The 113,015-nt window shown below is 71.5% G+C and carries 98 protein-coding genes, 2 tRNA genes and 3 pseudogenes; 43 read left to right on the forward strand and 60 right to left on the reverse strand.

Annotated elements, in window-relative coordinates; all coding sequences use genetic code 11:
* The 3 genes and pseudogenes from ACWCXX_RS13140 to ACWCXX_RS13150 all read right to left on the reverse strand — a co-directional run.
* Positions 1–499: pseudogene (locus ACWCXX_RS13140) on the reverse strand (MarR family transcriptional regulator); the annotation flags it as partial.
* A 568-nt stretch (positions 500–1,067) separates the two neighbouring features.
* Positions 1,068–3,257: a tetratricopeptide repeat protein gene (locus ACWCXX_RS13145; protein ID WP_451126472.1), complete on the reverse strand. Its 2,190-nt coding sequence runs from the start codon at positions 3,255–3,257 to the stop codon at positions 1,068–1,070.
* Entirely contained in the window at positions 3,254–3,673 is a 420-nt protein-coding gene (locus ACWCXX_RS13150; RefSeq protein WP_451126474.1) for a hypothetical protein, read from the reverse strand. Before ACWCXX_RS13150 ends, ACWCXX_RS13145 begins: the two co-directional genes overlap by 4 nt.
* A gap of 125 nt (positions 3,674–3,798) precedes the next feature.
* On the opposite strand from ACWCXX_RS13150, the gene ACWCXX_RS13155 reads away from it, so the two are divergent.
* Positions 3,799–4,179 (forward strand): hypothetical protein, encoded by a 381-nt coding sequence (locus ACWCXX_RS13155; protein WP_451126476.1) that lies wholly within the window; start codon positions 3,799–3,801, stop codon positions 4,177–4,179.
* 36 nt (positions 4,180–4,215) lie between these two features.
* On the opposite strand, the gene ACWCXX_RS13160 is transcribed toward ACWCXX_RS13155, so the two are convergent.
* The 4 genes from ACWCXX_RS13160 to ACWCXX_RS13175 form a co-directional block, all read right to left on the reverse strand.
* Entirely contained in the window at positions 4,216–6,165 is a 1,950-nt protein-coding gene (locus ACWCXX_RS13160; RefSeq protein WP_451126478.1) for a protein kinase domain-containing protein, read from the reverse strand.
* Positions 6,166–6,472: 307 nt separating this feature from the next.
* Complete coding sequence (locus ACWCXX_RS13165; protein ID WP_451126480.1) at positions 6,473–7,366, reverse strand: cellulose-binding protein; 894 nt, start codon at positions 7,364–7,366, stop codon at positions 6,473–6,475.
* Between the two features lie 233 nt (positions 7,367–7,599).
* Complete coding sequence (locus ACWCXX_RS13170; RefSeq protein ID WP_451126482.1) at positions 7,600–10,479, reverse strand: SUKH-4 family immunity protein; 2,880 nt, start codon at positions 10,477–10,479, stop codon at positions 7,600–7,602.
* Between the two features lie 5 nt (positions 10,480–10,484).
* On the reverse strand, positions 10,485–11,462 hold the full coding sequence (locus tag ACWCXX_RS13175) for an SMI1/KNR4 family protein (RefSeq protein WP_451126484.1): 978 nt from the start codon (positions 11,460–11,462) through the stop codon (positions 10,485–10,487).
* Between the two features lie 316 nt (positions 11,463–11,778).
* Between ACWCXX_RS13175 and ACWCXX_RS13180 the strand changes: the two genes are divergently transcribed.
* A complete protein-coding gene (locus ACWCXX_RS13180; protein WP_451126486.1) occupies positions 11,779–12,303 on the forward strand; it encodes a YwqJ-related putative deaminase in 525 nt (174 codons plus the stop codon).
* A 10-nt stretch (positions 12,304–12,313) separates the two neighbouring features.
* Positions 12,314–12,847, forward strand: a complete 534-nt coding sequence (locus ACWCXX_RS13185; RefSeq protein WP_451126488.1) for an SUKH-3 domain-containing protein — start codon at positions 12,314–12,316, stop codon at positions 12,845–12,847.
* 69 nt (positions 12,848–12,916) lie between these two features.
* Here the strand turns inward: ACWCXX_RS13185 and ACWCXX_RS13190 are convergent, their stop codons facing one another.
* Entirely contained in the window at positions 12,917–14,230 is a 1,314-nt protein-coding gene (locus ACWCXX_RS13190; protein ID WP_451126490.1) for a sensor histidine kinase, read from the reverse strand.
* An 18-nt stretch (positions 14,231–14,248) separates the two neighbouring features.
* Here ACWCXX_RS13190 and ACWCXX_RS13195 point away from each other — a divergent pair, with 18 nt between their 5' ends.
* From ACWCXX_RS13195 to ACWCXX_RS13225, 7 genes are all read left to right on the forward strand, one after another.
* Positions 14,249–14,611, forward strand: coding sequence for a hypothetical protein (locus tag ACWCXX_RS13195; protein ID WP_451126492.1), 363 nt, complete (start codon positions 14,249–14,251; stop codon positions 14,609–14,611).
* A gap of 30 nt (positions 14,612–14,641) precedes the next feature.
* A tRNA-Gln gene (locus ACWCXX_RS13200) sits at positions 14,642–14,712 on the forward strand.
* 107 nt (positions 14,713–14,819) lie between these two features.
* Positions 14,820–16,268, forward strand: a complete 1,449-nt coding sequence (glmU, locus tag ACWCXX_RS13205) for a bifunctional UDP-N-acetylglucosamine diphosphorylase/glucosamine-1-phosphate N-acetyltransferase GlmU (protein ID WP_451126494.1) — start codon at positions 14,820–14,822, stop codon at positions 16,266–16,268.
* A gap of 120 nt (positions 16,269–16,388) precedes the next feature.
* Positions 16,389–17,363 carry a ribose-phosphate diphosphokinase gene (locus tag ACWCXX_RS13210; protein ID WP_451126496.1) on the forward strand — a complete coding sequence of 325 codons (975 nt, stop codon included), beginning with the start codon at positions 16,389–16,391 and terminating at the stop codon, positions 17,361–17,363.
* 205 nt (positions 17,364–17,568) lie between these two features.
* The gene (locus ACWCXX_RS13215; protein ID WP_451126498.1) at positions 17,569–18,153 is read left to right on the forward strand and encodes a 50S ribosomal protein L25/general stress protein Ctc; all 585 of its coding nucleotides are present in this window, start codon (positions 17,569–17,571) and stop codon (positions 18,151–18,153) included.
* Positions 18,154–18,257: 104 nt separating this feature from the next.
* Complete coding sequence (gene pth, locus ACWCXX_RS13220; RefSeq protein WP_148836515.1) at positions 18,258–18,851, forward strand: aminoacyl-tRNA hydrolase; 594 nt, start codon at positions 18,258–18,260, stop codon at positions 18,849–18,851.
* 137 nt (positions 18,852–18,988) lie between these two features.
* On the forward strand, positions 18,989–19,459 hold the full coding sequence (locus ACWCXX_RS13225) for a hypothetical protein (RefSeq protein WP_451126500.1): 471 nt from the start codon (positions 18,989–18,991) through the stop codon (positions 19,457–19,459).
* 138 nt (positions 19,460–19,597) lie between these two features.
* Here ACWCXX_RS13225 and ppc read toward each other — a convergent pair whose 3' ends face one another.
* Positions 19,598–22,327 carry a phosphoenolpyruvate carboxylase gene (ppc, locus tag ACWCXX_RS13230; RefSeq protein WP_451126502.1) on the reverse strand — a complete coding sequence of 910 codons (2,730 nt, stop codon included), beginning with the start codon at positions 22,325–22,327 and terminating at the stop codon, positions 19,598–19,600.
* Positions 22,328–22,666: 339 nt separating this feature from the next.
* Here ppc and ACWCXX_RS13235 point away from each other — a divergent pair, with 339 nt between their 5' ends.
* On the forward strand, positions 22,667–23,668 hold the full coding sequence (locus ACWCXX_RS13235) for an acyl-CoA desaturase (RefSeq protein WP_451126504.1): 1,002 nt from the start codon (positions 22,667–22,669) through the stop codon (positions 23,666–23,668).
* Positions 23,665–24,351 (forward strand): TetR family transcriptional regulator, encoded by a 687-nt coding sequence (locus ACWCXX_RS13240; RefSeq protein WP_451126506.1) that lies wholly within the window; start codon positions 23,665–23,667, stop codon positions 24,349–24,351. The genes ACWCXX_RS13235 and ACWCXX_RS13240 overlap by 4 nt, the downstream gene beginning before the upstream one ends.
* 10 nt (positions 24,352–24,361) lie before the next feature.
* Here ACWCXX_RS13240 and ACWCXX_RS13245 read toward each other — a convergent pair whose 3' ends face one another.
* Both ACWCXX_RS13245 and ACWCXX_RS13250 read right to left on the reverse strand, forming a co-directional pair.
* Complete coding sequence (locus ACWCXX_RS13245; RefSeq protein ID WP_451126508.1) at positions 24,362–24,727, reverse strand: VOC family protein; 366 nt, start codon at positions 24,725–24,727, stop codon at positions 24,362–24,364.
* A complete protein-coding gene (locus tag ACWCXX_RS13250) occupies positions 24,727–25,521 on the reverse strand; it encodes a trans-aconitate 2-methyltransferase (protein ID WP_451126510.1) in 795 nt (264 codons plus the stop codon). The genes ACWCXX_RS13245 and ACWCXX_RS13250 overlap by 1 nt, the downstream gene beginning before the upstream one ends.
* 89 nt (positions 25,522–25,610) lie before the next feature.
* On the opposite strand from ACWCXX_RS13250, the gene ACWCXX_RS13255 reads away from it, so the two are divergent.
* Positions 25,611–26,108, forward strand: a complete 498-nt coding sequence (locus ACWCXX_RS13255; RefSeq protein ID WP_451126512.1) for a MarR family winged helix-turn-helix transcriptional regulator — start codon at positions 25,611–25,613, stop codon at positions 26,106–26,108.
* On the opposite strand, the gene ACWCXX_RS13260 is transcribed toward ACWCXX_RS13255, so the two are convergent.
* The 14 genes from ACWCXX_RS13260 to rsmI form a co-directional block, all read right to left on the reverse strand.
* Complete coding sequence (locus ACWCXX_RS13260) at positions 26,067–26,870, reverse strand: LuxR C-terminal-related transcriptional regulator (protein WP_451126514.1); 804 nt, start codon at positions 26,868–26,870, stop codon at positions 26,067–26,069. The genes ACWCXX_RS13255 and ACWCXX_RS13260 overlap by 42 nt on opposite strands.
* 296 nt (positions 26,871–27,166) lie before the next feature.
* Positions 27,167–28,333 (reverse strand): galactokinase, encoded by a 1,167-nt coding sequence (gene galK, locus ACWCXX_RS13265; protein WP_451126516.1) that lies wholly within the window; start codon positions 28,331–28,333, stop codon positions 27,167–27,169.
* On the reverse strand, positions 28,330–29,310 hold the full coding sequence (gene galE, locus ACWCXX_RS13270; protein ID WP_451126518.1) for a UDP-glucose 4-epimerase GalE: 981 nt from the start codon (positions 29,308–29,310) through the stop codon (positions 28,330–28,332). The genes galK and galE overlap by 4 nt, the downstream gene beginning before the upstream one ends.
* Complete coding sequence (gene galT, locus ACWCXX_RS13275; protein ID WP_451126520.1) at positions 29,307–30,350, reverse strand: galactose-1-phosphate uridylyltransferase; 1,044 nt, start codon at positions 30,348–30,350, stop codon at positions 29,307–29,309. The genes galE and galT overlap by 4 nt, the downstream gene beginning before the upstream one ends.
* A gap of 208 nt (positions 30,351–30,558) precedes the next feature.
* A complete protein-coding gene (locus tag ACWCXX_RS13280; RefSeq protein ID WP_451126522.1) occupies positions 30,559–31,251 on the reverse strand; it encodes a response regulator transcription factor in 693 nt (230 codons plus the stop codon).
* 479 nt (positions 31,252–31,730) lie between these two features.
* Positions 31,731–33,704, reverse strand: a complete 1,974-nt coding sequence (locus ACWCXX_RS13285; protein WP_451126524.1) for an outer membrane protein assembly factor BamB family protein — start codon at positions 33,702–33,704, stop codon at positions 31,731–31,733.
* A gap of 133 nt (positions 33,705–33,837) precedes the next feature.
* The gene (locus tag ACWCXX_RS13290) at positions 33,838–35,688 is read right to left on the reverse strand and encodes an outer membrane protein assembly factor BamB family protein (protein WP_451126526.1); all 1,851 of its coding nucleotides are present in this window, start codon (positions 35,686–35,688) and stop codon (positions 33,838–33,840) included.
* Positions 35,689–35,930: 242 nt separating this feature from the next.
* Positions 35,931–37,841, reverse strand: coding sequence for an outer membrane protein assembly factor BamB family protein (locus ACWCXX_RS13295; RefSeq protein WP_451126528.1), 1,911 nt, complete (start codon positions 37,839–37,841; stop codon positions 35,931–35,933).
* A gap of 120 nt (positions 37,842–37,961) precedes the next feature.
* A complete protein-coding gene (locus ACWCXX_RS13300) occupies positions 37,962–39,779 on the reverse strand; it encodes an ABC-F family ATP-binding cassette domain-containing protein (RefSeq protein WP_451126530.1) in 1,818 nt (605 codons plus the stop codon).
* Positions 39,780–39,893: 114 nt separating this feature from the next.
* Positions 39,894–40,787 (reverse strand): 4-(cytidine 5'-diphospho)-2-C-methyl-D-erythritol kinase, encoded by an 894-nt coding sequence (locus ACWCXX_RS13305; RefSeq protein ID WP_451126532.1) that lies wholly within the window; start codon positions 40,785–40,787, stop codon positions 39,894–39,896.
* Entirely contained in the window at positions 40,784–41,683 is a 900-nt protein-coding gene (rsmA, locus tag ACWCXX_RS13310; RefSeq protein WP_451126534.1) for a 16S rRNA (adenine(1518)-N(6)/adenine(1519)-N(6))-dimethyltransferase RsmA, read from the reverse strand. The genes ACWCXX_RS13305 and rsmA overlap by 4 nt, the downstream gene beginning before the upstream one ends.
* Positions 41,684–41,726: 43 nt before the next feature.
* Positions 41,727–42,593 carry a TatD family hydrolase gene (locus ACWCXX_RS13315; protein ID WP_451126536.1) on the reverse strand — a complete coding sequence of 289 codons (867 nt, stop codon included), beginning with the start codon at positions 42,591–42,593 and terminating at the stop codon, positions 41,727–41,729.
* Between the two features lie 130 nt (positions 42,594–42,723).
* Positions 42,724–43,137, reverse strand: coding sequence for a hypothetical protein (locus tag ACWCXX_RS13320; protein WP_451126538.1), 414 nt, complete (start codon positions 43,135–43,137; stop codon positions 42,724–42,726).
* A 160-nt stretch (positions 43,138–43,297) separates the two neighbouring features.
* Entirely contained in the window at positions 43,298–44,194 is an 897-nt protein-coding gene (gene rsmI / locus ACWCXX_RS13325; RefSeq protein WP_451126540.1) for a 16S rRNA (cytidine(1402)-2'-O)-methyltransferase, read from the reverse strand.
* A gap of 53 nt (positions 44,195–44,247) precedes the next feature.
* Between rsmI and ACWCXX_RS13330 the strand changes: the two genes are divergently transcribed.
* On the forward strand, positions 44,248–46,014 hold the full coding sequence (locus ACWCXX_RS13330; RefSeq protein WP_451126542.1) for a dolichyl-phosphate-mannose--protein mannosyltransferase: 1,767 nt from the start codon (positions 44,248–44,250) through the stop codon (positions 46,012–46,014).
* A 128-nt stretch (positions 46,015–46,142) separates the two neighbouring features.
* Here ACWCXX_RS13330 and ACWCXX_RS13335 read toward each other — a convergent pair whose 3' ends face one another.
* The gene (locus tag ACWCXX_RS13335) at positions 46,143–46,838 is read right to left on the reverse strand and encodes a hypothetical protein (RefSeq protein ID WP_451126544.1); all 696 of its coding nucleotides are present in this window, start codon (positions 46,836–46,838) and stop codon (positions 46,143–46,145) included.
* A 206-nt stretch (positions 46,839–47,044) separates the two neighbouring features.
* On the opposite strand from ACWCXX_RS13335, the pseudogene ACWCXX_RS13340 reads away from it, so the two are divergent.
* The 3 genes and pseudogenes from ACWCXX_RS13340 to ACWCXX_RS13350 all read left to right on the forward strand — a co-directional run.
* Positions 47,045–47,439 (forward strand): annotated as a pseudogene (locus tag ACWCXX_RS13340) (SMP-30/gluconolactonase/LRE family protein); the annotation flags it as partial.
* Positions 47,440–47,607: 168 nt separating this feature from the next.
* Positions 47,608–49,239 carry a penicillin-binding transpeptidase domain-containing protein gene (locus ACWCXX_RS13345; protein ID WP_451126546.1) on the forward strand — a complete coding sequence of 544 codons (1,632 nt, stop codon included), beginning with the start codon at positions 47,608–47,610 and terminating at the stop codon, positions 49,237–49,239.
* Positions 49,240–49,315: 76 nt separating this feature from the next.
* Entirely contained in the window at positions 49,316–49,816 is a 501-nt protein-coding gene (locus tag ACWCXX_RS13350) for a YbaK/EbsC family protein (RefSeq protein WP_451126548.1), read from the forward strand.
* 48 nt (positions 49,817–49,864) lie between these two features.
* Here the strand turns inward: ACWCXX_RS13350 and ACWCXX_RS13355 are convergent, their stop codons facing one another.
* The 6 genes from ACWCXX_RS13355 to ACWCXX_RS13380 all read right to left on the reverse strand — a co-directional run bounded on the left by ACWCXX_RS13355 (position 49,865) and on the right by ACWCXX_RS13380 (position 55,571).
* Positions 49,865–50,527, reverse strand: a complete 663-nt coding sequence (locus ACWCXX_RS13355; RefSeq protein WP_451126550.1) for a hypothetical protein — start codon at positions 50,525–50,527, stop codon at positions 49,865–49,867.
* 171 nt (positions 50,528–50,698) lie between these two features.
* On the reverse strand, positions 50,699–51,517 hold the full coding sequence (locus ACWCXX_RS13360; RefSeq protein WP_451126552.1) for an SDR family NAD(P)-dependent oxidoreductase: 819 nt from the start codon (positions 51,515–51,517) through the stop codon (positions 50,699–50,701).
* The gene (locus ACWCXX_RS13365) at positions 51,514–52,677 is read right to left on the reverse strand and encodes a serine hydrolase domain-containing protein (RefSeq protein ID WP_451126816.1); all 1,164 of its coding nucleotides are present in this window, start codon (positions 52,675–52,677) and stop codon (positions 51,514–51,516) included. Before ACWCXX_RS13365 ends, ACWCXX_RS13360 begins: the two co-directional genes overlap by 4 nt.
* Before the next feature lie 134 nt (positions 52,678–52,811).
* Positions 52,812–53,582 carry an energy-coupling factor ABC transporter ATP-binding protein gene (locus ACWCXX_RS13370; protein ID WP_451126554.1) on the reverse strand — a complete coding sequence of 257 codons (771 nt, stop codon included), beginning with the start codon at positions 53,580–53,582 and terminating at the stop codon, positions 52,812–52,814.
* Entirely contained in the window at positions 53,579–54,340 is a 762-nt protein-coding gene (cbiQ, locus tag ACWCXX_RS13375) for a cobalt ECF transporter T component CbiQ (protein WP_451126556.1), read from the reverse strand. The genes ACWCXX_RS13370 and cbiQ overlap by 4 nt, the downstream gene beginning before the upstream one ends.
* Positions 54,341–54,476: 136 nt before the next feature.
* The gene (locus ACWCXX_RS13380) at positions 54,477–55,571 is read right to left on the reverse strand and encodes an energy-coupling factor ABC transporter permease (protein ID WP_451126558.1); all 1,095 of its coding nucleotides are present in this window, start codon (positions 55,569–55,571) and stop codon (positions 54,477–54,479) included.
* 178 nt (positions 55,572–55,749) lie between these two features.
* Here ACWCXX_RS13380 and ACWCXX_RS13385 point away from each other — a divergent pair, with 178 nt between their 5' ends.
* Positions 55,750–56,127: an SsgA family sporulation/cell division regulator gene (locus tag ACWCXX_RS13385; RefSeq protein WP_451126560.1), complete on the forward strand. Its 378-nt coding sequence runs from the start codon at positions 55,750–55,752 to the stop codon at positions 56,125–56,127.
* 341 nt (positions 56,128–56,468) lie between these two features.
* Here ACWCXX_RS13385 and ACWCXX_RS13390 read toward each other — a convergent pair whose 3' ends face one another.
* Both ACWCXX_RS13390 and ACWCXX_RS13395 read right to left on the reverse strand, forming a co-directional pair.
* Positions 56,469–58,733 (reverse strand): MMPL family transporter, encoded by a 2,265-nt coding sequence (locus tag ACWCXX_RS13390; RefSeq protein WP_451126562.1) that lies wholly within the window; start codon positions 58,731–58,733, stop codon positions 56,469–56,471.
* Positions 58,734–58,870: 137 nt separating this feature from the next.
* Positions 58,871–59,443 carry a TetR/AcrR family transcriptional regulator gene (locus ACWCXX_RS13395; protein WP_451126564.1) on the reverse strand — a complete coding sequence of 191 codons (573 nt, stop codon included), beginning with the start codon at positions 59,441–59,443 and terminating at the stop codon, positions 58,871–58,873.
* 276 nt (positions 59,444–59,719) lie between these two features.
* On the opposite strand from ACWCXX_RS13395, the gene ACWCXX_RS13400 reads away from it, so the two are divergent.
* On the forward strand, positions 59,720–63,010 hold the full coding sequence (locus ACWCXX_RS13400; RefSeq protein ID WP_451126566.1) for a S41 family peptidase: 3,291 nt from the start codon (positions 59,720–59,722) through the stop codon (positions 63,008–63,010).
* Positions 63,011–63,334: 324 nt separating this feature from the next.
* Here the strand turns inward: ACWCXX_RS13400 and ACWCXX_RS13405 are convergent, their stop codons facing one another.
* Complete coding sequence (locus ACWCXX_RS13405; protein ID WP_451126568.1) at positions 63,335–64,015, reverse strand: DUF998 domain-containing protein; 681 nt, start codon at positions 64,013–64,015, stop codon at positions 63,335–63,337.
* A 215-nt stretch (positions 64,016–64,230) separates the two neighbouring features.
* On the opposite strand from ACWCXX_RS13405, the gene ACWCXX_RS13410 reads away from it, so the two are divergent.
* Positions 64,231–65,388, forward strand: a complete 1,158-nt coding sequence (locus tag ACWCXX_RS13410) for an NAD(P)/FAD-dependent oxidoreductase (protein ID WP_451126570.1) — start codon at positions 64,231–64,233, stop codon at positions 65,386–65,388.
* A gap of 96 nt (positions 65,389–65,484) precedes the next feature.
* The gene (locus ACWCXX_RS13415; protein WP_451126572.1) at positions 65,485–66,405 is read left to right on the forward strand and encodes an RNA polymerase sigma-70 factor; all 921 of its coding nucleotides are present in this window, start codon (positions 65,485–65,487) and stop codon (positions 66,403–66,405) included.
* Here ACWCXX_RS13415 and ACWCXX_RS13420 read toward each other — a convergent pair.
* Both ACWCXX_RS13420 and ACWCXX_RS13425 read right to left on the reverse strand, forming a co-directional pair.
* On the reverse strand, positions 66,392–66,865 hold the full coding sequence (locus tag ACWCXX_RS13420; protein ID WP_451126574.1) for an ATP-binding protein: 474 nt from the start codon (positions 66,863–66,865) through the stop codon (positions 66,392–66,394). The genes ACWCXX_RS13415 and ACWCXX_RS13420 overlap by 14 nt on opposite strands.
* On the reverse strand, positions 66,862–67,143 hold the full coding sequence (locus tag ACWCXX_RS13425; protein WP_451126575.1) for a hypothetical protein: 282 nt from the start codon (positions 67,141–67,143) through the stop codon (positions 66,862–66,864). Before ACWCXX_RS13425 ends, ACWCXX_RS13420 begins: the two co-directional genes overlap by 4 nt.
* 117 nt (positions 67,144–67,260) lie before the next feature.
* Here ACWCXX_RS13425 and ACWCXX_RS13430 point away from each other — a divergent pair, with 117 nt between their 5' ends.
* From ACWCXX_RS13430 to ACWCXX_RS13450, 5 genes are all read left to right on the forward strand, one after another.
* The gene (locus ACWCXX_RS13430; protein WP_451126577.1) at positions 67,261–68,139 is read left to right on the forward strand and encodes a helix-turn-helix domain-containing protein; all 879 of its coding nucleotides are present in this window, start codon (positions 67,261–67,263) and stop codon (positions 68,137–68,139) included.
* Positions 68,117–68,299 carry a DUF397 domain-containing protein gene (locus tag ACWCXX_RS13435; protein WP_451126579.1) on the forward strand — a complete coding sequence of 61 codons (183 nt, stop codon included), beginning with the start codon at positions 68,117–68,119 and terminating at the stop codon, positions 68,297–68,299. Before ACWCXX_RS13430 ends, ACWCXX_RS13435 begins: the two co-directional genes overlap by 23 nt.
* Positions 68,299–68,910: a hypothetical protein gene (locus tag ACWCXX_RS13440; RefSeq protein WP_451126581.1), complete on the forward strand. Its 612-nt coding sequence runs from the start codon at positions 68,299–68,301 to the stop codon at positions 68,908–68,910. Before ACWCXX_RS13435 ends, ACWCXX_RS13440 begins: the two co-directional genes overlap by 1 nt.
* A 349-nt stretch (positions 68,911–69,259) precedes the next feature.
* Positions 69,260–70,465 carry a glycosyltransferase family 39 protein gene (locus ACWCXX_RS13445; protein ID WP_451126583.1) on the forward strand — a complete coding sequence of 402 codons (1,206 nt, stop codon included), beginning with the start codon at positions 69,260–69,262 and terminating at the stop codon, positions 70,463–70,465.
* A gap of 182 nt (positions 70,466–70,647) precedes the next feature.
* Positions 70,648–71,907 carry an NAD(P)/FAD-dependent oxidoreductase gene (locus tag ACWCXX_RS13450; RefSeq protein WP_451126585.1) on the forward strand — a complete coding sequence of 420 codons (1,260 nt, stop codon included), beginning with the start codon at positions 70,648–70,650 and terminating at the stop codon, positions 71,905–71,907.
* A gap of 115 nt (positions 71,908–72,022) precedes the next feature.
* On the opposite strand, the gene ACWCXX_RS13455 is transcribed toward ACWCXX_RS13450, so the two are convergent.
* Complete coding sequence (locus tag ACWCXX_RS13455) at positions 72,023–72,406, reverse strand: VOC family protein (RefSeq protein WP_451126587.1); 384 nt, start codon at positions 72,404–72,406, stop codon at positions 72,023–72,025.
* A 204-nt stretch (positions 72,407–72,610) separates the two neighbouring features.
* Here ACWCXX_RS13455 and ACWCXX_RS13460 point away from each other — a divergent pair, with 204 nt between their 5' ends.
* From ACWCXX_RS13460 to ACWCXX_RS13470, 3 genes are all read left to right on the forward strand, one after another.
* On the forward strand, positions 72,611–73,081 hold the full coding sequence (locus ACWCXX_RS13460; protein ID WP_451126589.1) for a hypothetical protein: 471 nt from the start codon (positions 72,611–72,613) through the stop codon (positions 73,079–73,081).
* Positions 73,082–73,377: 296 nt separating this feature from the next.
* Positions 73,378–74,262 (forward strand): helix-turn-helix domain-containing protein, encoded by an 885-nt coding sequence (locus ACWCXX_RS13465; protein WP_451126591.1) that lies wholly within the window; start codon positions 73,378–73,380, stop codon positions 74,260–74,262.
* Positions 74,259–75,134 (forward strand): helix-turn-helix domain-containing protein, encoded by an 876-nt coding sequence (locus tag ACWCXX_RS13470; RefSeq protein WP_451126593.1) that lies wholly within the window; start codon positions 74,259–74,261, stop codon positions 75,132–75,134. The genes ACWCXX_RS13465 and ACWCXX_RS13470 overlap by 4 nt, the downstream gene beginning before the upstream one ends.
* A gap of 229 nt (positions 75,135–75,363) precedes the next feature.
* On the opposite strand, the gene ACWCXX_RS13475 is transcribed toward ACWCXX_RS13470, so the two are convergent.
* From ACWCXX_RS13475 to ACWCXX_RS13495, 5 genes are all read right to left on the reverse strand, one after another.
* On the reverse strand, positions 75,364–75,804 hold the full coding sequence (locus ACWCXX_RS13475) for a peptidoglycan-binding domain-containing protein (protein ID WP_451126595.1): 441 nt from the start codon (positions 75,802–75,804) through the stop codon (positions 75,364–75,366).
* Between the two features lie 347 nt (positions 75,805–76,151).
* Positions 76,152–76,358 (reverse strand): hypothetical protein, encoded by a 207-nt coding sequence (locus ACWCXX_RS13480; RefSeq protein WP_451126597.1) that lies wholly within the window; start codon positions 76,356–76,358, stop codon positions 76,152–76,154.
* A gap of 85 nt (positions 76,359–76,443) precedes the next feature.
* Positions 76,444–77,337, reverse strand: coding sequence for an SDR family oxidoreductase (locus tag ACWCXX_RS13485; RefSeq protein ID WP_451126599.1), 894 nt, complete (start codon positions 77,335–77,337; stop codon positions 76,444–76,446).
* Complete coding sequence (locus ACWCXX_RS13490) at positions 77,334–78,353, reverse strand: alpha/beta fold hydrolase (protein WP_451126601.1); 1,020 nt, start codon at positions 78,351–78,353, stop codon at positions 77,334–77,336. Before ACWCXX_RS13490 ends, ACWCXX_RS13485 begins: the two co-directional genes overlap by 4 nt.
* Positions 78,350–79,933 carry a flavin-containing monooxygenase gene (locus ACWCXX_RS13495; RefSeq protein WP_451126603.1) on the reverse strand — a complete coding sequence of 528 codons (1,584 nt, stop codon included), beginning with the start codon at positions 79,931–79,933 and terminating at the stop codon, positions 78,350–78,352. Before ACWCXX_RS13495 ends, ACWCXX_RS13490 begins: the two co-directional genes overlap by 4 nt.
* A gap of 168 nt (positions 79,934–80,101) precedes the next feature.
* On the opposite strand from ACWCXX_RS13495, the gene ACWCXX_RS13500 reads away from it, so the two are divergent.
* On the forward strand, positions 80,102–80,752 hold the full coding sequence (locus tag ACWCXX_RS13500; RefSeq protein ID WP_451126818.1) for a MerR family transcriptional regulator: 651 nt from the start codon (positions 80,102–80,104) through the stop codon (positions 80,750–80,752).
* 227 nt (positions 80,753–80,979) lie between these two features.
* Here the strand turns inward: ACWCXX_RS13500 and ACWCXX_RS13505 are convergent, their stop codons facing one another.
* Positions 80,980–81,795, reverse strand: coding sequence for an exodeoxyribonuclease III (locus ACWCXX_RS13505; protein WP_451126605.1), 816 nt, complete (start codon positions 81,793–81,795; stop codon positions 80,980–80,982).
* A gap of 50 nt (positions 81,796–81,845) precedes the next feature.
* On the opposite strand from ACWCXX_RS13505, the gene ACWCXX_RS13510 reads away from it, so the two are divergent.
* Positions 81,846–82,325, forward strand: coding sequence for a GNAT family N-acetyltransferase (locus tag ACWCXX_RS13510; protein WP_451126607.1), 480 nt, complete (start codon positions 81,846–81,848; stop codon positions 82,323–82,325).
* Positions 82,326–82,468: 143 nt separating this feature from the next.
* Positions 82,469–83,455: an aldo/keto reductase gene (locus tag ACWCXX_RS13515; protein ID WP_451126609.1), complete on the forward strand. Its 987-nt coding sequence runs from the start codon at positions 82,469–82,471 to the stop codon at positions 83,453–83,455.
* A 132-nt stretch (positions 83,456–83,587) separates the two neighbouring features.
* On the opposite strand, the gene ACWCXX_RS13520 is transcribed toward ACWCXX_RS13515, so the two are convergent.
* The 7 genes from ACWCXX_RS13520 to galU all read right to left on the reverse strand — a co-directional run bounded on the left by ACWCXX_RS13520 (position 83,588) and on the right by galU (position 89,022).
* A tRNA-Ala gene (locus ACWCXX_RS13520) sits at positions 83,588–83,661 on the reverse strand.
* Positions 83,662–83,759: 98 nt separating this feature from the next.
* Positions 83,760–84,878 (reverse strand): divisome protein SepX/GlpR, encoded by a 1,119-nt coding sequence (sepX, locus tag ACWCXX_RS13525; RefSeq protein WP_451126611.1) that lies wholly within the window; start codon positions 84,876–84,878, stop codon positions 83,760–83,762.
* Positions 84,879–85,035: 157 nt separating this feature from the next.
* Positions 85,036–85,647: a GNAT family N-acetyltransferase gene (locus ACWCXX_RS13530; protein WP_451126613.1), complete on the reverse strand. Its 612-nt coding sequence runs from the start codon at positions 85,645–85,647 to the stop codon at positions 85,036–85,038.
* 17 nt (positions 85,648–85,664) lie between these two features.
* Positions 85,665–86,183, reverse strand: a complete 519-nt coding sequence (locus ACWCXX_RS13535; RefSeq protein WP_451126615.1) for a MogA/MoaB family molybdenum cofactor biosynthesis protein — start codon at positions 86,181–86,183, stop codon at positions 85,665–85,667.
* Positions 86,180–86,680 (reverse strand): cyclic pyranopterin monophosphate synthase MoaC, encoded by a 501-nt coding sequence (moaC, locus tag ACWCXX_RS13540; RefSeq protein WP_451126617.1) that lies wholly within the window; start codon positions 86,678–86,680, stop codon positions 86,180–86,182. The genes ACWCXX_RS13535 and moaC overlap by 4 nt, the downstream gene beginning before the upstream one ends.
* Positions 86,681–86,804: 124 nt before the next feature.
* The gene (gene glp / locus ACWCXX_RS13545; RefSeq protein ID WP_451126619.1) at positions 86,805–88,115 is read right to left on the reverse strand and encodes a molybdotransferase-like divisome protein Glp; all 1,311 of its coding nucleotides are present in this window, start codon (positions 88,113–88,115) and stop codon (positions 86,805–86,807) included.
* 4 nt (positions 88,116–88,119) lie between these two features.
* Complete coding sequence (gene galU, locus ACWCXX_RS13550; protein ID WP_451126621.1) at positions 88,120–89,022, reverse strand: UTP--glucose-1-phosphate uridylyltransferase GalU; 903 nt, start codon at positions 89,020–89,022, stop codon at positions 88,120–88,122.
* A 34-nt stretch (positions 89,023–89,056) separates the two neighbouring features.
* Between galU and ACWCXX_RS13555 the strand changes: the two genes are divergently transcribed.
* Positions 89,057–89,719: a 5-formyltetrahydrofolate cyclo-ligase gene (locus ACWCXX_RS13555; RefSeq protein ID WP_451126623.1), complete on the forward strand. Its 663-nt coding sequence runs from the start codon at positions 89,057–89,059 to the stop codon at positions 89,717–89,719.
* Between the two features lie 161 nt (positions 89,720–89,880).
* Here ACWCXX_RS13555 and ACWCXX_RS13560 read toward each other — a convergent pair whose 3' ends face one another.
* Positions 89,881–92,631, reverse strand: coding sequence for a penicillin acylase family protein (locus tag ACWCXX_RS13560; RefSeq protein ID WP_451126625.1), 2,751 nt, complete (start codon positions 92,629–92,631; stop codon positions 89,881–89,883).
* A gap of 357 nt (positions 92,632–92,988) precedes the next feature.
* Between ACWCXX_RS13560 and ACWCXX_RS13565 the strand changes: the two genes are divergently transcribed.
* The 6 genes from ACWCXX_RS13565 to mscL all read left to right on the forward strand — a co-directional run bounded on the left by ACWCXX_RS13565 (position 92,989) and on the right by mscL (position 99,287).
* Positions 92,989–94,551 (forward strand): potassium/proton antiporter, encoded by a 1,563-nt coding sequence (locus ACWCXX_RS13565; RefSeq protein WP_451126627.1) that lies wholly within the window; start codon positions 92,989–92,991, stop codon positions 94,549–94,551.
* A 369-nt stretch (positions 94,552–94,920) separates the two neighbouring features.
* Positions 94,921–96,204, forward strand: coding sequence for an MFS transporter (locus ACWCXX_RS13570; protein ID WP_451126629.1), 1,284 nt, complete (start codon positions 94,921–94,923; stop codon positions 96,202–96,204).
* A gap of 66 nt (positions 96,205–96,270) precedes the next feature.
* Positions 96,271–96,615 (forward strand): FmdB family zinc ribbon protein, encoded by a 345-nt coding sequence (locus ACWCXX_RS13575; RefSeq protein ID WP_451126631.1) that lies wholly within the window; start codon positions 96,271–96,273, stop codon positions 96,613–96,615.
* Between the two features lie 126 nt (positions 96,616–96,741).
* Positions 96,742–97,575, forward strand: a complete 834-nt coding sequence (locus tag ACWCXX_RS13580; RefSeq protein ID WP_451126633.1) for an S-methyl-5'-thioadenosine phosphorylase — start codon at positions 96,742–96,744, stop codon at positions 97,573–97,575.
* Positions 97,576–98,006: 431 nt separating this feature from the next.
* Entirely contained in the window at positions 98,007–98,654 is a 648-nt protein-coding gene (locus ACWCXX_RS13585) for an RcpC/CpaB family pilus assembly protein (RefSeq protein ID WP_451126820.1), read from the forward strand.
* Positions 98,655–98,777: 123 nt separating this feature from the next.
* Positions 98,778–99,287 (forward strand): large conductance mechanosensitive channel protein MscL, encoded by a 510-nt coding sequence (mscL, locus tag ACWCXX_RS13590; protein ID WP_451126635.1) that lies wholly within the window; start codon positions 98,778–98,780, stop codon positions 99,285–99,287.
* A gap of 74 nt (positions 99,288–99,361) precedes the next feature.
* Here mscL and ACWCXX_RS13595 read toward each other — a convergent pair whose 3' ends face one another.
* The 6 genes and pseudogenes from ACWCXX_RS13595 to ACWCXX_RS13620 form a co-directional block, all read right to left on the reverse strand.
* Positions 99,362–99,571, reverse strand: a complete 210-nt coding sequence (locus ACWCXX_RS13595; RefSeq protein WP_451126637.1) for a hypothetical protein — start codon at positions 99,569–99,571, stop codon at positions 99,362–99,364.
* A 21-nt stretch (positions 99,572–99,592) separates the two neighbouring features.
* On the reverse strand, positions 99,593–100,057 hold the full coding sequence (locus ACWCXX_RS13600; protein WP_451126639.1) for a hypothetical protein: 465 nt from the start codon (positions 100,055–100,057) through the stop codon (positions 99,593–99,595).
* Positions 100,054–100,896, reverse strand: coding sequence for a Rieske 2Fe-2S domain-containing protein (locus ACWCXX_RS13605; RefSeq protein ID WP_451126641.1), 843 nt, complete (start codon positions 100,894–100,896; stop codon positions 100,054–100,056). Before ACWCXX_RS13605 ends, ACWCXX_RS13600 begins: the two co-directional genes overlap by 4 nt.
* Complete coding sequence (locus ACWCXX_RS13610) at positions 100,893–101,495, reverse strand: 4Fe-4S dicluster domain-containing protein (protein WP_451126643.1); 603 nt, start codon at positions 101,493–101,495, stop codon at positions 100,893–100,895. Before ACWCXX_RS13610 ends, ACWCXX_RS13605 begins: the two co-directional genes overlap by 4 nt.
* 7 nt (positions 101,496–101,502) lie before the next feature.
* Complete coding sequence (locus ACWCXX_RS13615; RefSeq protein WP_451126822.1) at positions 101,503–103,728, reverse strand: molybdopterin oxidoreductase family protein; 2,226 nt, start codon at positions 103,726–103,728, stop codon at positions 101,503–101,505.
* Between the two features lie 167 nt (positions 103,729–103,895).
* A pseudogene (locus ACWCXX_RS13620) lies at positions 103,896–105,091 on the reverse strand (MFS transporter).
* Positions 105,092–105,215: 124 nt separating this feature from the next.
* Here ACWCXX_RS13620 and ACWCXX_RS13625 point away from each other — a divergent pair.
* From ACWCXX_RS13625 to ACWCXX_RS13635, 3 genes are all read left to right on the forward strand, one after another.
* Positions 105,216–106,376: a low temperature requirement protein A gene (locus ACWCXX_RS13625; protein WP_451126645.1), complete on the forward strand. Its 1,161-nt coding sequence runs from the start codon at positions 105,216–105,218 to the stop codon at positions 106,374–106,376.
* Positions 106,377–106,550: 174 nt separating this feature from the next.
* Positions 106,551–107,678, forward strand: a complete 1,128-nt coding sequence (locus ACWCXX_RS13630) for a P1 family peptidase (protein WP_451126823.1) — start codon at positions 106,551–106,553, stop codon at positions 107,676–107,678.
* 133 nt (positions 107,679–107,811) lie between these two features.
* On the forward strand, positions 107,812–108,585 hold the full coding sequence (locus tag ACWCXX_RS13635) for a DUF6227 family protein (protein WP_451126647.1): 774 nt from the start codon (positions 107,812–107,814) through the stop codon (positions 108,583–108,585).
* 192 nt (positions 108,586–108,777) lie between these two features.
* On the opposite strand, the gene ACWCXX_RS13640 is transcribed toward ACWCXX_RS13635, so the two are convergent.
* Positions 108,778–110,427 carry an MFS transporter gene (locus ACWCXX_RS13640; protein WP_451126649.1) on the reverse strand — a complete coding sequence of 550 codons (1,650 nt, stop codon included), beginning with the start codon at positions 110,425–110,427 and terminating at the stop codon, positions 108,778–108,780.
* Positions 110,428–110,526: 99 nt separating this feature from the next.
* On the opposite strand from ACWCXX_RS13640, the gene ACWCXX_RS13645 reads away from it, so the two are divergent.
* Positions 110,527–111,489, forward strand: coding sequence for a helix-turn-helix transcriptional regulator (locus ACWCXX_RS13645; RefSeq protein ID WP_451126651.1), 963 nt, complete (start codon positions 110,527–110,529; stop codon positions 111,487–111,489).
* 144 nt (positions 111,490–111,633) lie between these two features.
* Here ACWCXX_RS13645 and ACWCXX_RS13650 read toward each other — a convergent pair whose 3' ends face one another.
* A complete protein-coding gene (locus ACWCXX_RS13650) occupies positions 111,634–112,632 on the reverse strand; it encodes a sigma-70 family RNA polymerase sigma factor (protein ID WP_451126653.1) in 999 nt (332 codons plus the stop codon).
* Positions 112,633–113,015 lie beyond the last annotated feature (383 nt).

Consider the following 113,015-nt stretch of genomic DNA (forward strand, 5'->3'; position numbering starts at 1 on the left):
GCTCCAGCGCCGCACAGTCCGCCGCCGAGAGAGCCAGCCGGGCATCGGCACGGCCGAGACCGGCCAGAGCGAGAAAAGCGGGCGAAGGGCTCCCCCCGGGGCGGCTCGGCCCCGCCCCCGCCCCTGGCTGCGGCTGCGGCTGCGGCTGCGGCTCCACGGTGCGCTGCTGCGGCACTGCCGCGACAGGCGGTACGGGCGGCTGCGCCGGTACGGGCACGGGTGCGACGGCCTCCGCGACCTCCGCTACCTCTACAGCTCCTGCTGCTTCCTGTGGCGCGGGGCGGCGCTCCTCGGCGGCGAGGAAGGCGTCCCACCACTCGTTGTCGTGGGCGACCCGGGACCAGAACGTACGGGTGACCCAACGGACCCGCCCACCGCCCTCACCGCTCAGGCACCGGACAAGCCGCAGATGACCGGCCACACCCAGAGCCTGCAACGCACTGCCGACGGCCATCTGCCCGTACAGCGGCAGGTTCTTGGCCAACGACTTGATGTCCATCGCCGCCCCCTCCGGCAACGCGTCGACGTAACCCGCGATGTACCGCTCACGCTCGGGCAGAAACGCGAAATCACCTTCAAGAGGCGGACGTTGCCCCGGAACGGAACGCTTTCCGTAACCGGGCCGGGCCTTCGGATGAAAGGCCGAATGGGGGAGCAGGGATGCGGGCGCGCGCAGGGCACGGCTAAGGTTCACAACAGCCACGGGATCGCTTTCTAAGGTGTTCGATCTTGGGGTCAGACCCCGGCCGGTGCTTCCAACACCGCGTCCGGGGTCGTTACGTTCGGCACCGTAAGCAGCCGCGACTCCGCGCCGCAAGTCGGTCACGATTAGTCATACTTGCTGGCCGTAACGGGCACGGGAGGGCGGGAAGGTTTCCCCAACCTCCCTTTCCAACCAACCGGTTGGACAACATCGCTCGAATCCCGACACTCGAAACCCGGCCCCCGAAGCCCGAAGCTCAAGCCCCGGCCCCGAGCCCCCTCCCGTACCCACGAACGAGTGAACGGCCCGCTCCGAAGCTCGAAACCCGGCTCTCGAAGCTCGGGTTCCGGCTGACCGAGGAACCTCACCGGGCAGAAGCTGACGGCGTTCCTCCGCCTTCTTCCTGGACGGCTACGGCGGCGCGGCGCGCGTGGGCGAGGTTGTTGCGGGTGATCAGGGTGTTGGGGTGGGTGTCACCCAGGACCTGCTCGCACTGGGCGAGGGCGGTCTCGTACAGGGAGATGGCACGGGCGAGGTCACCGGCCTCCCGGTAGGCGTGGGCGAGGTTGTTGCGGCTGTTCAGGGTGTCGGGGTGGGTATCGCCCAGGGCCTGCTCACGCTGGGCAAGGGTGATCTCGTGCAGAGAGACGGCACGGTCCAGATCACCGGCCAACTTGTAGGCACTGGCGAGGTTGTTGCGACTGATCAGGGTGCTGGGATGGGTGTCACCCAGCAGTTGCTCGCGCTGGGCGAGGGTGGTCTCGTACAAGGGGATGGCACGGTCCAGGTCACCGGCCTCCTGGTAGGCGTGGGCGAGGTTGTTGCGACTGATCAGAGTGGCGGGGTGGGTGCCGCCCAGGACCTGCTCACGCTGGGCGAGAGTGATCTCGTGCAGAGAGACGGCACGGTCCAGATCACCGGCCGACTCGTAGGCGTGGGCGAGGTTGTTGCGGGTGATCAGGGTGTCGGGGTGGATGTCGCCCAGCACCTGCTCGCACTGGGCGAGGGTGATCTCGTGCAAGGGGATGGCACGGTCCAGGTCACCGGCCGACTCGTAGGCGCAGGCGAGGTTGTTGCGGGTGGTCAGGGTGTCGGGGTGGGTGTCCCCCAGGACCTGCTCGCGCTGGGCGAGGACGGCTGTGCGCAGGGGGATGGTGTGGGCGTCGCGTCCCTGGTGGGCCAGGTACCGGGCGACGGCCAGCCAGGCGTTGACGGTTTCCACCAGGACTGGTTGGCGGGGCGGTGTTGTTTCGGCGAGGGCAAGGGCGTGGGGCAGGAGGCGTTCGAAGCCCTGGTGGTCGGTGTCCTCGTCGGGAACGGCTTCGCCGAGGAGGTGTTCGGCGTCCTGGCGGCCGGGCGGCGGGCTGTCGGGGCCGGTGGCGGGGCGGTGGCGCAGGACGGTCTGGACGAGGCGGTGGACGCCGACGCTCTGGCGGTCGGCGCTGAAGGAGATCATGTTGTAGGCGTGCAGGACGCCCAGGGCCTCGCCCAGTTCGCGGGGGTGGGGGCAGAGCGGGGCGAGGAGGGTGCGGGGGATGGTGTCGGGGGCCAGCCAGGCCATTGCGTCGAGCAGGGTGATCGCCGTGGGGTTGCGGTGTTCGACGGCAACAAGGGTGTGGTGCCAGATGCGGGCGATGGTGCGTTCGGGGTCGATGCCGCCGGTGGCCGTGTCGATGACCTCGCCGAGCATGGCCCGGTAGCCGGCCAGGGAGGTTCCGGTCTCGAAGAGGTAGGCACCCGCCTGCTCCAGCGCCAGCGGCAGATGCCCGAGCGCGGCGGCCAGCAAACCGGCCTCCTCACGCTGTGGTGCGGTGGGGGTGCGGTCGGGGCCGAGGGCCAGGGTGCACAGCAGACCGGTGGCCGCCCCGGGCTCCAGCAGGCCCAGGGCCATGGTGGGAGCGATCGCGTGCCAGCCGGTCGCCGTGCGGCTGGTCGCCAGGTGATGCCCGTCGGGCAGCGCGCCGAGGTAGTGGCGCAGGTCCCGCGGGTCCTCCACGTTGTCGAAGACGAGCAGCCAGCCCGGGTGCCACTGCAGCCACAGCATCGCCCACGCCGCCCGCTCCGACACATCCGCACCCGCCGCCCACTGCGGACACAACCGCACCGCGAGCGAAGCCAGGCCCGCCACGATCTGCTCGGTGCTCTCCGCGTTCAGCCACCACACCAACCGGTAGGCATGCCGGTGGGTGTGGGCGTAGTGCAGGGCCAGGGTGCTCTTGCCGATCCCGCCCAGCCCGTGCACCGCCCCCGCCCCCGTTCCCACCCCGGCGACCTGGGTGACCACCGCCTCCCCACCCTCGGCCAACAGACCGTGCAGCCGGGCGAGTTCGTCCTCACGGCCCACGAACACACCCGAGGCCGAACCCGGCAGATTCCCCGCCCCCGGCGGCGCCTCCACCTCACGCGCCCAGCCCACCGCCTCGGCCGGCAACGTCACCACCCGGGCCCCGTCCCCCGTGATCGCCACCCCGACGTCACCGTTCACCGTGATGGACCGAGAGCCGTTCATCTGCGGGCTGTCGCCCCCGGCCACCGCACCACTGTCACCCGTCACGGCTTGATCGTCACGTTGTCCCCGGTGACGGCCGTGCCGATGTGCTGGGCCGCGATGGACCGCTCCCCCGACGCCGTTACGTTCACCGTCCCAACCGCCGCGGGCAGCAGCCCGGCCAGCTCGGCCAGCAACTCCTCGTCCTCACGCAGCGCCCGCTTGATCTGCTGACGAAGCGCCGCCGCCGCGTCCTCGTCCGCCGCGTTCCCCTCCACCTCCGCCACCGCGGCCTCCAGCTCCGCCCGGCCCTGCTCGCCGCGCCGATGCCACACCGCCTGCAGAACCCGCCGCCCCACATTCGCCGTCGCATCCACGGCGGCACTCTCGGCCCGGGTCAGCACCCCCACCCCGTACGCACCCACCGCCGCCGTCACATACGGCCCCGCCTGCTGCACCAACTCCGCGATCTCAGCGCTCATTCAGTCCCCCTCGGACGGCTTCTCCCGGACATGGCCGCTCCAGCGTAGAAAGTCCACGGCCGCCTCGTAACCCGGAACGCCTAAACCACTCCCTGGCGCAGGCGCGGATCGGTGATCATGGGCGCATGTTGCTTCCGATCACTCCCGAAAAAGCCGAACTCATCGAGGTCATACGCATCGTCGAACCGATGGCGTTGTACGGTTCCAAGGACCTGCCCGGTGATGAGGTCGCGCTCTGGGGGGCGCCCCGGACCGATCAGGTACTGGCTCTGATCAGTGACCTGCCGGACAGCGATCTGCGCCGCTGCTTCGCTCCGGGCTGGGGCATCCGGGTGCACGGCGCCACCGGTCTGCTCCTCCAACTGGCCTTCTGTTTCAACTGTCATGGGGTACGGCTGTGGGGACCGGCCGTCCCGGCCGAGCAGGAAGGGCTCCACGATTTTGATGCGGACAGCGCTCCCGCCCGGGAGCTGCTCCAGCTGTTCCGCGAGGCCGGGTCCGACTGAGTTCGATGGCTTGGCGGCCCTTCGGCCCGTCGGTCGTCAGGAGTTGCGCCACAGCTGGGTCGCGTCCGAGGAGTTGCAGGCCGCCACCTGGAAGGAGATGGTGCTGAATGCCTGCAGGCAGCGGTTCTCGGCGACGTTCACCAGGGTGTGGCCGTTGGAGGTCTTGGCCCCGATCCGCCAGGTCTGGGAGTCGGAGGCGTTGCAGGGCTCGGTGGCCAGCCCTGCGTAGCCGTTCGACTTGAGGCATTTGCCGCTGCCCTGGCCGACCAGCTTGAACTTGCCGCCGGACGTGGGCCGGTACGTCCACTTGTAGTAGAGCGTGGCCCCGTTGTGCGCCGGCTCGCCGCACACCGAATTCATGATCATGGAGCCTCCGAAGCCGGAGTAGGACTCGCCCAGGCACCTCTTCACGGAGGCGTTCTTGAGGTAGTACTGCCCCGAGGGCGCCGGTACCTGCCCGCCGCCGCCCGACCCACCGGAACCGCTGGAACCACCGGAGCCCGAACCCGATCCGGAACCAGAGCCGGACCCCGAGCCGGAACCCGAACCCGAGCCCGAACCGGCCGAGTCCCCGGAGCCGCCGGAACCGTCGGAACCGGAGCCCCCGGCACCGCCGCCGTCGCCCGCTTTCTTTCCGTCGTCGCCCGGCTTCGACTTGCCGGAGGACTTGCCCGGCGAGGCGGACCGCGAGGGCGACGCGGAGCCGGACGAGCGGGAGGGCGAGGCCTCGGAGCCCGGGGACCGGCCGTCCGCACCGGGCCCGGTCGGTGAAACGGTGACCGACGGCGCCGGACCGGCACGGTCCGCGTCTCGGGAGGGGCCGATCACGTAGGGGCCGAGCGCGATGGTCACGGTGGTGCCCACGGCCACGATCGGGAGCGCGACGAGCAGCACCCGGGTACGGCGTTCGCGCGGCTTGCGGGCCATGGGACCGGTCGTCCCGCCTCCGTCCCCGGGCCTGTCGCCGTCCCCGGCCTTGTCTCCGTCCCCGTCCCCGGACCGGTCGAGCTTCACGACGGGGGTCGGCATGTGTGTGTCCGGGTCCGGCTTCGGTTCCGGTTCGGGCTCCTCGGCCGGTGGCGGGGTCGCCGCGAACGCCGCCCGTTCGGAGATCCGCTCCGTGACGGCCCTCGGCCACAACTCGGTTGCGTCGGCGGGTACATGGGCGTCGGCGGCCTCGACGATCTCGGCGGCGGTCGGCCGGTCCGCGGCGTCCTTGGCGAGACACGCCTCGACCAGCGCCGCCAGCTCCGGATCGATCTCGGGCAGCCGGCCGAGGTCGGCCTCGGTGTGGACGATGCGGTAGAACAGGCCGGGCCCCGACCCGTCACCGAACGGCGGTCGGCAGTTCGCCGCGAACAGCAGCAGCCCGGCGAGCCCGAACACATCCGCCGCGCCGGTCAACTCCCGCTCGGCCAGGGCTTGTTCGGGAGCCATGTAGGCGGGCGTACCGATGACCATGCCGGTCCTGGTCACCCTGCTCTGGTCGGCCGCCCGAGCCACCCCGAAGTCGATCAGGGTCACGCCGTCGAGGGTCAGCATGATGTTGGAGGGCTTGAGGTCGCGGTGCACCATGCGGGCGTCGTGCACGGCGTGCAGGCCCTTCGCACCGTCGCGCAGCAGCCGCCAGAGGCTGTCGGCGGGCAGCGGGCCGCCGTTCAGCCGCAGCGCGTCGCTCAGGGTGACGCCGGGGATGTACTCCGTGGCGAACCACGGCGGCTGCGCCGTGCGGTCACTGGCCAGCAACCGCGCGCTGACCCCGGTCGGCAACTTGGCGAGATTGTCGAGTTCGTGCCCGAAGTGGGCCAGGAAGTCCTTGTCGGCGGCGAGCACCGGCAACACCTGCTTGACGGCCGCGTACCGCCCCGCCGAAGTACCGAGATAGACCCGGCCCATCCCGCCGACGCCGAGCACCCCGAGCAGCCTGAAGGCCCCGATCCGCCGGGGGTCGTCCGGCTCCGTCGGCTTCGCTCCGCTGCCACGCAAACGTGACTCTTGTTCAGGTCCCCCGTGCATGGCCACAGGCTAACCCAGCCCGAACGGGCACACGACTGGCCCAACTGCGTTTGAAAACCGCCAGTTGGGCGGAATTGGAGAGTCCGCAGCGGCGGCGCTCACCGGGCCGAGGACACCGGGCGGGCCCCTCGGTCCGGTGTCCCGAACCCGTGGGCCCGGGGCAACCGGTCTCAGTTCTCCGCCGAAGCCGCCCCGTCCCGCCAGGCTCAGTCCTCCGCCGAAGCCGCCCCGTCCCGCCAGTCTCAGCCCTCCGCCGGAACCACCCGTCCCGCCAGGCTCAGTCCTGCGCCGGAATCACCCGTCCGGTCAGCGCCGCGAGCGAGTTCCGTACGTGCGTCATGTGCGCCTGGACTTCCTCCCGGGCCTCCTCGTGCTCCCGCAGGATCCGCTCCGTCTCCCGCACCACCCGCTCCTCGCGGACCCGGGCCTCCGCGATCAGCTCCGCACCCCGCGCCTCGGCGTCCTCCTGGCCGTGCCGCGCCGCCTCCTCGGTCTTCGCGAGCGCCCGCCGCGCCTCGGCCAGGTCGTCCTCCGCCCGCCGGATCGCCTCGTCGTGCCGCGCCGCCTGCGCGGCCTCGGCCTCGGCCAGCTCGTGCTCGGCCGCCTGCCACCGCTCGGCGTGCTCCTGCTCCTGGTGGGCGAGGACGCTCGCGGTGCGCTCGACCGTCGTGGCCATCATCGCCTCCGCCTCCTCCCGCACCCGGACGGCCTCCTCGCGCGCCTCCTCGACCGTCCCGTCGGCGGTGCCCCGGGCCACGGCCAGCGTCTCGTCGGCGTACTTCTCCGCCGCCTCCCGCATCGCCCCGGCGTCCGCCCGCGCCGACTCGCCGAGCGCCGCGCCCGCCTCGGCCGCCGCGTCCCGCAACGCCTGCGCCTCCCCCTGGGCCTCCTCCCGCAGGGCCCGGTCCTCCTCCCGGGCGAGCGCCAGGATCTGCCGGGCGCGCTCGCCCAGCGACTCGTACTCCTGCGGGGCGAGCGTGGCGACGACCTCGTTCAGCCGCACCGACTCGGCCGACAACTCCTCCACCAGGGCCGTGAGCCGGGACAGCTCCTCCAGCGCCTCGTCCCGCTCGGCCGAGAGCCCGGCCACGTAACGGTCCACCTGCTCCGGACGGTAGCCACGTCCCCGTACGCCGACGAAGCCATGCGCGGACACCCGTGCAGAACTCATCCCTTGACGCCTCTTTCCGACTCTCCGACCACCGGCACTAGGTCAAGGATGCGGCAATTGGCCAAGAAGTCGGAATCGATCAACTGCTTTCCGGACGGAAGCGACAGGCATCACAGGCCGCCGACGCGCACGGTCCGTGACCCCCGGTGCACAGCATGGTGCCCGGCTCCTTCCGGAAGGAGCCGGGCACCATGCTGAACCCGTCGGATCGAGCCGGACCGGGCCGGGCCGGATCAGATCAGCCCGTCCCACATCTGCTCGAGCAGTACGGACCACCAGCTCTCCGGCGACGCCAGCGCCGCCGCGTCCAGCGCCACCAGCTGCGCCTGGAAGTCGACCGTCCAACGACCCGCCTGCTCCGGGTTGAGCCCGAAGCGCAGCCGCCACATCCGGCCGAGCAACGCCATCGACCGCTGGAACTCCGCCAGCCCGGTGTTCACGAACTGCGGCGGCACCGACTGCCCGCCGGGCCCGGCCTCCACCGGCACGGCCACGATGTTCGCGGTGCCGTACTGCACACAGAGCGCCCGCCCGAAGTCGGACCCCATGACGAGGTACGACCCCGCGTCCGGCGCGGCCTGCACCTGGCGCTGCGCGGCCAGCTCGGCCAGTGTCGGCACCACCGGCTGACCCGGCTGCGCCCAGAAGAACGGACCGAAGTCCGCCGGCAGCCCGCCCCACACCAGCGTGCGCGCCACCTCCTCGGGCACGCCCTGGCGCGACACCGAGCGCTGGTCGAACCGCAGGATGCCCTGCGGCCCGAAGGTCTGCACCAGCTCCTCGGCGATGACCTCCGGCGGCACCTGCGGCGCGGGCGGCATCTGCGGCAGCGGCGCCCGCACCGGCGCCGGACGGGCCGGGCCGTCCGCCACCTGGTGCAGCTCGCCCTGGTGCGTGAGCAGGTGCTGCATGCCCTGCTGACGACTGGCGTGGTCCGTGCCGTACGGAGCGACGCTGGTGATCCGCACCTGCGGCCAGGTCTCCCGGATCATCCGCGCGCAGTAACCGCCGGGCAGCTCGCAGGACTCCAGCTCGGTGTGCAGCTCGATGACCTGCTGCGGCGGCACGTTCATGGCCCGCAGCTCGTGCAGCATCTGCCACTCGGGGTGCGGGGTGCCGGGCGCCGAACGGCGGATCAGCTGCTGCTCGCTGCCGTCGGGGGCGCGGTAGCGCAGCACGGCCTGGTAGCCGGGGCCGACGGTCGGCTGACCGGTCGGCGCCTGCGGATAGCCGTACCCGGCGTGCGGCGGGGTGTGCTGGTTCGGCGGTACGGGGCCGGGGGCCCCGCCCGGCGGCATTCCGGGCGCGCCGGGAGGACCGGGCGGGCCGGGGGGCTGCGGAGCACCGGGGCCGCCCATCATGCTCGGGTCCGCCAGCATCGTCGCGGCATGGTGCACCCCACCACCCGGCGGCGGCGTCGAACCAGGCGGAGGCGGCGGCGTCGGAGCACCAGGAGGACCGGGGGGCGTCGGAGCACCAGGCACACCAGGAGGACCAGGAGGCTGCGGCGCACCAGGCGCGCCGGGAGGACCGGGCGGGCCGGGGGGCTGCGGCGCGCCGGGGCCGCCCATCATGCTCGGGTCCGCCAGCATCGTCGCGGCATGGTGCACCCCACCACCCGGCGGCGGCGTCGAACCAGGCGGAGGCGGCGGCGTCGGAGCACCAAGCGCACCAGGCGCACCAGGCGCACCAGGAGGCTGCGGCATTCCGGGCGCGCCAGGAGGACTGGGCGGACCCGGAGGCTGCGGCGCGCCGGGGCCACCCATCATGCTCGGGTCCGCCAGCATCGTCGCGGCATGGTGCACCCCACCACCCGGCGGCGGCGTCGAACCAGGCGGAGGCGGCGGCGTCGGAGCACCAGGCGCACCAGGAGGACCGGGGGGACCGGGCGGCGTCGGAGCACCAGGAGGACCAGGAGGCTGTGGCGCACCCGGGCCGCCCGTCTGGGAGGCGAGCTGGGGCGGCAGGTACCCGCCCGCCGGAGCACCGGGCGCACCCGGCCCCGAGGGCGGCGGCACCGGAGCGCCGGGCCTGGCGCCCGGGGCGCCGGGAGCACCGGGCGGCGGCGGGGTCGACGAACCGCCCCCGCGCGGCTGCACGGCGGCCTTGCTGGTGGCCGCGTCCGCGATGCCGACGGGACCCGGAGCACCCGGCGGAACGGCCGGGGCGCCCGGGGGAACACCCGGAGCCGCCGGAGCGGGCGGCGCCCCGGGCGGCGGAGTACCGATTCCCTGCCGGTCCAGGCCGGGGACCAACGCCGTCGGGGGCAGCTGGCTACCGCCGGACATCAGCGCGGTCGGCGCGTCGGCCGGCACGACCGGCGGCGGGGCGTTCTCGTCGTCGGCACCGGAGAGCGGCGGTGCGAACACCGTGGCCGGCAGCGCCACCGCCCCCTCGTCGGAATGCGCGTTGGTGTCCGTACCGGCCCAGGGGGTGGCCCCGTCGGGCACGTTCGGCGCGGACGCCGGAGCGCCCGGCGCGGACGCCGGGACGCCGTCGTTGGCGGTGGGCTCGTACGCGACCTGCCCGCCCCGCGACCCCTGGTCGTCGGAGGCCGCGGAAGCGGGAACGGCCTGCGGCGGAGTCACCGGAGAGGCCGGGGCCGCCGGAGGAACGGGCGGCCCCGACGGCGCCGAGAACGGCGGAGGCGTCGAAGAAGCCGAAGCAGCGGGAGAGGAGGAAGAGGCCGGGGAGGAAGAAGAGGACTCGTCCTGCCCCCGGCCCTCACGGCGGTCCGGGATACCCAGCTTGTCCGCCGCCTCCTGGAGCCACTCCGGAGGGCTCAACAGGAACGACGTCTGATTCAGATCGATGCGCTGCGGCGGCTCCGGAGCAGCGGCCGGTGCCGCGTCGCTCCCGCCGTACTCCTCCTCGTACCGCCGGATCACCTCGCCCACCGGCAGCCCCGGCCACAAGGTGGCCTCACCGCTGTCCCGGGCGATCACCATCCGCTGCCGGCCGCCGTCCGAGACCGGCCCCTCGGCACGGTCCTCGGCCCACACGACGAAGCCCAGCTCGAACTCCCGCACCCGCACCTCACGGTGCTGGTACGCGGGCACGTCGCCGTTGATCCACTCGTCCGCACGCTCCTGCGCCTGCGCAAAGGTCACCATCGCGCTCACCCCTCCACCGGGACGGCCCGCGCGAAGCCGCCGTCCACCATCAGGTTCGCCACGGTCTCCAGCTCCGGCGGACTGCCCGCCAGGCGCTGCAGGAAGGCGTCGAAATCGGCACCGCACGGAAGCAGCAGCCGGTCCACCCGCTCCTGCACGCTCCAACCATCCCGGTCCCGGGCGTCGTCGTACGCGCAGAACCAGACCGAACCCGCGCCGTTGCCCCTCACCTTCACCGCGATGATGCCGCCCTGGACGAAACCGACGCCCAGGTAGTCCTTGGTGAGGTGGTCCCGCAGGCACTTGTTCACGTACACCAGGTCGTTCACGGCCGCCTCATCACGCACGGTGAAGAACGGCTGGTCGACCAGAAGCCCCAGCTCCGCGTCCAGCGCCGTACCGACCGGCGCCGAACCGCCCGCCGCCTTGAGGAAGGAACGGTACGCCCCGGGCAGCCGGTAGCCGAGGTCCTCCTCCACGCCCAGGACCTGCGCCTCGCTCACCGCCACGGCGCCCTTCGGCAGCCGGAAGTGCGCGGGCCGGGTCTCCTGCAACGGGCGGGTGCCCCGCTTGTCGTGGTCGACCGCGGTACCGGCGAGACCGCCGTGGTGCCTGAGCAGCGCCTTGACCTCGACCGGGACCAGCTCCATGCGCCGGCCGCCGGGCACGTGGTGCCAGGTCCAGCCGTGCGGCGTCGCGACCGCGGGAATCGTGTCCCACAGCTCGTGCCCGCTCGCCGCCAGCGCCGCATTGGCCGACACGTAGTCCGTCAGCCGCAGCTCGTCGACGCCGAAACCCTCCGGCGGCTCGGCGATCTCGGCGGCAGCACGGGCGTACGGCGCGAAGACCGGGCTCCCGCGCTCGTCCATGCGCACGCCCCCGGGGTGGCGGGACGCCCGGACCGGGTCCGGGAAATGCACGAGCTGCCCGGCGTAGGCCGCGTTCGGTGGCGCGGCTTGATGCCCGAGCCGACCTGTCGTCATGGCGGTTGCCCCCTGCTGCGTCTGGCTGATGAGGACCGGCCGCCCGTATGGGAAACGGTCCGCAGACAGCCTATGCGGTGGTGCAAGGGCCGGTCTCGCCCATGTGACCTGTCCTACGCCACCCCCCACCACACCCGTAACCAACCGTCACATCTCCGTGACCCACGAGCGACGCTCCCGCCACGGACGAGCGACACGGAGACACGTTTCACTGCCCCAGCTTCCCCGCGAGCCCGGACATTTGGCAGGCTGTCACCGCAACTCGGGGGCGTGCACCACGCGCAGCTACCGCTGCGGGCACGGGAGGGAAAGCACCATGCACACCGCACAATCAGTCACATCGGGGGATCCGCGCCTCAGCTGGAGCAGCACCGGAACCAGCCGCACCCCCCTGCTGCACCACCGCCGCGACGGCATCCTGCCGGCCGTGGCCGCGGCGCTGTCCGTACGCGGCGAAACGCTCACCTGCACCGCGGGCAAGGGCGACCGGCCCCCCGTGCTGCACCCCCTGGTCCAGGACTTCCTCGACACCCTCCCCAGCGGTCAGCGCGAACGCTTCACCGGCCGCTGCCCCGAGGCGATACTGCTCTCCCGGCACCTCACCGCCGCCGAATCCACCCGCTCCAAGCGCGCCCAGCGCAAGCCGCTGACCAACGGCGAGGCCCGGCGCGCCCTGAAGCACTCCCGGCTCACCGCCCGGCGCATCCGCGAGGACGGCGACCCGATGCACGGCAGCTACGCACCACCGTGCCGCTCCTGCGCACCGATGCTCGCCCACTTCGGCGTACGTCCCGTCGACCTCATGACCACCGGGGCGGCCACCGCCGCCGAGAAGGGCTGACCGCGCGCCGATGCTCGACCGAACAGATCTGCCCGGACAGACGGGCCCCGCGCAACGCGACCGTCACTCCTCGACCCGCTTCGCCGTGTCCGTCGACGCCGCCCTGCGCGCCGCGGGCTGGCAGCCCGGCCGCTGGGACATCCGACAGGCCGAGGAATGGGCCGACACCCTGCGCTCGCACACCTCCCCCGCCGGCCACCGGCACGCGGTCTTCCCCGCGGCCGTGGAGGCATGGGCGGAATTCGGCGGACTGCGCATCACCGCGTCCGCACCCGGCCGGCAGATCGCACCGGCCCCCGTGCACATCGACCCGCTGCGCGGACTGCACCTCGCCCGCACCCTCGGCGACCTCGGCCGGGCGCTGGGGACCGAGATCAGCCCGCTGGGCGAGGAGGGCGACGGACAGGCGGTCCTGGCCATCGACACGGAGGGCCGCGTGTACAGCATCGACCACACCGGGGACTGGTACCTCGGCCCGGACATCGACCAGGCCCTGGCCACCCTGGTCACGGGCATCCAGCCGGACCGCCTGGTCACGGGCTGACCCGAGCGCCCCTCCCCCACGGCACGCGAGGAACCCCGCCCCGGGCCGGGCGCAGGACCGGGCCCGGCGTCAGGCCGCGCCCCGGTCCGGCAGTACGGCCGACACCCGGAAACCCCCCGCGTCCGTCGGGCCGGACACGAACACACCCCCGAGCCCCAGCACCCGCTCCCGCATGCCGACCAGCCCGTTGCCCCCGCTCGGCAGCCCCGCGTCCGCCGTCGCCGCGTCCGACGGCCCGTTCTCCACCTGCATCGCGACCTCCGAGCCCCGGTGCGCCAGCCGCACCCACGTCCTCGCACCGGCCGCGTGCTTGTGCACGTTCGTCAGGGCCTCCTGCACCACCCGGTACGCGGTCTGCTCGACCTCGGGGGCGTACGCGCGGGCCTCGCCGTCCACCGACAGCTCCACCGTCATCCCGGCCGCCCTGGACTCCCCCACCAGGATCTCCACCTCGTGCAGCCGGGGCCCGTCCTCCACCGGCGCGGACGCGGCCGCCGCCACCGCCCGCCCGACCGAGGCCAACGGCACCTGCCCCGACGCGGCCGTCACCGACTCCCCCGACCGCAGCACACCGAGCATCTCGCGCAGCTCCGTGAGCGCCTGCCGTCCCATGTCCCCGACCAGAGCCGCATTGCGCACCGCCTTCGCCGGGTCCTTCGGCGCGACGGCCTGGAGCGCGGCGGCGTGCACCACCATCAGGCTGACCCGGTGGGCGACCACGTCGTGCATCTCGCGCGCGATCCGGGTCCGCTCCTCCGTACGCGCCCACTCGGCACGTTCCTCGGCCCGGTCGGCCAGCAGCGACAGCTCCCGCTCCAACGAGTCCGCCCGCTCCCGCAGGCTCTCCATCAACCGCCGCCGGGCCCCTATGTACAGCCCGAGCAGCACGGGCGGCGCGGTGAGCCCGAGCGACATGAAGAGCGAGATCAGCGGTACGTACCAGTCACCGGGTCCCAGATCGGCCTGCTCGGCGACGCTCTGCCGCAGCCGTACGTACGTGACGATGAACGTCCCCGCGAAGGACATCCCGGTCAGCACCGCGGTGATCCTGCGCGGCACCTCCGAAGCGGCCAGGGAGTACAGCCCGACCAGGCCCATCAGGAAACCCATCCCGGCGGGCGTCATCGCGACCGTGACCAGCACCACGGCGATCGGCCACCGCCGCCGCACCACCAGCACGGCCCCCGCGAGCAGCCCGAACACCACGCCCATCGGCACCGGCAGCCCGGTGTCCCCGGCGAACTCCACCCCCTCCAGCGCACACTCCAGCGCCGAGACCAGCGCCAGCCCCACGTCCAGGGCGACACTGCGCCGCCGCTCCCACCACCAGTAGCCGCGGGTGGTCGATCCCGCCGCCTCCCGGTCTGCCCCCGTTGCGGTCATGGCATCCACCCTACGGGCGTGCGCACCTCATTTTCGGGCGACCCGGACAGCAACGTCCCGCCTTCGACAGGAGGCGAAACCGCCACTTATGGCTTGAAATGGCGAATCGGGCAGACTTTCACATCGGGCGTCTGCATTCCGGACGACGTTCGGCATATGACGGAGATCACGAGCAAATACGTCGACTTCGAAGGCCTGCGCGAAAAAATGATCGCCCGGCGCGACCGGGAGGCGAACCTCCGGCGGCGCGACGAGACCGCCGACGCCGCGCCGACGGAGCGGTTCCGGGCCGCCCGTGGTGCGCGTCCCGAAAAGTGCCGACCCGTACCGTCGCGTCGAAGGCCGGCGGTACGGCATAGTAGGGGCTGCCTCGATGACTGATCACCAAGATCGGGCATAGGGGGCGATCCATCCCGGGTCGTCTAATGGCAGGACAAATGGTTTTGGTCCATTGAATGAGGGTTCGATTCCTTCCCCGGGAGCACCAGGACGGGCCCCGACCAGCAAGGTCGGGGCCCGTACCCATGTCCGCCCGAAAGCCCCCCGGTATCCTTCGGATGTCCACCACCCGAAGCCGAAGGGCATTTCCGTGAGCTCCGAACGCCCGGCAGCCGTCGTCGTCCTCGCAGCGGGTGAGGGCACCCGCATGAAGTCGAAGACCCCCAAGGTCCTGCACGAGATTTCCGGGCGATCGCTCGTCGGACATGTCGTCGCCGCCTCCCGCGAGCTGGACCCCGAGCACCTCGTCGTGGTCGTCGGCCACGGCCGCGAGCAGGTCACCGCACACCTCTCCGCCGTCGACGACCGGCTGCGGACCGCCCACCAGGCCGAGCAGAAGGGCACCGGCAACGCGGTGCGCGTCGGGCTCGACGAGCTGGGCGGCACCGTCGACGGCACCGTGATCGTCGTCTGCGGCGACACCCCGCTGCTCTCCGGCGAGACGCTCCGCGCGCTCGCCGCCACCCACACGGCCGATTCCAACGCCGTCACCGTGCTGACCGCCGAGGTCCCGGACTCCACCGGCTACGGGCGCATCGTGCGCGACCCGGCCGACGGCGCCGTCACCGAGATCGTCGAGCACAAGGACGCCACCGACGCCCAGCGCGAGATCCGGGAGATCAACTCCGGGGTCTTCGCCTTCGACGGCCGACTGCTCGCCGAGGCGCTCGGCAAGCTCGGCACCGACAACAGCCAGGGCGAGGAGTACCTCACCGACGTCCTGTCCATCCTGCGCGGGGCGGGGCACCGGGTCGGCGCCTCGGTCGCCGGAGACCACCGCGAGATCCTCGGCATCAACAACCGGGTCCAGCTGGCCGAGGCCCGGCGGCTGCTGAACCAGCGGCTGCTGGAGCGGGCCATGCTGGCGGGCGTGACCGTCGTGGACCCGGCGTCCACGCTGATCGACGCCACCGTCACCTACGAGCGGGACGCGGTCGTGCACCCGGGCACCCAGCTGCTCGGCACCACGCACCTCGCCGAGGACGCCGAGGTCGGCCCCAACTCCCGGCTCAAGGACACCGTCGTCCGTGCGGGCGCGCGCGTGGACAACACGGTCGCCGACGGGGCGGAGGTCGGCGAGGGCGCGACGGTCGGCCCGTACGCCTATCTGCGACCCGGCACCAGGCTCGGCACGAAGGCCAAGGCCGGTACGTACGTGGAGATGAAGAACGCCACGATCGGCGAGGGCACCAAGGTCCCGCACCTGAGCTACGTGGGCGACGCGACGATCGGCGACCACACCAACATCGGTGCCGCCAGCGTCTTCGTGAACTACGACGGCGTGGCCAAGCACCACACCACGATCGGCTCCCACTGCCGTACCGGCTCGGACAATATGTTTGTGGCGCCTGTCACGGTCGGGGACGGCGTCTACACCGCCGCGGGCTCGGTCATCACCAAGGACGTGCCGCCCGGTTCGCTGGCCGTGGCACGCGGCCAGCAAAGGAATATCGAGGGTTGGGTGGCCCGCAAGCGTCCCGGGAGCGCCGCCGCGCAGGCGGCTCAGGCGGCCGCTCCGGAAGTCACCGACGAAAGCTGACCGGAAACAGGCACGCCGGGCACGGCGTACCGTGATAGGTGCTCACCCCATTTCGGCTGGCTCGTTGCACATCGGGACACATGCGTGCAGCGCCAGGAACACGTCTGAGGAGACTGTGCTGTGACCGGGATCAAGACGACCGGCGAGAAGAAACTGATGCTCTTCTCCGGCCGCGCCCACCCCGAGCTGGCCGAGGAGGTTGCGCACCAGCTGGGTGTCGGCCTCGTGCCGACGAAGGCCTTCGATTTCGCCAACGGTGAGATCTACGTCCGCTTCCAGGAGTCGGCCCGTGGCGCCGACTGCTTCCTGATCCAGAGCCACACGGCCCCGATCAACAAGTGGGTCATGGAGCAGCTGATCATGCTGGACGCGCTGAAGCGCGCTTCGGCCCGTTCCATCACGGTGATCGTGCCGTTCTACGGCTACGCCCGGCAGGACAAGAAGCACCGTGGTCGTGAGCCGATCTCGGCCCGTCTGATCGCCGACCTGATGAAGACGGCGGGTGCCGACCGCATCCTCACCGTCGACCTGCACACGGACCAGATCCAGGGCTTCTTCGACGGTCCGGTCGACCACCTCTTCGCGCTGCCGATCCTGGCCGACTACGTGGGTGCCAAGGTCGACCGTTCGAAGCTGACGGTCGTCTCCCCGGACGCCGGCCGGGTGCGGGTCGCCGACCGTTGGTGCGACCGGCTGGACGCCCCGCTCGCGATCGTCCACAAGCGGCGTGACAAGGACGTCGCCAACCAGGTGACCGTCCACGAGGTGGTCGGCAACGTCAAGGGCCGGGTCTGTGTCCTGGTCGACGACATGATCGACACCGGTGGCACCATCTGTGCCGCGGCGGACGCGCTGTTCGCGCACGGCGCCGAGGACGTGATCGTGACGGCGACGCACGGTGTGCTGTCGGGTCCGGCCGCGGACCGGCTGAAGAACTCCAAGGTCAGCGAGTTCGTCTTCACGGACACCCTGCCGACCCCGGCCGAGGTGGACCTCGACAAGATCACGGTGCTGTCGATCGCGCCGACGATCGCGCGCGCGGTGCGCGAGGTGTTCGAGGACGGTTCGGTGACCAGCCTCTTCGAGGAGCAGTGAGCCTCCTCTTCGAGGTGCGGTAACCACAGCGGTACCGAAGATCCACTTTGGGTGCGGCCTTCCCGGCGGGTAGACTCAGCGAGTTGCTCGGCGAGGGAGGCCGTACCCGTGTGTACGGCGGTCCGTTATCGACGCGCTCTTCGTAGCAGGTCTGTCGTGGGCCGGGTGACCGTCCGTTTTCCGTCACCCCACGAGGAGTGCAGTCATGGCTGAGGTCAAGCTCGCCGCCCAGATCCGTACCGAGTTCGGCAAGGGCGCCGCCCGCCGCACCCGTCGTGCCAACCTGGTTCCCGGTGTCATCTACGGTCACGGTGCCGAGCCGGTTCACGTGACGCTGCCGGGTCACGACCTGATGATGGCGCTCAAGACCGCCAACGTCCTGATCGGTCTGGACATCGAGGGCAAGGACGCCCTGGTCATCCCCAAGGCCGTGCAGCGCAACCCGCTCAAGGGCGACATCGAGCACGTCGACCTGCTGACCGTCAAGCGCGGCGAGAAGGTCAACGTCGAGATCGCGGTGCACGTCGAGGGCGACCTGGCGCCGGGCGGCAACCTCCTGGAGTACGTCCAGAACACCCTGCTCGTCGAGGCCGAGGCCACCCACATCCCCGAGTCCGTCACGGTCTCCGTCGCGGGCCTGGACGCCGGTGCGTCCGTTCTCGCCAAGGACATCCCGCTGCCGAAGGGCGCCGTGCTGGCCGGTGACGAGGACGCCGTCGTCCTCCAGGTCCTCGCCGCGCAGGCCGAGGAGCCGGCCGCCGAGGCCGCCGAAGAGGGCGCCGAGGCCTGAGCCTCGCCCTTGCTGCTTCACTGACGGGGCGGCGGTTCCTTGCCTGGGACCCGCCGCCCCGTCTCCCTGTACTCAGCCGTCGCACACGAGGAGACCGAGCAGAGATGTCCGATGCCACCGCACCCTGGCTCGTCGTGGGTCTCGGCAACCCCGGCCCCGAGTACGCGGCGAACCGGCACAACGTCGGCTTCATGGTCGCCGATCTGCTGGCCGAGCGGATCGGCGGGAAGTTCAAGCGGGCCCAGAAGGCCCAGGCGCAGGTCGTGGAGGGCCGTATCGGCCCGCCCGGACCGGCGAACCGGCGGGTGATCCTGGCCAAGCCGATGTCGTACATGAATCTTTCCGGTGGGCCGGTCACCGCGCTGCGCGACTTCTACAAGGTGCCGGTCGACCACATCGTGGCGGTCCACGACGAGCTGGACATCGACTACGGGACGCTGCGGCTGAAGCTGGGCGGCGGCGACAACGGGCACAACGGGCTGAAGTCGATGACGAAGGCGATGGGTCCGGACTATCACCGGGTGCGGTTCGGGATCGGCCGGCCGCCGGGGCGGATGCAGGTCGCGGACTTCGTACTGAAGGACTTCTCGTCCACGGAGCGCAAGGAGCTCTCCTACTTCGTGGACCGGGCCGCCGATTCGGTGGAGTGTCTGCTCGCGGAGGGCCTGGAGCGCGCGCAGAGCGCGTACAACTCCTGAGGCCGTCCGTCGGTGTCGTCCCGCCGGGTGTCGCCCGGGGACCTTTCGGCGGGGCAACTCTGACATTCCCGCCGGTAAGTCGGTGATTTTCGGCCATGAGTTGACCACGGCGTCGCTCTGCCCAAGGATCGCTGCCCATGAAGCGGAGCTCCTCCCCCCGCGCCCTGGTCTACGCCCGCAATGCCGCCATGGGCTGTGTCGTCCTGTTGTTGCTCGCGGCGGGTGCGTGGGCCTCCTGGGACAAGGCGCATCACATCGTTCTGTCCAAGGGCCGTGAGCACGGCACGATGACGGTGACGGGGTGTGGTGCCGATCTGTGCACCGGCCCGTTCGCGCCGTCCGGGCAAGCCGCCCCGCGTTCCCGGGTGGTGATCGAGAAGTCGGTGGCGGCCCGGCGGGGCGATGAGTTCTCCGTCGTGGTGAAGCCGGGAACGGACGACGTGGTGCGTACCGGGACGGCCGGTTTTCTGCATGCCTGGGTGCCGTTGGGCGGTGCGCTGCTGCTGGCGGGACTGATCATCGGCGGTGGTCTGCGGCTGCCCCGGATCGGCTGGGGCACCGGGATCGCGGGGGCGGTCCTGCTCGGGGCGACGTTCATCGCGCTGTGAGGCGCGCCCTGGTTCGCGGCGCGAGGCGCACCGTCGTTCGCAGCACAATGCGCGCCCCGATTCACGGCGCGAGGCGCACCGTGAACCACGGTGCGCCTCGCGTGGCGGGCGGGACCGGGCCCGCGTCCCGGTTGTGGCTCAGCCGGTGTTGCGCAGGCCCGCGGCGACCCCGTTGACGGTGAGCAGCAGGGCCCTGGACAGGAGCGGGTCGGCTTCCTCGCCGCGTTCTGCGGCCCGGCGCTGGCGGGCCAGCAGCGAGACCTGGAGGTAGGAGATCGGGTCGAGGTAGGCGTCCCGGATGGCGAAGGTCTGCTGGAGCACGGGGCTGGTGCCGAGCAGTTCGGATTCGCCGGTGACCTTGAGGACTTCCTGGACGGTGAGGGCGTGCTCGGCCTCGATGTCGGCGAAGACGTGCTTCAGTTCGTCGGGGACGAGTGTGTCGACGTAGTGGCGGGCGATCCGCAGGTCGGTCTTGGCGAGGGTCATCTCCACGTTGGAGATGAAGTTGCGGAAGAAGTGCCAGTGCTCGTGCATCTCGTCGAGGACGGTGTCCAGTCCGGCTTCGCGCAGTGCCTTGAGGCCGGATCCGACGCCGTACCAGCCGGGGACGATCTGCCGGGACTGGGTCCAGCCGAAGACCCAGGGGATGGCGCGCAGGCCGTCGAGTCCGGCGCCGGAGTCCGGGCGGCGGGAGGGGCGGGAGCCCAGGTGGAGTTCGGCGAGCTGGTCGACGGGGGTGGAGGCGAAGAAGTAGGCGGGCAGGTCGGGGTCCTCGACCAGCTTGCGGTACGCGGCGTGGGCGGCGTCGGAGACGGTGTCCATGGCGGCGTCCCAGCGGGCCAGGGCCTCGTCGGACTGGCGGGGTGCGGTGTGCAGGGCGGACGCCTGGAGGGTGGCGGCGACGGTGAGTTCCAGGTTCTCCCGGGCGAGGGCCGGGATGAGGTACTTGTCGGAGATGACCTCGCCCTGTTCGGTGACCTTGATCTCGCCTTCGAGGGTGCCCCAGGGCTGGGCGAGGATCGCGTCGTGGGAGGGGCCGCCGCCGCGGCCGACGGTGCCGCCGCGGCCGTGGAAGAGGCGCAGGCGCACGCCGTAGCGGTGGGCGACGTCGCGCAGGCGGCGCTGGGCGCGGTGGATCTCCCACTGGGAGGTGGTGATGCCGCCGAACTTGGAGGAGTCGGAGTATCCGAGCATGACCTCCTGGACGTCGCCGCGCAGGGAGACGAGGCGGCGGTAGGAGGGGTCGGCGAGCATTTCGTCGAGGATGACGTCGGCGGCGCGCAGTTCGTCGGTGGTTTCGAGGAGCGGCACGATGCCGATCTTGGCCCAGCCGGCGTGGAGGTCGATCAGGCCGGCCTCGCGGGCGAGGACGGCGGCGGCGAAGACGTCGTCGGCGCCCTGGCACATCGAGATGATGTAGGACTCGATGACTTCGGGGCCGAACCGTTCGAAGGCTTCCTTGATGGTGTGGAAGACGCCGAGGGTCTTCTGTCCGGCGGCGTCCAGCGGGGCCGGGGTGGGGGCGAGGGGGCGGCGGGAGCGGAGTTCCTTGGCGAGGAGCTTCTGCCGGTAGTCGCGGGGCATGTCGGCGTAGCGCCAGGATTCCTCGCCGAGGCGGTCGAAGAGCTGACCGAGGGCGTGGTGGTGGGCGTCGGCGTGTTCGCGGACGTCCATGGTGGCGAGCTGGAGGCCGAAGGCGGCGAGGGTGCGGATGGTGCGGTCCATGCGTCCGTCGGCGAAGAGGCCGCCGCGGTGTTCGCGCAGGGAGGTCTGGATGAGCTGGAGGTCGGCGAGGAGGTCGGCGGTGCCGAGGTAGTCGCAGCCGGGGCGGTGCGGGGTGCCGGAGGCGAGGCGTTCGCGGGTGTTGACGAGCTTCTGCCGGATACAGGTGGCCTTGAGGCGGTAGGGCTCCTCGGCGTTCAGCCGCTTGTAGCGGGGGCTGATCTCGGGGAGGCGTTCCAGGTCGGTTTCGAGGGAGGCGAGCAGTTCGTCGGTGGCACCGGTGTAGCGGATGGAGTTGGAGAGCAGTCCGCGCAGGTGGTCGATGAGTTCGAGGGCGTCGGTGATGCCGTGTTCGTGCTGGAGGATCAGCACTTCCCAGGTGACGGCGGGGGTCACGTTGGGGTTGCCGTCGCGGTCGCCGCCGATCCAGGTGCCGAAGGTGAGGGGGCGGGTGCCGGCGGGGAGTTCGATGCCGACCCGTTCCAGTTCGGCTGCGAGGTCCTCCAGTACGTCCCCGACGGCGTCGGCGTGCAGCTCGTCGAGGTAGTAGATGGCGTTGCGGGCCTCGTCGGCGGGCTCGGGACGTACGACGCGGAGTTCGTCGGTCTGCCAGATGAGGTCGATGTTCTCGGCGAGGCGGAGGTCCTGGCGGCGGCGGTCCGCCTCGACGACGGGGGTGTCCAGCAGGGCGGCGATGCGGCGGAGCTTGTTGAGGACGGAGCGTCGCGCGGCTTCGGTGGGGTGTGCGGTGAAGACGGGTCGTACGTTGAGGTTCTTGACGGTTTCGCGCAGGTGCTCGGGGTCGGCGTCCTTGAGCCGGTCGGCGGTGCGGGCGAGGAGTCCGCCCTCGGCGGCGCGTCGGTCGCGCATCTCGCGGGCGCGGTGCACCTGCTCGGTGACGTTGGCCAGGTGGAAGTAGGTGGAGAAGGCGCGCACGAGTTGTGCGGCGGTTTCCAGGTCCGTGTCGCCGAGGAGTTCGGCGGCGGCCTCGCCGTCGGTGCGGGTGAGGGCGCGTACGCGTTCGACGAGGTCGAGGAGTTCCTGGTTCTCCTGGCGTACGAGGGTCTCGCCCAGCAGGTCGCCGAGGCGTCGGATGTCGGCGCGCAGCTCGGTGCTGGCGGCGGGGGTCTGGTCGGCACTGCTCACGGTGTGCGGCTCCTTGCAGTGAATGAGGAGGTGCGGCGCTCGGCGTCTCCCCACAGGGATGGCGGTGTGAGACGGGTGGGCTGTTTCACCGGGGCCGCGGTCGGCGGCGGTGCCGGTGGGCCGCCCCGGGAAAGCAGAGTTGCGGACCGCGCTGTCCGACCCCACCAGGATAGGTGTCCATGTCGTCGGCGCCGCTCGGGCCCCGATCGGGTTCTCCGCTCGGTGGGGGTCCGTCGCGCTCTCGTGCCGGGGCCTCGGCGCTGCCATACTTACGTCGCCGTAGGTTACGGGAGCGTAGCCAGAGCTGTCCGTCGTACTTCTCTTCCCCGGGGACCCCCCATGAACACCAGCCCCTCCGTGATCGACGATGCCCAGCCAGGGGCGGTCGACGATCAGGTTCTTCCTTCCGCCACGCTCGGCGGGGACAGCAAGCGGTCCATCGAGCAGATCGCTCTTCTGCTGTTCATCGTGGTGCCGTTCGTGGCGCTGGTCGCGGCGGTGCCGCTGGCCTGGGGCCGGGGGGTGAGCTGGCTCGATCTGGGGCTGCTCGTGGCGATGTACTTCATCGGCTGCCACGGGATCACGATCGGTTTCCACCGTTATTTCACCCATGGTTCCTTCAAGGCGAAGCGTCCGTTGCGCATCGCTCTGGCAGTGGCGGGTTCGCTGGCCGTGGAGGGTCCGCTGGTGCGGTGGGTGGCCGATCACCGCAAGCACCACCGCTTCTCGGACGCGGAGGGCGATCCGCATTCGCCGTGGCGTTTCGGGGAGAGCGTGCCGGCGCTGATGAAGGGCCTGTGGTGGGCCCACATCGGATGGATGTTCGACGAGGAGCAGACGCCGCAGCACAAGTACGCCCCCGATCTGATCAAGGATCCGGCGATCCGTGGCGTCTCCCGGCACTTCCTGACCTTCACGATCGTGTCGCTGGCGCTTCCGCCGCTGGTCGGCGGGCTGGTGACGATGTCGTGGTGGGGTGCGGCGACCGCCTTCTTCTGGGGGTCGCTGGTGCGGGTGGCCCTGCTGCACCACGTCACCTGGTCGATCAACTCGATCTGTCACGCGGTCGGCAAGCGGCCGTTCAAGTCGCGTGACCGGTCGGGGAACGTGTGGTGGCTCGCGGTGCTGTCCTGCGGCGAGTCCTGGCACAACCTGCACCACGCCGATCCGACGAGCGCCCGGCACGGCGTGATGCGGGGTCAGATCGATTCGAGTGCCCGACTGATCCGCTGGTTCGAGAAGCTGGGCTGGGCGCACGACGTGCGCTGGCCGGACTCCGCCCGGATCGAGTCCCGCCGTATCGACGCCCGACGCGACCGTGCACGTGCCGACGCGGCATGATTGACGACGTGGCGAGCGATTCCGGTACCAGCAGCGAGAAAACCCGTACGTCCTCCTCCCGCCGTACCCGCAGGGTGCGGATGACGGGCAAGGAACGTCGCGAGCAGTTGCTGGACATCGGCCGCACCCTCTTCGCCGACAAGGGTTTCGAGGGGACGTCGGTCGAGGAGATCGCCTCGCGCGCCGGGGTGTCCAAGCCGGTGGTCTACGAGCACTTCGGCGGCAAGGAGGGCCTGTACGCGGTGGTGGTGGACCGCGAGATGCGCCGGCTCCTCGACATGGTGACGAGCGCGCTGACCGCCGGCCATCCGCGGGAACTGCTGGAACAGGCCGCGTTCGCCCTGCTGGACTACATCGAGACGCACACGGACGGCTTCCGCATCCTGGTCCGCGATTCGCCCGTGGCCCAGTCCACGGGCACCTTCGCCTCCTTGATCAGTGACATCGCCACCCAGGTGGAGGACATCCTGGGGCTGGAGTTCAAGGCCCGCGGCTTCGATCCGAAGCTGGCGCCGCTGTACGCCCAGGCGCTGGTGGGCATGGTCGCGCTGACCGGCCAATGGTGGGTGAACGCCCGCAAGCCGAAGAAGGCGGAGGTCGCGGCCCACCTGGTGAATCTGGCCTGGCACGGCCTGGAGAACCTGGAGTCGAAGCCCCGGCTGATAGGGCACCGCAAGAACTGAACGGGGCCGGTCAGCCGTCCACCGGTTCCAGGAACTCCAGTCGGTTGCCCACCGGGTCGTGGCTGTAGAAGCGCCGGTGGCCGGGCAGGTCGCCGTCCCAGTGGGCCTCGGCGCCCCGTTCCTCCAGGCGGGCCGCGAACGCCTCGATGTCCGTGACGCGCAGTCCGGGGTGGGCCTTCCCCGCCGGGCGGAAGTCCTGTTCGATGCCGACGTGGAGCTGGACCGGCCCGGCCCCGAACCAGCAGCCGCCGCGGGCCGCGAGCACCGGGGGCTTGGGGATCTCCGTCATGCCGAGGACGCCCGTGTAGTACGCGCGCAGGGCGTCCTCCGAGCCCGGCGGGGCGGCGAGCTGTACGTGGTCGAGGGCGGCGATCATCACTTCTCCTTGTGGGCGACGGCGAAGATCCGGCGGAACGGGAGGACCGTGCCGTGCGGCCCGGCCGGGTAGGCGGTGCGCAGCAGGTCGCGGTATTCGGCGAGGAACGCCTCGCGGGCCTCGGGGTCGTCGGCGAGGGCGGTCAGGACGGGGCGCAGGCCGGTGCCCTTGACCCAGTCGAGCACCGGGTCCTCGCCGGGCAGCAGGTGCAGGTACGTGGTCTCCCAGACGTCCGCCGTGGTGCCGGGACCGGCCAGTGCGTCGAGGTAGGCGGCGGGGGTGAGGACCGCGTCGGTGTGACGGAGTGTGCCGCCCAGCCGGTCGCGCCAGCGCGGGGAGTCGGCGAGCCGGCGCATCAGGACGTGGGTGGGCTGGTCGAAGTTGCCGGGGACCTGGAGGGCGAACGTTCCGCCGGGGGAGATCGCGTCCAGCCAGGCGGGGAAGCGGGCGGCGTGGTCCGGGACCCACTGGAGCAGGGCGTTGGAGACGATCAGGTCGTACGGTTCGCCGGGGGTCCAGGTCGTGGCGTCGGCCTCGGCGAAGTCGAGGAGGGGGCCGGCGTGGGCCTCGGCCCGTTCGAGCATCTGCGGGGAGTTGTCGTAGCCGGTGATGCGGGCCCGGGGCCAGCGGTCGGCGAGGAGCGCGGTGACGTTTCCCGCTCCGCAGCCGAGGTCGGCGATGCGGGGGGCGGGGGTGGGCGGGTCGGGGATCCGGGCCAGGAGGTCGTGGAAGGGGCGGGTGCGGTGGTCCGCGTGGCGCAGGTACTGGCGGGGGTCCCAGGTGGGTGAGGTCATGGCAGCCAGGATCACGCCACGTATATCTTGATGTCAAGACACTCGAATTCAAGAGACTTCATGTCGACAGACCCTCTACACTGATCCACATGGAGGACGAGGTCGACCGGTTGGTCGCTGCATGGCGCCGAGAGCGCCCCGACCTCGACGTGGAACCGCTCGAGGTGCTCAGTCGCGTCTCCCGCCTGGCCCGTCATCTGGACCGGGCCCGCCGGATCGCCTTCTCCGAGCATGATCTCGAACCGTGGGAGTTCGACGTGCTGACCTCCCTGCGCCGCGCCGGCGCCCCCTATCAGCTCTCCCCCGGCCAGCTGCTCACCCAGACCCTGGTCACCTCCGGCACGATGACCAACCGCATCGACCGGCTCACCAAGAAGAATCTCGTCGAGCGGCTCCCCGACCCCAACGACCGCCGCGGCGTGCTCGTCCGGCTCACCGCCGAGGGGCGCGACAAGGCCGACCAGTCGCTGGCCGGCCTGCTCGCCCAGGAGCGGGCCATCCTCGGCGAGCTCTCCACCCGCCAGCGGGGCGAACTGGCGGACCTGCTACGCCAGTTGACCGCTCCGTTCGACAACATCCCCGGATAGCGCCGCTCGCTCCGGCTCCGGTTCGGCCGGTCCCACGCCCGCCCGCCGGGCCAGCGCCACTGCGGCCAGCGTGGAGTGCACGCCCAGCTTCCCCAGCACGTTCTGCATGTGGGTGCGGACCGTGTGCGGGGAGAGGAAGAGCCGCTCCGCCACCGCCTTGCGCCCCAGGCCCGCCACCATGCAGCGCAGCACCTCGCGCTCGCGCGGGGTCAGCGACTCGACCAGCTGCTCGCTCTCGGTGCGGTGCTTGCGCGTCGCCGTCAGCTCCTTCAGCACGCCCGTGAGCAGGGCGGGCGGCAGATGCGTCTCGTCGCGCAGCACACCGCGGACGACCGCGAGCAGCCGTTGTAACGAGCAGTCCTTGGCGACCCACCCCGAGGCCCCGGCCTGGAGGGCCTGCGCGGCCCGGTGCGGGTCGTCCCGCTCGGCGAGCACCACCGTGCGCACCGAGGGCCGGGCGGCGTGGACCCCGGCGACCAGGGAGATGCCGTCCACCGGTGCGCCCTGCCCGCCGTTCGGCACCGGGACGGGCGAGGGGCGATCGCCCGGGGCGAGGGCGCCCAGTTCGGCGTCGACCAGCACCACGTCGTAGCCGCGCCCCTCCGCGGCGGCCCGTTCCAGGCAGCGCAGGGCGGCGGGGCCGCTGCCCGCGGCCGCCACCTCGACGTCGGGCTCGGCCGTGAGCGCCGCTGCCAGCGATTCGGCGAAAATTCGGTGGTCGTCCACCACGAGAACCCGGATACGAACCACAGGCACCCCCATGCCGCGTCTGTTCCCGGGCCACCCCCGGGCCCTTTCGAAGGGACAGATCAGTACGGGTACGGTGCCCGGTTCGGGGAGATGGGACCGCAGTCCACGGCCGCCGCCGTGTTGTCGACTGCCACCCGCCCCGGGCGCCGTACCCGACTGTCTCGTACCCCTGAATCAGCCCCGGCCCCCACCGGTGCTGTGCATCAGGGTAAGGCCGACGGGCCCCGGGGGAAGGCAATTCACAGAACTGGCCCGTATCGTTCAGGTGTTCGGGGGTGACCTGTGCGGTGTGACGTGGCGGAAGGGGTTCAGACGAGGCGGCGGGCGCCCGCCGAGGGAACCGCCGGGAAGATCCCCGGCGGGGTGTGTCCCGCCGCGGCGAACGCCTCCCGCACGGCATCGGCGACCGTGTCCGCCCGCGCCTCCTCCACCAGCACGATCGCCGAGCCGCCGAAGCCGCCGCCGGTCATCCGGGCGCCGAGCGCACCGGCCCCGACCGCCGCCGACACCGCCAGGTCCAGCTCGGCGCAGGAGACCCGCAAGTCGTCGCGGAGCGAGGCGTGCCCGGCGTCGAGGACCGGGCCCACGGCCCGCACGTCCCCGGCGTCGAGCAGCGCGATGACCCGCTCGACCCGCTCGTTGTCGCTGACCACATGGCGCACGTAGCGCACCACGGACTCGTCCGCGCCGGACTCGATCAGGGTGTCCAGGGCCTCGGCGAGGCCGTCGTACGGCAGCTCGCGCAGCGTGCGCAGGCCGAGCGCGGCGGCCCCGGCCTCGCAGCCGGCCCGGCGTTCGGCGTAGGCGCCGTCGCCGAGTTCGTGCTTGACCCGGGTGTCGACCACCAGCAGCCGCAGCCCGTGGGCGGGCAGGTCGAAGGGGACCTGGCGCCGGGTGAGGTCGCGGGTGTCGAGGTGCAGGGCGTGGCCCTCGGTGCAGCAGGCGGACGCCATCTGGTCCATGACCCCGCACGGCACGCCGACGAAGGCGTTCTCGGCGCGCTGGCCGAGCACCGCCAGCTCCGGTGCGGTGAGCCCGAGTCCGAACAGGTCGTTCAGGGCGAACGCGGTGACGGTCTCCAGCGCGGCGGAGGAGGACAGCCCGGCGCCGGTGGGGACGGTGGAGGTCAGCTGGATGTCCGCGCCGGTGACCGGGTGGCCCGCCTCGCGCAGCGCCCAGACGACCCCCGCCGGGTACGCGGCCCAGCCGTGCCCCTGGTCCGGGGCGAGGTCGTCGATCCGGAGCCGGACGACGCCGCCGGGCACGTCGGTCGAGTGGAGCCGCAGTTCGCCGTCGGTGCGGCGGGCGGCGGCCGCGCGTGCGGTGTGCGGCAGCGCGAGCGGCATCACGAAGCCGTCGTTGAAGTCGGTGTACTCGCCGATCAGGTTGACCCGGCCGGGGGCCGCCCAGATCCCTTCGGGCTGCCGACCGTACAACTCGGTGAAGGAGGCGGTCAGTTCGCTGTTCCCGGTCATGGTGCGGGGGTTTCCTCTCGGCGGGCGAACGCCCAGGCGTCGGCGACGATTCCGGTCAGGTCGGGGCGGGACGGGGCCCAGCCGAGCCGCTGCCTGGCGGTGTCGGCGGAGGCGACCAGCACGGCGGGGTCGCCGGCCCGGCGCGGGGCGACGGTCTCCGGGACGGGGCGGCCGGTGACCTCGCGGACCGTCTCGACGACCTCGCGCACCGAGAAGCCGTTGCCGTTGCCGAGGTTGCAGATCAGGTGCTCGCCCGCGGTGGCCGCCTCCAGGGCCAGCAGATGGGCCTCGGCGAGGTCGGCGACGTGGATGTAGTCGCGGACGCAGGTGCCGTCGGGGGTCGGGTAGTCGTCGCCGTACACGGAGATCGACTCGCGCCGCCCGAGGGCGACCTGGAGGACCAGCGGGATGAGGTGCGACTCGGGGTCGTGCCGTTCCCCGCAACTGCCGTACGCCCCGGCCACGTTGAAGTAGCGGAGCGAGACCGCGGCCAGTCCGTGTGCGGCCGCCTCGCCGGTGATCATGTGGTCGACGGCGAGCTTGGTGGCGCCGTAGGGGTTGGTGGGGGCGGTGGCGTCGGACTCGGTGATGGGGGTGGTGGCCGGTTCGCCGTAGGTGGCGGCGGTGGAGGAGAAGACCAGGGTGCGCACCCCGGCGTCGCGCATCGCGGCGAGCAGCGCGACGGATCCGCCGACGTTGTTGACCCAGTACTTCTCCGGGTCCGCGACGGACTCGCCGACCTGGGAGTACGCGGCGAAGTGCAGCACCCCGTCGTAGGAGGCGTCCAGCCACTTCGCGGCGTCCTGGATGCGGCCCTCGATGAACTCGGCCCCGGCGGGGACGCCCTCCCGGAACCCGGTCGACAGGTCGTCGAGGACGGTGACCGCATGGCCGGCCTCCAGCAGGTGCTGGGCGACCACGCTGCCGACGTAGCCCGCACCACCCGTGACCAGGTACTTCTTCTGGGACTTGCTCACTGGCTCGCTACCTCTCGCAGTCGCCGGGCCGCGGCCTCCGGCGGCACGTCGTTGATGAACACGTTCATCCCGGACTCGGAACCGGCGAGGAACTTCAGCTTGCCGGAGGTGCGTCGGATGGTGAAGAGCTCCAGGTGGAGCCCGAATTCCTCCCGTCCGGGGACCCCGAACGGGGCCTGGTGCCAGGCCGCGATGTACGGGGTCGGCGGCTCTCCGGGGCCGAAGATCCGGTCGAACCGCCTCAAGAGTTCCAGATAAACCTGTGGGAACTCCGCGCGTGCGGCCTCGTCGAGTTCCCGCAGGTCGGGGACGCGGCGGCGGGGGTGGAGGTGGACCTCGTACGGCCAGTGCGCCGCGTACGGCACGAAGGCGATCCAGTGTTCGGCTTCGATGACGATCCGCGAGCCGTCCTTCTCCTCGCGGGCCACGACGTCGTCGAAGAGGTTGCCGCCGGTCTCGGCGCGGTGGGCGGTCATCGAGCGGAACATCAGCTCGGTGCGCGGGGTGACGAAGGGGTAGCCGTAGATCTGGCCGTGCGGGTGGCCGAGCGTGACCCCGATCTCGGCGCCCCGGTTCTCGAAGCAGAACACCTGCTGCACCTGCGGGAGTTCGGCGAGTTCGGCGGTGCGGTCGGTCCACGCGGCCAGCACCAGGGCGGCCTGCTCCTCGGTGAGGTCGGCGAACGAGGCGTCGTGGTCGGAGGTGAAGCAGACGACCTCGCAGCGGCCGGAGTCACCGGCGAGCGAGGGGAACCGGTTCTCGAAGACGGCGACGTCGTAGTCCGCCTCGGGGATCTCGCTCAGCCTGCCGTCCTGCGAGGGGCAGAGCGGGCACTCGTCGGCCGGCGGGTGGTAGGTGCGACCCTGGCGGTGCGAGGCGATGGCGACGCTGTCCCCGAGGAACGGGTCGCGGCGGATCTCGGACGACGTCGAGACGGGGTCCAGGGGGCGCCGGTCGACGGCCTCGCGCACGGTGTCGTCGCGGGTGTCGTAGTAGATCAGCTCCCGGCCGTCGGCGAGCGTCGTGACCGTCTTCTTCACCAGGTTCCTCCAAACATAACCAAACACAATGAACCACAAGCGAACAGGCGCGTCAATGAGTGGTCCCGTGCCGGGCGGCAGGGTGCGGCGCGGGCGGCACTGGGCAGCGGTGTGCGGCCGGGCCCGGCGCGCGGCAAAGGTGCGCGGTTCGGAGTTTGTTGGATCGTGAGGGGAGCAGGAGAAACAGGAGGGAAACGGAAGGGGTGGCTCAGGAAAGCAGCGGGTCCGGTCGGCCGTCCGGGGCCGCACGGTCCAGCAGTCCCGTGCGGGCCGCGAGCGCCGCGGCCTCCAGCCTGGAGCCGACGCCCAGCTTCATCAGCACCCGCTGCACATGCGTGCGCGCGGTGCTGGGCGCGATCCGCATCCCGGCCGCGATCCGCCGGGTGTCCTCGCCCTCGGCGACCCGCATCAGGACCTCGACCTCGCGCGGGGTGAGCATCCGCAGCAGCCGCTGCCCCTCGTCGTCCGGCGCGGTGGCGGGGTTGAGCAGTTCGGCGAAGGCTCCCTGGAGGAGCTGCGGTGCCACCGCCGCCTCGCCGGCCCGTGCCTTGGCCATGGCCCGTTCGACGCCCTCCATGCGTTCGTCGTGGCGGACGTACCCCGCGGCGCCCGCGGCGAAGGCCGCCGCGATTCCCCGCGGGCTGGGCACCGGGCCGAGCACCACGACGGCCACCTGCGGGCGCTCGCGCCGGATGCGCACGATCGGGTCGAAGGTGCCGGGTTCGGCGGGTGTCGCGGTGCCGAACAGACAGACCTCCGGGGCCCTGCTGACCACCAGTTCCGCCGCGCCCGCCGTCGGCGCCGCCGCCGCGAGGACCCGGTGGCCCCGCAGCTTCAGCGCCGAGGCGAGCGCCTCGGCGAGCAGTCTGTGGTCGTCGACCACCATGAGCCGCACGCCCATCGAGCACACCCCCGTAGCCACCGGTGACACCGGTCCCCCCGGCCCTCCTGACCCGGCAAGCTACACGCTTGTTCGACGTCGCGGGCGTCTTACCGGCCAAAAGGCTCCGGATCACCGAATCGACGTGCGTTCGGGACCGGTTGATGACGCGCCGTGTCCGACCGGGCTCCGTTGTAATCTGCCTGCCGACCATTACGGATCGGTGGCCCTCCCGCCGATCGGCACGGATCGTCCGTCGAGGAACTCATGCGACTGAAGAAGACCTTGCTCGTCGCCGTGGCCGCGTGTGCCGCGCTCGCGGCCCCGCGTTCACCGGAACCGCGGCCGCCGACGGTCACTCGGTCGGCGTCCGGCTGATCCCCACGGGGACGCCGGAACCCCCTACTTCCCGCTGCACCGCCTGATCCGGGACTCCCGGACGCGTGAGGGGGTGGTGCCCGTCCCGCGGGCACCGCCCCCTCACGCATGCGGCCGGTCGCTCAGCCCCTGCTGAAGCTGACCACCAGACGGCGGTCCGCGTCCAGCGAGCCGTGCGGCTTGCTGACCATCGTGCTCGACAGGTACAGGTGCCCGTCGTTGTAGAGGAACTCGGAGTAGTCCGGCGTGAAGCTGGTCTCCGCGGCACGGACGGCCTTGTCGCTCGGGTTCTCCATCAGCACCGTCTGCTTGAACGTGCCGCCGTCGATGGAGACGACCTGGCCGCCCTTGTCGTACGGGGGCACCCGGTACGCGATGATGTTGCCGCCGTCCATGCGGATCGGGAACATCGTGTAGCGGTCGCCCGCGTCGGCGCGGTCACTGGTCGGCTTGCCGGTCGTGAGATCGAAGGAGACGATCTCGTTGGTGTCGCCGTACTCGCCGGTGCCCTCGTGGTCCTCGGTCGGCAGGTAGATGCGGTTGTTGCCGACGGCGAGCTGGCTGCAGCCCTCGACCTCGGTGGAGGCGCAGCGCGCGGCGTACTTCTCGGCGTCCGCCGGAATCCGGGTGAGCAGCTTGCCGGTGGCGGAGTCGATGGAGAAGAAGTCCGAGATGCCGCTGCCGTCACCGGCGGTGTCGCCGACGTCGGCCGCGACGACCAGCGGCTTGGTGGAGACGATGCTCGCGTAGTCGACGCCGGGCGGCATCTTGTACGAGGAGAGCGGGGCCCCGGTGGTCGGGTTCAGCGCCTGGATGGTCAGCTGCGGGTCGTCGTACGTACCGCACTTGCGGACCACCGCGAGCGCCTCGCCGCCGCCGTACCCCTTGTCCAGGCAGCCGTCGGTGCTGGCCTTGGGCTTCCAGCGCTCGGCGCCGGTGTTCAGGTCGAAGGCGGCGCCGCCCTCCAGGCCGCCCGCGGCGACCGTGTTGCCGCTGACCGTGATCTCGTCGAACCTGACCGGGGCGTCACCGCTGGTGGCGGCGGTGATCGACTTGCTCCACATCAGCTTGCCGGTGGTCAGGTCGAGCGCGCCGACCTGGTTGCACGGCGGGTACTTGGTCTCCTTGGTGGGCTTGCCCTGCTGGAAGGCGATCGCGGTCTTGTAGTCCTTGGACATGTGGCGCGAGGCGGCGCAGAGCTGGCCCGGCAGCGGGATGGACCACAGCTTGGTGCCCTTGGCCGGGTCGTAGCCGACGATCTCGTTCAGCCCGGTCTTCACGTACGCCTTGTCGGTCAGCCAGGAGCCGTCGACCTTGGTGACGTCGGTGACCTTCGGCATCGGCAGCTGGAAGGCGACCGTGGCCTTGGGGTCCGCGGGGGCCTTCTCCTTGCCGCCGCCGAGGGCCCCGCCCTTGTCGGTGCCCTCCTTGCCGCCGGTGGTGCCGCCGGACTGGGACGTCGTGTCCGTCTTGTCGTCGTCGCCGGAGGCGTACCAAATGCCGCCGGCCACGATCAGCACCACGGCGACCGAGGCGGCGACGATGATCTGCATCTGGGTGCTGAACTTCTTGTTGCCGTTGCCGTTCTGCTGCGGCGGGTACGGCTGCTGCTGCTGCATCGGCGTGGTCGGGTAGCCGTAGCCCTGCTGCGGCGGCTGGCCGGGCGGCATCCCCTGCGGGAAGCCGTAGCCCTGCTGCGGCGGCTGGCCGGGCGGCATGCCCTGCGGGAAGCCGTAGCCCTGCTGCGGCTGGCCAGGCACGGGCGACTGCGGGTAGCCGTATCCCGGCTGCGGGGCACCGGCCTGCGGGTAGCCGTAACCGGCCGGCGGCTGCGGGGCGCCGGGCTGCGGGGGCTGCCCGGCGGCGGGCGGCGGGGTCGGCGCGCCGAAGCCCCCGCCCGCGGGCAGGGTGGGCGGCTGCTTGGCCAGCGGGTCGGCGGGCGGGGTCTGCTGACCGGCCGCGGGCGGCGGGGTGGGAGCGCCGAATCCGCCGGGCGGCGGGTCCTGCGGAGCGCCGAACCCGCCCGGCGGGGGGTCCTGCGGGGCGCCGAATCCGCCCTGGGGCGGATCGTTGGGCGGCTGGGGCGGCTGCGTCATGGCGTGCGTACCTCTGGGGGAAAGGGAGTCGGTGGGTCGGGGCCGGCAGCGGTCGGTCGTGCTCCGGCCGCTGCCGGTCGTGAGGCGTCGGGTCCGACGGCTCGGTGTCGCCGTCGAGGGCTCGGGGGAGCCGTCAGTTGCCGAAGGCCATCATGGTCTTCGTCTCCAGCTCTTCCTTGTCGTTCCTGGCGCTGACCCGGCCGCTCGCGATGAAGGAACGGCCGTCCGCGTAGACGATCTTCGTGTTGTAGAAGGAGTTCTCGATCTCGGACGTCGACTGGGGGTGCTGGAGCACCATCCGCGGGGTGCCGCCGGTCGGCGCGAGGGTGGCGATCCCGCCGCCCTTGTTGTAACCGGCCTCCACGTAGAGCAGCACGTTGCCGCCCTCCATGCGCAGCGGCTTCACCGTGCGCTCGGCCGGGGCCGCGGCCTTCCACTTGGACTTGCCGGTGTTCAGGTCGAACGCCACGACCTTGTTCGTGCGGGCGAGGCCGCTGGAGTCCGGGGCGGTGGCCATGTAGAAGGTGTTGGCGTCGGCGGCGACTCCGGTGCAGCCGTCGAGGGACTTGCCGAAGATCGCGAAGGCGCCGCCGCAGTCCGGTGCGAACTTGTCGCCCTTGTCGCTGGTGATGCCGGTGCGGAGCTGCCCGTTCTCCTTCAGGGCGAGGATGCTCCACTCCTTGTCCTTCTTCAGGGAGACCACGAGCGGGGCCACCGAGTAGACCCGGTCGATCTCCCAGCCGCGCTTGGGCTGGTACGTCCACTTGGGCTTGCCCGTGACCGGGTCCAGTTCCTGGATCTGGTGCTGCGGGTTGTCGACGTCGCCGGTGCGGCAGTTGGAGGCGGCGATCAGCTTGGGGCCGCCGGCGAAGGCGAACGGCTGGCAGTTGCCCGACTGCTTGCCGAACAGCTCCTTGCCGTCGCTGACCCGGTAGGCATTGGAGTTCCCGGTGCGCCCGACGGTGACCGTGTCGCCGCTGATGGCGAGGGAGATGTCCGAGAGGAAGTCCCAGGTGCCGTTCTTCGTGATCGACTTCTTCCAGCCGGCCTTGCCGGTGTTGAGGTCGATCATCTGGAGGTCCGCGCAGTCGGCCTTGTCGGTGGTGCCGTTCTTGACGCCGATGACGATCTTGCCGTTGGTGGCGGGCTGGACGGGCGCCGCGCACAGGTCGGCGGGCAGCTTCATCGTCCACTTCTGCTTGCCGTCACTGACGGAGTAGCCGGAGATCGTGCGGTACATGCCCTTGACGACGGTGTCGCCGACCACCCAGGGGCCGCGGACGTCGGAGCCGTTGCGGGGCAGGTCGATGTCGTTCTTCTGGAGCCAGAGGACCTTCGCCTCGCCCTTCTTGCGGCCGGCGTTGAGGTCGTCGTTGACGCTGCCGTCGCCGTCGCCGTTGCCGTCGCCCTCGTCGACGGAGGGCGAGCCGCTGGGCTCGGCGCCCTTGCTCTGCTGCGCGACGGGCTCCTTCTTGTCGTCGTCGCCGTTCAGGGCGAAGACGACGCCGCCGCCGATCACCAGGAGCGCGGCAGCCGCGGCGCCGATGATGAGCGCGGTCTTGCGCTTGGGGCCGCCGTCCGGCCCGCCGGGGGCCGGGGCGCCGGGGTACTGCGGCTGCGGCTGGCCGTAACCGGGCTGCTGACCGTATGGGCCCGTCTGGGTCGGTGCGTTGTACGGACCCGGCTGCTGACCGTACGGGCCCGTCTGGGTCGGCGCGTTGTACGGACCGGGCTGCTGACCGTACGGACCGGGCTGCTGACCGTAGGGGCCCGGCTGCTGGCCCGGCTGCTGCGGGTAGCCGTAGCCGGGGGCCTGACCGGGCGCCTGCGGGTAGCCGTAGCCGGGCTGGGCCGACGGCGGGCCCGGCGGGGCGGCCGGGGGCGGGGTCTGCGGCGGGCCCTGGGGCGGCTGAGGAATTCCCTGCGGGTCCTGCGGCGCGCCGAAGCCGCCCTGCGGCGGTTGCTGGTTGGGCGGCTGGGTCATCAGCGCGTCCCCCCTTCGTGCGGTCCTGTGCCCGCTCCGATCTCCCCCGCGATCCCTGGGAGCCCCGGGGACAGAACCCCCGAACTCTTTGGAATGGAGCGGATCGGGCATGGATCCCGCGGCGTTGCGTCAGTCGAGCGGGCCTTCTTTGTACCACCCGCGACGCCCGGGGCACCGGGTCGGTCCACTCGCTGTTCCCAAGGGAGAACCGCCCCGTGATGCCCCCGTTACGACCTGGTGCGTCAGTTGCCGAAGGCCATCATGGCCTTCATCTTCTTCTCGTCGCCGTCCGAGGCGCCGCTGATGGTGGACTGCACGAGGAAGGACCGGCCGCCCGCGTAGGCGACCTTGGGGTCGAAGAAGTCCCGCTCGGTCTCCGAGCCCGCGGCCGGGTGCCGCAGCACCGTCTGCGGGGTGCCGCCGGTCGTCGGAAGGGACGCGATGCCGCCGCCCTTGCCCTTCCCCGCGTCCAGGTACATCAGCAGCCTGCCGCCCTCCACCCGCATCGGCATCAGGGTCTGCCCGGCCGGGGAGGCGGCCTTCCACTTGACCTTGCCGGTGCCCGGGTCGAAGGCGACGACCTTGTTGGCCGGGTCGAGCCCGGACTCGGCTTCGGTCGCCATGTAGACCCCGTGCTGGTCGGCCGTCACTCCCAGGCAGCCGTCGAGGGCCTTGCCGGAGCTGAGCATGTCGGCGTCGCACTGGGTCTTGTAGTTCGCGTCGTCACCGATCAGCTGGGAGCGGTAGGTCCCGTTGTCGTTGAGCACGAGAATGGCCCACTTCTCCTCCTCCGGCTTGCGCAGGGAGACGACCAGTGGGCTGACCGAGTAGAACTGCGAGATCTCCCAGCCCTTCTTGACCTCGTACGTCCACTGGACCTTGCCGGTGACCGGGTCGATCCGCTTGACCTGCTGTTCCTTGTGGTCGTCGGCCGCCGTCTGGCAACTGGCCGCGGCCACCGCCACGGGGCCGCTCGCGAAGCCGAACGGCTGGCAGTTGCCCGGCAGCTCCCCGAAGAGCACCTTGCCGTCAGCGACCCGGAAGGCGTCCGTCCTGGTCTTGCGCCCGATGGTCACGGTGTCCCCGTTGATCGCCATCGCGGGGTCGGAGAGCATGTCCCAGGTGCCCTCCCGCTTGTACGTCTTGTACCAGCCGGCCTTGCCGGTGTTGAGGTCGACCATCTGGAGCGCGTTGCAGAACGCCTTGGTGCCGCTGCCGCTCATGACGCCGAGGACGATCTTGCCGTCGGTGGTGGCCTGTGTGGGGGCCGCGCACATGGTGGCCGGCAGGCGCAGGCTCCACTTCTCCTTGCCGTCGCCGACGGAGTAGCCGGAGACGGTGCGGTACATCGCCTTGACGACGGTGTCGCCGACGATCCAGGGGCCGAAGACGTCCGCCCCGTTGCGCGGCAGGTCGACGCCGCCCTCCTGGAGCCAGAGGGCCTTCGCCTCGCCCGCCTTGCGCTTGGCGTTGATCCCGGCGACCTGCGCGCGCAGTGCGCTCGCGCGCTCGGCCGCGGCCTTGTCCTCGTCCTCGGCGCCGGACTTGTCGTCCTTCGTGCCGCCGGACGAGGAGTCCTGGTCGGGGCCCGCGCTCCTGCTCGCGTCGGGTTTCTTCCCGTCGTCCCCGCCCACGGCCAGCCACACGCCGCCCCCGGCCAGCAGTGCCACGGCGAGCACGCCTCCGACGACCGCTCCCCGCCTGCCCCGGAAGAACCCGCCGCCGTTCCCCGCCGGTCCGCCGGGCTGCCCCGGGGGACCGTACGAGCCGGGCTGCGCGGGGACGTTGTACGGACCGGGCTGCGCGGGGGCGTTGTACGGGCCGGGCTGCGCGGGGACGTTGTACGGCCCCGGCTGGGCGGGGACGTTGTACGGCCCCGGCTGGGCGGGGGTGCCGTAGGGGCCCGCGGCCTGGCCCGGCTGGGCGGGCGCCTGGTACGGACCGCCGGGCTGCGCGGGGGCGTTGTACGGACCGGGCTGCGCCGGTGCGTTGTACGGGCCGGGCTGCGCCGGGCCGTACCCCGGCCCGGGGGCCGGAGTCGGGGACGGCGGCGTCGGCGGCGCGGACGGTGACGGCTGACCCGACCCCGGCGGGGGGTCGTACGGAGCCCCGAAGCCTCCCTGCGGCGATTGCTGGCCGGGCGGCTGGGTCATCAGCGCGTCCCCCTTCGTGCTTCGTACGGACCGTCCGGCTGCTGGCGGTGCCGGGGCAAGGTTTCTTTCTACCACCCGCCCCACCGGCCCCGACGGCCGCGTCGGATCACGCCTCGACGGTCAGGAGTCCTCGGCCAGTTCGAGCCAGCGCATCTCCAATTCGTCGCGCTCGGCGACCAGTTCGCGCAGCTCGGCGTCGAGCTGCGCGACCTTCTCGAAGTCCGTGGCGTGTTCCGCGATCTGGGCGTGCAGGGTCGTCTCGCGCGTCGAGATCTTGTCGAGCTGCCGCTCGACCTTCTGGAGCTCCTTCTTCGCCGCGCGGGCGGCCTGCGGGGAGAGCGTCGCGGCCGGGGCGGCCTTCTCCTTTGCCGGGGCGGGTGCGGCGGAGGGGGTCGCCGCCTCCTCGATCCGCTGTCTGCGCTCCAGGTACTCGTCGATGCCGCGCGGCAGCATCCGCAGCGTGCGGTCGCCGAGCAGCGCCATCACCCGGTCCGTGGTCCGCTCGATGAAGAACCGGTCGTGGGAGATCACGATCATCGATCCGGGCCAGCCGTCGAGGAGGTCCTCCAGCTGGGTCAGGGTCTCGATGTCCAGGTCGTTGGTGGGCTCGTCGAGGAAGAGGACGTTCGGCTCGTCCATCAGCAGGCGCAGGATCTGGAGCCGTCGCCGCTCACCGCCCGAGAGGTCCCCGACCGGGGTCCACTGCTTCTCCTTCGTGAAGCCGAACTGCTCGCAGAGCTGGCCGGCGGTCATCTCCCGGCCCTTGCCGAGGTCGACCCGGTCGCGCACCTGCTGGACGGCCTCCAGGACCCGCAGGTTCGGGTCGAGTTCGGCAACGTCCTGGGAGAGGTAGGCCAGCCTGACGGTCTTGCCGACGACGATCTTCCCGGCGACGGGCTGGACGTCGCCCTGGGTGCGGGCCGCGTCGGCCAGCGCCCGCAGCAACGAGGTCTTGCCCGCGCCGTTGACCCCGACCAGGCCGATCCGGTCGCCGGGGCCGAGCTGCCAGGTGAGGTGGGCGAGCAGCGTCTTGGGGCCGGCCTGGACGGTCACGTCCTCCAGGTCGAAGACGGTCTTGCCGAGCCGGGCGTTGGCGAACCTCATCAGCTCGCTGGTGTCGCGCGGCGGCGGCACGTCGGCGATCAGCTCGTTGGCCGCCTCGATGCGGTAGCGGGGCTTGGAGGTGCGGGCCGGGGCGCCGCGGCGCAGCCAGGCCAGCTCCTTGCGCATCAGGTTCTGCCGCTTGGCCTCCTCGGTCGCGGCGATCCGCTCCCGTTCGGCCCGTGCGAAGACGTAGTCGCTGTAGCCGCCCTCGTACTCGTGGACCGTGCCGCGCTGGACGTCCCACATGCGGGTGCAGACCTGGTCGAGGAACCAGCGGTCGTGGGTGACGCAGACGAGGGCGGAGCGGCGGGCCCGGAGATGGCCGGCCAGCCAGGAGATGCCCTCGACGTCGAGGTGGTTGGTGGGCTCGTCGAGGACGATCAGGTCCTGCTCGGCGATGAGCAGCTTGGCCAGCGCGATGCGGCGCCGCTCGCCGCCGGAGAGCGGGCCGATGACGGTGTCCAGACCGTGCTCGAAGCCCGGCAGCGCGAGCCCGCCGAAGAGCCCGGTGAGGACGTCGCGGATCTTGGCGCTGCCCGCCCACTCGTGGTCGGCGAGGTCGCCGATCACCTCGTGGCGGATGGTCGCCCGTGGGTCGAGCGAGTCGTGCTGGGTGAGGACGCCCAGGCGCAGCCCGCCGCTGTGGGTGACGCGTCCGCCGTCCGCCTCCTCCAGCCTGGCGAGCATCCGGATGAGGGTCGTCTTGCCGTCGCCGTTGCGGCCCACGACACCGATCCGGTCCCCCTCGGAGACCCCGAGGGACACGCCGTCGAGCAGGGCACGGGTGCCGTACACCTTGCTGACCTGCTCGACATTGACCAGATTGACGGCCATTTCACTCCTGCCCCGTGGGATCGATCGACTTCCCAGGGTACGGGGCCGCGGACGGGGTTCCACGCGGCGGCCTTGCCGCCACCGGTCCGTCCGGGCGGTGGCGCGGCACCCCCGTCAGACGACCGTGGCGCCCGGGGCCGGGGAGACCGCGGTGCGGGCGTTGCGGCAGGTGCCCGAGGCGAGCAGGGCCTCGGCCACCTTCCGGGCCGATTCCTCGTCCGCCGTCAGGAACGCGGTGGTCGGGCCGGAGCCGGAGACCAGGGCGGCCAGGGCCCCCGCCTCCGTGCCCGCGGCGAGGGTGGCGGCCAGAGAGGGGCGCAGGGAGAGCGCGGCGGGCTGGAGGTCGTTGCCCAGGGTGTCGGCGAGGGCGGTGACGTCTCCGGAGCGCAGCGCGTCCAGGAGGGCCGGGGAGGCGGCGGGGGCCGGTACGTCCGTGCCGGCGGTGAGCCGGTCGAACTCGCGGTAGACGGCCGGGGTGGAGAGCCCGCCGTCGGCGACCGCGAAGACCCAGTGGAAGGTGCCGCCGACATCGACCGGGGTCAGCAGTTCGCCGCGGCCGGTGCCGAGGGCGGCGCCGCCGACCAGGCTGAACGGGACATCGCTGCCCAGCTGTGCGCAGATGGCCAGGAGCTCGTCCCGGTCGGCGCCGGTGCCCCAGAGGGTGTCGCAGGCCAGGAGCGCGGCGGCGCCGTCGGCGCTGCCGCCCGCCATGCCTCCCGCGACGGGGATGTCCTTGGCGATGTGGATGTGCACGTCGGGGGCGATGCCGTGCCGTTCGGCCAGTGCGATCGCGGCGCGGGCGGCAAGGTTCGTCGCATCCAGCGGGACCTGGGCGGCGTCCGGGCCGGAGCAGGTGAGGCGCAGCTCGTCGGCGGGGGCGACGGTGACCTCGTCGTACAGGCCGACGGCGAGGAAGACGTTGGCCAGGTCGTGGAAGCCGTCGGGGCGCGGGGCGCCGACCGCGAGCTGGACGTTGACCTTGGCGGGGACGCGGACGGTGACGCTCATTCGCCGCTCCCGGAGGGCTTGTTCCCGGCGGCCCCGGCCGGCTTGTTCTCGGCGATGGCCGCGAATTCCTCGACCGTCAGCGCCTCGCCGCGGGCCTGCGGCGAGATCCCGGCCGCGACCAGCGCGGCCTCGGCGGCCGGGGCGGAGCCCGCCCAGCCGGACAGGGCCGCCCGCAGCGTCTTGCGGCGCTGGGCGAAGGCCGCGTCGACCACCGCGAAGACCTCGGCCCTGCTCGCGCTCGTCGTGACCGGCTCCGTGCGGCGGACCAGCGAGACCAGCCCGGAGTCGACGTTCGGGGCGGGCCAGAAGACGTTGCGGCCGATGGCCCCGGCCCGCTTGACCTCCGCGTACCAGTTGGCCTTCACCGACGGCACGCCGTAGACCTTGTTGCCCGGCCGGGCGGCCAGCCGGTCGGCCACCTCGGCCTGGACCATGACGAGGGTGCGCTCGATGGACGGGAAGCGCTCCAGCATCGTCAGCAGGACCGGCACGGCGACGTTGTACGGGAGGTTGGCGACCAGCGCGGTCGGCGCCGGGCCCGGCAGCTCCCGGACCAGCATCGCGTCGGAGTGCACCAGGGCGAAGCGGTCGGCGCGCTCCGGCATCCGGGCGGCGACGGTGGCCGGCAGCGCCGCCGCCAGCACGTCGTCGATCTCGACGGCGACGACCCGGTCCGCCGCTTCCAGCAGCGCCAGGGTCAACGAGCCGAGCCCCGGGCCGACTTCGACGACGACGTCGTCCGGGCGGACCTCCGCCGTGCGGACGATCCTGCGGACCGTGTTGGCGTCGATCACGAAGTTCTGGCCGCGCTGCTTGGTCGGGCGTACACCCAGTTTCGCGGCCAGCTCGCGGATGTCTGCGGGGCCCAGGAGGGCGTCGGGCTCAGTGGTGCTCACTTTTCAAGCTTAAGGGGCTCAAGTTCTGAGCCCGCCCCCTCGGTCAGTAGTCGAAGGCTCGCGCGGTGTTGTCGGCGACGGCCTCCGCCAGGGCGTCCTCGTCCATGCCCTTCACCTCCGCCATGGCGCGCAGCGTGACGGGGACGAGGTAGGGCGCGTTGGGCCGTCCCCGGTACGGGGCGGGGGTCAGGAAGGGGGCGTCCGTCTCGACCAGCACCAGTTCCGTCGGCGCGACGGCCAGGGCGTCCCGCAGCGGCTGGGCGTTCTTGAAGGTGACGTTGCCCGCGAAGGACATGAAGTACCCGGCGTCCGCGCAGATCCGGGCCATGTCGGCGTCACCGGAGTAGCAGTGGAAGACGGTCCGCTCGGGGGCGCCCGCGTCGGCGAGGACGCGCAGCACGTCCGCGTGCGCCTCGCGGTCGTGGATGACCAGCGCCTTGCCGTGCCGCTTGGCGATCTCGATGTGGGCCCGGAAGGACTCCTCCTGGGCGGCCACGCCCTCGGGGCCGGTGCGGAAGTAGTCCAGTCCGGTCTCGCCGACGCCCCGCACGTGGTCGAGGGCGGCCAGCGCGTCGATCTCCGCCAGCGCCTCGTGCAGCGCGGCCGTCCCGCCCGCCTCGCGAGCCCCCTGGCGCGACCAGCCGTCCGGGTCGCCGTGCACGATGCGCGGCGCCTCGTTGGGGTGGAGGGCGACGGCCGCGTGCACGTCGGCGTGGGCGGCGGCGGTCTCGGCGGCCCAGCGCGACCCGGCCACGTCGCAGCCCACCTGGATCACGGTGGTGACGTTCACCGCGGCGGCCCTGGCCAGGGCCTCCTCGACGGTTCCGTCCTGCATGTCCAGGTGGGTGTGCGAATCGGCGACCGGTACCCGGAGGGGTTCGGGCAGCGGCGGGGCTTCGGTACGGCTCATGCCGACGATCGTACGAGGACCGCGCCGCGGCCCGAGCCCGCACCGGCGCCCTCACCACCCCGTGCCGGGGAACGGGCCCGCGCCGGGGCCCCTGGGCTGCCCCGCGCCGGACCCGTGGGCCCGTGGGCCGTTACTTGCGGTGGAAGGGGTGCAGCAGGTTGGACAGGTGCCAGTGGTGCCCCGTGCCGGAGGGCACGGCGGTGGCGGCCGAGTCCTGGCGGACGTCGGCTTCGTTCTGTCCGCTCGTGGCCGCGGGCGCGGGCGGTGTCGCCGGCCGGGACGGCTGGGGGTTGTGGAGCAGCTGCTGGACGGTCGAGACCCGGCCCGCCCGCATGATCCGGACCACGTGGCCGCCGCAGTTCATGCAGGTGGGCCTGGAGAGGGGCGAGGGCACCCGCTCCCCGTCCGCCTTGTAGATGACGAAGTCGTTGTTGGAACCGTCGATGTGGTGCTCTATTTCATAGGCCTGCTCCCAGCCGTACCCGCACCTCATACAGGCGAAGGCGTACGCCTCGTGCACGGTGGTCGCTGCGGTCTCGCTCATGCCCTGCTCCTTTGTCCGCCGGACAAAGCACTCCGGAGAATGCGTCCCTGACCCAGTGGACGCCTTTACCGGCGGGGGCGCATCGGACCCTGTCGAGTGTTGGAGCGGTTTTGGTCTTCTCGTGGCAGAAAGGGCCCGCACGCGGCTCGCTCTTTGCTTTTCACGATAGTCCTTTGCCCTCTTCCGGGCCGGTTCGAGCCGCGTTCTTTGCCGCGACGACCGCGTCGAACACGTCGCGCTTGGGCAGCCCGGCCTCGGCGGCGACGGCGGCGATGGCCTCCTTGCGCCGCTCCCCCGCCTCCTCGCGCACCCGCACCCTGCGCACCAGCTCCGCCGCGTCCAGCTCCTCGGGGCCGGTGTCGGCCGCGCCCTCGACGACGACGGTGATCTCGCCGCGCACCCCTTCGGCCGCCCAGTCCGCCAGTTCTCCCAGCGGGCCGCGCTTCACCTCCTCGTACGTCTTGGTGAGCTCCCGGCACACGGCCGCCCGCCGGTCGGCACCGAGAATTTCGGCCATCGCGGCGAGGGTGTCGCCGATCCGGTGCGGGGACTCGAAGAAGACCATCGTGCGGCGTTCCGCGGCGACCTCGCGCAGCCTGCCGAGCCGCTCGCCCGCCTTGCGGGGCAGGAAGCCCTCGAAGCAGAAACGGTCGACGGGCAGTGCGGAGAGGGCGAGCGCGGTGAGCACGGCGGACGGTCCGGGAACCGCGGTGACCCTGATGTCCTTCTCCACCGCGGCGGCCACCAGCCGGTAGCCGGGGTCGGAGACGGACGGCATCCCCGCGTCCGTGACCAGCAGGACCCTGGCCCCGCCGGTCAGCGCCTCGACGAGTTCCGGCGTCCGGGCCGCCTCGTTGCCCTCGAAGTAGGAGACGACCCGGCCCGTGGTGTGGACACCGAGCGCCTGGGTGAGGCGGCGCAGCCGACGGGTGTCCTCGGCCGCGACGACGTCCGCCGTCTCCAGCTCGGCGGCGAGCCGCGGCGGGGCGTCCGCCACGTCGCCGATGGGGGTTCCTGCCAGTACCAGCGTTCCAGTCGTTCCAGTCACAGGAGTCATCCTCCCAGCACGGGCTCCGGCACTCGCACAGACGCGTTCCCTACGATGGCGCGGTGACGAGTACTGCGCCCGAAGCCCGACAGGGCCAAGACGCCGGGGAACCGCACGGCGAAGAATCTGCATCCTGGCAGCGGCGGCTGCGCCGCTTCGGCCATTCGCCCCGGTCCGGTACCGGGCTGCGCGAACGGCTTGTTCCGCCGTACACCCGGCCCGGCGCCCAGCTGTGGGCGGTGCTCGGCGTCTCCCCGCCGACGGCCGAGCGCCTGGTGCGGTGGTCGGCCTGGGGCGGGCCGCTGCTGGTGGCGCTGGTCGCCGGGGTGCTGCGGTTCTGGAACCTGGGCAGTCCGCACGCGCTGATATTCGACGAGACGTACTACGCGAAGGACTCCTGGGCGCTGATCAACCAGGGGTACGAGGGCGACTGGCCCAAGGACGTCGACAAGCTGATCCTGACCGATCCCTCGAAGGTGGAGATCCCGGTCGATCCGGGTTATGTGGTGCATCCGCCGGTCGGCAAGTGGATCATCGGGTTCGGGGAGCAGCTCTTCGGTTTCACACCGTTCGGCTGGCGGTTCATGGTGGCGGTGCTCGGCACGCTGTCGGTGCTGATGCTGTGCCGGATCGGCCGTCGGCTGTTCCGCTCGACGTTCCTGGGCTGCCTGGCGGGCACGCTGCTCGCCGTGGACGGCCTGCACTTCGTGATGAGCCGCACCGCGCTGCTCGACCTGGTGCTGATGTTCTTCGTGCTGGCGGCGTTCGGTGCGCTGCTGATCGACCGGGACTGGGCGCGGCGCCGGCTGGCCGCCGCGCTGCCGGTCGACGAGGAGGGGGTGCTGCGCCCGGACGCCGAGGTCGCGGAGGGGCTGCGGCTCGGGCTGCGCCCGTGGCGGCTCGTCGCCGGGCTGATGCTCGGGCTGGCCTTCGCCACCAAGTGGAACGGCCTGTACGTCCTGGCCGCCTTCGGTCTGATGGCGGTGCTGTGGGACGCGGGCGCGCGCCGGACCGCGGGCGCGGTGCGGCCGTACACGGCGGTGCTGAAGCGGGACCTGGTGCCGGCCTTCGTCTCGACGGTGCCGGTCGCGATCCTGACGTACGTCGTCTCCTGGACCGGCTGGATCGTCACCGGCAAGGGCTACTACCGCAACTGGGCGCAGACCGACGGCCGGGGCGGCAACTGGACCTGGCTGCCGGACTGGCTGCGCAGCCTGTGGCACTACGAGTACCAGGTCTACGAATTCCACGTGAACCTGACGTCCGGCCACACCTACCAGTCCAATCCCTGGAGCTGGATCGTGCTGGGCCGGCCCGTCTCGTACTTCTGGGAGGAGCAGCCGGGCTGCCCGACGTCGGAGGGCGGCAAGTGTGCCCGCGAGGTGCTGGCCATCGGGACGCCGCTGCTGTGGTGGGCGGCGTGCTTCGCCCTGGTGTACGTGCTGTGGCGGTGGTTCTTCCGCCGCGACTGGCGGGCGGGCGCGATCGCCTGCGGCGTGGCGGCGGGCTGGCTGCCCTGGTTCCTCTACCAGGAGCGGACGATCTTCCTGTTCTACGCGGTCGTGTTCGTGCCGTTCCTGTGCCTGGCGGTGACGATGATGATCGGCGCGATGCTGGGGCCGGGGGCGAGAACGGCGTCCGGCCCGGAAACCGTGCCGATGGGCGACGACCCGGCGACGGAACGCCGAAGGACGCTGGGTGCGATCGGGGCGGGCGTCCTGGTCCTGCTGATCATCTGGAACTTCATCTACTTCTGGCCGATCTACACGGGCGAGCCGATCCCGAACGGTTCGTGGCGCGACCGGATGTGGCTGGACACCTGGATCTAGCCGGGCGGAACAAGCCGAGGGGCCGCGGTCGACGACTGCGGCCCCTCGGTGGTTGTCGGTGCTCATCGGCCGCCTTCGGCCGGCCCGACCACTTGCGAGTCGGTCCCGCCTGCACGCCCGGGGGGCCTTCACGGACCCGGTTTCGGCCGCGCCGCAATGGCTGCCTTCAGTCGCGGGACCCTGGTACCACCGAACCAGGCTTGGGTCCGAGGGCACAGGTAGCCGAGCAGAGTGGTCATGTCCTGCATGTTCAGCGCGATGTTGTTGCTGAACACGGGCTCCAGGTGAGCTACGCGGTTGCGTAGCAGGTGAAGGCGTTTGACCGGCCCCTCGACGTGCGCGAGGGCCTGTGGTGTGAGATGCGGGAAAGCGTGTCGGAGAGCGTCGTGCCAAAGCGTGTGGGTATAACGCGAGGCCAGCAGGTACCTCCAGAAGCCGAAACCGAGTTGAGCCACGATGTCCCCCTCCAGCGGGGTGATCCTCTGGATCGCGGCCCCTCTGATCGGTGGAGACTGTTTGCGCGCTATCTCCTCCTGGGAGCGACTTCGCGCCTGGGCGATGTCCTTCCTGGCCCGGTCCGTCAGTTCGGGGAACGGGTTGTCGAGCCAGCTGCCGGCACCGTGGCGCTTCAAGTACAGCTGGGACAGTTGCTCATGCAGAGCGTTGCGCAGCACGACTTCGACAACGTGCAACGCTTCGTACAGGGCACCGGAGGCCTCGACGTTCCACTGATAGAGGCGGATACCCGCACGGGTCGAGCCGGCCGCAGCGGTATAGGGCTGCAGCCGGGCCGGCGCCAATCGCTGTTGGAGAACCTTCTCCATGGGGAGTTGTCTCATGGTGCAGGGCATCGTAGACTGCCCCACGAAGACCTACCCGGCCTCTGCATGCAAGCTGGTGGGTTCATGATCATCAAGGGTCCGTTGGCGCTTCTGGCCAAGGGGCCCTTGTTTTTTGTCGGCGCAGCCACGCAGCAGAGGAGCAGTCGGCCTGCACGGCCTCAAGCAGCGGCAAGCCGGATCAGTCCGGATCGGCGGACGAGCGGCAGCTGTTCGTCTCCGACACCCGGGCCGGGTTCGTCCGCGTCTTCGACGTGCGGGACGACGGCACGCTGTCGGGCGGCGAGGTCTTCGCCGAGGCGGCGGCCCGGCAGAAGGCCCGCTCCGACAACCTCCGCTTCGACGACGGCGGCCGGCTCCTGGTCGCCGCGATGGACGACGGCGTGCACTGCTACGACCCCGACGGCACCCTGATCGGCCGCCTGAACGTCCCCGAGACGGTCGCCAACATCTCCTGGGCGGCGCCGAGCGCAACCGCCTCCTCATCACCGCCGGGACCAGCCTCTACTCGGTGGTCATGGGCGTCACCGGCACCCACCCGACCGGACCGGGACGACAGCCCTGGCTGAACCCGGCACCCCGGTGACCTCCCGGCCGGGCACGGGGCGGACCGTCCGCCTCCGCGTTCAGGGGGCACGTACCGCGTATCCCGTTCCCATAACAACCGACTCGACCGCCCCTCCCCTCCCGTAGGGTGCCGACCAGCATCCCCTTGAACACGTTCAAGGGGGCTCCTGGGGAGGGGGACTGCAGGATGCGCAGTGGAGCGAAGGTCGCCATGGTGGGCGGAATGTTCGCGGTCGTGGTCGGCGGGGTGGGGTACGGGGCGTACAACGTCCTGGACGACCTGGGCGGCGGGGGCGGTACGGACAACCGTTCCACGGCCGCCGAGGTGAAGTCGGGGCCGGTCACCGAGGAGGAGATCGGCGAGGCGTCGAAGAAGTTCCTGAAGGCGTGGGCGAGCGGCGACTCGGCCGCCGCGTCCCAGCTGACCAACAACGCGGGCGAGGCCGGACCGGCCCTCGCCGGTTACCGCGAGAGCGCCCATGTCACCGAGGCGGTGATCACGCCGGGCCCGGCGGTCGGCTCGAAGGTGCCGTACACGGTGAGGGCGACCGTGTCCTTCAAGGGGAAGTCCAAGCCCTGGTCGTACTCCTCCGAACTGACCGTGGTACGCGGCCTGACCACCGGCAGGCCGCTGGTGGACTGGTCCCCCACCGTGATCCACCCGGACCTGACGGACGGCGCGTCGCTGAAGACGGGCGAGGCGACGGCCCCGTCGATCGAGGCGGTCGACCACAACGGCCGGGCGCTCACCAAGGAGAAGTACCCCTCGCTGGGGCCGGTCCTGGACGCGCTGCGCGAGAAGTACGGCGAGAAGGCCGGGGGCACCGCGGGCGTCGAGACCTGGATCGAGAGCCCGGACGAGAAGACTCCGGACAAGACCCTGCTGACGCTCACCAGGGGCAGGCCGGGGAAGCTGGTGACCACTCTGGACGCCGGGATCCAGGCGGCGGCCGAGGCGGCCGTGAAGAGGTTCGGCCAGGCGTCGGTGGTCGCGGTCCGGCCGTCCACGGGCGCGATCCGGGCGATCGCCAACAGCCCGGCCGCCGGCTTCAACGCGGCGATGCAGGGCAAGCAGGCGCCCGGCTCGACGCTGAAGATCGTGACCGCGGCGATGCTGATCGAGAAGGGCCTCGCCTCGGCGGACCAGCCGATCGAATGCCCGAAGACCGCCATGTACCAGGGCCGCACCTTCCACAACCTGGACGGCTTCGACATCCCGCGGGGCACCCTGACGACCAGCTTCGCCCGGTCCTGCAACACGGCCTTCATCAAGCTGATCGACGACACGAAGGACGACGCCGCGCTCGCCAAGGAGGCCCGTGAGGTCTTCGGCATCGGCCTGGACTGGCAGACCGGCGTGGTGTCCTTCGACGGCAGCGTTCCCGAGGCGACCGGCGGCGAGGCGGCGGCCCAGTACATCGGCCAGGGCACGGTCCAGATGAACGCCCTCAACGTGGCGTCCATCACCGCCACCGCGAGGACCGGCACCTTCCGCCAGCCGATCCTCGTGGACCGGGACCTCGACGGCCGGCCGATCGCCACCGCCGCCAGGTCGCTGTCCCCGAACGTCTCCCGGCAGCTCACCGAGATGATGCGCCAGACCGCGGCCTGGGGCACCGGCAAGGCGGCGATGGCCTCGGTCGGCGGTGACAAGGGCGCCAAGACGGGCTCGGCGGAGGTGGACGACCAGGCGACGTCCAACAGCTGGTTCACCGGCTTCAGCAACGACCTGGCCGCCGCAGCGGTCGTCCAGGCCGGTGGCCACGGCGGCGACGCGGCGGGCCCGGTGGTGGCGGCGGTCCTGCGCGCCGGTCCTTGAACCGGGTCCTGGGCTCCGTCGCGTGTCCCGCCAACTCCGTCGCGCGCCCCGTACCGCGTTCGCTAGCGTGCGGGGCATGAGCACTCCCGACACCACCACCACCGCCGAAGCCCACCCCCGATTCGCCGAGGCCCTGCAGGAGCTGGGTCTCGACGTCGAGGTCCGCAAGTTCCCGGAGGCCACCCGGACCGCCGCCGAGGCCGCCGCCGCGATCGGCTGCGGACTCAGCGAGATCGTCAAGTCGTTGATCTTCGAGGCCGACGGCGTGCCGGTGCTGGTCCTGATGGACGGCTCCTCGCGCGTCGACGTGGAGCGCGTGCGCGCGGAGCTGGGTGCCGGGAAGGTCGGGCGGGCCGGTGCCGACCTGGTCCGGGAGACGACCGGTTACGCGATCGGGGGCGTGCCGCCCTTCGGTCACCGTACGAGGACCCGGGTGCTGGCCGACCGCGGGCTGCTGGAGCACGCCGTGGTGTGGGCGGCGGCGGGCACCCCGCACACGGTCTTCCCACTCGACCCGAAGACATTGATCGCACACGCCGGAGGAACCGTGGTGGACGTGCGCGAACAGTCGAAGTGACGTCAGCAGAAGGTTTCATGACGGCCCGTCGGATCATCCGGCGGGCCGTCACAAAGTAGTCGCCCCGGGTCGGTCGAGCACGTACGGGTCCAGGAATTCGTGGAGATCGGCGACCGTCGGCTCCCCCTCCTTCTTGTCGTCCTCGCCCGGCGGCGGGGCGACGGTGCGCGGCGGGCACGGGTCGGCCGCCGATCCGTTCGGGTCGTCCGACCGGAAGCGCTCCCCGCGGATCTCCTTGCTGCCCAGCCGCTTGCCGGTCGCGGCCTCGTACACGGTCGCCTTGTAGATGCCCTTGTAGAGGTAGAGGGAGAACGGGTGCTGCCTGGTCTCGCCGCCGGTCCCGCCGAGGACGTCGGGCATGGTCTGGTAGACACAGCGCTTGACGAGCTCGCCCCGGCCGGTGCGTTCGACGCAGGCGACGAGCTGCACCGTTTCCGGCTTCGTGGGGTACCAGACCCGGAGGTCCGCGGCGGTGGGCCCGTTCGGGCCGGAGTCCGCCTCGGGCCAGTAGCTGTCGATGACCACGGGGCGGGGGCCCTTGTCGGAGCGCGGCGGCGCCTGGGAGAACTCCCGGGGCTCGTCGCACATGGTCAGATAGCTGTAGGTGACGAACGGCTTCTCCTCTTCGTCGAAGAGGGTCAGGTAGCCGAACACCCCCAGGGCGAGCACCGCGGCCACCGCGACCGCCCTCCCGATCACTTTCCGTGCCATGCGGATGAATCCTTCCCCCGTCGGTCCTCGGCACGAATCCTTCCCTCTTGACAAGGCCGGGACAACCGCGCCCGGCCATCGCTGCACGAAACTGCCGTTCCGCTCCGGGCCGCGAAGGGGCCGGAACGGGTGTGCCGTCCCGGCCCTGCGCGGTGCGGGGGCGGGCCGCGCCTACTCTCCCGAAATCGCCTGCTGGAAGCCGTAGTTCGTGGCCGTCAGTCCGCCGTCCACCCGCAGCGTGGTCCCCGTGATCCAGGCCGCGTCGCGGGAGGCGAGGAAGGCGACGGCGGAGGCGATGTCCTCCGGTTCGCCGACCCGGCCGAGCGGGTAGATGCGGCTGGCTCGGGCCAGTGCCGCGTCCTGGCCCGCCCAGGCGTCCGTGCGGACCGTGCCGGGGGCGATCAGGTTGACGCGTACGCCGCGCGGTCCGGCGTGACCGGCGAGGGTGCGGGTCAGGCTGGCCAGGCCCGCCTTGGCCGCGCTGTAGCCGTGGTTGCCGAAGTCCTGTTCGCCGTTGACCGAACCGATGTTGACGATCGCGCCCCGGCCGGAGGCGATCAGGTGCGGGAGCGCGGCGCGGCAGCAGCGGTACGGGCCGGAGAGCGAGATGTCCAGATCGCGTTCCCACGCCTCGTCCGGCTCGTCCTCGAAGAGCGGGACGTCCGAGGAGCAGGCGTACGCGTTGTTCACCAGCACGTCGAGGCGGCCGAAGACGGCGACGGCGTGGGCGACCGCGGCCTCGACCGCCGCCCGGTCGCCGACGTCGCAGGGCAGTGCCTCGGCGGTGCCGCCCGTCTCGCGTATCGCCTCGGCGGTGCGGGCGGCGCGGTCGCCGTCCAGGTCGGTGACCAGGACCCGCGCGCCCTCGGCGGCCAGTCGGCGGGCGGTGGCGGCGCCGATGCCCCGGCCCGCTCCGGTGATGAGTGCGCTGTGTCCGTCGAACCGTGAACCGGCGGGGTGCGAAGGAGCCGCAGCGTGAGGAGGAGTCATAGCGCCGACCGTACTGCCCTGACCAGGGCCTGGGCACGGGGGTCGGCGGTGACTCCTTTCTGCAGACCGTTCGTCACGTAGCCCAGTGCGATGCCGGATTCGGGGTCGGCGAAGCCGAGGGAGCCGCCCCGGCCGGGGTGGCCGAAGGAGCCGGGGGCCAGCAGCGGGGCCGCCGGGCCGTGGAGCATGTAGCCGAGGCCGAAGCGGGTGTTGACGACCAGGACCCGGTCCGGCCCCGCCGACTCCTCGGTGCGGGCCAGGGTGAGGGTGGCGGGGGCGAACAGCCGGTGGCCGTCGACCGGGCCGATCATCGCGGCGTAGCAGCGGGCCAGGGCGCGGGCGGTGGAGATGCCGTTGGAGGCGGGGAGTTCGGCCGCCCGGTAGCCGGGGTCGTTCTCGTCGGGGAGCGGGTCGATGGCGCCGAAGGCGCGGCGGGTGAGGGACTGCGGGTCGCGGTACGCCTCGGTGACGGAGCGCTTGGGGCGCAGCCGCAGGGAGCCGCCGTTGCCCGCTCCGGCGGGCGGTTCCACGGGCCCGATCCGGCCCACCCGGTGCGTCTCGTCCGCCGGGAGGCCGAACCAGAAGTCCAGGCCGAGGGGGCGGGCGATCTCCTCGGCGATCCAGCGGCCGATGGTGCGGCCGGTGACCCGGCGCACCAGTTCGCCGACGAGCCAGCTGTAGGTCTGGGCGTGGTAGCCGTGGTCGGTGCCGGGTTCCCACTGGGGGCGCTGGGCGGCGACGGCCTGCGGTCCGGAGTTCCCGTCGGCCGCCTCGGAGGGGGTCAGCGGGCAGTCGAGGGCGGGGAGCCCGGCCCGGTGGGACAGGAGGTGCCGGACGAGGACGCGTTCCTTGCCGGCCGCCTTGAACTCCGGCCAGTACGTGCCGACGGGGGCGTCGAGGTCGACCTGGCCGCGCTGGTGCAGCAGCAGCGGTACGGCGGCGGCGATGCCCTTGCCCGCCGAGCGGACGATCTGCACGGTGTCGACGGCCCACGGTTCGGCGCCGTCCACGTCCCTCGTGCCGGCCCACAGGTCGACGACCTTGTGCCCGTCCCGGTAGACGGCGACGGCCGCGCCGCGTTCGCCGCGCTGCTCGAAGTTGCGGACGAACGCGTCCCGGACCGGTTCGAATCCGGCCGTCACCGTGCCGCGTACGTCCACATCTGCTCCCACGCTCCCGCTCATCCCCCCATGGTGCATCCCCGTGCGGGTGGAACGGGGGCCGGGTCACCCGTTGTTCACGCCCGCGGAACGTTCACGGCCGGGAAACGCTCACGGTCACGGAAAGTCCGTGCTCACGGAACGTCCACCGTCACTGAGCGCGGGTCGAAGCCGAAGGGCAGTTCCAGGCGGTGGGCACGCATCAGCTCCTCGTCGCAGAGCAGGTCCTGGGTGCGGTCGTCGGCGGCGATGACGCCCTCGCTGAGGATCACCGAGCGCGGGCAGAGCTCCAGGGCGTACGGCAGGTCGTGCGTGACCATGAGCACGGTGACGTCCAAGGAGCGCAGGATGTCGGCGAGTTCGCGCCGGGAGGCCGGGTCGAGGTTGGAGGACGGCTCGTCGAGGACGAGGATCTCCGGCCGCATGGCGAGGACGGTGGCGACGGCGACGCGGCGGCGCTGGCCGAAGGAGAGGTGGTGCGGCGGCCGGTCCGCGTATCCCTCCATTCCGACCCGCTTCAGGGCCTCGGTGACGCGTTCCTCCAGTTCGGCGCCGCGCAGCCCGGAGGCGGCGGGGCCGAAGGCGACGTCCTCGCGGACGGTGGGCATGAAGAGCTGGTCGTCGGGGTCCTGGAAGACGATGCCGACGCGGCGGCGGATCTCGGCGAGGTTGCGCTTCTCGACGGGGAGGCCGGCGACGCGGACGGTGCCCGCCCCGGCGTCGAGGATGCCGTTGAGGTGGAGGACGAGGGTGGTCTTGCCGGCGCCGTTCGGGCCGAGCAGGGCGACGCGTTCGCCCCGGGCGACCGTGAGGTCCACCCCGAAGAGGGCCTGGTGGCCGTCGGGGTAGGCGTACGCGAGGCCGCTGACCTCCAGGGACGGGGCGGGGGCGGTGGGGGTGCTCATACGGTCCATCCCAGCAGACGGATGGCGAGGGCGAGAACGGGGAGTGCGGCGGCGTGCGCCCACTGGGTCCGGGAGGCCGTCACCTCGTCGATGACCGGCATGGAGCCGGTGTAGCCGCGGCTGACCATCGCGAGGTGGACGCGTTCGCCGCGTTCGTAGGACCGGATGAACAGGGCGCCCGCCGTTTTGGCCAGGACGCCCCACTGCCGTACGCCGCGGGCCTCGAAGCCCCGGGAGCGGCGGGCGATCGACATCCGGCGCATCTCGTCGGTGATCACGTCGCCGTACCGGATCATGAAGGAGGCGATCTGGACGAGCAGCGGGGGCAGCCTGAGTCGCTGGAGGCCGAGCAGCAGCGCGCGCAGTTCGGTGGTGGCGGCCAGGAGCACGGAGGCGGCGACGCCGAGGGTGCCCTTGGCCAGGACGTTCCAGGCGCCCCAGAGGCCGGGGACGCTGACGGAGAGGCCGAGTACGTGGGTCTGTTCGCCGGGCACCACGAACGGCATGAGCAGCGCGAACGCGACGAACGGCACCTCGACGAGCAGGCGCTTGAGCAGGAAGCCCGCCGGGATGCGGGCCAGGGCGGCGACGGCGCCGATCAGCACGGCGTACAGCGCGAACGCCCACATCGCCTCGCGCGGCGTGGAGACGACGACCACGACGAAGCAGAAGGCGGCGACGAGTTTGCAGTGCGGCGGCAGACGGTGGACGGGCGAGTGCCCGTGCCGGTGGAGCTTGTGTGCGTGGCCTGCGCCCATGTCAGACGGCTTTCTGTTTCGTGCTTCGTACCCGGCGGGTTCCCCGCGGGGCGGTGGTCGTGCTCACGGTCGTATGCGGGCCGGGCGGCCTTCCGTTCCGTGCCCCGCGGGTTCCCCGCGCGGCGGCCGGGCCCGTTCAGACGGTTTCGCGGTCGCGTGCGGTGTCGGTGGGGGCGTCCGGGGTACGGCGGCGGCGGACGGCGTAGAAGACGCCGCTGCCGACCACGACCGTGGCGCCGACCCCGATCACCCCGGCGAGGCCGCCGGAGAGCCGGGCGTTGGATACGTCCTTGACGCCGTAGTCGGCGAGCGGGGAGTCCTTGGCGGCGTGTTCCTCGGTCTTCTCGTCGATGCCCTGGTCGGCGGCGACCTTCTCCAGGCCGTCGGGGTTCGAGGAGGCGTAGAAGGAGACGAAGCCCGCCAGGACGAGGGCGGTGACCAGGCCGGTGGCCCAGAGCCCGCGGTGGGAGCGGGCGGCGGCCGGGGCGGCGGGTCGCGGGGCGGGGGCGTCGACCAGTTCGCCGTCGACCCGGAGCTTGAGCGGGGCGGCGAGGCCGCGGGCGCCGTGGACCAGGTCGGGGCGTACGGCGATGACGGCGCCGACGGTCAGCGCGGTGATCACGGCCTCGCCGATGCCGATGAGGACGTGGACCCCGACCATCGCGGTGAAGACCTTGCCGATCGCGATGTCGGTGGTGCCGCCGATCCAGTAGAGCAGCGTGAAGGCGCAGGCCGCGGCCGGTACGGAGACCAGGGCGGCGACGAAGGACGCGACGGTCACGGAGCGCCGGGTGCGCGGCAGCACGCCGAGCAGCCCGCGGAAGAGGGCGTACGCGACGACGACGGTGACGACACCCATGACGAGCACGTTCACGCCGAGCGCGGTGAGGCCGCCGTCGGCGAAGAGGACGCCCTGCATGAGCAGGACGACGGCGATGCAGAGCACCCCGGTGTACGGCCCGACCAGGATCGCGGCGAGCGCCCCGCCCAGCAGGTGTCCGCTGGTGCCCGCCGCGACCGGGAAGTTCAGCATCTGCACGGCGAAGATGAACGCGGCGACGAGACCGGCCAGCGGTGCGGTGCGCTCTCCCCCATTCTCGGCTGCGCTCGAACGGGAGGTGCCCCCCAGCTCCCGCCGGGCGCCCCGCAGACCGACCGCCACGGCCCCCGCGGCGACGACTCCGGTGACGGCGGAGACGGGTGCGTCGATGAATCCGTCGGGTACATGCATGCCAAGGCTCCGCTTCCTGCGACCCCGCGTTGCTGCGGACATGTCGTGAACCGCTCAATGATAGGTCCTTGTTGCAAAGCTGTCGCAAGAGCGCCTTCGTCACAACTGGCCGCCGCACCCCTGACGCAAAATGTGGGACATTTGATGACAAAGGAGAAAACAGCAGGAGGAATTGGCCATGCCCCCCGTGATCCATGAACAGGCCGAAGCCTGGCTCGTCAACGACACCCCGGACCTTCCGGCGGTGCCGGTCGACCTGCTGTACGACGCCGACGACGACCCCTGCACCGTCCATGTCGCCTTTCCCGGCGGCATCGACTGGGCGTTCGGCCGCGATCTGCTGGAACGCGGCCTGCTCTCCCCCGCCGAGCACGGCGGCGTCCGGGTGTGGCCGTGCGGGCGGACGCAGCTGGTCGTGGAGCTCCACTCGGAGAAGGGTGTGGAGGTGGTGCAGTTCGACAGTGCGCCGCTGGTCCGTTTCCTGCACCGCACGCACGACGGAAACGCCGACGACGAAGGCGTCGGGGGGCGGCAGTCGCACGACGTGCCCGCGTGAGCCACCCGCATGGTGCAAGCCCGCCCACCCGATACAGGCGTCCCCTGACGCCCCCCGACCGCGGGCCCTGATCGCAGAGATCCCCGACCGCAGACCCCCATGGCGGAAGCCCCCGTGCCGCTTCGCACGGGGGCTTCCGCTGTCGCCCCGGCCCCCGTCCCCACAGGCAACCGGCGCTTCCGGGGCCGCGCTCCGCTCAGGCGCGGCCCCGGAATCTCTTTCACAACTCGGAACGTGCGGGCCGGACCCGAATCGACTCCGGACCGTGCGGCCCGGACCCGAACCAGTTCCGGACCGTGCGGGCCGGCCCCGAACAGAGGCCCGGCCCGCCCCGTCCCGGCTCAGACCCGGGCCAGCTCGCGCTCGCCCTCGGCGTCGCCGCCGTGTCCGTGCCCCTCGGCGGGCGTCTCGCCGAGCTGCTCGCGCAGCTTCTCGCCCTCGACGTCCACGTTCGGCAGGGCCCGGTCCAGCCAGCGCGGCAGCCACCAGGCGCGGTGGCCCAGCAGGGCCAGGACAGCGGGCACGATCGCCATCCGGACCACGAACGCGTCGAAGAAGACGGCGATGGCGAGCGAGAAGCCGATCATCTTGACCATCTGCTCGCTGGAGCCGATGAAGCCCGCGAAGACCGCCATCATGATCACGGCCGCGGCCGTGACCACCCGGGCGCCGTGCCGGAAGCCGGTGACGATCGCCTGGCCGGGCTTCTCGCCGTGGACGTACGCCTCGCGCATCCGGGTCACGAGGAAGACCTCGTAGTCCATGGCGAGACCGAAGACCACGCCCACCATGAAGATCGGCATCATCGACATGATCGGGCCGGTCTGCTCCACGCCGAAGAGCGAGCCGAGCCAGCCCCACTGGTAGACCGCGACGACCGCGCCCAGGGCCGCGACGACCGAGAGCAGGAAGCCCAGGGCCGCCTTCAGCGGCACCAGCACCGACCGGAAGACCAGCATCAGGAGCAGGAAGGCGAGGCCGACGACGAGCGCCAGGTACGGCAGCAGCGCGTCGTTCATCTTCTGCGAGAAGTCGATGTTCATCGCCGTGGAGCCGGTGACCAGGACCTCCGCGCCGGTGTCGGACTTGATGCCCTCGCCCGCGTCACGGATCGAGTGGACGACGTTCTCCGTGTCGACGGAGCTGGGCCGGTCCTTCGGGATGACGGTGATCATCGCGGTGTCGCCGGCCTTGTTGAACTGGGCCGGGGTGACGGCGACGACGCCCTTGATGCCGGAGATCTCGTCGGAGACCTGCTTGGCCGCGGCCTTGCCGTCGGAGCTCTTCGCGGTGTCGACGACCACCATCAGCGGGCCGTTGAAGCCGGGGCCGAAGCCGTCCGAGAGCAGGTCGTAGGCGCGCCGCTGGGTGGTGCTGGTGGGCTGGGAGCCCTCGTCGGGCAGGCCCATCTCCAGGGACGCGGCCGGGACGGCGACCGTGCCGAGGCCGATGACGCCGACCAGCAGCACCCAGACCGGCCTGCGCAGCACGAACCGCGCCCAGCGGGTGCCCATGTTCGGCTTGCCCTCGGTCCCGGGCGCCTTCTCGGCCCCCGCCGAAGCCCCGGCCGATTCCTCGGCGGCCTTGCGCGCCTTGCGGCCCATGACCCGCTTGCCCGCGAAGCCCATCATCGCCGGGACCAGGGTGAGCGCGATGAGGACGGCGATCACGACCGTGCCGGCCGCGGCGAAGCCCATCTTCGTCAGCATCGGGATGTTCACGACCGCGAGGCCGGCCAGTGCGATGACGACGGTGAGACCGGCGAAGACCACCGCGGACCCGGCGGTGCCGACGGCCCGCCCGGCCGCCTCCTCGCGCTCCCGGCCCTCGGCCAGCTCGGCGCGGTAGCGGGAGACGATGAACAGCGCGTAGTCGATGCCGACCGCGAGGCCGATCATCATCGCGAGGATGGAGGTGGTGGAGCCGAGGTCGAGCACGTTCGCCAGCGCCGTGATCGTCGAGACGCCGACGCCGACGCCGATCAGGGCGGTGAGCAGCGGCAGCCCGGCCGCGACCAGCGAGCCGAAGGTGATGACCAGCACCACCGCGGCGACCGCGACGCCGATGATCTCGGTGGCCCCGGTCTCGGGGATCACCATGAGCGCGTCGCCGCCGATCTCCACGGTCAGCCCGCTCTTCTGCGCCGCGTGGCCCATGTCCTCCAGGGACTCACGGGTCGCGTCGGTCAGCTCCATCGAGGTGACCTTGTAGGACACCGAGACGTACGCCGTGGACCCGTCCTTGCTGACGGCACCGGCGGTGTACGGGTCGGTGACCGAGGCGATCTGGTCCGAGCCCGACTTCAGCTCGGCGACGACCTTGTTCACCTCGGCCTTGTTCGCCGGGTCGGCCATCTTCCCGCCGTCGGGGGCCTTGAAGACGACCCGGGCGGTCGCGCCGTCGGCGCTGGCTCCGGGGAAGCGCTGTTCCAGCAGGTCGAAGGCGCGCTGCGCCTCCGTGCCCGGTATCGAGAAGGAGCTGGAGGTCGCGGTGGACGCGGAGGCCGCGCCGAATCCGGCGAGCGCCAGCAGTGCCACCCAGATCAGGGCGACATAGCGGCGGCGCCGGAAGGCGAACCGTCCGAGTTTGTAGAGGAATGTGGCCACGGAGGCGTACTCCCGGTCAGGTCGTGTGGGTGGAAAAGGGCGTGTGGAACCAGCCCGACGACGAGAGCGGCGTGTCAGGTGGAGCGGGGAGAGGGCCGTACGAGGGGACCGCGGGGCCGGTCCGGGGACTCGGTACCTCAGATTCCGAGAGCGGGGAGAACCACGGAGTCGATGTAGTCGGTCAGGAATGCCCGGTCGACGGAGCGGTCCTCGACCAGCAGCCGGGCGGCGAAGGCGCCGATCAGCATGTGCGGTACGTATTTCAGCGCCGGGTTGTCCGGACGCAGTTCACCCCGGTCCACGGCTCGGCGCAGCAGTTGGTCGAGGCCGGTCATCTCTGGCTCGATCAGCAGCTCGCGCAGCGCCTCGTGCAGATCGGGATTCTCGTGGACGGCATGGCTCAGACCCCGCATCAGCGCGGAGTCCTTCTCCATCTGGCAGTCGTCGGTACGGCTCAGCACGGCGTGGAAGTCGCCGCGCAGCGACCCGGTGTCGATCTCGGCGAGGGACACCGGCTTGTTGTGCCGCAGAGCCTTGACGACCAGCTCGGGCTTGCTCCCCCACTGGCGGTAGAGGGTGGCCTTGCTGGAACGGGTGCGGGCGGCGATGGCGTCCATGGTCAGGGCGTCGTAGCCGACCTCGCGGAGCAGGTCGAGCACGGCTTCGTACAGCTCGCTCTCACGCTCGGGCGTGAGCCTGGTGCGCGCCATTGCCGGCCTCCCGTCTCGGTGCGTACGCGGGTGTCCCGGTGCGCACGCAAGCCTCGCCGACCGACTCGAACGCGAGTCCGCCGAACGAAACTGTTTCGTACACATCGACGTTACCCCGCCCCTCCAGCGAAACGAAATCGTTTCGCTTGTGTTCCGCACCACAGCGACCCGTGCCACGGCGACCCGCCCCGCAGCGCCCTCGCGCCCCGCCCCCGTGCCCCGGCGCGCCCCGCACCACGAGTTGCCGGGGCCCTGCCGCGCGGAAAGCATGGGAGGGTGAGTGACGAAGTCGCGTATCTCCGTTTCCCGCACCTCCACGAGGACCTGCTCTGCTTCGCGGCCGAGGACGATCTCTGGGTCGCCCCTCTCGCGCCGGAGGGGCAGCGCCCCGGCCGCGCGTGGCGGGTGACCGCCGACCGGACCCGGATCGGCCATCCGCGCTTCTCCCCCGACGGCAGCCGCATCGCGTACACGTCCTGGCGCACCCTCGACCCCGAGATCCACCTCGCCCCGGTCGAGGGCGGCCCGGCCCGCAGGCTCACCTACTGGGGGTCCACCGACGCCCGGGTCTGCGGCTGGACCCCCGACCCCGGGGACGCCGCCCAGATCCTCGCCGTGTCCTCGCACAACCAGCCGTTCTCGCACGTCTCCTGGGCCTACACCCTGCACACGGACGGCAGCCCCGGCGGGAAACTGCCCTGGGGCCCGGTCTCCGACATCGCGATCGCCGACATCGAGGACGAGCGCCGCACCCTGCTGCTCACCGGCACCCCGCCGCACGAACCGGCCTCCTGGAAGCGGTACCGGGGCGGCGCGACGGGCCGGCTGTGGCTGCACGGCAAACGGCTGCTGCCGGACATCGGCGGCCACCTCGACTCGCCCATGTTCGTCGCCGGCCGGATCGCGTTCCTCTCCGACCACGAGGGCGTCGGCAACCTGTACTCCTGCCGCCCCGACGGCGGCGACCTGCGCCGCCACACCGACCACGACGCCTTCTACGCCCGGCACGCCTCCAGCGACGGGCACCGGGTGATCTACCAGTGCGCGGGCGACCTGTGGCTGGTGGACGACCTGGCCTCGCCGGACGCGGTGCCCCGGAAACTGGAGGTCCGGCTCGGCGGGCCGCGCGCCGGACGGCGTACGTACCAGATCCCGGCAGCCAGCAACATCGACTCGCTGTCCGTGGACGAGACGGGCCGGGCCAGCGCCGTCGCCGTACGCGGCAGCCTGCACTGGCTCACCCACCGCGACGGCCCCGCCCGGACCATCGCCGACACCCCGGGCGTCCGGGTCCGGCTGCCCGAGATGCTCGGCAGCGGCGACCAGGTCGCCTACGTCACGGACGCGGACGGCGCGGACGCCGTCGAGATCGCCTACCTGCCGCGCGCCAGCGGCGACCGCGCACCGCGCCGACTGGCCTCCGGCCTGCTCGGCCGGGTCGAGGAGATGGTCGCCGACCCGGACGGCGAGCGCCTGGCGATCGCCACCGACGACGGCCGGCTGCTGATCCTGGAGACCGACGAGGAGACCACCACCGGCGAGCCCACCGAGCTGATCCGCTCCATCAACGGCCCGGTCCGCGACATGGCGTTCTCCCCGGACGGTGCCTGGCTGACCTGGTCGCACCCCGGGATCGGCCGTTCGCTGCGCCAGATCAAACTGGCCCGCATCCTGGGCACCGGCGCCCCCGTCATCGTCGACGTCACCAACGGCCGCTTCGAGGACGAGAACCCCGTCTTCACGGGCGACGGCCGCTACCTCGCCTTCCTCTCCTGGCGCGGTTTCGACCCGGTCTACGACGTCCACACCGGCGACCTGTCCTTCCCGCTGGGCTGCCGCCCCTACCTGGTGCCGCTCTCCTCGGCGACCCCCTCCCCGTTCGCCCTGTCCCCCGAGGGCCGCCCGGCGGCGGGCGGTCTCGACCCGGTCGACGACGTCCCGGAGGCCCTCACGGGCGAGGGGCCCTCGACGGTCACCGTCGAGTTCGAGGGCCTGGAGAACCGGGTGACGCCGTTCCCGGTCTCCGCGTCGAAGTACTCGGCCCTGCACCCGGTGAGCGGCGGCGGGCTGGTCTGGCTGCGCTGGCCGATCTCGGGCGCGCTCGGCGAGACGTTCGCCAACCCGGCGGACATGTCGGGCCGCCCCACCCTCGAACACTTCAACATCTCCAAGGCCCGCAGGACCGAACTCGTCGCCCACCTCGACTCGTTCGCGGTCAGCGGCGACGCCACCCGGCTGGTCGTCATGGACGAGGGCGAGCTGCGCGCCGTGCCCGCCACCGAGATCGCCGACGGCGACTCGACGGTCTACCTCGATCTGCGCCGCATCCTGCACGAGGTCGATCCGGCGGCGGAGTGGCGGCAGGCGTACGCGGAGGCCGGTCGCATCATCCGCGCGTACTTCTGGGAACCGGACATGTGCGGCATCGACTGGGACGCCGTGCTCGACCAGTACCGCCCGCTCCTCGAACGGGTCGCCTCCCCCGACGAATTCGCCGATCTGCTGCGGGAGGTCCTGGGCGAACTGGGCACCTCGCACGCGTACGTGTCCCCGGCCCGCCGCAACGAGGGCCCGCCGCACTACCAGCGGGCGATCGGCATGCTCGGCGCGAACCTGGTGTGCCGGGACGGCGACTGGACGATCCGCCGCATCCTGCCCGGCGACTCCTCCGACTCCAAGGCCCGTTCCCCGCTGGCCGGTACGGGCATCCGGGAGGGCGCCGTCCTCACCCATGTCGACGGCCGCCCGGTGGACCCGGTCGCGGGCCCCTACCCGCTGCTGGCCGCGGCGGGCGGCACCACGGTCGAGCTCACCTTCCGCCCGGTCGGGAAGGAGGGCCGGTCCCGCCGCGTCGCCGTCGTCCCGCTGGTCGACGAACGCCCCCTGCGCTACCAGGACTGGGTGGCCAAACGCCGTGAAGTCGTACGGGAGTTGAGCGGCGGCAAGTGCGGCTACCTGCACATCCCGGACATGGGCGGCTCCGGCTGGGCCCAGTTCAACCGGGACCTCCGCCTGGAGGTGTCCCGCCCGGCCCTGATCGTCGACGTGCGCGGCAACGCGGGTGGCAACATCAGCGAGCTGGTGGTCGAGAAGCTCACCCGCACGATCCTGGGCTGGGACCTGACCCGCAACGCCCAGCCCGTCAGTTACGCCTCCAACGCCCCCCGGGGCCCGGTGGTCGCCCTGGCCGACGAGGCGACGGCCTCCGACGGCGACATGATCACCGCTGCGTTCCGGCTGCTGAAGCTGGGCCCGGTGGTGGGCCAGCGGACCTGGGGCGGTGTGGTCGGCATGACCGGCCGGCACCGGCTGATCGACGGCACGGTGATCACGGTGCCGATGAACGCCGCCTGGTTCGACACGTACGGCTGGTCGGTCGAGAACCACGGCGTCGAACCGGACCTGGAGGCCCTGCGCACCCCGCTCGACTGGGCCGAGGGCCGGTACGCGGTGCTCGACGACGCAGTGCAGCTGGCCCTGGACCTGCTGGCCGCGCAACCGGCGTCGGCCCCGCCGACGTACGACAACGTCCCGGACCGCAGGCGCCCACCCCTGCCGCCGCGGTAAGCGGTACGGGCCCGGGGCGGACCCGTACCGCCCGCCCCGGGCCCGCCGGTCCCGCACCGGCGGGCCCCACTGGACGGGCGCCCGCCGACCGGCGCTTCCGCATCCGGTCGGCGGCCGGTGCGACGGAGCCGTCCGTGTCAGGCCGGACAGCCCGTCGGCAGGGGCGGATGACCCGCCCCGGCGACCAGTCGAAGCCCATCATGCTGCCGCCCGGTGGTACGTCCCGTACGTAATTCCCGTTGCTGCCAAGGAGCTTGACAGGGCCCAAAAGAGGTGGCGGCCGCCCGGCGGGCCGGGCGCCTCGCTCCGGCCCGGCCGGAGCTCTCAACCGGCGCGGCCGAGCCGTCCTGCGGGCATCGGTTCGCCCATGGGGTCTGCGTGACGGACGAGGCCACGAACGCCGACGACCAGGGCCCAGAGCAGAAGAGGAAATGCGGCGACGCGCTCCATGCCTCCCATGCCGAGACCGAGATAGTGGTGGGAGAGGAACAGCCCCAGAGCCGCGATCGCCGTGATTCCCAGCAGGCCGGTGCCCCACCGCAGGGGGGCCGGAACCCGTTCCGCGAGGCCGAACCCCGCCAGGACAAGACCGATGTTGCCCGTCGCCATGATGAGAAGGGCGCCCAGGACGTGCTGGTTCTCGTTGACGTCGGCAGGAGCCAGCCCGGCCAGCACGAATCCCGTGCCGGCACCGGCCAGCAGGAGCCGGGCCACGACACCGGCCGCGCCCCTGCGCCACAGGGCACCACCGGTCAGGGCGACACCGACGACGAGCAGCAGTCCCAGGGTGACGAACGAGAAGTTCATCAGGCCGTGCTCGGGGGAGCAGATGTACCGCGGTTCGGGCTCCGACTGCAGCGCGCAGTACGCGTTGCCCAGATCACTGATGTTGTTCCGCGCCCAGCTGTACGCCGGTTTCGCCCAGGCCGACTCGGCGATCCCGTGGACCACGAAGAACTGCACCACCCCCACGATCCACGCCAAGTAACCGATCCTGACCTTCACTTGTCCGCCTTCCGCCAGGTGAATCCCGTACGGACAGCCGATCATGCGGCGCTGGGCCCGGACACTCCGACGAGCCCCCTGGAACGGGGTGGGGCAGGCCCCACTTCGACCGGGGCGCAGGAGCTCAGTGATCTGGCTCACCCCCTGTCACAGCGGTCCGCCGTCCGGTGTCTTGATGCCGAAAGCCGAAACCGGGCAACGGACGGAGAGACATCATGGACAGGAACACCGGCGTGGTCGTCATCGGCGGGGGTTACGCGGGCGTCACCGCCGCCAACCGGCTGGCCCACCACGACGACGTGACCGTGACCCTGGTCAACCCGCGCCCCGACTTCGTCGAGCGCATCCGCCTGCACCAGGTGGCCGGCGGCAACCACGACGCGGTCGTCGACTACGGGGAGGTCCTGGCCGGGAACATCCGGCTGGTGGTCGACAGCGTCGCGACGATCGACGCGGCCGGGCGCCGCCTGGAACTGGCGGGCGGCGACACGGTCGGCTACGACTACCTGATCTACGCGGTGGGCAGCGGCAGCGCCGAACCGGACGTGCCCGGCGCGGCGGAGTTCGCCCACCCGATCGCCACCCTGGAGGAGGCGCGGCGGCTGCGGCCGGTCCTCGCCGACGCGCCCGCGACGGCCCCGGTGACCGTGGTCGGCTCCGGCCCGACCGGCATCGAGACCGCCGCCGAACTGGCGGAGGAGGGCCGCGCCGTGACCCTGGTCTGCGGCGAGGAGCTCGGCCCGTACCTGCACCCCCGGGGCCGCCGCTCGGTCGCCCGCACCCTCGCCGAACTCGGCGTGACCGTGGTCGCGGGCCCCGGTGCGCGGGTCGCGGCCGTGACCGGCGACGCCGTGCGGCTCGACGACGGCCGCGAACTCCCCAGCCGGGTCACCGTCTGGGCCGCCGGCTTCGGCGTACCGGACCTGGCCGCCCGCAGCGGGCTGAGCACCGACGCCGTGGGCCGCCTGCTCACGGACGAGACGCTGACCAGCGTGGACGACCCGCGGATCGTCGCGGCCGGGGACGCGGCGGCACCGGTGGACATGCCGTTCCGGATGAGCTGCCAGGCCGCGGGCCAGCTGGGCTCGCGCGCCGCCCGCACGGTGCTCAGCCGGATCGCGGGCGAACGGCCCGCGCCGCTCAAGCTGTTCTTCGCCGGCCAGTGCCTCAGCCTGGGCCGTCGCACCGGGATCTTCCAGTTCGCCTCGAAGAACGACCGCGCGATCCCGCTCCTCCTGGCGGGCGGCCCCGGTGCGAAGCTCAAGGAGTTCGTCTGCAGGACCACCGTCAAGCAGTTGGCGAACGAGGCACGCAAGAACAACCCGCACCCCGCGCACGACAAGGCACCGGCCCCCGCCGGGCGAACCGCCTGAGGGCCGGAAACCGATAACCCGGAGCCGACCGCCAACAGCCGACAACCAACAACCAACAACCGACAACCGCCTGCCGACAGCCACAGAGAGGCCGCCGTGAACGACGCCCACGACGAACGCGACGAGCACGCCACCACCGACCCGGCGACCGAGGCGTTCGTCGCCCACCGCAACCTCCTCTTCACCGTCGCCTACGAAATGCTCGGCTCGGCGGCCGACGCGGAGGACGTCCTCCAGGAGACCTGGTTGCGGTGGGTCGAGGTCGACCTGGACCAGGTCCACGACCCGCGCGCCTACCTGGTCCGGATCACCACCCGGCAGTCCCTCAACCGGCTGCGCACGCTGTCGCGCCGCAAGGAGGCGTACGTCGGCCCCTGGCTTCCCGAACCGGTGCTCACCTCGCCGGACGTGGCCGAGGACGTCGAACTCGCCGAGAGCGTGTCGATGGCCCTGATGCTCGTCCTGGAAACCCTGTCGCCGACGGAACGCGCCGTCTTCGTACTGCGCGAGGTCTTCGACGTCGACTACGACGAGATCGCCGCCGCCGTCGACAAGACCCCCGCGGCCGTCCGCCAGATCGCCCACCGCGCCCGCCGGCACGTCGACGCCCGCCGCCCCCGCACGACGGTCTCGGCGAGCGTGTCCCGGGCGGCGGTGGATTCGTTCCGGCGCGCCCTGGAGACCGGGGACCTCCAGGGCCTACTCGACGTACTCGCCCCCGACGTCGTCCTCCTCGGCGACGGCGGCGGCATCAAGCAGGCCGCCCGACGGCCGATCATCGGCGCCGACAAGGTGGCCCGCTACCTCGTCGGCGGCACCGGCAAGACCACCGCCGCGATCACCATCAGCCCCACCCTGGCCAACGGCAACCCGGCGTTCGTGCTGCGTCTGGACGGCGAGGTCGACGGCGTCGTGGCGTTCCGGATCGAGGACGGCCTCATCACCGGCCTCTACTACGTGCGCAACCCGGAGAAGCTGACCCGCGTCGACTCCGAGACCGCGCTCACCCTGCGCTGATCTGCCCCGCCGGTCCGCCCCTCGCCCCCACGGGCCCGGGGGGGCGGACCGCCGTTTTCGGCCTTCCACCGGCCGGGGGCCCGCTCGGGGCCCGCAGTTCGCACCAGACCGTCTTGCCGCGCGGCCCCTGCTCGACACCCCACCGCAGCGCCAGCGCGTCCACGAGCGCCAGCCCCCGCCCCGACTCGTCACCGCCCGCCGCGCTCCGTATCACCGGCCAGGCACCCGGCTCCGGATCGCTCAGCTCGACGCGGACCCGGCCGGTGCACGTACCGCTGACCCGGAGCGTCACCGGCGTCCCCTCCCCGAGGTGCACGATCACATTGGTCAGCAACTCACTGACGCAGAGCAGCAGATCGGGCGAATCCGCGCCCCCGCATCGCTCCCGCAGAGTGCGCCGCACTTCCGGTACGGCCTTCGGCACGGCGAGCAGCTCCAGCGTGACCGGCAACGGGCTCATCCCCCGGCCGCCGAACGCAACACCTCGGCCAGCCGGTGCGCGGTGACCGCGTTGCAGTTGCCGAGCGCGATCAACGGCGGCCGGGTCGTCCACCCGGCGAGCGTCAGCGGATCGACCCCGAGCGACGGCAGGATGATGCCGTGCGCGGCGAGCGCGCCCCGCAACGCGTCGATGGCCGCGCCGACGTCGTAGGTGGGGATGTCGTGCATGGAGGTACCGCCGGGCCTGTCGTCGTGCTTGCTGTCGTCGGGCCTGCTGTCGTCGTGCCTGTCGTCCATGAGGAGCCGTACACCTTTCGTTGCACACTGTGACGAACGCCTCACACGCTGCCGCACGGGCCCCTACCTTGGAAGGGTTTCCCGCTCCACAACGCACAGCGCGAAAGGTGGTCAACGGTGGCTACGCGCAAGGAGATCGACGGCTCGGCGGGCGTCCCGCAGTTCTACGGCAAGGAGCTCCGCTACCAGCGGGAGAAGGCCGGGATGACCCTGGAGAAGCTGGCGGAGGGCAGCTTCTACGGCATCTCGCTCCTCAGCGAGATCGAACACGGCAACCGCAGCATCCCCCTGGACCTCGCCCAGCACGCGGACCAGGTATTCGGCACGGACGGCTACTTTTCACGCTGCTGCGACGACGTGCAGAAGTCCAGGCGCAAAGGCCATGCGGAGTACTTCGAGCGCGTATTGGAAGCAGAGAAGCACGCCGAGTCCATCGAGGAGTGGTCACCAGGCGTCTTCCCTGGCCTGCTCCAGACGGAGGCATACGCACGGGCCGTGATCTGCGCCGAGCGGCTACCCGAACTTCCGGAAGAAACCGACGAGAAGGTCAATGGACGGCTGGCACGTGCACAACTTTTCGAAGCCGACCACCGAACCCCGCAGTACTGGGCGATCCTGCCCGAGTCCCTGTTGTGGATGCCGATCCTGCCACCGCAGCAGATGGCCGAGCAGCTCGACCACATTGCCGCCCTCATCAGGAGGGGCCGGATCTTTACACAAATCCTTCCGTGGAACACGGGAGCGCATGCCTTGATGCTGAGCAACGCCATGGTGCTGGACTTCACGGACGCCCCTCCGCTGGTCTACATGGAGGGCCAGCACCACGGAAACACCGTCGACGATCCGGCCCTCGTGAAGCAGTATCGGAGGTCGTACGATCTCTTGAGGGCCGCCGCCTCGCCGCCGGGGGCGTCCCTCACCATGATCGAGGAAGCGGCAGAGGACTACCGGAATGGTGCTCAACCACTTCGACTTGAACGCCGTTACCTGGCGTAAGAGCAGCCACAGCAACTCCTCCGGTGGCAACTGCCTCGAAGTCGCGGACGGGCACCCCGGCATTGTCCCCGTCCGCGACTCCAAGCGCCCCGAGGGGCCCGTGCTCATCGTGAACGCGTCCGCGTGGACCCCGTTCGTGGAGTCCGTCAAGGTTTCCTGATGGGCGAACCGGACCGGATTCGCATCGCATGGGACCGGATCGAGGCATGGCTGCACCGGCATGCTCCGCGGACGCTGGAAACGCTGAACAGCCCGGCCGGTGAAGGCGAGATACGCGAGGCGGAGCGAGTGCTCGGCCTGCGGTTCCCGCCCGGCCTGGTGGCGTCCTTGCGACGGCACAACGGAGCCCGCGGCCAACTGGCGGGCGAGGAGCTGAATCCGGCCGCGTTCTGCCTGCCCTCCGAGCATCGCCTTCTCTCCGTGTCGGAGATCGTCGCCCAAACGCTCCTGCTGCGCTCCGCGCAGGGCAGCGACAACGGGGGCGGCGAATGGTGGGACACGGGCTACGTACAGGTCGCCTCGTACGACGTCACGACCGATGGCACGGTCGTCGACTGCCGGGACACCAGCGCCTGCGGCCGAGCCGGAGAGTTCTCCCGCACGGGCGGCACCTCCTTCACCGGCCCCGCCGATCTCGGCGCGCTCCTCACCGCTGCCGCCGAGGCCCTTGAGAGCGGGCAGGGAACACTGATCGACCTGAACGAGGAAGAGGTCGACGAGAGCGATCCGGACGCCGCGCCGCTCCAGGAACGAGCGGTGATCTGGGACTGACCCCCGCCCGACTCACCGACGTTGTCCGACCTGCCTGCGATGATCGTGCGCCCCCTGCCCCGCAGAGCCAGTACGCCCCGGACGAACAGAGTGCCCGTACGCCGATTTCCCGGGGGTGGGGCGAGCACGGCCGCCGACACGTCCACGTAGCCGTGTTCCTTGAGGATCAGCGCCCATACGTCGGGTTCGCAGTCCCACCGCCTGACGACAGCGGGGTCCTCTTCGGGCCCGCACCCGAGGCCAAGCACACTCTCTCCGGGTTCGAGGCCGAGCACCCGGCCCCGGGGCCGGACCGCCGGAACCGAGGCCGGTACGGTCCGGAAACCACCGACACGCGATACTTTCCGTTATGCCCGAGATCAAGGCCGTCCCCCCTTCCCGGGCTGCCGCCCCGCGGCCGGCTTCCGTGTCCCGTTCACTGAAGGTTTCGCTCCGCAGCGCCGCGCCCGCGCTGCTGGGCTATGTCGCCGTACGGCTCACCGGCCTCGTGATTCTGCTGGTCACCGCCGCCGCCACCGGCAAGGACGGGATGCACCGGCTGACGGGGCGCTGGGACTCCGTCTGGTACCAGCGGATCGCCGAGCACGGATACGGCTACGAGGTCCGGCTCCCGGACGGCGCCCTCCACTCGGATCTGGCCTTCTTCCCGCTCCTGCCCGCGCTGGAGCGGGGACTGTCCGCCCTGGTCCCGCCCCTCGGTGTGGCCGGTGCGGGGCTGGTGGTCTCGTGGCTCGCCTCGCTCGTCGCCGCCTGGGGCATCTTCGCCGTGGGGGCGCGGCTGTACGGGCGGCGGGCGGGCGTGCTGCTGGCCGTGCTCTGGGGGGTGTACCCGACGGCGTTCGTGCAGTCCATGGCGTACACCGAGACGCTGTTCACGGCGCTGGCGGCCTGGGCGCTGTACGCCGTTCTGACCGACAGGTGGATCACGGCGGGCGTGCTGTGCGCCGGGGCCGGGCTCACGCGGCCGGTCGCGGCGGCGCTGATCGCGGCGATCGGCGTCACCGCGGTGTGGCGGCTGGTCACCGCGCGGGGCGGAGGCGCACCGTTCCGGACGCACTGGCGGATGGTGGTGGGCGCGTGCCTGGCCCCGCTGGGCTGGCTGTCGTACATCGTCTTCGTGGCCGTGCGCGAGGGGCACCCGTTCGCGTACTTCGACGTCCAGGCGGGCTGGAACAACCGGATCGACGGAGGGGCGGCGCTGGCCGCGTTCGTGGCGGAACAGTTCGGCCGCAACGTCTTCGCCGGGCTCGGACTGTGCGCGGCCTTCGCCTTCCTCTTCTGGGTGGTGCGGCTGTGCGTACGGCAACGGCCGCGCCAGCCGCTGCCCGTGATCACCTACTGCCTCGTGGTGGTCGTGATCTCGCTGATCGGGTCCGGCTACTTCGGCTCCAGGCCCCGGCTGATGATGCCCGCGTTCCCCTTGCTGCTGCCCGCCGCGGTGGCCCTGGCGGGCCTCCGGCGACGGATGGTTCCGGCGGCGGCCGTCGTGGGCGTGGCGGCGCTCGCGTCGGGGGTGTACGGGGCCTTTACGCTGCTCGGTTCCGGTCCTCCGTAACGCGGTCACCAACTCCTCGGCTCTCCGGTTTCCTGGTTCTCCGGTTTCCTGGTTCTCCGGTTCCCCGGCTCTCCGGTTCTCCGACTCCTCAGCCCTTCGACTCCCTACACTTCGCCATGTGCCTGACAGCAGCGGCACTGCTCCACTCCCGCGAACGGCACATCCGAAGGGACGATCGGCGCATGGCGAAGCCCGAGAGCACGGGGCCCGAGAGCACGGAACCCGACTACGACGTCGTCATCAGCGGGTCCGGCCTCGCCGGCAGTGCCGCGGCGGTCCTGCTCGCCCGGCGCGGTGCCCGTGTCGCGCTGCTGGAACGCCGCTCGGACCCCGAGGCGTACAAGGTGCTCTGCACCCACTCCATCACGGCCAATGCCCACCCCGTGCTGGCCGAACTCGGCCTCGTCCCCGATCTCGAAAAGGCGGGAGCCGTTCGCAACGACGCCCGTTGGTACACCCGTTGGGGATGGATCGAGCCGAATGCCGCTTTCACGGGCCCTGAGCTGCCGCACGGGTACAACATCCGGCGCAGCGTTCTCGACCCGTTGATCAGGTCCCGTGCCGCGGAGACCCCCGGCGTCGATCTGCTCCTCGGCCACCGGGTGACCGGGCTGGTCCGGGAAGCCGGGCGGACCGTGGGGGTGCGGGCGGCGACGCCCCGGGGCGAGCGCGAGATCCGGGCCCGGCTGGTGGTCGGCGCCGACGGCAAGGACTCGGCCGTGGCGAAGTTCGCCGAGGTGCCCGGTCGGGTGCACGAGAACGCGCGGTTCGGCTACCTCGCGCACTTCCGGAACCTTCCGCTGCACGGCGGGATCGGCCAGACCTGGTTCCTCGAACCCGACATGGCGTACGCGTTCCCGAACGACGACGGGGTGACGGTCCTCGCGGTGATCTTGGACAAGAAGCGGCTGCCGGCCTTCAAGGAGGACCTGGAGGGCAACTTTCTCGACTTCGTCCGCGCCCTGCCCGAGGCCCCGCCCATCGACTCCGCCGAACGCATCACCAAGTTCATCGGCACGGTCGACTATCCGCTCCACAGCCGCAGGGCGACCGCCCCGGGCGTCGCGCTCATCGGCGACGCCGCCCTGACCGGCGACCCCCTGTGGGGCGTGGGATGCGGGTGGGCCCTGCAGTCCGCGCAGTGGCTGGCGGAGGCGGTCGCACCGACCGTGACCGGGCCGCAGGGCGGCCTCGACAAGTCGCTCGCGACGTACGCACGCAAGCACCGGCGCCGCTTGGGCGGCCACCAGCACCTGGCCGCCGACTACGCCAGGTCCCGCCCGTTCAACCCCATGGAACGGCTGATGTTCTCGGCGGCGGCGCGCGACACGGCGCTGGCACGGCACATGTACCTGTTCGCGGCCCGCCTGATCGGCCCGCTGCGTTTCCTGAACCCCGCAGCAGTCGCCAGGGCCCTGGTCGTCAACGCCAGGCACCGCTGACGACGGCCGCGCGCGAGGGCAGGCCGTCCCGCAAGTCGAACGTGTCGCCCTTCTTGGCCTTCGTGCTTGCCGGGCAGGGCGGCGCGTGGCCGCCGGGCAGGGCTGCGCGCGGGCCTCAGGGATTCATCGCGGCCCGGTCGGACTCGCTGCGGAGAACGCAGAATTCGTTGCCCTCGGGGTCGGCCAGGACCGCCCAGCCGGAGCCGTCGGGATTCCGGTGGTCGGCGACAAGGGTGGCACCGATCCCCAGCAGCCGTTCCACCTCCTGTTCGCGCGAGGTCTCGGGGCGCAGGCACAGATGGATCCGGTTCTTGATCTCCTTGGGCTCGGGCACCTGGTTGAAGTACAGCACCGGCCCCTCGGCCAGCAGCACCTGAGTCTCCCGGTCGCCCGGCCCGGCCTCCGGATCCAGTGGACGGCCGGTCACCCTGCTCCAGAACCGGGCCAGCCCGTAGGCATCCGCACAGTCGATCGCCACGTTCTGCACTACCGAAACCATGCGGGCCAGCCTTCCCGAATTCCGCTCCGAACGCCATGGATCGGCTCGCCGCCGTCCTCGGGGTGATGGATCCGCTCGCGGCCGACCGGTTGACTGCCCGACCAGCTGACCGCCCGACCGGCCAACTGCCCCACCGGGCCGTCTCTTTCGGATCATCGACCGGCATACTGGGCGCCATCCAAAGTACGGCCGGAAGCAGACAGCGTGAAACCCGACATACTTCGCATCGGCGCAAGCCTTGCAGCTGCCGCCGTGACGGCACTCGCCCCGTCCTCTTGCGGGGCGGGCAAGCCCGTGGCCACTCCAAAAGCCGTAACTCATTCCGAATTGGTCGGCCGATGGGACGGGGAGCGAAAATGCGGATCGCCGATACTTCGACTACGTGACGATTACACTTTTTCCAGCAAAGACTTTCCAGTCCAGTGGGACGGCCCCGTGCCGGACGCGCAGGTGACACGCCGTTCATCCGACGGGAAATGGCATGGGGTCAACAAAGACCCCGGCCTGCCCCCCTATCTGGTACTCAGTTTCAAGAATCACAACGACATCCAGATTCTGCATTTCTTTTTGGAGCACGGAGAGCTGCAGATGGATGGGACTGTCCACGCGGACGGAGGGGATCCCTATCCCTACCCATGTCACTACAAACGCACTTCTGTCGACCCCGAGGCCTGAGGGCCGACCGGCCGGCCGTGCGAAGTAGACCCCCGTCCTTCTTCGCACCGGCCCCCGGCAGCAGCCCGGAGGACCCGGGCTCGGCAACAACTCTGATGCGCCAACTTCCGTACGGCCAGAGCTGCTGGCCGATCTGGGCCCGTGTGGGACATTCCATGCCCTGACCTGCGAGGACGTACCCTCTGGGGACACAATCGTGGGACGATGGTCCGTGGCCGACACACCACGGCTTCTTCTGCGTGGCCGCGATGCCGCATTATTTATGGCATCGGCCGCAAGCATCGGGGGGAATCCGCATGCCGCGATGGAAAGAGCTGCCCGCAGAGATCTCCGACAACGAACGTCAGCTGCTCGTCCAGCTGCGCAGGTTGAAGGACCACAGCGATTTGAGCCTGGCCGCCCTCGCGGGCCGGACCAGTTACAGCCGTTCCTCGTGGGAGCGGTACCTGAACGGGAAGAAACCCGTACCGCGCACGGCTGTTGAAGAACTGGCCCGGGTCTGCGGTACGGAGCCGACGCGGCTCCTCGTGCTGTACGACGTCGCCGAACGGTCCCGCGTCAAGGCACCCGCGCCCGAGGCCGGTTCCACAACCGGGCCCACAACCAGGCCCACCACCGGGCGTACAGCCGACCGTACGGACGCCCCCTCGTCGTCCCCGGAGACCGGGCCCGAGAACGAGACCGAGCAGGGAGAGAGCCAGGAGACGGCGTCGGTGTCGGTACCGGCTCCGGTGTCTGAGCAGCCTGGGCGGCCCGGACGTACGGTGCCGCTGGGACGGGTGCTCGCCGTGGTGGTCCTGGCCGTCGCCGTGTCCTTCGGGGCCGGACTGCTGACGGGGCGGACGTGGGGCGACGACGCCCCGGCAAAGAGGACCGGGCCCGTGGCGGCCGGCACGGGGTATCTGCGCGGCCAGACCTACGAGTGCACGGTGCAGCGGAAGGACGGCAGGCTGCGGGCGGGGCACAGCGACACCCGCGAGATGCTGCTCGACATCAACAGCACCGGTTTCGACGTGGTGGAGGCCCAGTGCCTGCTGCGTGAGAAGGGCTTCGACCCCGGGGTCTTCGACGGGCTGTACGACGAGCGCACCAAGGGGGCCGCGAAGAAGTTCCAACAGGCTCACCACCTGGTCGTCGACGGCATCATCGGCCCGGACACCTGGAGGGAGCTGCGCAGATGACTGCTTCCACCGTGGGCGGTCAACTGGCGGAGGAGCTCCGGGGCATCAGGGAACGGTCCGGGCTGAGCCTGGCCGCGCTGGCGGCCCGTACCCCGTACAGCAAATCGTCCTGGGAGCGGTACCTCAACGGGAAGAAGCCCGCCCCCCGCCAGGCGGTCGAGGCGCTGTGCGCGCTCACCGGGACGCCGCCCGGCCGGCTGCTGGCGCTCTGGGAACTGGCGGACGCCGAGTGGAGCGGCCGGGCGCGGCCCGTGTCCGTGCAGAAGCAGCCGGGGCAGCCGGGGCAGCCGAAGGTATCGCAGTCGGCGAAACAGCCGGGGAGCTCTGAGGAATCGGAGGAATCGGGGGGTCCCGCCGCCCCGTCCGCCTCCGGCGCCCGTGCGGGCGTGCGATGGTGGGCGGTCGTCGCGACCGTCGCGACCGCCGTCGGGGTGGTGGCGGCCGGTCTGGCCGTGTCCGACTCCCCCGGCGGGGAGCCGGGCGCCGGGCGACCCACCGCCGTCACGGAGCCGCCCGTACGCAACCCCGGGTGCAGGGCCGACGGCTGCGAGGGCAAGAACCCCGTGGCCATGGGCTGCGGCGGGGCCGGCATGATCACCACCCTCGCCACCCACACCGCCTCCGGCGGGCGGCGCCTGGAGCTCCGCCATGCCGAGCTGTGCCGCACCCTGTGGGTACGCACCACGGGGCTGCTGCCGGGCGACCGGGTCGAGCTGTCCCTGCCGACCGGGCACACCCAGCAGGTCACGGCTGTGGGAGGCCGCGACGCCGGACAGTACCTGGCCACCCCGATGGCCGCAGGTGACAGCAAGGCGGGCGCCAGAATCTGCCTGAAGGTACCGGGCAGCCGCCCCGAATGCTTCACCGGCTGAACCCAGGCGTCGAAAGAGAACAAGGAGAGCAAGGAGAACACCGGAGTGCCGACGGCGCCGGGCCCGAAGACCCGGAGACCCGGAGGCCCGAAGACCCGAAGGCTCGAAGATCCGGCGCCCCGGCACCGTCGGCTCAGCCGCTCAACGCGAACTCAGGATTCGCGAACTCAGGGGCCGCGAACTCAAGGGCCGCAGCCCAGAAGTCGCGGACCCAGGAGTTGTCGCGGACTCAGGAATTGCAGTACCGCGCCAGCGCGGCCTTGGTCCCCGCCCCGGCAATTCCGTCGATCTTGCCCTTGTAGCCCCAGTTGGCCTTCAGCCAGCGCTGCATGGCCTTCACCGTGTTGCTGCCGACGATCCCGTCGATCTTGTCCTTGTAACCCCACTGCTTGAGGAAGCGCTGCATCGCCTTCCAGCTCTCGGTGCCGAGCTGACCGTCGATCTTGCCCTTGTAACCCCAGTTGGCCTTCAGGTCGCGCTGGAGCCTCTTGGCCTGGGTGGTGTTGAGGCCCATGTTGTTCACCGCCAGCGGAGTGACGGCGTCGGCGCTCGCCACCGCCTGCGTGGGCTGCCCGGTCGCCGCGAAGCTGGTGCCCGCGGCGGCCACGCCCCCTCCGGCGATCGCGACGGCGGTGGTGATGCCGACGAACACCCGCGTCATGTTTCGCATGTCCCTTTTCCCTCCCATTGGAGCGATCCGACCGACCTGGCCGGCTCTGCGACAAGACTGCGGGGCGGGAAGGAGGGGCGGCCACAGCCACCGGGAAAGTGACGCGCTCACGGGACGTCCCACCCACTGACCTGCGGAGACGTCGTTCGCGGTGAGAGTGCGGCGGGACGGTGGGACGGCGGGACGAATGCGGCAGATCGGATTCCGCCCCTCCCCTCGTCGCCGTACCGCGCACCCACGGCGAAAGGGTGCGCCCGGCCTCCCGGACACACCCTCTCGTCATTCGTCAGACAACGCGCAGAAGCACGGGGCCGGAGCCGGGGCCGAAGCCGGGGCTGCGGAACACGTCAGCGGTTGCGAGGCTCGCGCATGTCGCCCGTGGTGCCACGGGCCTTGTCCTGCGCCTTGCCACGGCCTTGTCGCGACGCGTCCTGAGCCCGCCCGGACGCGTCCTGCGTCCGCTCGCGGCCCTCTTCGCGGCCTTCGCCCATCTTCTGCTTCGCCTGGTCGGCGAGCTCCTGCGCCTTGTCCTTGAACTGGTCGGCGATACCCATGCCGTTCACTCCTCGTGAGTACGTGGGGGACGGTCCGTGAGGACCTCGACCAGATTCTCAGGACCCGGCTCGGGGCGCATGTCGATCAGTCACTCTGCGTGCGCGCCGCCCTCGCGTCCTGGTCGGCCGCGCCCCCGGCGCCCACGAGCCCCTTGCTCACGCCCTCCAGCCGCGACCCGAACTTGCGGACCTCCCGCTGTCCGACGACGCCTATCACCGAGGGCAGGTAGCCCCGCACGGACTGCATCCCGCGCAGCCACCACTGCGCGTACACGTGCGGGGAACGGCGCTCGATGCCGGCCACGATCCGGTCGACCGCGGGGCCCAGCGGGTACGTGCGGTTCGCCGGCCAGGGCAGTCGCTGCCGCAACTCCCGCATCACGTCGTCCTGGTCGGCGCCCCGCACCATGTCCGTGTCGGTCCACGACAGGTAACCGACCCCGACCTTCACCCCGCGGTAGCCGACCTCGGCCCGCAGGCTGTGGGCGAACGCCTCCACGCCCGACTTGGACGCGCAGTACGCGGTCATCATCGGCGCCGGGGTCATCGCGGCGAGCGAGGCGATCTGGAGGAAGTAGCCGCGGCTCTCCATCAGCACCGGCAGGAACGCCCGCCCCGTCACCGCGCCACCGATCAGGTTGACCTCGATGACCCGTCGCCACGCCTCGGGGTCCGAGTCGACGAACGGACCGCCCGCGGCGACACCGGCGTTGGCGACGACGACGTCGATCTTTCCGAACCGCTCCTTCACCTCCTGGGCGACGCGTGCCATCGCCTCGTGGTCGGTGACGTCCGCGAACCAGTGGTCGCTCTCCGCGTGCAGCCGCTCGGAGACCTTCTTCAGCTCGTCCGGCTCCAGGCCGACCAGCGCGAGCTTCGCACCGCGCGCCGAGAGCTTGCGGGCCAGCAGTTCGCCCACGCCGCGCGCCGCGCCCGTGACGACGACGACCTGTCCTTCGAGACTCCGCCTGCCGCTCATGCGACCTCCTCCTTCTCGGCCGTGCCGTCCGTGTCCGTGCCCGCGCCCGTATCCATGCCCGCGCCTGTGCCCGTATCCATGCCCGTGTCCGCGCTCGCCGCCGCTGTCGTCCCGGCCGCCGGAAGGTACGCGGCGACGAGCTCCCGGAGCTTTGCCGTGACCGCCTCCGGCGCCTCGACCGGCGTCATGTGTCCCATACCCGTCAGCTCGGTGAGCCCCAGCCCCTCGGGCAGCGCCGCCACGATCGCCCGTGCGTGCCCGAGCGGCGTCAGCCGGTCCTCGGTGCCCGCGATCACCGCCGTGGGCACCCGCAACTCCCGTACGCCCGCGTCGAGATCGAGGTCCGCGAGGACGTGCCCCCAGGCAGCCCTGGCCTTCCTCGGGCACGCGTGCACGATCCGGGCACAGGTCTCCACGCGCTCCGGGGCCGACCCCGGTCCCATCGTGGCGTACTTGAGCACCCGCCGGGTAATCGGAGTGACGGGCCCCAGCGGGGCCGACGCCACGAGGATCGCGCGGTGCAGCCGGGTCCGGAGCGCCCCGGCCCGCATCGGCACCACGACCGAATCGGCGGCCAGCCGCGAGCTCCCGGTGCTGCACAGCAGTACGGCGGCGGCGTGCTCGCGCAGCCCGGGGCGCCGGGCCGCGGCCATGATCGTCATGCCACCCATGGAGTGCCCGGCGAGCACAGCCTTCTCCCCCGGTGCGAGGGTGGCGGCCAGTACCGCTTCGAGGTCGTCGGCGAGGGCGTCGGTGCCGTATCCGCCGCGGTCGACCGCGGGCGAACCGCCGTGGCCCCGCTGGTCGTAGACGACGACCCGGTGGTCCGCCGCGAGGGCCCTGGTCTGCGCGTCCCAGAAGCGGGTGCTGCACGTCCAGCCGTGTGCGAGGACCACGGCGGGGGCCCCGTCCGGGCCGTGCACCTCGACGTGGATGCGGGCGCCGTCGGCGGAGCGGACGGTGAGTTCGCGCGCGGGCACCGGAGGCGCGCCGTCGCGCCGCAACAGCCGGCTCATCCCGCGACCTCCTCGGCAACGGCCTTCCCAGCGGTCTGCTCCCCGGCAGCCGGCTTCTCCGCGCCCACGGAGCCACCCGCCGAGCCGTTCGCGGCGGCCGTCCGCTTCGGGGCCCGTACGACCTCGTACTCCGAGAGGTCCACCGACCTCGTCACCCTGCGGAACTCGGAGGTGGTGCCCGGCCAGACCGTGGTGTTGCGCCCGTTGGCGTCCAGGTACCAGCTGTTGCAGCCGCCGGTGTTCCACACGGTGCGCTTCATCCGCTCCTGGACCCGGCGGTTCCACGCGCCGAGCGCCGAGGGCCGTGCGTCGAGGGCGACGCGTCCGCCCAGCACGTTCAGCTGGCGCAGGTAGTCGGCCATGTAGTTCAGCTGGGCCTCGATCATCAGGATCATCGAGGAGTTCCCGAGCCCGGTGTTGGGGCCGATGATCGTCATCCAGTTGGGGAAGCCCGAGACGCTCGCCCCGCGCAGCGCCTGCACGCCGTCCTTCCAGGACTCGGCGAGCGTGATGCCGTCCGCGCCGATCACGCGCTCGGCGATCGGCATGTCGGTGACGTGGAAGCCGGTGCCGAAGACGATCGCGTCGACCTCGGCCTCCGTGCCGTCCGAGGCGACGACGGTGGAGCCCCGCACCTCGGCCAGGCCGGAGGCGACCACGTCCACGTTGGGCTGCGCGAGCGCCGGATAGTACGTGTTGGAGAGCAGGATGCGCTTGCAGCCGATGCGGTACGAGGGGATCAGCTTGGCGCGCAGCTCCGGGTCCTTGATGGACCGTGCCATGTTGGCCTTGGCTATCTTCTCGACCAGACCCAGCTCGCCGGGGTGCTTGGTGAAGGCGCTGACCTGCAACTCCCGTATACCCCAGAGCAGTCCGCGGCGGGCGGTGCCGGTGGCGGGGACCGCGCGGTGCAGCCAGCGCTCGGCGCCGCTGATCTTGCGGTCCATGCGCGGCATGACCCAGGGCGGGGTGCGCTGGAAGAGCGTCAGCCTGCCGACCCGGGGCTGGATCGCGGGCACGATCTGGATGGCGGAGGCGCCCGTGCCGATCATCGCGACGCGTTTGCCGGCCAGATCGGCGTCGTGGTCCCAGCGGGCCGAGTGGAAGACCTTGCCGGGGAAGTCGGCGAGACCGGGGATGTCCGGCATCTTCGGGTCGGAGAGCGGCCCGCTCGCGGAGACGACGAAATCGGCGGTGAGCGTGGCCCCGTTCGCCGTCTCGATGACCCAGTGCAGCTCGTCGCGGTCCCAGCGCATGACTGTCACTTCATGGTTGAACCTGATGTGCGGGCGCAGCCCGAAGGTGTCCGCGACGTGCTCCAGGTAGGCGCGGATGTGCTTCTGCCCGGAGAAGGTGCGCGGCCACTCGGGGTTGGGCGCGAACGAGAACGAGTAGAGGTGGGACGGTACGTCGCAGGCGCAGCCCGGGTAGCTGTTGTCGCGCCAGGTGCCGCCGACGGAGTCCGCCCGTTCCAGGACGACGAAGTCGGTCATGCCTTCGCGGCGCAGCCGGACCGCGGCCCCGAGGCCCCCGAATCCGGATCCGATCACCGCCACCCGTACGTGCTCGTGCTGGGCCATGCTGCCGCCTCCTGCGGTACGTCACACGACTCTGCCAGCAATCACTGGCATAGTTGGGAGAGTAGAACAGCTCCGTACCGATGGGTAGGGGTACGGCGAGGGAAAGTTACCGGCGGTACAACATAGGGTTCGGCTGTGGCTGAAGGACACGAGCACCGTGAATACCGCATGGAGGAGCTGGCCAGGGAAGCCGGCATCCCCGTGCGGACCGTGCGCTTCTACCGGGAGCGCGGGCTGATCTCGCCGCCCCGCAGGGAGGGGCGCATCGCCTGGTACGACGACCATCATCTCGCCCGGCTGCGCACCATCACGGGCCTGCTGGAACGCGGCCACACCCTCACCGGGATCGCCGATCTCGCCCGTACCTTCGAGAGCGGCCGGGACGTCGCCGAGGTGCTGGGCCTGGGCGAACCGACCGAGGAGACGCCGGTCCGCCTGACCCCCGAACAGCTCGCGGACTACTTCGAGGGCGAGACCAGCGCCGAGAACCTCGCCACCGCCCTCGACCTCGGCTATCTCGCCACCGACGGCGACGAGATCGTCCACATCAGCCGCCGCCTGCTGGACGTGTCGTCCGAGCTGGTGCGGGAGGGCGTGCCGCTCGCCACGGTGCTCGCGGCGGGGCGCCGGGTGCGCGAACACGCGGACGCGCTCGCGGAACTCTTCGTGAACGTCCTGCGGGACCACAGCGACGAGGCCGAGCCGCCCCAACTCCGGCCGCTGGCACGGGCAGTGGTGGACGCCGAGCTGTCCATGGCGCTGGACCGACGGCTGCGCCGGGAAAGCGCCGGCGAACAGCCGCAGGCCCCCGCTTCCTGAACGTCGTACCCCGCTTCCCGGGGGCCGCGCCCCTCACCGTCGAACCCCGGCCGCTGAACCCTGTTCTTGATCGCACGCCGGAATACTGCCCGGCCCGAACCGCCCCGCACGCCCTCCAGTTCGCACGATCTACTGTTCGCACGATCCACCGTTCGAAGCCCCGGCCCGCACACGGTCCGCACATGGCCCGCACCCGGCCGGGACTCCGGCGCACGGGCGGCCCGGGGTCAGTGCTCGAACACCACCGTCACGGGCGCGTGGTCGCTCCACCGCTCGCCGTGCGTGGCGGCCCGCTCGACCAGGCCCTTCACCGCGAGAGCGGCCAGTCCCGGCGTGGCCACCTGGTAGTCGATCCGCCAGCCCGTGTCGTTGTCGAAGGCCCGCCCCCGGTAGGACCACCAGGAGTACGGCCCCTCCACGTCGGGGTGCAGCGCCCGTACGACGTCGACGTACCCGGCCTCGTCGAAGACCCGGGTCAGCCACTCCCGCTCCTCGGGGAGGAAGCCGGAGTTCTTCTTGTTGGCCTTCCAGTTCTTCAGGTCGGCCTCCTCGTGGGCGATGTTCCAGTCGCCGCAGACCACCACCTCGCGCCCGTCGGCGGCGGCCCGCTCCTTCAGCCCCTTCAGATAGGGCAGGAACGCGGCCATGAATCGTTCCTTCTCCTCCTGCTTCTCCGTGCCGACCTCGCCGGAGGGCAGATAGAGGCTCGCGACCGTGACGCCGGGCAGATCGATCTCGACGTAACGGCCGCTCGCGTCGAACTCCTCGCTCCCGGCGACCCCGAAGCCGCCGAACCCGATCTGCACCCGCTCGGGCGCCCGGCGCGTGTAGAGGGAGACACCGGCCCGGCCCTTGGCGGCGGCCGGCGCGTGCACGGTGTGCCAGCCCTCGGGGTCACGCACCTCGTCGGGGAGCTGCTGCGGCTCGGCCCGCACCTCCTGCAGGCAGATCACATCGGCTTCGGTACGGGCCAGCCACTCGACGAAGCCCTTCTTGGCGGCGGCACGGAGCCCGTTTACATTGACCGTGGTGACAGTGAGCATTCCGGCACGATACCGACATCGACCGCCTGCATACATGTACCATTTTTCGCATGAATATCCAGCCTCGGCCCTTCGACCACCCCGACGCCGTCAAACTCAATGACCAGGTGCAGCTCGAATACGCCGAGCGGTACGGCGACGAGGGCGATGTCACACCGCTCGACGCGTCGATGTTCGAGCCGCCGAACGGCCTGTACCTCCTCGCCTACGACGCTCAGGACCGCCCCGTCGCCACCGGCGGCTGGCGCGCCCAGGACCGCAACGACCAGGGCTACTCGGACGGCGACGCCGAGCTCAAGCGGATGTTCGTGATACCCGAGGGCCGCGGCAACGGACTGGCCCGCCGCATCCTGGCCGCCCTGGAGGACGACGCACGGGCGGCGGGCCGCATCCGCATGGTGCTGGAGACCGGGGACAGGCAGCCCGAGGCGATCGCGCTGTACACGTCCAGCGGGTACACCCCGTGCGAGAAGTTCGGTCACTACCGCATGTACGAGAGCAGCCGCTGCTACGCCAAGCCGCTGCGCTGAGGAGAGCCCGCCGCACCGGGACTCCCCCACCCCGGCCCCGCACGGCAGCGGCCCCAACGGCCTTGCGTTGAAGTGCACTTCAACAAGCACACTCCCTCTCGTGGCCACCGAACGACGGCGGTCGCACCCGGGAGGGGACAGTCATGAAGTACCGCACCATCGGAACGAATCCCGCCACCCGCCGAGAGGTGAGCGTCCTCGCACTCGGCGCGATGCTTTTCGGTTCGGTGACCGACGAGAAGACCTCGTTCGCCATCCTGGACCACTTCGTCGAGGCGGGCGGCACCTTCATCGACACCTCCGACAACTACGCCTTCTGGGTCGACGGCGGCCTCGGCGGCCAGAGCGAGCGGCTGCTCGGGAAGTGGCGGCGCAGCCGCGGCATCGGCGACGAGATCGTCATCGCCACCAAGCTGGGCGCCGCCCCGCTCGCCCCCGGCACCGGCTTCCTCGACAACCCGGAAGGGCTCTCCGCGAAGGCGGTCCGCGAGGCCGCCGACCGCAGCCGGGAACGGCTCGGGGTGGACAAGCTGGACCTGCTCTACGCACACATCGAGGACCGGACCGTCCCGCTCCGCGAGACCGTCGAGGCGTTCGGGGAGCTGACGACCGAGGGGACGGTCGGGCTGCTCGGCGCCAGCAACCACGCCATCTGGCGGGTGGAGCGCGCCCGGACGCTCGCAGCGGCGGCCGGAGTGCCCGGCTACGAGGTGCTCCAGTACCAGCACAGCCACCTCCGCCCCCGGTACGACGTACCCGGCCCGCTCTTCCGGGACGGCAGCCTCGGCCACGCCGGACCCGAACTGCTCAGCTACCTGCGCGCCGAGCCCGCCCTGACCCTGGTCGCGTACTCCCCGCTGCTCGCCGGCGCGTACACCCGCGCCGACAAGCCGGTCCCCGACGACTACGACCACCCCGGCACCCCCGCCCGGCTCGCGGTGCTGCGCGAGGTCGCCGCCGAGACCGGAGCCGGCCTCAACCAGGTCGTCCTGGCCTGGCAGATCGGCAGCCGACTGCCCGTCGTCCCGCTGGCCGGGGCGTCGTCGGTGGCACAACTGAAGGAGAACCTGGCGGCGGTCGACCTGGAACTGACGGACGACCAGCGGGCCCGCCTGGACGCCGCGCACTGATTTCCCGGGCCGTCCTCCTGCTCGGGGGGGGCTGGGAGACCGGGTGCCGGGCGGGGCCGGGGGACGGCCACCCCGCCCGGTACGCCGAAGAGCCCCTACCGGGCTGACCCAGTAGGGGCTCTTGCGTTGTTGTGGACCTGTGGGGATTTGAACCCCAGACCCCCTCGATGCGAACGAGGTGCGCTACCAGACTGCGCCACAGGCCCTTGCAACGAGTGAAACTCTAGCACCCCTGACGGGGTGCTCGGAAATCCGGTCCCCGCTGGTCAGCCGAGCCGGCGTCGCGGCCGGGTCCGGGCCGGGCTCATTCGTTGGCGGCGCGGGGCCGCTCCCCGTCCTCGTACTGGTCGAAGAGCGGGGTCCGGCCGCGGTCGCGGTTGCGGCGGGACTGGTTGGTGCGCTGCCGCGGCGCCGGTTCGACGGGGGGCGCCACGGGGTGCGAGGTGCCCGTCTGGGTGGGCTCCGCGGCACTGGAGCGGGCCGAGCTCCAGGTCTCCGGGTTGCCGACCTCGACGCCGCCCGTGGCGCGCGGGGCGACCGGAGCGGTGACATAGGTCGGCAGCGGGACCGGGACCGGCTCCCAGCTGTCGCCCTGGGTCCGGCCGCGTTCGCGCTGCTGGTCGACCCACTCCGCGTGGTCCGTCTGCTCGACCAGGGCGCGACGGCCGGCCTCCTGCGGGGAGACCGCGGACGCGGGCTCCGGCTCGGGGCTGCGCGCCTCGGGCTCCTCGTCGGGCTCGACGGGAGCCGTCGCCGTGGCCGGCTGGTGCCCGCGGTGGCGGTTCTCGCGCAGGTGCTGCGCCGCCACCTCGGCCCGTCGCCGGTCCATGGTGAAGGCGAACCGCCGCCGCTCCTGGGTCCGCAGATGCACGATGTACGCGCTCAGCAGCACGGCCGGGACCGCGGGTGCCCAGAGGAAGTGGAGGCCGCCGACCGCCGCCACGACCGCACCGAGGGTGAAGGCCAGGAAGAGGACGACGGTGGTGCGCCGACGGCGCGCGAGGACCTGGAGGCGCTGGGCCCGCCGGACACGCTCGACGTCGTCCGTCGCACCCTGCCGCGGGCGGGCGCGCCGCGCCGGAACCGGCTCGGCGTGCTTCTCGGTCGCGCGCTCGGGGTCGTGCGCCCGTGCCTCGGTATGGGCTTCGGGCGCGGCGAAGGCCCGGACGTCCACGGATTCCATTCGGTCCGTTTCGGCGTCCGGGTCGACGTCGGGCCCCGCCTCCTCGGCGGTGCGCTCCCGCAACTCCTTGGCATACCGGCGCTCCATACCCGCCCGTCCGGACAGCAGCCGGATGGCGGTGCTGAAGCGTTCGGTCGGACGGGCCTCGTTGAGCTCGTCCTGCCTGCGGAGCCACATCGGCACCAAGTAGGCGGCCCAGGCCCCGACGATGACTGCGTAGATGAGGCCGCTGCTGCTCACATCTCACACCGTAGAGGGGTTTGCGCGGAGGCATCCGCCAATTGGACCGGTGTGTCGCACGATCCGGCTGATATCAAGGACTTTTTTGTGATTGCCCGGATCACCCGTGGGGGTTTGCGCGCGCCCCGATGACCAACTGACGACCAATATCGAACACTTATTTTATTTTCCCTGATGTTCCAGGCCGTTTCCGGTGCCAGCGACGGAGCAACCCCTCGGGGACTTCCTCCGCGGTGAGCGCGTAGATCAGATGGTCGCGCCAGGCTCCGTCGATGTGGAGATATCGCGGACGCAGCCCCTCTTCGCGGAATCCCAGTTTCTCGACGACCCTTCGGCTGGGCCCGTTCTCCGGCCGAATGCACACCTCGATGCGGTGCAGTCCGACCGTGCGGAAGCAGTGGTCGACGGCGAGGGCGACCGCCGTCGGCATCACGCCCCGCCCGGCCACCTCCTGGTCGACCCAGTAGCCGACATGGCCCGAGCACATCGATCCCCAGGTGATCCCGGCGACCGTCAACTGGCCCACCAGACGGCCCCGGTACTCGATGGCGAAGGGCAGCATCCGGCCCGCGTTGGCCTCGGCGCGCAGATGCCGGATCATCTGACGGTACGTGGGGCGCCGGGCCACCGGGCCGCCCGGGGCCGGTGGCGGCACGGTCGCCTCCCAGGGGCGCAGCCACTCGCGGTTGCGCCGGTTGACCTCGCGCCACACGCGCTGGTCGCGCAGTTTGATCGGGCGCAGGACGACATCGCCGTCGCCGAGGACCACCGGCCAGGTCGAGACGTTCAGCTCGGGCTCCCGGGTCGGGGGTGGTCGCCGCCGCGCAGTTGGTCGACGGCGTGCACCAGGAGGCGTTCGAGGACGGCGAGGCCGTCGCGCACCCCGCCGGTGGAGCCCGGCAGGTTCACGATGAGCGTGCGGCCGGCGACGCCCGCGAGGCCCCGGGAGAGGGCGGCGGTGGGGACCTTGTCCCGGCCCTCGGCCCGGATCGCCTCGGGGATGCCGGGGACCTCGTGGTCGAGGACGCGCCGGGTGGCCTCGGGGGTGCGGTCGGTGGGCGAGATGCCCGTGCCGCCGGTGGTGACGACGACGTCGTATCCGGCGGCCACGGCGGCGCGCAGGGCCTGTTCGACCGGGTCACCGTCGGGCACCACCTGCGGCCCGTCCACGGCGAAGCCGAGCCGGGCGAGCCCCTCGACGAGGAGCGGGCCGCCCCGGTCCGCGTAGACACCGGCCGAGGCGCGGTTGGAGGCGGTGACGACCAGGACGCGGTGGGGGGTCGGTGATGCCCCGGGCGCCGTCACGCGTCCGCCCCGTCCGGCTCGGTGCGCCGGTAGTCGCCGGACTTGCCGCCGGTCTTCGACTCGACCCGTACGTCCGTGATGACCGCCGCCTTGTCGACCGCCTTGACCATGTCGATCACGGTGAGCGCGGCGACCGAGACGGCGGTCAGGGCCTCCATCTCGACGCCGGTGCGGTCCGTGGTCCTCACGGTGGCCGTGATCTCCACCGCGTCGTCGGCGACGCCCAGGTCGACCTTCACGCCGGAGACGGCGAGCGGGTGGCAGAGCGGGATCAGGTCGGGGGTGCGCTTGGCCCCCATGATCCCGGCGATCCTGGCGGTGGCGAGGGCGTCGCCCTTGGGGACCCCCTCGCCGCGCAGCAGCTCGACCACGCGCGGCGAGACGAGCACCCGGCCGCTCGCACGGGCCGTCCGCGCGGTGACGTCCTTCTCGGAGACGTCGACCATCCGGGCCGCGCCCGCCTCGTCGATGTGCGTCAGCCTGTTCTGCGTACTCACTCACTCCGCCTCGCGGTAGGGCGCCGTTTCCCGCGCGGCCCGCACCGGGGGTGCGGGCCCGGGGCCCGGGAGGTGTCCCCGGGGAAGGCACAGCGGCAGATACCGTACCGCCACCGCCCGGGGGTCAGCGGAGCAGGATCACCTCGGTGTCCGTACCGGGCTCGGCGGAGGTGACGTCCTCGGGCAGCACGATGAGGGCGTCCGCGTGGGCGAGCGCGGCGATCAGATGCGACCCGGAACCGCCGACGGGGGCGACCGTGCCGGCCTCCTCGTCGTACGTGCCGCGCAGGAACTGGCGGCGGCCCTCCGGCGAGGACAGCGCCTTCTCGACGTCGAGCGTGGCCCGGACGGTGGGGCGGTTCACGTCCGGGAGGCCCATCAGGGCCCGGATCGCGGGCCGTACGAACAGCTCGAAGGAGACGTACGAGGAGACGGGGTTGCCCGGGAGCGCCAGCAGCGGGGTGTGGTCGGGGCCGATCGAGCCGAAGCCCTGCGGCTTGCCCGGCTGCATGGCGAGCTTGCGGAAGTCGATGCCGCTGCCCGGCTCGTCCTCGTCGCCCACCGAGGACAGGGCCTCCTTGACGACGTCGTACGCGCCGACGCTGACGCCGCCGGTGGTGACGACGATGTCGGCCCGGATCAGCTGGTCCTCGATCGTGGCGCGGAGGGTGTCGGCGTCGTCGGTGACGGCGCCGACGCGGTAGGCGATCGCTCCGGCGTCCCTGGCCGCGGCCGTGAGCGCGAAGCTGTTCGAGTCGTAGATCCGGCCGGGGGTCAACTCCTCGCCGGGCTGCACCAGTTCGCTGCCGGTGGAGATGACGACGACGCGCGGCCGGGGCCGCACCTTCACGGTCGAGCGGCCGATCGCGGCGAGCAGACCGATCTGCGGCGGGCCGATCACCGATCCGGCCTTCAGCGCCAGGTCGCCCGGCCCGACGTCGCTGCCGCGGGCCCTGACGTGGGCGCGGGCCTCGACGGGGCGGTGCACGCGGACCTCGCCGCCCGCGCCCTCCGGGGCGTCGCGATGGGCGCGCATGGTGTCCGCGGGGCCGCCGCCCGTGCCGCCGTCGGTCCACTCGACCGGGACCACGGCCTCGGCACCGGCCGGCAGCGGGGCGCCGGTCATGATGCGGGCGGCCTCGCCGGGGCCGACGCTGCGGCCGTCGGGCAGCCCGTCGCTCCCGGCCGCGACGTCGCCGACGACCGTGAGCACCGCGGGAAACTCCTCGTCGGCGCCCTCGACATCGGCGACGCGGACCGCGTACCCGTCCATCGAGCTGTTGTCGAAGGGCGGCAGGGCGATCTCCACCATGACGTCCTCGACGAGGACGCAGCCCTGGGCGTCGTGCAGTTGCAGCTCGATGGGTTCGAGCGGGCGCACCGCTTCGAGAATGTCTGCCAGGTGCTCGTCCACCGACCACATCGTGCTGCTCAAGGTGTTACATCTCCTCCGTGACGTACCCGCGAAGCCAGGTCCTGAAGTCCGGGCCCAGGTCCTCACGTTCGCATGCGAGCCTGACAATGGCACGCAGGTAATCGCTCCGGTCGCCGGTGTCGTAGCGGCGGCCCTTGAAGACGACGCCGTGCACGGGGCCGCCGACCTTCTCGTCCTCGGCGAGGAGCTGGAGGGCGTCGGTGAGCTGGATCTCGCCGCCGCGGCCCGGCTCGGTCCTGCGCAGTATGTCGAAGACGGCGGGGTCCAGGACGTAGCGGCCGATGATGGCGAGGTTGCTGGGCGCCTCGTCCGCCTCGGGCTTCTCGACCAGACCGGTGACGCGCACCACATCGCCCTCGGCGGTGGGTTCGGCGGCGGCGCAGCCGTACATGTGGATCTGCTCCGGCGCGACCTCCATCAGCGCGACGACGCTGCCGCCCTCGCGCTCCTGGATCTCGACCATGCGGGCCAGCAGCGGGTCGCGCGGGTCGATCAGGTCGTCGCCGAGGAGGACCGCGAACGGCTGGTCCCCCACGTGCGGTGCGGCGCACAGCACGGCGTGGCCCAGGCCGCGCGGGTCGCCCTGCCGGACGTAGTGGATGGTGGCCAGGTCGCTCGACTCCTGGACCTTCTTGAGCCGTTCGGCGTCTCCCTTGCGGGTGAGCGCGGACTCCAGCTCGTAGTTGCGGTCGAAGTGGTCCTCCAGGGGACGCTTGTTGCGGCCCGTGACCATCAGGACGTCGGAGAGGCCGGCGGTCACCGCCTCCTCGACGACGTACTGGATCGCCGGCTTGTCGACGACAGGCAGCATCTCCTTGGGAGTGGCCTTGGTGGCCGGCAGGAAGCGGGTGCCGAGGCCCGCTGCCGGAATGACAGCCTTGCTGATCCTGGGGGGCGACTGAGTCATGCGCAGAACGATAACCGCCCCGCACGGGTGAAAGATGAGTTTCCGGTTAACTTTGTACGCCTATAGGCATATTCGAGTGATTCACAGGTCCCCCTTGAGTACAAACCCATCCCAAAAGGCACTTCTCCGACATGAACTGCTGGCCGCTCGACGCCTTCTGACCAAGGAGGACGTGGAGAACGCCGCGACGGTTCTGTCCCGGCGCGCTCTGGGTCTCCCGGAGCTGTCCGGGGCCCGCACCGTCGCCGCGTACGTCTCGGTGGGCAGCGAACCGGGCACCCGCGCCCTGCTGGACGCCCTGCGCGCGCGGGGCGTGCGGGTGCTGCTGCCGGTGCTGCTCCCCGACAACGACCTGGACTGGGCGCCGTACGAGGGCGCCGCGCGGCTCGTACGGGCCGGACGCGGGCTGCTGGAGCCGGCCGGGGCACGGCTCGGCCCGGACGCGGTCCTGGAGGCCGACGCGGTCCTGCTGCCGGGGCTCGCGGTGGACGGGCGCGGGATGCGGCTGGGGCGCGGCGGCGGCAGCTACGACCGGGTGCTGGCCCGGCTCGCCGCGGCCGGCGCGCATCCGGCGCTGGTCGTCCTGCTGTACGACAACGAGGTGGTCGCGCAGGTTCCGGAGGAACCGCACGACCGCCCCGTGGACGCGGTGGTGACCCCGGCCGCGGTCCGCCGGACGGGGCCCGCGGCGCCCTGAGCGACTCCGGAGCCCGCAGGAGGCCGAAGGGGCCCTTGAGCCCTTTGCGAGCGGCCCCGGGAGAACCCCGGAGCCCCGGGAAAACCCCGGAAAGCCCCTGGAACGCCCTCGGGCGGCCCCTGGATGGACCAGGGACCGCCCGAGGGCTCCGCGGAGGCGTCCTACGGCTTGAGCCGCAGGGTGTCGACCGTCGACTTGGAGACGGCGTTCGTACCGAAGGACCAGTCGAGCAGTTCGCCGTTGACCCACTTGTCGGTCTGATCGGTGTAGTGCGCGCTGAACGCGTGCCCGGAGGCGCCGGTGAGGTTGATCCAGCGGGACTTGTCCCAGTCCCCCACGTTGACCACCATGCGCATCGACGGCACCCAGACGACCTCGTAGCCGCCCGCCGCGTTCCAGCCGGTGGCGTTGACCGCGGCCTCGCCGCCGCCGAGGTTCCACGGGCCGCGGTTGAGGGCCTGCTGGAGCAGGCCGGGGCCCTCGGTGCCGAGGGTCTGGTTCTTCAGCGTCAGCTGGTGCAGCCGGCCCCAGCTCCAGGTGCTGATGTCCTTGCCGAGCTTGGCGGTCAGCTCCCAGCGGGCGTCCTCCAGGGCACGGGCGAAGAGTTCGTCGCGGTTCTCCGTCCCCGGTTCCCGGCCGCTCTTCGGCGTCTTCCACCAGTCGCTGTCCTGGTCGTCCTTCAGGTTGACGACCACCTGGTACCAGCGGTCGCCGCCGTCCGGCTGCGCCGAGTCCGCGTCGCGCCGGCCGCACTCGCGCACCAGCTTGTGCTGCTCGTCGACCGGGCCGGAGTCGTCCGCCCGGGGCACGTTGAGGCACTCGCCCTTGACCCGCAGCTCCTTGGGGAGCTTGTTGCCGAAGGCCAGCTTGAGGATGTTTCGCCAGACCGCGTTGAAGTACGCCGCCGCCGCCGAGTCGGACTCCTGGGTGTAGTTCCACCCCTCCAGCAGCTTCTGCGCCTCGCGGACGCTCTTGTCCGAGACGTTGATCTTCATCAGCTCGGGCACGAGCTTCACGGCGATCTCGCTGAGGTTGTCCATCTGCATCTTCTGCATGTCCTCGGTCGAGATCTTCCCCCCGTCCTTGATCTTCGACTGGATGAGGTCGTTGATCCGCTGGCTGCGGCTGCCGTAGCCCCAGTCCTTGGTGAGCAGGTGGGGGTACTTCTCGTCGTCGACGACGGCCTGGTTGGCGGTGACGATGTAGCCGCGCTTCGGGTTGTACTCGTAGGGCAGTTCGGCGAACGGGATCGACTTCTTCTCCCAGCCGTACTTCGAGGACCAGCCGGGGCTGGGCATCGTGCCGTCGCCGTCGAGACGGACCGGGATCTTCCCCGGCGCCTGGTAGCCGATGTTGCCGTCGGTGTCCGCGTAGATGAGGTTCTGCGAGGGGACCTCGAAGTGCTCGGCCGCCTTGCGGAAGGACGTGAAGTCCTTGGCCCGGTTCAGCTCGAAGACGGCGTCCATGGAGTGGCCGGGTTCCAGCGCGGTCCACTTCAGGGCGACCGCGTAGCCGTCGGCCCGGTCCGGGGCCGCGTTGGCGACGGGCGCCTTCTGGCCGACCGTCTCCAGTTCGCTGCTGCGGTCGGAGACCAGGGGGCCGTTGTTCGTCTCGCGGACGGTGATCGTCCGGTCCTTGCCGCCCGCGACCTTGATGGTCTCGTCGCGGACGGTGAAGGGCTTGACCTTGCCGTCGTACAGGTAGCCGTCGGCGGAGACCTTCTCCAGGAAGAGGTCGGTGACGTCCGCGCCGAGGTTGGTGAAGCCCCAGGCGATGTCCTGGTTGTGGCCGATGATCACGCCGGGCATTCCGGAGAAGGTGTAGCCGGCGGTGTCGTACCGGCACGTGGCACTGGTCTCGCGGCAGTGCAGCCCCATCTGGTACCAGAGCGAGGGCAGCTGCGGCGCCAGGTGCGGGTCGTTGGCGAGCAGCGGGCTGCCCGTGGTCGTGTACTTGCCGGAGACCACCCAGGAGTTGGACCCGATGCCGTTGCCGTTCGGGCCGAGCAGCGCCGGGATCTGGTCGAGGGTGTCGGAGAGCGAGGCGAGCTGGGTGTTCAGCCCCTCGGTGGCACCCTGCGCGGTGTCCGCGCCGACGTTGCCGGACGGTTCCGCGGCCGGGTCGTACTTCCCGGTGACCGTGGAGATCGCGCCCCGGTCGACGATCGGCACGTGCTTGTCGTACGGGTACTCCGGATACAGGTCCTGGATCTGCTTCGTGTCCAGCCTGCTGCTCATCAGCGAGCGGTCGATCTCGTCCTGCATGTTGCCGCGCAGGTCCCAGGCCATGGCCTTGAGCCAGGCGACGGAGTCGACCGGCGTCCACTCGCCCGGCTTGTAGTCGTTGGTGAAGCCGAGGGCCGCGTACTCGACGGAGATGTCCTTGCCGTCGCGCCCCTTCAGGTAGGCGTTCACCCCGTCCGCGTACGACTGGAGGTTCTTCTTGGTCTCCTCGGACAGGACGTTGTCGTACTCCTCCTGCGCGACCTTGCGCCACCCCAGCGTGCGCAGGAAGGCGTCCGTCTCGACCTGCCCGGAGCCGAACATCTCGGAGAGCCGGCCCGCGGTCATGTGCCGGCGGACGTCCATCTCCCAGAAGCGGTCCTGCGCGTGGACGAAGCCCTGGGCGCGGAAGAGGTCGGCGTCGGTGTCCGCGTAGAGCTGGGGGACCCCGTAGCTGTCGCGTTTGACGTCGACGGTGCCGTCGAGGCCGTCGATCTTGATCGAGCCGGTCGTCTGCGGGTACGAGGCCCGCACGGTCGACACGGACCAGAACGCGCCGTAACCGATACCCGCGACGAGCGCCAGCACCAGCACGATCACGATCAGGCGGGCGCGTCGCCCCTTCTTCCTGCCGGTCTTCGCACCGGTGGACCCGGTGGAACCGGAAGAGGCGGTTGTGTTGGCGGGCATCGCTGTCCTTCGAGGGGCAGGTGGTCCTGGGAGTGCAGGAGCAACCATAGGCGCAGCGGCCCGGCGGCTCCGACGCGGTATCGGGATGGCTCGAATTGCGTGGTGATCGTACGGACGCTCGAACGCGTCAAGAAAGCGTTAAAGATTAGGTAAGGTAACGAAGTACCGGCCGCTCATGGCCGATACCGAGGCCCGACCGGCCCGATCCGGCCGTTCCGTTCAAATCGTTCGGCTCGGCTCGAATCGTTCGGCCCGAATCGTTCGGCTCGGCAGACGTACGCAGGGAAGGACCGGCCACTGACTGTCCACACGCTCAACGAACTCCTGCTCGTCTGCTCACTCGTACTGCTCGTCGCGGTGGCGGCGGTGCGCATCTCCTCGCGCAGCGGGCTCCCCAGCCTGCTCCTGTACCTCGGCATCGGGGTCGTCATGGGGCAGGACGGCATCTTCGACGTCAAGTTCGACAACGCCGAGCTGACCCAGGTCATCGGCTACGCCGCGCTCGTCGTGATCCTCGCCGAGGGCGGCCTGGGCACGAAGTGGAAAGAGATCAAGCCGGCGCTGCCCGCCGCGGCGATGCTCTCGCTGCTCGGCGTCGCGGTGAGCGTGGGCGTCACGGCGGCCGGGGCGCACTACCTGGTCGGACTGGACTGGCGGCAGTCGCTGATCATCGGCGCGGTCGTCTCGTCGACGGACGCCGCCGCGGTCTTCTCCGTACTGCGCAAGGTGCCACTGCCCGCCCGGGTCACCGGCGTACTGGAGGCCGAGTCCGGCTTCAACGACGCCCCCGTGGTGATCCTGGTGGTGGCCTTCTCCACCAGGGGCCCGGTGGAGAGCTGGTACGTACTGGTCGGGGAGATAGCCCTGGAGCTCGCCATCGGCGCCGCCGTGGGCATCGCCGTCGGCTGGCTCGGCGCGTTCGGCCTGCGTCATGTGGCGCTGCCCGCCTCCGGCCTCTACCCGATCGCCGTGATGGCGATCGCGGTCAGCGCGTACGCCGCGGGCGCCCTGGTCCACGGCAGCGGCTTCCTCGCCGTCTACCTGGCCGCGATGATCCTCGGCAACTCCAAGCTGCCGCACTGGCCCGCCACCCGGGGCTTCGCCGACGGGCTCGGCTGGCTGGCCCAGATCGGCATGTTCGTCCTGCTCGGCCTGCTGGTCACCCCGCACGACCTGCTCGACGACTTCTGGCCCGCCGTCGTGGTGGGGCTGGTGCTGACCGTGGTGGCCCGCCCGCTGGAGGTCTTCATCTCGCTGCTGCCGTTCCGGCTGCCCTGGCAGGAGAAGGCGCTCATGTCCTGGGCGGGGCTGCGCGGGGCCGTGCCCATCATCCTGGCGACCATTCCGATGGTCTCCGGGGTCGAGGGCTCCACCCGCGTCTTCAACATCGTCTTCGTGCTCGTCGTCGTCTACACCCTCATCCAGGGTCCGACCCTGCCCTGGCTGGCGAAGGCCCTGAAGATCGCCGAGGACCCGTCCGAGACGGCCGACCTGGGCATCGAGTCCGCGCCGCTGGAGCGGCTGCGCGGCCATCTGCTGTCGGTGGCGATCCCCGGCGGCTCGAAGATGCACGGCGTGGAGGTCGGGGAGCTGCGACTGCCCGCCGGGGCCGCGGTCACGCTGGTCGTACGGGACGGGAAGAGCTTCGTACCGGCGCCGTCGACCGTGCTGCGGCGCGGCGACGAGCTGCTGGTGGTCGCCACCGATCCGGTGCGCGACGCGGCGGAGGAACGGCTGCGCGCGGTCGGCGAGGGCGGCAAGCTCGCGGGCTGGCTGGGCACCGGCGGGAACGACGGCGAGAGCCTCGCGGGACAGCACACGAAGCACGGCGTGAAGCACAGCGCGAAGCACGAGGTGGCGCACGCGCTGAAGGCCTTGACGAGGCTGGGCAGGACCGGCGGCCCGAAGACAGATCACTGAGGCCCGCCTCGGGGGAGGTCCGCCTCGGGGGCCATGTCGGAGGCCCGTCCCGGGGGCGTCTCAGGACTCCCGGGACGGGCCTTGGCGTTCAGAAGCTGCCCGGGGTGAGGGTGTCCCCGCACACAATCACAGGCAGGCGGGGACAAATGCCTGTATCCTGAAGGAAATCTGAACGACCAACTCTGTCTGATGCAGAGCTGGCGCGACCGTATGGCGGTCGTGGCGTCCTCCGCCCCTGCTGAGCGCCCGGCATCTACCGCAGTTCCGCGCGAAGAGGACAGCTCTCGGCGACACCCGCACGAGCCCGCACCATCCGTCCGGGCCCGCCCTGCGGGGACTCGGCCACCAGGCGGCAGAAAGGCAAGGACCGTGGCGTCCACGGTCTCCGACCGCCCCGGTTACGGGCAGTTGCTGCGCACCCCGGGTGCGTGGACTTTTCTCCTTCCGGGCTTCGCCGCACGGCAGCCCTTCGCGATGCTGGTCATCGGCATCGTCCTGCTGGTCCAGCACACCACCGGCTCGTACGGCAGCGCGGGTGCCGTCGCCGCCGTGACCGGTGTCTCCATGGCCCTGTTCGCGCCGCAGACCGGCAAGCTCGCCGACCGTTTCGGCCAGCGTGCCGTGCTGCTGCCCGGCGTCCTGGTGCACGCCGCGTCGGTCTCGGCACTGACGGCTCTCGCGCTGGCCGACGCGCCCCTGTGGGCGCTGTTCGCGGCGGCCGTGCCCACGGGCGCGTCCGTCCCGCAGATCGGCCCGATGGTGCGGGCCCGCTGGGCGGCCGTCCTGGGCGCGGCACCGGGCCGCGAGGCGTCGCCGCTGCTGTCCACCGCGGCCGCCTTCGAATCGGTGACGGACGAGCTCACCTTCGTCATCGGCCCGGTGCTCGCCACCGCGCTGTGCACGGGCGTGCACCCGGCGGCCGGTCTGATCGCCGAGGCCGCGCTGACGCTGGCCGGCGGGCTGCTCTTCGCCGCCCAGCACCGCACCCAGCCCGCGGTGCACCCCGCCCCGTCCGGCACGACCCGGCGGCACGCCTCCGCCCTGTCCGTCCCCGGCGTACGGGCGCTCGCGGTGGCCTTCCTCGGCATCGGCGCCGTCTTCGGCAGCATGCAGGTCTCACTGGCCGCCTTCGCCGAGGAGATCGGCCGCCCCGGCGTGAACGGCCTGCTGTACGGCGTCTTCGCGGCCGGCAACATGCTGGCCGGGATCGCCTGCGGGGCCATCGCCTGGAAGAGCGGCCCGCGCCGACGGCTGCTCGTCGGGTACACGGCCCTGGCCGTGACCGCGTCCGGCCTGTGGGCAATGCACTCGGTGCCCCTGCTCGCCGGGCTCGGACTGCTGGTCGGACTCTCCATCGCCCCGGCCCTGATCAGCGGATACACCCTGGTCGAGGCCCTGGTGCCGGGCTCCGTCCGGACCGAGGCGTTCACCTGGCTGACGGGCGCGGTCGCGCTCGGCCAGGCGGCCGCGGTGACGGTGGCCGGACGGCTCGCGGACGCCCACGGGGCCTCCGCCGGATTCCTGGTGCCGCTGGTGGGGACCGTACTGGCGCTGGTCACCCTGGTGACCCTGCGTTCGCGGCTCTCACCCACCGCCCCGGGACGGACCGTGGCACGTGGTGTCGGTCACCGGAAGCCGGTCACGGTGGACTGACGCAGCGGAATACGTCACTATGGAGCGTCGTTAGCACTCATCGAGTCAGAGTGCCAGGAGGAGCAAGTGCCGACCTATCAGTACCAGTGCACCGAATGTGGCGAGGGCCTCGAGGCGGTGCAGAAGTTCACCGATGACGCCCTCACCGTGTGCCCGAGCTGCGACGGACGCCTGAAGAAGGTGTTCTCGGCGGTCGGCATCGTCTTCAAGGGCTCCGGTTTCTACCGGAACGACAGCCGCGGCTCCTCGTCGAGCAGCACGTCGGCGTCGTCCTCGGCGAAGTCGTCCGGTTCCGCTTCGTCCGACTCCTCGTCGTCCTCGACGGGGTCCGACTCGAAGTCCGCCACGTCCTCCACGGCGTCGGCCTCTTCGTCGTCCTCGTCCTCGACGAGCGGCACCTCGGCCGCCTGAGCCGAGCGGACCGCTCCGTGCGGTGCCTCCGGGCCTTCACGCTTCCGCGCCTCCGCGCTTTCACCAGGGCCCTGCCGATACCTCGGCGGGGTCCTGCGTGTTTTCCCGCGCCGCTACTGTGAGCGCATGGCGAACGCAGAGATCGGTGTCATCGGCGGCTCGGGCTTGTACTCCTTCCTGGAGGACGTCACGGAGGTGCGTGTGGACACCCCGTACGGAGAGCCGAGCGACTCCCTCTTCCTCGGCGAGGTGGGCGGTCGCAGGGTCGCCTTCCTGCCGCGTCACGGGCAGGGCCACCACCTGCCGCCGCACCGCATCAACTACCGGGCCAACCTGTGGGCACTGCGCTCCGTCGGCGTGCGCCAGGTGCTCGGCCCGTGCGCGGTGGGCGGCCTGCGCCCGGAGTACGGACCGGGCACCCTGCTCGTGCCCGACCAGCTGGTGGACCGCACCCGGACCCGCAAGCAGACGTACTACGACGGGGAGATCCGGGCGGACGGCGCGGAGCCGAACGTGATCCACCTGGGCTTCGCCGACCCGTACTGCCCCGAGGGGCGCAGGGCGGCGCTGGCGGCGGCGCGGGCGAAGGACTGGGAGCCGGTGGACGGCGGGACGCTGGTGGTCGTCGAGGGGCCGCGCTTCTCGACCCGGGCGGAGTCGCGCTGGCATGCGGCGATGGGCTGGTCGGTGGTCGGGATGACCGGTCACCCGGAGGCCGTCCTCGCCCGTGAACTGGGCCTCTGCTACACGACGATGACCCTGGTGACGGACCTGGACGCGGGTGCGGAGGCCGGCGAGGGCGTCTCGCACGCGGAGGTGCTGCAGGTGTTCGCCGCCAATGTGGACCGGCTGCGCGCGGTGCTCTTCGACGTGGTGACCGCGCTGCCCGCGGAGGCGGACCGGGACTGCCCGTGCTCGCACGCACTGGACGGGCTGAAGACGGGCATCGAGCTTCCCTAGGCCGGGCGGGGCGGGTTGGGCGGGCCCGGCTGGGCTGGGCCGGGCGGGCTGGGCTTTTGGAGCGGGGCGGGATTTCACGGCGGGGCGGCGGGCGCTGGGGCGGGCGTGACGGTTATGTCTTGTGTGGCGTGAGCAGCATGCATGGCGAGTGCGGAGTACGTGGCGTGAGCGGAGTACGTGGCGTAAGCGGCGTGCGGGGCGTGAGCGGCGTGCGTGGCGTGCGGGGCGTGAGCGGCGTGCGTGGGTGACGGAGTTGTCCACAACGCCGGGGCCTTCCACAGGCTCCGGCGGGGAGCTCGCGAACGGTGGATCGTGAGGGGTGTCCGTACGAAACCCCTTCGTCCCAGGTGGTGTTGACCATGCCCCCGTCGCCCCTGTTTCCCCCGCTCACGCCGCCGGCCGGGCCGTCGCCGAGGCCGTCGTCCGTGCCGATGTGGGTGTCGCCGTCCACGTCACCGTCCACGTCGTCGTCCGTGCCGTTCCGGGGGTCCGCATCGCCTCCGCCGCCCCATGCGCCGCCCCACGCATCGCCCCATGCCCTGCCCCCGGCGTCGGCTCCCCCGCCCTGCGGAGTGCCCGCGTTCGAGCCGTTGCGGGTGCGTGGTGCAGGTGGCCGCGGACTGCGGCGGGCGGTGTGGCGGCAGCGTCGGGCCCTGGCGGCCGGGCTGGCCCTGACGGCCGCCGCGCTGGCCGCCACGGGGCTGGGCGGTGCCGGCGCGGGTCCGGGAGGCGACACCGCGTACGGGGCCGGTGCGGGCGGCGCGGCCGGGGCGGCCCCGGAGCGGGCGCGGCACCCGGCGGCCCGGCTGGTCTCCGCACCGGTCCGGATCGCGGACGCGGGGGCGGTGCGCTTGCTGCGACCCGGCGACCGCGTCGACGTGATCGCCGCAGGTGACGGCGGCCCCGGAGAGGATGCGCGGGTCCTGGCGAGGGGCGTGCGGGTGGCGGACGTACCGCAGGCCCCGCCGGACGGCGCCACGGGGGACGGTGCGCTCGTCGTGCTCTCCGTTCCCCGGGAGACGGCGGCCTCACTGGCCGGTGCCGGCATCTCGTCCCGGCTGGCGGTGGCACTGTGCTGATTCGTACTGACGAGCGGTCAAGTCACCTGACTAATCCCAAGAATTGGGTAGTTCCGTCGTGTGCTGCCGTAAGTTGCGGAGGAATTTGTTCCGCCTACGGCACATGTGAAGGAAGGCTCATCCGTGAGCGAGAAGAAGGTCAGTCTGCTGGAAGGGTTCAAAGCCTTCCTGATGCGCGGCAACGTGATCGATCTGGCGGTCGCCGTCGTCATCGGTGCCGCATTCACCCAGATCGTGAACTCGATCGTCAAGGGAGTCATCAACCCGCTGGTCGGTGCGTTCGGCACCAAGGACCTGGAGGGCTACAGCTCCTGCCTCAAGGGGCCGTGCATCACCGACCCGAAGACGGGCGAGGCGACCGAGGGCATCCGGATCCTGTGGGGTTCGGTGCTCAGCGCCACCCTCAGCTTCCTGATCACGGCTGCCGTCGTCTACTTCCTTATGGTCCTGCCCATGGCCAAGTACCTCGCCAGGCGTGCGGCGATGCAGGCCGCGAAGGAAGGCGTGCAGGAGACGCTGGAGGTGAGCGAACTGGAGGTGCTGAAGGAGATCCGCGACGCCCTCGTCGCCCAGCGCAGTGGCCCGACGGACGAGACCCGCGGCCAGAACCCCGGACTCGGGCGCGGTCAGTAACGGTACGCGCGCCGGCGGTACACGCGGCAGGAGTGCCGGCAGCGGCGCCGCCGGACCACCACGGAGCGGGAGATTCAGATGTGGTGGGGCGGCTTCTCGTCGAGGAAACGCGCCAGATCGGCGACGCTGCCACCGGCCGGGGCCCGCTCGCCCCACCCTCGGTCCGTATCGTCCGCGGACTGCTGGTCCAGCGGATCATCGAAGATCAGAGCCGGTCTCGGCTTCGGCTGTTCCGGCTGGGACGTCTTCGACTCACGCGGGCCGGGGGCGGGGGCGGTGCTCATACATCAAGAGTACGGCGGTGGTCAGCGATCCTCCGGGTCGAGCAGCCACAGCCCGAGGACGACGAGGAACGACAGACAGAGGAAGCCAGCACCCCACCAGGCCGTGCCGGTGTTGCCCTCCATCCACGCGTCGATGGTGACGGTCAGCCCCCAGAGCTGTCCGACGACGACCGTCATGGCGAGGACCAGCCGGGCCGTCAGCTTCGAGGAGCGCTCGGGCTCCTGGTCGGTGCCCGCCCCCGGGCCGGGACCGGTGTGCCGGACCCGTGGGTCTCCGTAGCCGCTGGTGGGGCGGATCTGCGGGTAGCGCTCGTGGAGGGGGCGGTTGAGCTCGGGACGGGCGCTGCCCGGGTGGTACTCGGAGTATCCCCGAGGCTCCCGAGATTCCCGGTGTTCCGAAGGCTCCGGATGCTCCGGGGGCTCCCGGTGCGTCGAAGACCCGTGGTCCCAGGGCTGCCGGCTCCAGGGCTGTGAGGTGTCGCTCATGTCCGCCTGCCGGGGGGCTCGGTGGCCTCGGCGGTCCGCGTGCGCGAAGTCCCGGCCTCCGGGCCTTCCGCTCCTCCGCCCCTGACGGAGGGGCAGCCGATGCGGGACGCGAGGTCCGGGCGGTCCTTGTCGAGCTGACGGCACAGGCCGTGCTCGACGCTCTCGCCCGAGTGCGTCGTACCGATCGCCCAGATGCTGCCGTCGGTCTGTTCGACGAGCACCACCTTGGGCAGCCCGCAGGACGGGGGCCCGGCGGTGACCTCGCCGGTACGGGCGTCGAAGACGCCTTCGTGGCAGGGGCAGTACAGCTCGTCCTCGGCACCGCGGTCCTTGCGCCAGAGCACCGCGCAGGCGAGGTGCGTACAGATCGCGGAGTAGCCGACGAGGGCGCCGTCGTCGAGCCGTACCGCCACCGCCCGGTCCCCCTCGTCCGGGTAGTGGAAGGAGAGGGACTCGCCGGGCAGGAGCTGACCGGCGATCCGCTTCGGCCCGGGTGCCTCGGCGTCGTCGGGGTCGCCGTGGCGCGGCAGGATTCCACTGGCCACGCCGAGGCTGCCGACGGCGAGTCCGCCGGAGACGGTCGCCACGGTCCGGAGGTAGTCGCGCCGGGTGGTGAGGGAATCGGCGGCGATCCGCTCGCGCAGGGCTTCCCGCGGGTCCCCGCCGGTCGAACGGCCGGGGGCCGGCGGCTCGGGAGCCGACTGGTCGGGAGTCGGACGACCGGGAGCCGGCTGGTGGGGGGTCGGGCTGTCAGGTGCCGGGCCGTCGGCGGGAGGCCGGCCGGGAGTCGGGCCGTCGGCGGAAGGCCGGTCGGAGGCCGGGCCGTCGGGGGTGCTCATCGACGGACGTCCTTCCCGTTGATCTCGACGACGGGAAGACCGCCGGGCACCGGCCACCGGACCCGGTCGGCGGGAACGACCATGGCCACGCCGGTGCGGACCTCGCTCCGGCCGAAGGTGAAGGTGTCGGCGACCTGGACTCCGGGGCGCTCGGCCTGGAGTTCCTCGACCGTTCCGTAGAACAGCGCCCCGGTCGGGCAGACGGTGGCGCACATGGGGGCGAGGCCGTAGGCGGTGCGGTCGTAGCAGAGGTTGCACTTCATCTGCAGCTTCGCCCCCGGGTCGATCTTCGGGACGCCGAAGGGGCAGGCGTTGACGCAGTTGGCGCAGCCGATGCAACGGGTGGTGTCGGCCTGCTGGACCACCCCGTCCGCGGTCACCAGGATCGCGTCGGCGGGACAGACCTCGGCGCACGGGGCGACCGGGTCCTCGCAGTGCATGCAGACCGTGGGAAGAGAGGCCACGGAACGGCCCTCGTCGGTGTAGTCGAGGTGGATCATCGACTTGCCGCGGTGCGAGTCGCACTCCCGGCAGGCGGAGACGCAGGCCTGGCAGCCGATGCAGCGCCCCGGATCGATGAAGATCGTTCTGCCCATCATGCGGCGATCAGCCCCTCTCCGAGGTGCCGCGGCCCTGGGGGGAGGTGGGTGGCAGCGGGTCGGTGCGGGAGACCTGGGTCTCCGGGTAGGCGACGTGGCCGGGCGCGACGGGAGGCGCGGGGACCTCGTCGATCTTCTCGGCGTGCTCGATGCGGCAGGCGCACACCTTGTACTCGGGAATCTTGGAACGGGGATCGAGGGCGTCGATGGTGAGGGCGTTGGCCGCGGTGGGAACGGGCCAGTGGTACGGGACGAAGACGGTGTCGGGGCGGATCGCCTCGGTGACCAGAGCGGGGAAAACCTCGCTGCCGCGCCGGGTGGCGACGCGGACCGGTTCGCCGTTGCGGAAGCCGTGGGAGGGGTGGATCTCCGCCCAGGGGCGCGGGGTCTGTTCGACGAGGGCACCCAGACGGCGGGTCTGGTTGCCGGAGAGGAAGTGGGCGACGGTCCGCCCGGTGGTGAGCGACATGGGGTACTCGTCGTCGTACGGGTCCATCGGCGGGTGCCACTCGACGACCTGCAGGTGGATCTTGCCGTCGGAGTGGTAGGTCCTGCCGTCCTCGAAGAGCCGGGGCGTTCCCGGGTGGTCGGTGGAGGGGCAGGGCCAGGCGATTCCGCCGGTCTCCTCCAGCCGTTCGTAGGTGATGCCGTAGTAGTCGTTGACGGTTCCGGCGGAGGCGACCCGCAGTTCGTCGAAGACCGCGCGGGAGTCGGGAAAGGCGAACTTCTCCCCCGCCCCGAGGCGCCTGGCCAGTTCGCACAGCACCCAGGTGTCGGTCCGTACGCCGGGGGGCGGGTCCTGGGCCTTGTTGTGCTTGACCACCCGGGCCTCGGCGTTGGCCATCACCCCTTCGTCCTCGGCCCAGGTGGTGACGGGGAAGACGACATGCGCGTTGGCAGCGGTCTCGGAGAGGAAGAAGTCGAATTGGGCGTGGAACTCGGTGGCGTCGTAGCCCCTCTTGACCACCTTGTAGTGGGGCAGGGAGACGAAGGGGTTGTTGCAGATGCCGATCAGGCCGCGGATCTCGCCGCGCTGCATCTGCCAGACCATTTCCATCATCGAGGTGCCGGCGGGCGGGAGTTCGGACTCCTCGATGCCCCAGATCTCGCAGATCTGCCTGCGGTGCTCCTCGTTCATGATCGAGCGGCCGCCGGGAAGGAGATCGGCCTTCTGGCCGTGTTCGCGACCGCCCTGCCCGTTGCCCTGGCCGGTGATGGTGCCGTAGCCGGCGCCGGGCCTGCCGATGTGGCCGGTGGCGGTGCAGAGGTTGATCACGCTGAGGCAGTTCTCGACGCCCTGCGAGTGGTGCTCGATGCCCCGGGCGTGCCAGGCCATGGCCTTCGGGGCGCGGGCGAAGGCGCGGGCGACCTGGACGATCTGCTCGGCCGGGACACCGCAGATCCCGGCGGCCCTGGCGGGCGGGTACTCGGCGGCCTTGGCCTTCACCTCCTCCCAGCCGGTGGCGTGGGCGGCGAGATACGCCTCGTCGGTCAGCCCCTCCTCGACGACCACGTGGAGCACGGAGTTGAAGAAGGCCGAGTCGGTACCGGGTCTGAGGGCGACGTGGATGTCGGCCGTGCGGGCGATCGCGGTCTCCCGCGGGTCGACGACGATCAGGCTCGCGTCGCGGTCCCGGGCCCCCCACACGTACTGGGTCATCACGGGGAAGCACTCGCCGACGTTGGAGCCCGCGATCAGCAGGCGGTCGGTGAGCAGGATGTCGGAGAAGGGGTTGCCGGCCCGGTCGATGCCGAAGGCGAGTTTGTTGGCGCCCGCCGCGCTGACCATGCAGAGCCGGCCGTTGTAGTCGACGTGCCGGGACTTGAGGGCGACCCGGGCGAATTTGCCGACCAGATAGGTCTTCTCGGAGAACAGGCTGGCGCCGCCCAGGAGCCCGAAGGCGTCGTTGCCGTAGCTCTGCCGGATGCGCCTGATCTCGGAGACCGTGAAGTCGAGCGCCTCGTCCCAGGAGACCTCGCGGAAGTCCTCGTCGCGGGAGCGGCGCAGCAGCGGGGCGGTGAGCCGGTCGGGGTGGTTGACCTGCTGGTACGCGTTGATGCCCTTGGGGCACAGCCGCATCCGGTTGATGTCGTGGTTGCGGGGTTCGACCCCGAAGACCTTGCCGGCGCGGTCGACGCGCAGATACATCCCGCACTGGACCCCGCAGAAGCAGCAGTGGGTGGGGACGAGCGTCTCGCCGCCCTGGTCGGCACGCCACCGGTCGGCCGGGATGCCTCCCGCGTCCCGGAAGGCCCGGGTGCCGGGCGGCGCGAGAGAGGGGTCGAGGGGTACGGCGGTACGGGAGTCGGGCGTCGTACGGGGGTCGGGTGCCGCATGGGAGTGGGATGCCGTACGGGGGGCGGGTGCCGTACGGGAGCCGGGCGCTCGCGGGTCCGGTGTCACTGGTAGCCCTTCTTCACCTGGGACAGGTAGGCACTGCCGCGCAGCACCCGCTTGCAGCGCGGGCAGTATTCGGCCCACTCGTCGAAGTCGAGGCCGAGGTCGCGCATGGTGCCGCGGAGGTTCTCGACGTACGGGCCGGTGTCGATGGGCTCCTCGCACCGGCGGCAGGCGAAGACCTCCTGATCCTGCCGGGCGGTGTACTTGAACAGCTGCATGCCGACCGCGGCCGGGCGCTGGACGATGTGGAAGAACTTCCCGAACGGGATGTAGATGAGGGTGAAGACCACCGACACCATGTGGAGGATCGCCAGGAACTCGTATCCGCCGCCGTGCAGGAAGAGCGACGAGAAGGTGAGCAGCAGACCGGTCACGGAGATGACGACGAGGGCGATCAGCGGACCAGGTCGTAGGCGAAGCGCTGGCCGGTGATGGCGCCGCGGTCCTTCATGCGCCGCCACAGGAAGTACGAGGCGCCGGGGATGACGAGCACGGCGGCGATGTCCAGGCCGTGGAACATCAGCCAGCCCAGGACGCTCAGGGAGTCGAAGCCGATGATCTTGAAGCCCCAGACGCGCATCTCGTAGCCGGGGCCCGAGCCGGTGCCGGAGGTGAAGGTGAACCAGCCCCAGGTCAGCGGGAAGGTGATCAGGGCCGCGAGGCCGCAGCCCCAGAAGATCAGCTGGTGGGCGGCCCAGCGGGCGTGGGAGCGGGCGCCGAGGAACTTCTGGAAAGCCAGATAGGTGGCGATCATCCGGGGCAGGGCGGTGGGCGCCCTGCGGAGGTTGGCCGCGGAGAAGAAGCTCCGCCACCCCTGCTTGAACAGGCGCCGGGCGCCGGGGGCGGAGACCCAGACCGTGTAGCGGTGGGCGACACCGAAGGCGAGGAAGACGGTGGCGACGGCATACGGAAGGAGCGCGGAGTCGAAGTTCTCCAGCAGCCGGCTCCCGAGCACGATCGCGAGGATCAGCAGACCGGAGACGACGACACCGGCCGCGGTCGCACGCGCGGTGACGGAGCGGGGCCCGGTGGACCGGAACCCGGCCGCTCCGCCCGGCCCGTTCGTCCCGGCGGGCTTGGCAGGCGTGGCGGCCGTCAGGGCGTCGGCAGAGCCGGGGCGTGTGCCGGAGCCGGTGGTGCGTGTGCCGGGGGCGGGCCGCTCGGCTGCGGCGGAGGTCTCTGGTGGCTCGGTCACCCCGTCACCGTAGGGTCGTGTGTGATGATTGGTCCCGTTTTGCGGCTCCGCGGGGTGACCCCGCTCGTCCGTTCGGGGCGCGCCCGGTTCAACGCGGCCGGGCCTCGTCTGATGTGCTGCCCCCATGCCTGTAATGACGGCTCGCAGCCGCACCGAGAAACACCGCGCGTCGACCCCGCTGGAACTCTTCTTCGACCTGTGCTTCGTCGTCGCCGTGGCCCAGGCGGGCGGGCGCCTGGTCCACGCCGTCGCCGGGGGCCACGCCCTCACCGGGATCGGCGGTTACGCGGCCGTTTTCTTCGCCATCTGGTGGGCCTGGGTCAACTTCAGCTGGTTCGCCTCGGCCTACGACACCGACGATCCGCTGTACCGCGTCGTCACGCTCGTCCAGATCACCGGGGTGCTCGTCCTCGCCGCCGGGGTGCCGCGCGCCTTCGACGCGGGCGACTGGACGGTCGTCGTCATCGGCTACGTGGTGATGCGGCTCGCACTGACCAGCCAGTGGCTGCGCGCCGCGCACTGCAGCCGGGACTCCGAACGGCGCGTCGCGCTGCGGTACGCCGTCGGGATCATGGTGGTGCAGCTGGGCTGGATCGCCATGCTGGCGCTGCCCGACGACGCCTCGGGCGGAGTCCGTGCCTCCGTCTTCGTCGTGCTCGTGCTTGCGGAGATGGCCGTTCCGGCGATCGCCGAGCGCGAGCGTTCGACGAGCTGGCACCCGCACCACATCGGTGAGCGGTACGGGCTGTTCACGATCATCGTGCTGGGCGAGACGATCGCGGCGGCCACGGTAGCGGTCCAGGAGGCCCTGGACGAGCACGACGCACTCGGCGAACTGCTGCCGATCGCCGCGGGCGGGCTGCTGATCGTCTTCTCCGCCTGGTGGATCTACTTCGCCGTGCCGATCCATGACTATCTGCGCGGCAGCAGGGAAGCGTTCGTCTGGGGATACGGGCACTACCTGATCCTCGGTTCCGCGGCCGCCATCGGTGCGGGCATCGAGGTCGCGGTGGAGGAGGCCGTGGGCAAGGCCCACGTCCCGACCGAGGTGGCCGCCGCGGCGGTGACCGTGCCCTCCGCACTCTTCATGCTGACGGTGTGGGCACTGCACGCACGCCACTTCAAGCGCGACTTCGCGGAGCAACTGGCCCTTCCCGTGGCCGCGCTGGCCATCCTGGCCTGTACGTTCGCCGGTTCCTGGGCGGTCCTCGCGGCCGGTCTGGTGGCGGCGGGGGCCGTGGCAGTGAGCGTGCTGCTGTCCCGGCGGCCCGATGTGGCCGGGTGAACCCCGGCCGGACGTGCGGTGCGACGGACCGGGCTGGAGGGGAGAAGGACCGGAAAGCGGGGGCCACGAGGAGCATGGGCACACGGCAAGCGTGGGGAGCGTGAGGAGTACGCCATGACGGAAGAGCCGCCGGGTCCGACCCCGGCCCCGGAGCCACCCCCCGGGCCGGGGCTGATGAGCCCCCTCGACGCACCGGCCGACACCCCCGGCCCCCTCGACGCGCTGACCGATGTCGCGGGGCTGCGTGTCGGCCATGCACAGGTGGCGGGCGAGGGGGCGCTGAGCGGCACCACCGTCGTCCTCGCCCCCGAGGGCGGCGCGATCGCGGCCGTGGACGTACGCGGCGGCGGCCCCGGCACCCGGGAGACGGACGCGCTCGATCCGCGCAACCTGGTGCAGCGCGTCGACGCCGTCGTCCTGACGGGCGGCAGCGCGTACGGCCTGGACGCGGCGTCCGGTGTGATGGCCTGGCTGGAGGAGCGGGGTCGCGGGGTGCGGGTCGGCCCCGACCCGTCGCAGGTGGTCCCGGTGGTTCCGGCCGCCTGCGTCTTCGACCTGGGGCGGGGCGGCGACTGGCGGGCCCGCCCGGATACCTCGACGGGCCGCGCGGCGGTGGAGGACGCGGCGGGTACGGAGCCGGGGGCACCGGTCGCCGAGGGGAACGTCGGCGCGGGAACGGGCGCGGTCGCCGGCAGGCTCAAGGGGGGCGTGGGCACGGCGAGCGTGCGGCTGGCGTCCGGCATCACGGTGGGCGCCCTGGTCGTGGTGAACGCGGCGGGTTCGGTGCTCGACCCGCGTACCGGGGTGCTGTACGGGGAGTACGGCGCGGCCGAGCCACCGGTGCACCCGGCGCCCGAGGTCCACCACGCCGCACTGCGGCGCCTCGCCGACGCCCGGGACGCGGACGCGAGGCCTCCGCTCAACACGACGCTCGCCGTCGTCGCCACGGACGCCGATCTCACCCGCGCCCAGGCGCAGAAGCTCGCGGGCACGGCGCACGACGGGCTGGCGCGCGCTGTGCGCCCCGTGCATCTGCTCACCGACGGGGACACGGTCTTCGCCCTGGCCACCGGCGCCCGGCAGCTGAACCCGCGGGACCCGATCGCGCTCAACGGGCTGCTGGCGGCCGGCGCGGACGCGCTCACGCGCGCCATCGTGAAGGCCGTCCGCGCAGCTCGGAGCATCGACGGCGGCCCCGGCGGGGGAAGTTACCCCTCGTACAGCGATCTCTACGGAACCCACGCACGCCCTCCGACGACACCGGAGTACAGTCATCCGGTTCCCGACTCGCCCACTGGGTAGGGAAGTTCGGACGAAACAGCAGGAACCATCGGCGTGCGCCATACGTTTTGATGAACCCGGTCACAATGTCGGACCCAGGGACTACGTTAAGCACGCAGCAAGTAACACGCGGCAACGGCCTGGAGACAGCACCTTGAGCGATCCGTACGAGACAACCGAGCAGCATCTCGACCGACTCATGCGACGGGCACTCAACTCTTTCGACCTGCCCGACAGTACGGTCGAGAGACTCGGTACCGCGCTCGCCCACAGCAGTTCCCTGCACTCCTCGCACCACAGTTCCGTCCTGCACCACGAGATCCATCGGCATGCGTATCTGCTGTCCGACGGCACCGCCCTCACCCTGTGGGAGCTGGTGCACAGCGGCCCGCGGGACGCGACGGGCCTCCGCGCCGGGCCCGTGCCGTACGACCTCGACCATCACGAGCTGTACGACGACGAGGCCGATGTCCGGCTCGCCGCCGCCCGGCTGTCCGGCAGCTTCGGCGAGGTCCCGATGTTCGGGGACGAGGGCTCGCAGGCCGACCTGGAGGTTCTCACGATCCTGATGGCGGTTCCTCCGGCCCCGCTGCCCCGTACGTACGCCCCGGACAACTCCGCCGACCACGCCCGCCGCGTCCTGCGCCGCGCGGAGAACAGCGATGTGCCGGGCGAGGAGACCGCCAGGCTGCTGCGCGCCGCCTTCGCCCACCACATCACGCAGGTCTTCGGACGGCAGTGCCGGGTCGACGGACGGAACGCCGGCTTCACCCTGTACGAGCACGCCTTTCTGCTGCTCGACGGCAGCGAGACGAGCCTGTGGGAGGTCGAGCACACGGCCACGCCCGACGGCCGCCACATGTGCGAGGTGTACGGCGACGAGGCCACCGCGCGCGGAGCGATGGAGAGCCGCACGCGCATCGGCTGACCCCGGAGTCCGGAAGCCCGGCTCCTGCACCCCGGCCGCTCCCGCGTGAACGTGCCGGTGCCCGCACCCTCCCCCGCGTGAACGCACCGGTGCCCGCACCCTCCCCCGGGTGCGGGCACCAGCACGTTCTTCTCATGAGCCTCGGGGCTCCGCGATGCCCAGGACGTCACGAGGCTCAGGACTCCGCGAGCCTCAGGGCGTCAGAGCGGGCTCCTTGGAGGCCTCCGAACCGGCCCCCGTCGCCGTTCCGTCCCTCGCCTCGCGCACACCCGCGTCCGCGTCCGCACCACTCGCCACATCCACACCCTTCACCGCGTCCGCCGCGCCTGCCACGTCCGTCGCATGGTCCGCGCCGTCGCCGCCCTCGACGTGCTGCCGCGGCCGTGCGGGCAGTGCGAACATCACGAGGAAGATCACCGCGAGCACCCCGGCCACCCACCACAACGAGTGCCGGAACGCCTCCCCGAACGCAGGCCCCATCTGCTGCGGCTTCAGCCCGTCTCCCATCGCGCCGAAGAAGACGACCGAGACCAGTCCGAGCCCGAGCGCGTTGCCCATCTGCTGCACGGTGTTGATCAGCCCGGACGCCGAACCGGAGTGCTCCTTCGGCACCTCGGACAGCACCGCGTCCGTCAGCGGCGCCACGATCAGGCCCATGCCGACCCCCATGACGACCAGCGGCAGCGCCATCTGCCAGGACGCGATGTCCATGCCGTAGTGACCGGACTCCCAGATGTAGATCAGCAGACCGGCGATCATCAGCAGCGCACCCGCCTGGAGGACCTTCCGGCCGAAGCGGGGCACCAGCTTCTGCACGGAGATTCCGGCGGCGAACGACACGGCGACCGAGAACGGCACACCGGTCACCCCGGCCCGCAGCGCGCTCCAGCCGAGCCCCATCTGCATGTAGAGCGTCCAGACCAGGAAGAAGATGCCGAGCCCGATGCCGAAGGTCAGCTGCACGGCGATGCCCGCGGCGAAGCTCTTGACCCGGAACAGCGACAGCTCGACCAGCGGCGAACCGTCCTTCCGCGCCTTCGCCCGCTCGAACACCACGAGCGCCAGGAACACCAGCAGGCTGCCGGCCATCGATGCGTGTCCCCACAGCGGCCAGTCCAGCTCGCGCCCACGGGTCAACGGGTAGATCAGCATCAGCATGCCCAGGGTCACCAGGGCGACGCCGATCAGGTCGAGCCGGAGCGCCTTCGGGGCCCTGGACTCCGTGATGAACTTCCGGCCCAGGAGCAGGCCGGCGATGCCGACCGGCAGGTTGATCAGGAAGATCGGCCGCCATTCGAGACCGGCGATGTTCCACTCGGTGAGCAGTGCTCCCAGCAGCGGTCCCGAGACGGCGCCGAGGCCGACGATCGCGCCGAAGAGCCCGAAGACCTTGCCCCGCTCGTGCGCCGGGAACGTGGCGTGCACGATCGACAGCACCTGCGGGACCATCAGTGCGGCGGTGCCGCCCTGGAGGATGCGGGAGGCGACCAGCATCTCCGGGTTCGCCGCGAAACCGCAGAACGCGGAGGCCAGGGTGAAGCCGCCGATCCCGATGAGGAACACCTTCTTGCGGCCGTATATGTCGCCCAGCCGGCCGCCGGTGATCAGCCCGGCCGCGAAGGCCAGGGCGTATCCGGCGGTGATCCACTGGATCGAGCTGAACGAGGCGCCGGTGTCCTGCCGGATGCTCGGGATGGCGATGTTGACGATCGTGACGTCGACCAGGTCCATGAAGGCCGCGGTCATCACGATGGCGAGCGCGAGCCAGCGTCGCCGGTCCGCCGGGGCCGCGGGCCCCACGGGTCCGGATGCCGCGGACGGCAGAGATGTGGAAGAAGTCATGAGAAGAAACTAGAGGGCCATTAGGACAGTTCATGACCCAATGGGCGAGCATCCTGAGAAGACCGCCATGAACCCCGAGACCGGCAGAAGGCTGAGCCCATGACCGACACTCCGGCACGACTGCTGAACCTGTTGTCGCTCCTCCAGACGCCCCGCGAATGGCCGGGCAGCGAACTCGCCGAACGGCTCGACGTCAGCCCGCGCACCATCCGCCGCGACATCGACCGGCTCCGCGACCTCGGCTATCCGGTCGAGGCCACGCGCGGCTCGGTCGGCGGCTACCGGCTGGTCGCGGGCACCGCCATGCCGCCGCTGCTCCTCGACGACGAGGAGGCGGTGGCCATCGCGGTGGGGCTGCGGGCGGGCGCCGGGCACGCCATCGAGGGGGTGGACGAGGCGTCCGTACGGGCCCTGGCCAAGCTGGAGCAGGTGCTGCCCTCCCGGCTGCGGCACCGGGTCTCCACCCTGCAGAACGCGACGATGCCGCTGACCCGGGGCGACGGCTCGACCATCGATCCGCGGACGCTGACCGTGATGGCGTCGGCGGTCACCGGGCGGGAGCGGCTGCGGTTCGCGTACCGGGCGGGCGACGGCGCCGAGACGAAGCGGGAGGCCGAGCCGTACCGGCTGGTGAGCACGGGGTGGCGCTGGTACCTCGTCGCGTACGACCTGGGGCGCGAGGACTGGCGTACGTTCCGGGTCGACCGGGTGAGCGAGCCGTTCGCGACCGGGGCCCGGTTCACGCCGCGCGAGCTGCCCACGGGGGACGCGGCGGAATTCCTCGCCGGTTCCATCGCCCGGAGTCGAGCGGAACTGACGGTCGACGTGAGCTTCGCGGCACCGGCGGAATTCGTGTCCGCGCGGCTGCCGGCCTCGCTCGGCCCGCTGGAGCCGACCGGCGAGAACAGTTGTCGGCTGCGGGCGACGTCGGCGGACTCGCTGGAGTGGGTGGCGCTCCGGCTGGCGCTGGTGGACTGCGAGTTCACCGCGCGCGAGCCGCAGCAACTGGTGGACTACTTGGGCGACCTGGGCGCCCGCCTGAGCCGCGCGGCAGCCCAGTGATGCAGCCGGGCTCGGACATGAAGAAAGATGCGGCCGGGCTCGGGCGCAAAGAAATGAGCCCCGGCGCCAGGGGGGGTGGGCGCCGGGACTCAGCTTCAGGGGGTCACGCGAAGCGACCCATTTCGGAGGTTACTGGACCAGGGCTCACGCCGCAGCGTCAAAACCCGTGTCGTGAGCCATTCGCTTCAATTCGAGCAGCGCGTGCTTCTCGATCTGCCGGATCCGCTCCCGGGTCAGCCCGTGCTGCTTGCCCACCTCGGTGAGGGTCCGCTCGCGGCCGTCCTCGATGCCGTACCGCATGCGAATGATCGACGCGGTGCGGTGGTCGAGCTTGCCGATCAGGTCCTCCAGTTCCTCGCTGCGCAGCAGCGTCAGCACCGACTGCTCGGGCGACACCGCGGAGGTGTCCTCCAACAGGTCGCCGAACTGCGTCTCGCCCTCGTCGTCCACGGACATGTTGAGGCTGACCGGGTCACGGGCCCAGTCCAGGACGTCGCTCACGCGCTCCGGCGTGGAGTCCAGCTCGGCGGCTATCTCCGTGTGCTCCGGCTCGCGCCCGTGCTCGCGGTTGAACTCGCGCTGCACCCGGCGTATCCGGCCGAGCTCCTCCACCAGGTGGACGGGGAGCCGGATCGTGCGGGACTGGTCGGCTATGGAACGGGTGATGGCCTGCCGGATCCACCACGTCGCATACGTGGAGAACTTGAAGCCCTTGGCGTAGTCGAACTTCTCGACCGCGCGCACCAGGCCGGCGTTGCCCTCCTGGATCAGGTCGAGCAGGGGGAGCCCGGCCCGCGGGTAGCGGCGGGCGACGGCAACGACGAGCCGGAGGTTGGAGCGGATGAATATGTCCTTGGCGCGCTCGCCCTCGGCGACCAGCGCCTCCAGCTCCTCGCGCGTGGCTCCGCCCGCCTCACTGTCCACCGCACCGTCGAGTATCTGCCGGGCGTAGACGCCCGCCTCGACGGCCTGCGACAGCTCGACCTCCTTTGCGGCATCGAGCAGCGGCGTACGCGCGATCTCGTCCAGGTACATGCCGACCAGGTCGCGATCGGCGATCTCTCCGCCCGCGGCGCGAACACTGCTTGCCCGGCTGGTCCCACCGGTGGCGGACGAACGACGGGCGACGGCACGGGTTGCCATGCGTGCTCCCTTGCTGAGTAGGTCGCGACACCCTTCCGGGTGCCCTGCATCCGATGGAAACAACGACTGGAATCCGGACAGAATTCCCACGCCCGGCACTCATTTTCGTGATCATGCAGTACCCTGTCCCGCCACAAGGGCACGCGAGGACTGAAAGGCCGGACAGAAGCGCAGGTCAGGCCGGGCATCGAGGACGATTCGGCGACACTCACGGACACCATGGACATCCACGGCATTACGTACGTGAGACCACGCTCACATCCGACGCTCCCCTCTCACACCCGAACGGCGGTCACCGCGATTGCGTTCCCACCCCGAAGACGGCAGACGCTCCGTTCGGGTTGCTCGGGATGTCCGGCTTGTCGGCCCCGGGCCACGGGCCG

The organism is Streptomyces sp. NPDC001732 (assembly GCF_053596315.1).

Excerpts from the sequence above, each read along its gene's own strand:
- ACWCXX_RS13610 (WP_451126643.1), bottom strand. The coding sequence starts at position 101,495 with ATGATGGGCAGAACGATCTTCATCGATCCGGGGCGCTGCATCGGCTGC.
- ACWCXX_RS13475 (WP_451126595.1), bottom strand. The coding sequence starts at position 75,804 with ATGCGAAACATGACGCGGGTGTTCGTCGGCATCACCACCGCCGTCGCG.
- ACWCXX_RS13255 (WP_451126512.1), top strand. The coding sequence starts at position 25,611 with ATGGAGGACGAGGTCGACCGGTTGGTCGCTGCATGGCGCCGAGAGCGC.
- ACWCXX_RS13605 (WP_451126641.1), bottom strand. The coding sequence starts at position 100,896 with ATGAGCACCCCCGACGGCCCGGCCTCCGACCGGCCTTCCGCCGACGGC.
- ACWCXX_RS13595 (WP_451126637.1), bottom strand. The coding sequence starts at position 99,571 with ATGAGCACCGCCCCCGCCCCCGGCCCGCGTGAGTCGAAGACGTCCCAG.
- ACWCXX_RS13580 (WP_451126633.1), top strand. The coding sequence starts at position 96,742 with ATGGCGAACGCAGAGATCGGTGTCATCGGCGGCTCGGGCTTGTACTCC.
- ACWCXX_RS13515 (WP_451126609.1), top strand. The coding sequence starts at position 82,469 with ATGAAGTACCGCACCATCGGAACGAATCCCGCCACCCGCCGAGAGGTG.
- pth (WP_148836515.1), top strand. The coding sequence starts at position 18,258 with ATGTCCGATGCCACCGCACCCTGGCTCGTCGTGGGTCTCGGCAACCCC.
- ACWCXX_RS13450 (WP_451126585.1), top strand. The coding sequence starts at position 70,648 with ATGGCGAAGCCCGAGAGCACGGGGCCCGAGAGCACGGAACCCGACTAC.
- ACWCXX_RS13235 (WP_451126504.1), top strand. The coding sequence starts at position 22,667 with ATGAACACCAGCCCCTCCGTGATCGACGATGCCCAGCCAGGGGCGGTC.
- ACWCXX_RS13345 (WP_451126546.1), top strand. The coding sequence starts at position 47,608 with ATGCGCAGTGGAGCGAAGGTCGCCATGGTGGGCGGAATGTTCGCGGTC.
- ACWCXX_RS13305 (WP_451126532.1), bottom strand. The coding sequence starts at position 40,787 with ATGAGCGTCACCGTCCGCGTCCCCGCCAAGGTCAACGTCCAGCTCGCG.
- ACWCXX_RS13490 (WP_451126601.1), bottom strand. The coding sequence starts at position 78,353 with ATGAGCCGGCTGTTGCGGCGCGACGGCGCGCCTCCGGTGCCCGCGCGC.
- ACWCXX_RS13505 (WP_451126605.1), bottom strand. The coding sequence starts at position 81,795 with ATGCTCACTGTCACCACGGTCAATGTAAACGGGCTCCGTGCCGCCGCC.
- ACWCXX_RS13165 (WP_451126480.1), bottom strand. The coding sequence starts at position 7,366 with ATGAGTTCTGCACGGGTGTCCGCGCATGGCTTCGTCGGCGTACGGGGA.
- ACWCXX_RS13245 (WP_451126508.1), bottom strand. The coding sequence starts at position 24,727 with ATGATCGCCGCCCTCGACCACGTACAGCTCGCCGCCCCGCCGGGCTCG.
- ACWCXX_RS13560 (WP_451126625.1), bottom strand. The coding sequence starts at position 92,631 with ATGCCCGCCAACACAACCGCCTCTTCCGGTTCCACCGGGTCCACCGGT.
- ACWCXX_RS13455 (WP_451126587.1), bottom strand. The coding sequence starts at position 72,406 with ATGGTTTCGGTAGTGCAGAACGTGGCGATCGACTGTGCGGATGCCTAC.
- ACWCXX_RS13360 (WP_451126552.1), bottom strand. The coding sequence starts at position 51,517 with ATGACTCCTCCTCACGCTGCGGCTCCTTCGCACCCCGCCGGTTCACGG.
- ACWCXX_RS13170 (WP_451126482.1), bottom strand. The coding sequence starts at position 10,479 with ATGGTGACCTTTGCGCAGGCGCAGGAGCGTGCGGACGAGTGGATCAAC.
- ACWCXX_RS13175 (WP_451126484.1), bottom strand. The coding sequence starts at position 11,462 with ATGACGACAGGTCGGCTCGGGCATCAAGCCGCGCCACCGAACGCGGCC.
- ACWCXX_RS13480 (WP_451126597.1), bottom strand. The coding sequence starts at position 76,358 with ATGGGTATCGCCGACCAGTTCAAGGACAAGGCGCAGGAGCTCGCCGAC.
- ACWCXX_RS13425 (WP_451126575.1), bottom strand. The coding sequence starts at position 67,143 with ATGGACGACAGGCACGACGACAGCAGGCCCGACGACAGCAAGCACGAC.
- ACWCXX_RS13420 (WP_451126574.1), bottom strand. The coding sequence starts at position 66,865 with ATGAGCCCGTTGCCGGTCACGCTGGAGCTGCTCGCCGTGCCGAAGGCC.
- ACWCXX_RS13185 (WP_451126488.1), top strand. The coding sequence starts at position 12,314 with ATGCTCGACCGAACAGATCTGCCCGGACAGACGGGCCCCGCGCAACGC.
- ACWCXX_RS13180 (WP_451126486.1), top strand. The coding sequence starts at position 11,779 with ATGCACACCGCACAATCAGTCACATCGGGGGATCCGCGCCTCAGCTGG.
- ACWCXX_RS13410 (WP_451126570.1), top strand. The coding sequence starts at position 64,231 with ATGGACAGGAACACCGGCGTGGTCGTCATCGGCGGGGGTTACGCGGGC.
- ACWCXX_RS13295 (WP_451126528.1), bottom strand. The coding sequence starts at position 37,841 with ATGACCCAGCCGCCCGGCCAGCAATCGCCGCAGGGAGGCTTCGGGGCT.
- ACWCXX_RS13355 (WP_451126550.1), bottom strand. The coding sequence starts at position 50,527 with ATGGCACGGAAAGTGATCGGGAGGGCGGTCGCGGTGGCCGCGGTGCTC.
- ACWCXX_RS13600 (WP_451126639.1), bottom strand. The coding sequence starts at position 100,057 with ATGAGCGACACCTCACAGCCCTGGAGCCGGCAGCCCTGGGACCACGGG.
- ACWCXX_RS13630 (WP_451126823.1), top strand. The coding sequence starts at position 106,551 with ATGAGCCCCCTCGACGCACCGGCCGACACCCCCGGCCCCCTCGACGCG.
- ACWCXX_RS13645 (WP_451126651.1), top strand. The coding sequence starts at position 110,527 with ATGACCGACACTCCGGCACGACTGCTGAACCTGTTGTCGCTCCTCCAG.
- ACWCXX_RS13285 (WP_451126524.1), bottom strand. The coding sequence starts at position 33,704 with ATGACGCAGCCGCCCCAGCCGCCCAACGATCCGCCCCAGGGCGGATTC.
- ACWCXX_RS13385 (WP_451126560.1), top strand. The coding sequence starts at position 55,750 with ATGCCCCCCGTGATCCATGAACAGGCCGAAGCCTGGCTCGTCAACGAC.
- galK (WP_451126516.1), bottom strand. The coding sequence starts at position 28,333 with ATGACCGGGAACAGCGAACTGACCGCCTCCTTCACCGAGTTGTACGGT.
- ACWCXX_RS13290 (WP_451126526.1), bottom strand. The coding sequence starts at position 35,688 with ATGACCCAGCCGCCCAACCAGCAACCGCCGCAGGGCGGCTTCGGCGCG.
- ACWCXX_RS13640 (WP_451126649.1), bottom strand. The coding sequence starts at position 110,427 with ATGACTTCTTCCACATCTCTGCCGTCCGCGGCATCCGGACCCGTGGGG.
- rsmI (WP_451126540.1), bottom strand. The coding sequence starts at position 44,194 with ATGACTCCTGTGACTGGAACGACTGGAACGCTGGTACTGGCAGGAACC.
- ACWCXX_RS13280 (WP_451126522.1), bottom strand. The coding sequence starts at position 31,251 with ATGGGCGTGCGGCTCATGGTGGTCGACGACCACAGACTGCTCGCCGAG.
- ACWCXX_RS13585 (WP_451126820.1), top strand. The coding sequence starts at position 98,007 with ATGTGGGTGTCGCCGTCCACGTCACCGTCCACGTCGTCGTCCGTGCCG.
- ACWCXX_RS13315 (WP_451126536.1), bottom strand. The coding sequence starts at position 42,593 with ATGAGCCGTACCGAAGCCCCGCCGCTGCCCGAACCCCTCCGGGTACCG.
- ACWCXX_RS13440 (WP_451126581.1), top strand. The coding sequence starts at position 68,299 with ATGGGCGAACCGGACCGGATTCGCATCGCATGGGACCGGATCGAGGCA.
- ACWCXX_RS13150 (WP_451126474.1), bottom strand. The coding sequence starts at position 3,673 with ATGAGCGCTGAGATCGCGGAGTTGGTGCAGCAGGCGGGGCCGTATGTG.
- ACWCXX_RS13240 (WP_451126506.1), top strand. The coding sequence starts at position 23,665 with ATGATTGACGACGTGGCGAGCGATTCCGGTACCAGCAGCGAGAAAACC.
- ACWCXX_RS13495 (WP_451126603.1), bottom strand. The coding sequence starts at position 79,933 with ATGGCCCAGCACGAGCACGTACGGGTGGCGGTGATCGGATCCGGATTC.
- ACWCXX_RS13380 (WP_451126558.1), bottom strand. The coding sequence starts at position 55,571 with ATGCATGTACCCGACGGATTCATCGACGCACCCGTCTCCGCCGTCACC.
- ACWCXX_RS13320 (WP_451126538.1), bottom strand. The coding sequence starts at position 43,137 with ATGAGCGAGACCGCAGCGACCACCGTGCACGAGGCGTACGCCTTCGCC.
- ACWCXX_RS13350 (WP_451126548.1), top strand. The coding sequence starts at position 49,316 with ATGAGCACTCCCGACACCACCACCACCGCCGAAGCCCACCCCCGATTC.
- ACWCXX_RS13650 (WP_451126653.1), bottom strand. The coding sequence starts at position 112,632 with ATGGCAACCCGTGCCGTCGCCCGTCGTTCGTCCGCCACCGGTGGGACC.
- ACWCXX_RS13370 (WP_451126554.1), bottom strand. The coding sequence starts at position 53,582 with ATGAGCACCCCCACCGCCCCCGCCCCGTCCCTGGAGGTCAGCGGCCTC.
- ACWCXX_RS13225 (WP_451126500.1), top strand. The coding sequence starts at position 18,989 with ATGAAGCGGAGCTCCTCCCCCCGCGCCCTGGTCTACGCCCGCAATGCC.
- ACWCXX_RS13260 (WP_451126514.1), bottom strand. The coding sequence starts at position 26,870 with ATGGGGGTGCCTGTGGTTCGTATCCGGGTTCTCGTGGTGGACGACCAC.
- ACWCXX_RS13555 (WP_451126623.1), top strand. The coding sequence starts at position 89,057 with ATGAGTTTCCGGTTAACTTTGTACGCCTATAGGCATATTCGAGTGATT.
- galU (WP_451126621.1), bottom strand. The coding sequence starts at position 89,022 with ATGACTCAGTCGCCCCCCAGGATCAGCAAGGCTGTCATTCCGGCAGCG.
- ACWCXX_RS13500 (WP_451126818.1), top strand. The coding sequence starts at position 80,102 with ATGGAGGAGCTGGCCAGGGAAGCCGGCATCCCCGTGCGGACCGTGCGC.
- ACWCXX_RS13485 (WP_451126599.1), bottom strand. The coding sequence starts at position 77,337 with ATGAGCGGCAGGCGGAGTCTCGAAGGACAGGTCGTCGTCGTCACGGGC.
- ACWCXX_RS13215 (WP_451126498.1), top strand. The coding sequence starts at position 17,569 with ATGGCTGAGGTCAAGCTCGCCGCCCAGATCCGTACCGAGTTCGGCAAG.
- ACWCXX_RS13395 (WP_451126564.1), bottom strand. The coding sequence starts at position 59,443 with ATGGCGCGCACCAGGCTCACGCCCGAGCGTGAGAGCGAGCTGTACGAA.
- ACWCXX_RS13250 (WP_451126510.1), bottom strand. The coding sequence starts at position 25,521 with ATGACCTCACCCACCTGGGACCCCCGCCAGTACCTGCGCCACGCGGAC.
- ACWCXX_RS13625 (WP_451126645.1), top strand. The coding sequence starts at position 105,216 with ATGCCTGTAATGACGGCTCGCAGCCGCACCGAGAAACACCGCGCGTCG.
- ACWCXX_RS13470 (WP_451126593.1), top strand. The coding sequence starts at position 74,259 with ATGACTGCTTCCACCGTGGGCGGTCAACTGGCGGAGGAGCTCCGGGGC.
- cbiQ (WP_451126556.1), bottom strand. The coding sequence starts at position 54,340 with ATGGGCGCAGGCCACGCACACAAGCTCCACCGGCACGGGCACTCGCCC.
- ACWCXX_RS13465 (WP_451126591.1), top strand. The coding sequence starts at position 73,378 with ATGCCGCGATGGAAAGAGCTGCCCGCAGAGATCTCCGACAACGAACGT.
- ACWCXX_RS13190 (WP_451126490.1), bottom strand. The coding sequence starts at position 14,230 with ATGACCGCAACGGGGGCAGACCGGGAGGCGGCGGGATCGACCACCCGC.
- ACWCXX_RS13300 (WP_451126530.1), bottom strand. The coding sequence starts at position 39,779 with ATGGCCGTCAATCTGGTCAATGTCGAGCAGGTCAGCAAGGTGTACGGC.
- ACWCXX_RS13510 (WP_451126607.1), top strand. The coding sequence starts at position 81,846 with ATGAATATCCAGCCTCGGCCCTTCGACCACCCCGACGCCGTCAAACTC.
- ACWCXX_RS13155 (WP_451126476.1), top strand. The coding sequence starts at position 3,799 with ATGTTGCTTCCGATCACTCCCGAAAAAGCCGAACTCATCGAGGTCATA.
- ACWCXX_RS13335 (WP_451126544.1), bottom strand. The coding sequence starts at position 46,838 with ATGGAGAAGGTTCTCCAACAGCGATTGGCGCCGGCCCGGCTGCAGCCC.
- ACWCXX_RS13445 (WP_451126583.1), top strand. The coding sequence starts at position 69,260 with ATGCCCGAGATCAAGGCCGTCCCCCCTTCCCGGGCTGCCGCCCCGCGG.